99 protein-coding genes and 1 pseudogene (1 of these 100 running past the window's edge) are annotated in these 115,343 nt (G+C 61.3%); 51 read left to right on the forward strand and 49 right to left on the reverse strand.

What is annotated here, in order from left to right; all coding sequences use genetic code 11:
• Positions 1 to 86: 86 nt before the first annotated feature.
• From AF337_RS09940 to tssH, 13 genes are all read right to left on the reverse strand, one after another.
• Positions 87 to 821: a GAD-like domain-containing protein gene (locus AF337_RS09940; protein ID WP_049732051.1), complete on the reverse strand. Its 735-nt coding sequence runs from the start codon at positions 819 to 821 to the stop codon at positions 87 to 89.
• Between the two features lie 36 nt (positions 822 to 857).
• A complete protein-coding gene (locus AF337_RS09945; protein ID WP_049732052.1) occupies positions 858 to 2,033 on the reverse strand; it encodes a hypothetical protein in 1,176 nt (391 codons plus the stop codon).
• An 18-nt stretch (positions 2,034 to 2,051) separates the two neighbouring features.
• On the reverse strand, positions 2,052 to 3,740 hold the full coding sequence (locus tag AF337_RS45205; RefSeq protein WP_049732053.1) for a DUF4150 domain-containing protein: 1,689 nt from the start codon (positions 3,738 to 3,740) through the stop codon (positions 2,052 to 2,054).
• A 121-nt stretch (positions 3,741 to 3,861) separates the two neighbouring features.
• Positions 3,862 to 4,242, reverse strand: coding sequence for a sulfurtransferase TusA family protein (locus AF337_RS40060; RefSeq protein WP_049732054.1), 381 nt, complete (start codon positions 4,240 to 4,242; stop codon positions 3,862 to 3,864).
• A gap of 277 nt (positions 4,243 to 4,519) precedes the next feature.
• Positions 4,520 to 5,488 (reverse strand): type VI immunity family protein, encoded by a 969-nt coding sequence (locus AF337_RS09960; protein ID WP_049732055.1) that lies wholly within the window; start codon positions 5,486 to 5,488, stop codon positions 4,520 to 4,522.
• Between the two features lie 15 nt (positions 5,489 to 5,503).
• Positions 5,504 to 7,015, reverse strand: coding sequence for a DUF4150 domain-containing protein (locus AF337_RS09965; RefSeq protein WP_049732056.1), 1,512 nt, complete (start codon positions 7,013 to 7,015; stop codon positions 5,504 to 5,506).
• Positions 7,012 to 8,118, reverse strand: a complete 1,107-nt coding sequence (locus AF337_RS09970; RefSeq protein WP_049732057.1) for a DUF2169 family type VI secretion system accessory protein — start codon at positions 8,116 to 8,118, stop codon at positions 7,012 to 7,014. Before AF337_RS09970 ends, AF337_RS09965 begins: the two co-directional genes overlap by 4 nt.
• A gap of 12 nt (positions 8,119 to 8,130) precedes the next feature.
• Entirely contained in the window at positions 8,131 to 10,392 is a 2,262-nt protein-coding gene (gene tssI / locus AF337_RS09975) for a type VI secretion system tip protein TssI/VgrG (protein ID WP_049732058.1), read from the reverse strand.
• A gap of 16 nt (positions 10,393 to 10,408) precedes the next feature.
• Positions 10,409 to 10,912 (reverse strand): type VI secretion system amidase effector protein Tae4, encoded by a 504-nt coding sequence (locus AF337_RS09980; protein ID WP_244471209.1) that lies wholly within the window; start codon positions 10,910 to 10,912, stop codon positions 10,409 to 10,411.
• Positions 10,913 to 10,925: 13 nt separating this feature from the next.
• Positions 10,926 to 11,279: a Rap1a/Tai family immunity protein gene (locus tag AF337_RS09985; protein ID WP_202813700.1), complete on the reverse strand. Its 354-nt coding sequence runs from the start codon at positions 11,277 to 11,279 to the stop codon at positions 10,926 to 10,928.
• 138 nt (positions 11,280 to 11,417) lie between these two features.
• Complete coding sequence (locus AF337_RS09990; protein WP_049732059.1) at positions 11,418 to 12,011, reverse strand: hypothetical protein; 594 nt, start codon at positions 12,009 to 12,011, stop codon at positions 11,418 to 11,420.
• A gap of 71 nt (positions 12,012 to 12,082) precedes the next feature.
• Positions 12,083 to 12,559 (reverse strand): Hcp family type VI secretion system effector, encoded by a 477-nt coding sequence (locus AF337_RS09995; RefSeq protein WP_003575677.1) that lies wholly within the window; start codon positions 12,557 to 12,559, stop codon positions 12,083 to 12,085.
• A 41-nt stretch (positions 12,560 to 12,600) separates the two neighbouring features.
• Positions 12,601 to 15,363, reverse strand: a complete 2,763-nt coding sequence (gene tssH / locus AF337_RS10000; RefSeq protein ID WP_049732060.1) for a type VI secretion system ATPase TssH — start codon at positions 15,361 to 15,363, stop codon at positions 12,601 to 12,603.
• A gap of 230 nt (positions 15,364 to 15,593) precedes the next feature.
• Between tssH and tssA the strand changes: the two genes are divergently transcribed.
• The 14 genes from tssA (at position 15,594) to AF337_RS10075 (ending at position 34,258) form a co-directional block, all read left to right on the forward strand.
• Complete coding sequence (gene tssA, locus AF337_RS10010; protein WP_082336785.1) at positions 15,594 to 16,658, forward strand: type VI secretion system protein TssA; 1,065 nt, start codon at positions 15,594 to 15,596, stop codon at positions 16,656 to 16,658.
• A gap of 79 nt (positions 16,659 to 16,737) precedes the next feature.
• Complete coding sequence (tssB, locus tag AF337_RS10015; protein WP_049732063.1) at positions 16,738 to 17,262, forward strand: type VI secretion system contractile sheath small subunit; 525 nt, start codon at positions 16,738 to 16,740, stop codon at positions 17,260 to 17,262.
• Between the two features lie 129 nt (positions 17,263 to 17,391).
• The gene (tssC, locus tag AF337_RS10020) at positions 17,392 to 18,873 is read left to right on the forward strand and encodes a type VI secretion system contractile sheath large subunit (RefSeq protein WP_049732064.1); all 1,482 of its coding nucleotides are present in this window, start codon (positions 17,392 to 17,394) and stop codon (positions 18,871 to 18,873) included.
• Positions 18,874 to 18,894: 21 nt separating this feature from the next.
• The gene (gene tssC / locus AF337_RS10025; RefSeq protein ID WP_280138839.1) at positions 18,895 to 20,331 is read left to right on the forward strand and encodes a type VI secretion system contractile sheath large subunit; all 1,437 of its coding nucleotides are present in this window, start codon (positions 18,895 to 18,897) and stop codon (positions 20,329 to 20,331) included.
• A complete protein-coding gene (locus AF337_RS10030; protein WP_049732066.1) occupies positions 20,328 to 21,158 on the forward strand; it encodes a type VI secretion system accessory protein TagJ in 831 nt (276 codons plus the stop codon). Before tssC (AF337_RS10025) ends, AF337_RS10030 begins: the two co-directional genes overlap by 4 nt.
• A complete protein-coding gene (gene tssE / locus AF337_RS10035) occupies positions 21,151 to 21,660 on the forward strand; it encodes a type VI secretion system baseplate subunit TssE (protein WP_049732067.1) in 510 nt (169 codons plus the stop codon). The genes AF337_RS10030 and tssE overlap by 8 nt, the downstream gene beginning before the upstream one ends.
• Positions 21,653 to 23,434 carry a type VI secretion system baseplate subunit TssF gene (gene tssF, locus AF337_RS10040; protein ID WP_049732068.1) on the forward strand — a complete coding sequence of 594 codons (1,782 nt, stop codon included), beginning with the start codon at positions 21,653 to 21,655 and terminating at the stop codon, positions 23,432 to 23,434. The genes tssE and tssF overlap by 8 nt, the downstream gene beginning before the upstream one ends.
• A gap of 21 nt (positions 23,435 to 23,455) precedes the next feature.
• The gene (tssG, locus tag AF337_RS10045) at positions 23,456 to 24,457 is read left to right on the forward strand and encodes a type VI secretion system baseplate subunit TssG (RefSeq protein ID WP_049732069.1); all 1,002 of its coding nucleotides are present in this window, start codon (positions 23,456 to 23,458) and stop codon (positions 24,455 to 24,457) included.
• An 11-nt stretch (positions 24,458 to 24,468) separates the two neighbouring features.
• The gene (locus AF337_RS10050) at positions 24,469 to 25,659 is read left to right on the forward strand and encodes a type VI secretion system-associated FHA domain protein (protein WP_049732070.1); all 1,191 of its coding nucleotides are present in this window, start codon (positions 24,469 to 24,471) and stop codon (positions 25,657 to 25,659) included.
• Positions 25,649 to 26,989 carry a type VI secretion system baseplate subunit TssK gene (gene tssK / locus AF337_RS10055; RefSeq protein WP_049732071.1) on the forward strand — a complete coding sequence of 447 codons (1,341 nt, stop codon included), beginning with the start codon at positions 25,649 to 25,651 and terminating at the stop codon, positions 26,987 to 26,989. The genes AF337_RS10050 and tssK overlap by 11 nt, the downstream gene beginning before the upstream one ends.
• The gene (gene tssL, locus AF337_RS10060; RefSeq protein ID WP_049732072.1) at positions 26,986 to 28,509 is read left to right on the forward strand and encodes a type VI secretion system protein TssL, long form; all 1,524 of its coding nucleotides are present in this window, start codon (positions 26,986 to 26,988) and stop codon (positions 28,507 to 28,509) included. Before tssK ends, tssL begins: the two co-directional genes overlap by 4 nt.
• Positions 28,506 to 31,982 (forward strand): type VI secretion system membrane subunit TssM, encoded by a 3,477-nt coding sequence (gene tssM, locus AF337_RS10065; RefSeq protein ID WP_049732073.1) that lies wholly within the window; start codon positions 28,506 to 28,508, stop codon positions 31,980 to 31,982. Before tssL ends, tssM begins: the two co-directional genes overlap by 4 nt.
• A 10-nt stretch (positions 31,983 to 31,992) precedes the next feature.
• Positions 31,993 to 33,360 (forward strand): type VI secretion system-associated protein TagF, encoded by a 1,368-nt coding sequence (tagF, locus tag AF337_RS10070; protein WP_049732074.1) that lies wholly within the window; start codon positions 31,993 to 31,995, stop codon positions 33,358 to 33,360.
• Complete coding sequence (locus tag AF337_RS10075) at positions 33,350 to 34,258, forward strand: serine/threonine-protein kinase (RefSeq protein WP_049732075.1); 909 nt, start codon at positions 33,350 to 33,352, stop codon at positions 34,256 to 34,258. Before tagF ends, AF337_RS10075 begins: the two co-directional genes overlap by 11 nt.
• Here the strand turns inward: AF337_RS10075 and AF337_RS10080 are convergent.
• Complete coding sequence (locus AF337_RS10080) at positions 34,255 to 35,394, reverse strand: polysaccharide biosynthesis/export family protein (RefSeq protein WP_049732076.1); 1,140 nt, start codon at positions 35,392 to 35,394, stop codon at positions 34,255 to 34,257. The genes AF337_RS10075 and AF337_RS10080 overlap by 4 nt on opposite strands.
• A 206-nt stretch (positions 35,395 to 35,600) precedes the next feature.
• Between AF337_RS10080 and AF337_RS10085 the strand changes: the two genes are divergently transcribed.
• The 4 genes from AF337_RS10085 (at position 35,601) to AF337_RS10100 (ending at position 37,692) form a co-directional block, all read left to right on the forward strand.
• Positions 35,601 to 35,948, forward strand: a complete 348-nt coding sequence (locus AF337_RS10085; RefSeq protein ID WP_049732077.1) for a DUF488 domain-containing protein — start codon at positions 35,601 to 35,603, stop codon at positions 35,946 to 35,948.
• A 149-nt stretch (positions 35,949 to 36,097) separates the two neighbouring features.
• Positions 36,098 to 36,619, forward strand: a complete 522-nt coding sequence (locus tag AF337_RS10090) for a DUF4142 domain-containing protein (protein WP_049732078.1) — start codon at positions 36,098 to 36,100, stop codon at positions 36,617 to 36,619.
• Positions 36,620 to 36,626: 7 nt separating this feature from the next.
• Complete coding sequence (locus AF337_RS10095) at positions 36,627 to 36,947, forward strand: cupredoxin domain-containing protein (protein WP_049732079.1); 321 nt, start codon at positions 36,627 to 36,629, stop codon at positions 36,945 to 36,947.
• A gap of 37 nt (positions 36,948 to 36,984) precedes the next feature.
• Entirely contained in the window at positions 36,985 to 37,692 is a 708-nt protein-coding gene (locus AF337_RS10100) for an RNA polymerase sigma factor (protein ID WP_049732080.1), read from the forward strand.
• 39 nt (positions 37,693 to 37,731) lie between these two features.
• Here AF337_RS10100 and AF337_RS10105 read toward each other — a convergent pair whose 3' ends face one another.
• The 11 genes and pseudogenes from AF337_RS10105 to AF337_RS10155 all read right to left on the reverse strand — a co-directional run bounded on the left by AF337_RS10105 (position 37,732) and on the right by AF337_RS10155 (position 50,035).
• Positions 37,732 to 38,433 (reverse strand): HpcH/HpaI aldolase family protein, encoded by a 702-nt coding sequence (locus AF337_RS10105; protein WP_049732081.1) that lies wholly within the window; start codon positions 38,431 to 38,433, stop codon positions 37,732 to 37,734.
• A 9-nt stretch (positions 38,434 to 38,442) separates the two neighbouring features.
• The gene (locus AF337_RS10110; protein WP_049732082.1) at positions 38,443 to 39,252 is read right to left on the reverse strand and encodes an SDR family oxidoreductase; all 810 of its coding nucleotides are present in this window, start codon (positions 39,250 to 39,252) and stop codon (positions 38,443 to 38,445) included.
• An 11-nt stretch (positions 39,253 to 39,263) separates the two neighbouring features.
• A complete protein-coding gene (locus tag AF337_RS10115) occupies positions 39,264 to 40,940 on the reverse strand; it encodes a hydantoinase B/oxoprolinase family protein (protein WP_049732083.1) in 1,677 nt (558 codons plus the stop codon).
• A gap of 11 nt (positions 40,941 to 40,951) precedes the next feature.
• Positions 40,952 to 43,015 carry a hydantoinase/oxoprolinase family protein gene (locus AF337_RS10120; RefSeq protein ID WP_049732084.1) on the reverse strand — a complete coding sequence of 688 codons (2,064 nt, stop codon included), beginning with the start codon at positions 43,013 to 43,015 and terminating at the stop codon, positions 40,952 to 40,954.
• 153 nt (positions 43,016 to 43,168) lie between these two features.
• Entirely contained in the window at positions 43,169 to 44,107 is a 939-nt protein-coding gene (gene nac, locus AF337_RS10125) for a nitrogen assimilation transcriptional regulator NAC (RefSeq protein WP_049732085.1), read from the reverse strand.
• Positions 44,108 to 44,183: 76 nt separating this feature from the next.
• Positions 44,184 to 45,392, reverse strand: coding sequence for an aspartate transaminase (locus AF337_RS10130; protein ID WP_049732086.1), 1,209 nt, complete (start codon positions 45,390 to 45,392; stop codon positions 44,184 to 44,186).
• A 27-nt stretch (positions 45,393 to 45,419) separates the two neighbouring features.
• Complete coding sequence (locus AF337_RS10135; protein WP_049732087.1) at positions 45,420 to 46,160, reverse strand: branched-chain amino acid ABC transporter ATP-binding protein; 741 nt, start codon at positions 46,158 to 46,160, stop codon at positions 45,420 to 45,422.
• Positions 46,153 to 46,923: an ABC transporter ATP-binding protein gene (locus AF337_RS10140; RefSeq protein ID WP_049732088.1), complete on the reverse strand. Its 771-nt coding sequence runs from the start codon at positions 46,921 to 46,923 to the stop codon at positions 46,153 to 46,155. Before AF337_RS10140 ends, AF337_RS10135 begins: the two co-directional genes overlap by 8 nt.
• Positions 46,920 to 47,907: pseudogene (locus tag AF337_RS10145) on the reverse strand (branched-chain amino acid ABC transporter permease). The gene AF337_RS10140 and the pseudogene AF337_RS10145 overlap by 4 nt, the downstream one beginning before the upstream one ends.
• Positions 47,908 to 47,947: 40 nt before the next feature.
• Complete coding sequence (locus AF337_RS10150) at positions 47,948 to 48,820, reverse strand: branched-chain amino acid ABC transporter permease (RefSeq protein ID WP_049732089.1); 873 nt, start codon at positions 48,818 to 48,820, stop codon at positions 47,948 to 47,950.
• A gap of 21 nt (positions 48,821 to 48,841) precedes the next feature.
• The gene (locus AF337_RS10155) at positions 48,842 to 50,035 is read right to left on the reverse strand and encodes an ABC transporter substrate-binding protein (RefSeq protein WP_049732090.1); all 1,194 of its coding nucleotides are present in this window, start codon (positions 50,033 to 50,035) and stop codon (positions 48,842 to 48,844) included.
• 245 nt (positions 50,036 to 50,280) lie between these two features.
• Here AF337_RS10155 and AF337_RS43210 point away from each other — a divergent pair, with 245 nt between their 5' ends.
• The gene (locus AF337_RS43210) at positions 50,281 to 50,811 is read left to right on the forward strand and encodes a hypothetical protein (protein WP_049732091.1); all 531 of its coding nucleotides are present in this window, start codon (positions 50,281 to 50,283) and stop codon (positions 50,809 to 50,811) included.
• A gap of 145 nt (positions 50,812 to 50,956) precedes the next feature.
• Here the strand turns inward: AF337_RS43210 and AF337_RS10165 are convergent, their stop codons facing one another.
• Entirely contained in the window at positions 50,957 to 51,388 is a 432-nt protein-coding gene (locus tag AF337_RS10165; protein WP_049732092.1) for a DoxX family protein, read from the reverse strand.
• 132 nt (positions 51,389 to 51,520) lie between these two features.
• On the opposite strand from AF337_RS10165, the gene AF337_RS10170 reads away from it, so the two are divergent.
• On the forward strand, positions 51,521 to 52,453 hold the full coding sequence (locus AF337_RS10170; RefSeq protein ID WP_049732093.1) for a LysR family transcriptional regulator: 933 nt from the start codon (positions 51,521 to 51,523) through the stop codon (positions 52,451 to 52,453).
• A 26-nt stretch (positions 52,454 to 52,479) separates the two neighbouring features.
• Here the strand turns inward: AF337_RS10170 and AF337_RS10175 are convergent, their stop codons facing one another.
• On the reverse strand, positions 52,480 to 54,657 hold the full coding sequence (locus AF337_RS10175; RefSeq protein WP_049732094.1) for a putative bifunctional diguanylate cyclase/phosphodiesterase: 2,178 nt from the start codon (positions 54,655 to 54,657) through the stop codon (positions 52,480 to 52,482).
• 900 nt (positions 54,658 to 55,557) lie between these two features.
• Between AF337_RS10175 and AF337_RS10180 the strand changes: the two genes are divergently transcribed.
• The 5 genes from AF337_RS10180 (at position 55,558) to AF337_RS10200 (ending at position 61,657) form a co-directional block, all read left to right on the forward strand.
• Complete coding sequence (locus tag AF337_RS10180; RefSeq protein ID WP_049732095.1) at positions 55,558 to 57,669, forward strand: putative bifunctional diguanylate cyclase/phosphodiesterase; 2,112 nt, start codon at positions 55,558 to 55,560, stop codon at positions 57,667 to 57,669.
• A gap of 52 nt (positions 57,670 to 57,721) precedes the next feature.
• Positions 57,722 to 58,987: an ABC transporter substrate-binding protein gene (locus tag AF337_RS10185; protein ID WP_049732096.1), complete on the forward strand. Its 1,266-nt coding sequence runs from the start codon at positions 57,722 to 57,724 to the stop codon at positions 58,985 to 58,987.
• Positions 58,988 to 59,188: 201 nt separating this feature from the next.
• Entirely contained in the window at positions 59,189 to 60,544 is a 1,356-nt protein-coding gene (locus tag AF337_RS10190) for a TadE/TadG family type IV pilus assembly protein (RefSeq protein WP_425287885.1), read from the forward strand.
• Complete coding sequence (locus tag AF337_RS10195; protein ID WP_049732097.1) at positions 60,541 to 61,071, forward strand: TadE/TadG family type IV pilus assembly protein; 531 nt, start codon at positions 60,541 to 60,543, stop codon at positions 61,069 to 61,071. The genes AF337_RS10190 and AF337_RS10195 overlap by 4 nt, the downstream gene beginning before the upstream one ends.
• Position 61,072: 1 nt before the next feature.
• The gene (locus AF337_RS10200; protein WP_049732098.1) at positions 61,073 to 61,657 is read left to right on the forward strand and encodes a TadE/TadG family type IV pilus assembly protein; all 585 of its coding nucleotides are present in this window, start codon (positions 61,073 to 61,075) and stop codon (positions 61,655 to 61,657) included.
• An 80-nt stretch (positions 61,658 to 61,737) separates the two neighbouring features.
• On the opposite strand, the gene AF337_RS10205 is transcribed toward AF337_RS10200, so the two are convergent.
• Positions 61,738 to 62,592 carry a hypothetical protein gene (locus AF337_RS10205; protein ID WP_049732157.1) on the reverse strand — a complete coding sequence of 285 codons (855 nt, stop codon included), beginning with the start codon at positions 62,590 to 62,592 and terminating at the stop codon, positions 61,738 to 61,740.
• Positions 62,593 to 62,690: 98 nt separating this feature from the next.
• The gene (locus tag AF337_RS10210; protein ID WP_193393594.1) at positions 62,691 to 63,743 is read right to left on the reverse strand and encodes a proline racemase family protein; all 1,053 of its coding nucleotides are present in this window, start codon (positions 63,741 to 63,743) and stop codon (positions 62,691 to 62,693) included.
• Between the two features lie 223 nt (positions 63,744 to 63,966).
• On the opposite strand from AF337_RS10210, the gene AF337_RS10215 reads away from it, so the two are divergent.
• Positions 63,967 to 64,968: an Ldh family oxidoreductase gene (locus AF337_RS10215; protein WP_049732100.1), complete on the forward strand. Its 1,002-nt coding sequence runs from the start codon at positions 63,967 to 63,969 to the stop codon at positions 64,966 to 64,968.
• A gap of 27 nt (positions 64,969 to 64,995) precedes the next feature.
• On the opposite strand, the gene AF337_RS10220 is transcribed toward AF337_RS10215, so the two are convergent.
• Positions 64,996 to 65,673 (reverse strand): GntR family transcriptional regulator, encoded by a 678-nt coding sequence (locus AF337_RS10220; RefSeq protein WP_049732101.1) that lies wholly within the window; start codon positions 65,671 to 65,673, stop codon positions 64,996 to 64,998.
• Between the two features lie 389 nt (positions 65,674 to 66,062).
• On the opposite strand from AF337_RS10220, the gene AF337_RS10225 reads away from it, so the two are divergent.
• A complete protein-coding gene (locus AF337_RS10225; RefSeq protein WP_049732102.1) occupies positions 66,063 to 66,848 on the forward strand; it encodes a pyrroline-5-carboxylate reductase in 786 nt (261 codons plus the stop codon).
• Between the two features lie 61 nt (positions 66,849 to 66,909).
• On the opposite strand, the gene AF337_RS10230 is transcribed toward AF337_RS10225, so the two are convergent.
• Positions 66,910 to 67,458, reverse strand: coding sequence for a cupin domain-containing protein (locus AF337_RS10230; protein WP_049732103.1), 549 nt, complete (start codon positions 67,456 to 67,458; stop codon positions 66,910 to 66,912).
• A 142-nt stretch (positions 67,459 to 67,600) separates the two neighbouring features.
• On the opposite strand from AF337_RS10230, the gene aptA reads away from it, so the two are divergent.
• The 3 genes from aptA (at position 67,601) to AF337_RS10245 (ending at position 71,787) form a co-directional block, all read left to right on the forward strand.
• A complete protein-coding gene (gene aptA, locus AF337_RS10235) occupies positions 67,601 to 68,935 on the forward strand; it encodes an omega-aminotransferase AptA (RefSeq protein WP_049732104.1) in 1,335 nt (444 codons plus the stop codon).
• Between the two features lie 165 nt (positions 68,936 to 69,100).
• The gene (locus tag AF337_RS10240) at positions 69,101 to 69,820 is read left to right on the forward strand and encodes a helix-turn-helix transcriptional regulator (protein ID WP_049732105.1); all 720 of its coding nucleotides are present in this window, start codon (positions 69,101 to 69,103) and stop codon (positions 69,818 to 69,820) included.
• 296 nt (positions 69,821 to 70,116) lie between these two features.
• Positions 70,117 to 71,787, forward strand: a complete 1,671-nt coding sequence (locus AF337_RS10245; protein WP_082336781.1) for a globin-coupled sensor protein — start codon at positions 70,117 to 70,119, stop codon at positions 71,785 to 71,787.
• A gap of 122 nt (positions 71,788 to 71,909) precedes the next feature.
• Here the strand turns inward: AF337_RS10245 and AF337_RS10250 are convergent, their stop codons facing one another.
• From AF337_RS10250 to alr, 3 genes are all read right to left on the reverse strand, one after another.
• Positions 71,910 to 72,929, reverse strand: coding sequence for an AraC family transcriptional regulator (locus AF337_RS10250; RefSeq protein WP_049732106.1), 1,020 nt, complete (start codon positions 72,927 to 72,929; stop codon positions 71,910 to 71,912).
• Positions 72,930 to 73,011: 82 nt separating this feature from the next.
• Positions 73,012 to 74,292 carry a D-amino acid dehydrogenase gene (locus AF337_RS10255; protein ID WP_049732107.1) on the reverse strand — a complete coding sequence of 427 codons (1,281 nt, stop codon included), beginning with the start codon at positions 74,290 to 74,292 and terminating at the stop codon, positions 73,012 to 73,014.
• Positions 74,293 to 74,322: 30 nt separating this feature from the next.
• A complete protein-coding gene (gene alr, locus AF337_RS10260) occupies positions 74,323 to 75,456 on the reverse strand; it encodes an alanine racemase (protein ID WP_049732159.1) in 1,134 nt (377 codons plus the stop codon).
• A 126-nt stretch (positions 75,457 to 75,582) separates the two neighbouring features.
• Here alr and AF337_RS10265 point away from each other — a divergent pair, with 126 nt between their 5' ends.
• Positions 75,583 to 76,047 (forward strand): Lrp/AsnC family transcriptional regulator, encoded by a 465-nt coding sequence (locus tag AF337_RS10265; RefSeq protein WP_049732108.1) that lies wholly within the window; start codon positions 75,583 to 75,585, stop codon positions 76,045 to 76,047.
• 16 nt (positions 76,048 to 76,063) lie between these two features.
• Here the strand turns inward: AF337_RS10265 and AF337_RS10270 are convergent, their stop codons facing one another.
• The gene (locus tag AF337_RS10270) at positions 76,064 to 76,789 is read right to left on the reverse strand and encodes a helix-turn-helix transcriptional regulator (protein WP_049732109.1); all 726 of its coding nucleotides are present in this window, start codon (positions 76,787 to 76,789) and stop codon (positions 76,064 to 76,066) included.
• A 162-nt stretch (positions 76,790 to 76,951) separates the two neighbouring features.
• Entirely contained in the window at positions 76,952 to 77,590 is a 639-nt protein-coding gene (locus AF337_RS10275) for an acyl-homoserine-lactone synthase (RefSeq protein ID WP_049732110.1), read from the reverse strand.
• Between the two features lie 179 nt (positions 77,591 to 77,769).
• Here AF337_RS10275 and AF337_RS10280 point away from each other — a divergent pair, with 179 nt between their 5' ends.
• The 10 genes from AF337_RS10280 to AF337_RS10325 all read left to right on the forward strand — a co-directional run bounded on the left by AF337_RS10280 (position 77,770) and on the right by AF337_RS10325 (position 88,917).
• Positions 77,770 to 78,114, forward strand: a complete 345-nt coding sequence (locus tag AF337_RS10280; RefSeq protein WP_049732111.1) for a helix-turn-helix domain-containing protein — start codon at positions 77,770 to 77,772, stop codon at positions 78,112 to 78,114.
• 248 nt (positions 78,115 to 78,362) lie between these two features.
• The gene (locus tag AF337_RS10285) at positions 78,363 to 79,790 is read left to right on the forward strand and encodes a glycoside hydrolase family 15 protein (protein WP_049732112.1); all 1,428 of its coding nucleotides are present in this window, start codon (positions 78,363 to 78,365) and stop codon (positions 79,788 to 79,790) included.
• A 96-nt stretch (positions 79,791 to 79,886) separates the two neighbouring features.
• Complete coding sequence (locus AF337_RS10290) at positions 79,887 to 81,758, forward strand: GMC oxidoreductase (RefSeq protein ID WP_049732113.1); 1,872 nt, start codon at positions 79,887 to 79,889, stop codon at positions 81,756 to 81,758.
• A gap of 98 nt (positions 81,759 to 81,856) precedes the next feature.
• Positions 81,857 to 82,975, forward strand: a complete 1,119-nt coding sequence (locus AF337_RS10295; protein ID WP_049732114.1) for a ferritin-like domain-containing protein — start codon at positions 81,857 to 81,859, stop codon at positions 82,973 to 82,975.
• Positions 82,972 to 83,460, forward strand: a complete 489-nt coding sequence (locus tag AF337_RS10300) for a hypothetical protein (RefSeq protein ID WP_049732115.1) — start codon at positions 82,972 to 82,974, stop codon at positions 83,458 to 83,460. The genes AF337_RS10295 and AF337_RS10300 overlap by 4 nt, the downstream gene beginning before the upstream one ends.
• 39 nt (positions 83,461 to 83,499) lie before the next feature.
• A complete protein-coding gene (gene iolE / locus AF337_RS10305) occupies positions 83,500 to 84,438 on the forward strand; it encodes a myo-inosose-2 dehydratase (protein WP_049732116.1) in 939 nt (312 codons plus the stop codon).
• 128 nt (positions 84,439 to 84,566) lie between these two features.
• Positions 84,567 to 85,595 carry a sugar phosphate isomerase/epimerase family protein gene (locus tag AF337_RS10310; RefSeq protein WP_190238041.1) on the forward strand — a complete coding sequence of 343 codons (1,029 nt, stop codon included), beginning with the start codon at positions 84,567 to 84,569 and terminating at the stop codon, positions 85,593 to 85,595.
• A gap of 57 nt (positions 85,596 to 85,652) precedes the next feature.
• Positions 85,653 to 86,477 (forward strand): MBL fold metallo-hydrolase, encoded by an 825-nt coding sequence (locus AF337_RS10315; protein WP_049732117.1) that lies wholly within the window; start codon positions 85,653 to 85,655, stop codon positions 86,475 to 86,477.
• Between the two features lie 38 nt (positions 86,478 to 86,515).
• Complete coding sequence (locus AF337_RS10320; RefSeq protein ID WP_049732118.1) at positions 86,516 to 88,171, forward strand: alpha-keto acid decarboxylase family protein; 1,656 nt, start codon at positions 86,516 to 86,518, stop codon at positions 88,169 to 88,171.
• A 230-nt stretch (positions 88,172 to 88,401) separates the two neighbouring features.
• Positions 88,402 to 88,917, forward strand: a complete 516-nt coding sequence (locus AF337_RS10325; RefSeq protein ID WP_049732119.1) for a hypothetical protein — start codon at positions 88,402 to 88,404, stop codon at positions 88,915 to 88,917.
• A 41-nt stretch (positions 88,918 to 88,958) separates the two neighbouring features.
• On the opposite strand, the gene AF337_RS10330 is transcribed toward AF337_RS10325, so the two are convergent.
• Entirely contained in the window at positions 88,959 to 90,608 is a 1,650-nt protein-coding gene (locus AF337_RS10330; RefSeq protein ID WP_049732120.1) for a sensor histidine kinase, read from the reverse strand.
• Positions 90,609 to 90,760: 152 nt separating this feature from the next.
• Here AF337_RS10330 and AF337_RS10335 point away from each other — a divergent pair, with 152 nt between their 5' ends.
• The 4 genes from AF337_RS10335 to AF337_RS10350 all read left to right on the forward strand — a co-directional run bounded on the left by AF337_RS10335 (position 90,761) and on the right by AF337_RS10350 (position 95,308).
• Positions 90,761 to 92,071, forward strand: coding sequence for a GGDEF domain-containing protein (locus AF337_RS10335; protein WP_049732121.1), 1,311 nt, complete (start codon positions 90,761 to 90,763; stop codon positions 92,069 to 92,071).
• Between the two features lie 227 nt (positions 92,072 to 92,298).
• Positions 92,299 to 92,994 carry a GntR family transcriptional regulator gene (locus AF337_RS10340; protein WP_049732122.1) on the forward strand — a complete coding sequence of 232 codons (696 nt, stop codon included), beginning with the start codon at positions 92,299 to 92,301 and terminating at the stop codon, positions 92,992 to 92,994.
• Between the two features lie 77 nt (positions 92,995 to 93,071).
• Positions 93,072 to 93,959, forward strand: a complete 888-nt coding sequence (locus AF337_RS10345; protein WP_049732123.1) for a dihydrodipicolinate synthase family protein — start codon at positions 93,072 to 93,074, stop codon at positions 93,957 to 93,959.
• A gap of 2 nt (positions 93,960 to 93,961) precedes the next feature.
• Complete coding sequence (locus tag AF337_RS10350; RefSeq protein WP_049732161.1) at positions 93,962 to 95,308, forward strand: NAD(P)/FAD-dependent oxidoreductase; 1,347 nt, start codon at positions 93,962 to 93,964, stop codon at positions 95,306 to 95,308.
• A 20-nt stretch (positions 95,309 to 95,328) separates the two neighbouring features.
• Here AF337_RS10350 and AF337_RS10355 read toward each other — a convergent pair whose 3' ends face one another.
• The 8 genes from AF337_RS10355 to AF337_RS10390 form a co-directional block, all read right to left on the reverse strand.
• Positions 95,329 to 96,363 carry an L-idonate 5-dehydrogenase gene (locus tag AF337_RS10355; RefSeq protein ID WP_049732124.1) on the reverse strand — a complete coding sequence of 345 codons (1,035 nt, stop codon included), beginning with the start codon at positions 96,361 to 96,363 and terminating at the stop codon, positions 95,329 to 95,331.
• 9 nt (positions 96,364 to 96,372) lie between these two features.
• Positions 96,373 to 97,779, reverse strand: a complete 1,407-nt coding sequence (locus AF337_RS10360) for a TRAP transporter large permease (protein ID WP_049732125.1) — start codon at positions 97,777 to 97,779, stop codon at positions 96,373 to 96,375.
• 4 nt (positions 97,780 to 97,783) lie between these two features.
• Positions 97,784 to 98,356 carry a TRAP transporter small permease gene (locus AF337_RS10365; RefSeq protein WP_049732126.1) on the reverse strand — a complete coding sequence of 191 codons (573 nt, stop codon included), beginning with the start codon at positions 98,354 to 98,356 and terminating at the stop codon, positions 97,784 to 97,786.
• Positions 98,357 to 98,616: 260 nt separating this feature from the next.
• The gene (locus tag AF337_RS10370) at positions 98,617 to 99,591 is read right to left on the reverse strand and encodes a sialic acid TRAP transporter substrate-binding protein SiaP (RefSeq protein WP_049732127.1); all 975 of its coding nucleotides are present in this window, start codon (positions 99,589 to 99,591) and stop codon (positions 98,617 to 98,619) included.
• A gap of 23 nt (positions 99,592 to 99,614) precedes the next feature.
• Positions 99,615 to 100,373, reverse strand: a complete 759-nt coding sequence (locus AF337_RS10375) for a FadR/GntR family transcriptional regulator (RefSeq protein ID WP_049732128.1) — start codon at positions 100,371 to 100,373, stop codon at positions 99,615 to 99,617.
• Positions 100,374 to 100,524: 151 nt separating this feature from the next.
• Positions 100,525 to 101,301 (reverse strand): molybdopterin-binding protein, encoded by a 777-nt coding sequence (locus AF337_RS10380; protein WP_049732129.1) that lies wholly within the window; start codon positions 101,299 to 101,301, stop codon positions 100,525 to 100,527.
• Entirely contained in the window at positions 101,298 to 102,140 is an 843-nt protein-coding gene (locus AF337_RS10385) for a cytochrome b/b6 domain-containing protein (protein WP_049732130.1), read from the reverse strand. The genes AF337_RS10380 and AF337_RS10385 overlap by 4 nt, the downstream gene beginning before the upstream one ends.
• Before the next feature lie 88 nt (positions 102,141 to 102,228).
• Positions 102,229 to 102,477 carry a pentapeptide MXKDX repeat protein gene (locus AF337_RS10390; protein ID WP_010067279.1) on the reverse strand — a complete coding sequence of 83 codons (249 nt, stop codon included), beginning with the start codon at positions 102,475 to 102,477 and terminating at the stop codon, positions 102,229 to 102,231.
• Positions 102,478 to 102,663: 186 nt separating this feature from the next.
• On the opposite strand from AF337_RS10390, the gene AF337_RS10395 reads away from it, so the two are divergent.
• Positions 102,664 to 103,212, forward strand: a complete 549-nt coding sequence (locus tag AF337_RS10395; protein WP_049732162.1) for a sigma-70 family RNA polymerase sigma factor — start codon at positions 102,664 to 102,666, stop codon at positions 103,210 to 103,212.
• Positions 103,209 to 103,853 (forward strand): NrsF family protein, encoded by a 645-nt coding sequence (locus tag AF337_RS10400; RefSeq protein ID WP_049732131.1) that lies wholly within the window; start codon positions 103,209 to 103,211, stop codon positions 103,851 to 103,853. The genes AF337_RS10395 and AF337_RS10400 overlap by 4 nt, the downstream gene beginning before the upstream one ends.
• 136 nt (positions 103,854 to 103,989) lie before the next feature.
• Here AF337_RS10400 and AF337_RS10405 read toward each other — a convergent pair whose 3' ends face one another.
• A complete protein-coding gene (locus tag AF337_RS10405; RefSeq protein WP_049732132.1) occupies positions 103,990 to 105,867 on the reverse strand; it encodes a HAMP domain-containing methyl-accepting chemotaxis protein in 1,878 nt (625 codons plus the stop codon).
• Between the two features lie 389 nt (positions 105,868 to 106,256).
• Here AF337_RS10405 and AF337_RS10410 point away from each other — a divergent pair, with 389 nt between their 5' ends.
• A complete protein-coding gene (locus tag AF337_RS10410) occupies positions 106,257 to 106,970 on the forward strand; it encodes a 4'-phosphopantetheinyl transferase family protein (protein ID WP_049732163.1) in 714 nt (237 codons plus the stop codon).
• Here the strand turns inward: AF337_RS10410 and AF337_RS10415 are convergent.
• The 3 genes from AF337_RS10415 to AF337_RS10425 are packed head-to-tail and all read right to left on the reverse strand — an operon-like array spanning position 106,943 to position 112,523.
• Complete coding sequence (locus tag AF337_RS10415) at positions 106,943 to 108,298, reverse strand: lysine N(6)-hydroxylase/L-ornithine N(5)-oxygenase family protein (RefSeq protein ID WP_049732133.1); 1,356 nt, start codon at positions 108,296 to 108,298, stop codon at positions 106,943 to 106,945. The two genes, AF337_RS10410 and AF337_RS10415, sit on opposite strands and share 28 nt — an antisense overlap.
• Entirely contained in the window at positions 108,295 to 112,284 is a 3,990-nt protein-coding gene (locus AF337_RS10420; protein WP_049732134.1) for a non-ribosomal peptide synthetase, read from the reverse strand. Before AF337_RS10420 ends, AF337_RS10415 begins: the two co-directional genes overlap by 4 nt.
• A gap of 20 nt (positions 112,285 to 112,304) precedes the next feature.
• Positions 112,305 to 112,523: an MbtH family protein gene (locus AF337_RS10425; RefSeq protein ID WP_049732135.1), complete on the reverse strand. Its 219-nt coding sequence runs from the start codon at positions 112,521 to 112,523 to the stop codon at positions 112,305 to 112,307.
• Positions 112,524 to 112,717: 194 nt separating this feature from the next.
• Between AF337_RS10425 and AF337_RS10430 the strand changes: the two genes are divergently transcribed.
• The 3 genes in view from AF337_RS10430 to AF337_RS10440 are tightly spaced (at most 10 nt apart) and all read left to right on the forward strand, a layout consistent with a single transcriptional unit that may run on beyond the window.
• Entirely contained in the window at positions 112,718 to 113,707 is a 990-nt protein-coding gene (locus AF337_RS10430) for a GNAT family N-acetyltransferase (protein WP_049732136.1), read from the forward strand.
• On the forward strand, positions 113,704 to 115,125 hold the full coding sequence (locus AF337_RS10435) for an MATE family efflux transporter (protein ID WP_049732137.1): 1,422 nt from the start codon (positions 113,704 to 113,706) through the stop codon (positions 115,123 to 115,125). Before AF337_RS10430 ends, AF337_RS10435 begins: the two co-directional genes overlap by 4 nt.
• A gap of 10 nt (positions 115,126 to 115,135) precedes the next feature.
• Positions 115,136 to 115,343 carry the start of a PLP-dependent transferase gene (locus tag AF337_RS10440; RefSeq protein WP_049732138.1) on the forward strand. The gene runs 980 nt beyond the window's last position, so only the first 208 of its 1,188 coding nucleotides appear in the window; its start codon is at positions 115,136 to 115,138; its stop codon lies beyond the right edge, outside the window.

The following is a 115,343-nucleotide window of genomic DNA, read 5'->3' on the forward strand; positions in this document are numbered from 1 at the left end:
TGCGGCTCGCTACGTCACCTCACATTCGATTCATCGATCGCAGGACCTGCTCTAGATGTCCTAATCGTGCGGAGTGCACCTAAGCATCAATCGATCAGGCGGTCATGTCCGATCGTACGAACAGCTTCGAGATGCCCAAAGGCACCTCGTCCGCCCTCCTTCGGATCGACATAGCGTTCAAATGCAAAGGACCCCATCTGCGATAGAATGCCCAGATATTCGATGAAGCCGCCGATTGAAAAATCCTTGGCGGCGCCATCGCCTCCAAGGCGAAAATGCGGGGCCATAGTATAGACCTGATCGGCGCCGATCGACCCGAGCCGCCGGCGGACAGCATCGAAAACAGGCTTACCGGTCGTAGAATCCACCCAGCCGTTAATATCGAAAACACTGGCGTCCACGGCGGCAGCTACCGCCATATCGTCATCGAACGGAGGGATGCCCTCGATGACGTGGGTAGTAATGTCGGTGGTGGTGAGGGTGCCGAGATTCATCTTGAGCGTGATCAGCTTAAACTTTGGGTGCCAGATGCTGACTTCGCCGAATGCATCACGCATGAAGGGCACCATTCTTGCGGAGTCGAATTCCGGATCGCCGGCAAACAACGTATGCAGAATAGGCATGATAGGCTCGGGATCGCAGATCCAATAGAGACCATCACGCCACTGCCCACGACCATGTTCAATCCAGAAATCGACCATGGCGTCAGGCAGCTTCCCTCGATAGCCCTCAGCCTGCGAAGCAGAAACCGTTGTACCGCTTTTAAGCGGCCCGAATTCATCCAGCACTTCCTGCAGGGGGCGCCGAGGTGTAACAGACATATTGGCTCCAGATGCTCATCAAGCTGCTCGCCTTGGTCAAGGCAATCCTTTGTCGCGGCCCTTGAACGGCCTTGCCGAAAGCTCTTTCGGTATGTCGTGTTGATGCCAGCCCTGATCATCCAACGTGTAATAACGAAGCCCGTAGTCGAACACATAGAGCTTATCGTTCTGGACAAAGAGGGCGCTCGGTTGCAGGACAAAGGGAGCGGAGCGCATCTTCACCTTGGGTGCGAACGGCTTTGCAACATGACCATCGAACCCAAATAGTTCGGCGCCGGTTGCGAGGACCAGATCGTTACGCCACCGAACGCCGTTCTTGAAATTCTTCTCTCGGTCGGCGATGGAGGAGATATCGCTAAAGCCGGCTTGCGGATTGCCCTTCATCACCAAACCGTCGGAGCCGATGACATAGTCAGCGTCAGGCCCATCGCTCTCGACATCGGCAATGTAGGAATAAGCGGGAAGAGACCGGGCGATACGATCCGGCAGTGCCTGCTGCTTCCAGGCGCCGGGCCGACCGGTGAAAAGTGTTTTTAGACGCGGAAAGCTATCCAGTTCGGCATAAAGTTTTTTCTGAAGCTCAAATTCCTCGTCCTCAGACATCCCGTCTCGATAAAGCGGATGGCCAGGATAGAGATTGAAATGCCGCGTGTTTGCCGCCTGCGTGCCAACGACGAAGATATCGCCGTTCTGGTTGGTCCCAAGAATCGTCCAATCGGGCACCTTGTAGGGATACTCCGTTGGTAGCGACGGAGAAACATCTTGCCAGGATTTTTCTTTGCCAAGCTTCAGGAAGCCTTCGCCACCCGCAACCAGCCATTGATCCCCAACCGGTAGAATAGAGGTAAACAAGATCTCTGGCGCGCTGTCAGTCTCAGCCTGGGTTCCGGGAATGATCGAATGCTCCGCGCCTTTGGGACCGATCACATAAATGTCGCCGTTCAGGCTGAGCGTCACATAAGATGGTTCACCGGCATTATCGGGCCGCGGCACGACCCTGACATCTCGTAATTCGCGCCGAACATCGAGGCGCGAGAATGTTTGCGCCTCGGCATCGCGGGTGAGAATGATGGTATAGGGATCATCCCAACGCGGGCCGCCCACCAAAAGCGCAAAGTAACAGTCATCCGCCATAGCCGCGGCATAAAGCGTCGGCTCCCAAGCTCCATAGAGCTCCTCGAAATCTTCGTCGTCATCGATAGCGTCGATCATCTTCACTCTTTCGATCTGTTAGGGATAGCGGCCATTGCGAAGAACCTTCGCGATATCGCCTGAAGGCAGTGGCTTTTCCTTGGTGCGACCGGGTGCTCTTAAACCAGTTTTTGCCTTAACCTGCGCTTCTGCTCGGACGTTGGCAGCCTCTGCGCAAGCCTTGTCAATGTCCTTTGTCTGCAACAGCGCAGCTTGAGATCTTTGAAGAATCCTGCCCATGGGAGCAGTGCCAGGAAACTCCGGATGGTCAATGCCTGCAAACTCTTTCCGAATGTGTTCGTGCACTCCCCCCGAGTCATTCTTATTGCTATGTTCATCGCCCGTCAGACAGATTGACTCGCCTTGGCCTTCGGTTGGGGCGTTGGGAACGCGTTCTGTCGTTACCTTTCCAGCTCGATCGCCTAACCGGTAGACCATGTCAGGTACGACGTGGTGAGTCTTGCCGCCACGTGCTGTGCATGGTCCAAAGATATCGTCGTAAGGCCCTATAAGGCACTCTTTCTTCTTTTTGTCATCGATCCTCGTATTGGAACCTGGATCAAGCGGAGGTGGTGGAATTGGCTTCGGCTTCGGCTTCTGCTCCTCTTCTTCCTTTTTCCGGGTCTCGGTTATTTCCTTGAGCTTCTGCTCGATCTGGTCTTCCGATAGCCCCTGGAAGGGCGAGAGAACATTCTGAACTTCGGCATCCGACATTGTGCGGACGTCCATCGGCTTTCCGGCTAATGTCGACAAAATATCATTGGCAAGCGGAACGCGTTCATTGTCATTGATAATGAGGCCGTACTTCCCTTCCCAGGTTGAAGACTTGAACATATCCAAAGGATTGCTCACATGCTCGCGACCGCCAAGCAGGCGATTTTGAGACATGACATGTTCACCTGCGCCAGAGAAGATCGTCTGGAAAGCGCGCGCTTCCGCCGCTTTCTCAGCCTGCGTTTTGCTGAGGTCATCTAAGATCAGCGATCCGACGCGACCCCAAATTCCAAATCTTTGGAGCGCCGCCGAACCAATTTTAGGCCAACTGGCGGTTGGCGTCTGCGTTGTGGGCGGAGCGGATGTGGTCGCTCCCCTCGTCGTTCCACTGACCAGTCCGCCACCTGCATTCGTCATTGTGCCGACATTCGCTTGCGCATATTGCGCACCCATGATCAGCGGCTCGGGCGAGGCATCGCTCATCACGCGGCCTTCGTCTGCATTGGCGCCATTCAAGCGCAGCGATCCCCAGACGGGATCGTCGTCTTGCGGCGGGGCGTATGTCTGTGTGCCACGGACGAAGATCGCTTCGCCCTGCGTGTTCCGATTGTTCATCCAGAAACGGTCGAGATGGCGGATGACGTGGGAGCCCTCAGCGCGTACCTGCTCGGCATGACCGATCGGCTCGCAAATATTTTCGACGGTGCCGGATTTGAAACCCTTTTTTGTTCCCGGGGCGTCACCATGGACGTGGGTCGTGCAGGAGCGCATGACCATCGCCTTCTTGCCGGTGAAGCGGACGGATGGCGTATAATCTTTGTCGTGCCCGCAATAGTCGACGATCGGGTACGGGATGGGGACGGCGGACGAGCCTACCGGGGTCAGGCAGACATCCGGCGACAGCGAAACGATCCGCGCCTCATCGAGGTCGCGCAGCCCTTCGCGCGGCTGCCTCGTCGTCCACGGCCCTGGGTAATTCGGCTCGCCGACATAGTTATCGCGCGGGATGCTCATGCCGCCACTTGCCTCAAGCTTTCATTAGCAGATTTCTGCCGCTTCAACCCCAAAGTAGGGCGTAGAGCGTGTAATCGCGGAAGCTGGCGTGAAGGAGGGGTGGTTGGTCCGAACTTACGTGTCACGACCATATGCCTCCGTCGTGGGCTCTGCCTTTCTCAATTAGAAACGCATCAAAATTGCCGATATAGGCCGCGCATCTCAGGTAATCGCCGTTCGCTCGCGCTGCATGCCGGATGTCGATCTTTGCAACCGGATCATCGGTGAGAACCAAAAGCCTCTCTCCTTGCTGCAGTGACATAAGCATCTTGTTCATGCGCCTCACAGGATAGGGGCAGCGGCGACCGCGTACGTCGGCGACACCCTGAATGATGCCCTCGGCCAGATCGCCAGCAAAACACTCCGACCCTTCGGAGATATAAGTCTCGACGAAGCTGCGAAATTCGCTGTCAGTCACCAGGTCCGGAATAGCGTCGAATTCAACGGGAACAAATTCCTTCATTTTGGATCTCCGTGGCGGTGCATAGGTCTCGCCTTTTCAGTCAAACCGCTGATCCATCTGAGATTTTCTGCTAGCCTCGCGTCCTTTCCGGAATTGAGATGAGCCCGCACGAGGAAAATCCATCTGTGTTACACGCGGTTGATGTACGGTATTGGACACGTCGTCTCTCTATACGTTGTGTGTTCAGCAACCACATCGCGCGACCCAAGCTCGGCAAGGCAATCTGCAAACCACTCCAAAAGCGACAGCAATTATGGTTTTTAACTCGCCCCCGCTTTCAATCAAAACGGCGCAGCCATTCGAGAGTGACTTCCGGCCCGTCAGTTGGAAACGGCTCCTTGATTACTCCCCATCTGTAGCCTTCAAAGCGAATGGGTTTGATGAGCCGCGCGACCGCGCGATAGCTCTCGGGAACACCACCATTCGCGGTATCGCCCAAGACCGGCAAAGCCCCGGCGCGAAGGACTACACCGCTGGAGAACCGAACAAAGGAAACGTCGTCCGTCACCTTGGCCTGAGCCGCTGACGAGCCGCCAAGCGCCCGAATGTTCTCGTCGCCGAGAACAGTAAGCCAGTTTGATGAGCGTGGCTTCTCCCAGCCACCTTCCTCGGTTTCTGTCCAGTAGCTTCCCATGGCGTCGTATTCCAGCCCCGGATATTGCTTGAGCCAAGGATAATAGTAGGCATCATCTGGCAATTCTGAACCCGGATTTGAAAGCGCACCTAAGCCAGCAGAACCGTGGATCGCGGAGACACGATCGCACCAAACGCGCACCAGCTCCACAAACCGATCAGGATCACCAAAAACAAAGGCCGGAGGAAAATGAGCTTTGATACCGGACGAAGGCCACCTCGGCCTTTTCTTGTGGCCGAATGCCATGAATCGAAAGAGGGAGGGATCATCGGGCTCGTTGGGATCGGCTCGCTTCATGTTGATATAAGCTAACTCATCCTGTCCCAAGTCCGCCAGTTCTGCATAGGGACCGGCTACATCAGTGCCATCGTAGCGGCGCATCTTGCGTTCTTCGCCGACCTGAAAATGTGTTAGCCGATCAGCAAAGAAGCTAAGATAGTCTTTCAGGCAGTTGACGATGGCCTCGCGCTTCTGCGGCATCCATCCATCGGTGAAATATATGGACAGAAGTATCCCCACACGGGAGCGAACTTTGTGAACCATCTCGTCCCGCAGAACACCCCGTTTCTCAATGTCCTCGGGCACTTGTGCAAGATCGCGTGGAAATTCCATATTCTGCCCTCTTTTTTAGCACTTGATGCCAGGTTTGGCTGTACCGCTGCTGCAGTCACAGTCCTTCGCGACATCTATCTTGACGTAGTCCGTCTTTGGATTGAGGCCGTTTTTTTGCGCAATCCTCTCATATTCGCCGCTTGCCTGCATCGGTGTCTCTCCGTCAACATCCCCTCCGGACGTTGGGAATTTCAACTCGAAAATTTTCCAAAGCTTTCCGTCTTTCCACCAGGATATGTCAGGTCTTGGCATGCCTCGCACGGGATATTGAGATGATGGCATGCCAGAAACATTATTGCTGGGGTTGGCGCTATATCCGTTCTCAGGGTCATAGCTGATCTCGGGACGCGGCCCGTCGGCGTTCGGGCTTTTCGGATAGCGAGGCGTTCCATCCGAGCGCCGCGGTCCGTTCGGATCATAATGTTTTTCACGAAGCTTCCGGGCCACACATTCGGTATAGGTTGCCGCACCGCCGCGGTCTTTCATGCATTCGCACGCAAGCTTACAAATGTCATCGCATTCGGCCTTTGCAGCCGAAACGCGCACATTCTCCGCCGCGGTCTGCGCTGTGTCCTGATTGCCGGCCATCGAGAAGACGCGGTTCCACGCGCGATCCTTAATGGCCTGCGCCGCATCATAATCACCAGCGGGAAGCGCTGTTCCGCGAATTTCACCTGCAGCAGCGCCAAGCACCGACATCTGAGCCGGCGTCAAACCTTTTCCAGGCGTCGTCGAGTAGTAATCCAGTTCAGACAGCATCGTTGTTATTTGGGCCTTTGTGACCCCGCCAGACGTCAGCGCATCGACGATTGCAGCCCAGATTCCGGTGCGACGCATAGACGGGAGCGGCCTGCTTGTGGTTGTCGTGGCCGTTCCGCCCCTTCGGGATGCTCCATCAAAAAGACCACCGCCTGCATCGATGACACTGCCGCCGGCATTCTGAGCAACTTGGTATGAACCGGGAGGCAATGCCGTCGAATTGTTCATGGATCCCGGAAGAGACGTATACTCGGCGCTTGCAAGAGCCAGCGATCCCCGCACCGGATCGGTGTCCAACGGTGCTGCGTAAACTCCGGTGTCACGAATGAAAATCGCTTCGCCTTCGGTGTTCCCACTGTTCATCTTGAAACGATCAAGATGACGGATGACCGGCGAACCTTCGGCACGAACCTGAGCCGCATGCCCCACCGGTTCGCAGACGTCCTCGACCGTTGCCGATTTTATTCCGCGTGCTGTCCCCGGCTTGTCACCATGGACATGAGTTGTGTGCGCTCGCAAAACCATGGCCTTTTGCGAGGTGAAACGCACGCTGTCGGTATAAAGTGCGTCATGCCCGCAATAATCGACGATTTGATACGGGATCGGGACGATCGATGACCCTACGGGCGTCTTGCAGACATCCGGCGCGAGGCAGATGATGCGGGCGGAATCGTTGTCGCGAAGCCCCTCTCGCGGTTTGCGTGTCGTCCACGGCGAAGGGTATTGCGGCTCTCCTCCATACATGTCCTGAGGTGGAGGCAGGCTCATGCAGCCGCCCTTCCAGCTTCTCCACTTGTCTTAAGGACAACACGGCTTAGCGTGAGCGTCGTTTCGCCAGCATCAGGCAACGGGAAGCGTGCGCGCCAAGTCAAGATCACGCGCCCGTCGCTCCGCCAATCGAAAAGTACACCGTCAAGATTGAGGAGATGCCATTCATCGCGGTCTTCTCGCCGGCAATGAATCCCGAGCTTCACATCGGGCAAAGCCCCTCTCGCCACAGAAAACTCAGGATGCATGTTTTCCAACAGATATTCCTCGCCTCCCTCCAACCAGGGCATGGCGATGAGATCCGGATGCGCGCATTGCCAAAACCGTGGGTCGAAATCTTCCGGCAGAAGTGGGTGGCGTTGGGAAAGCCAGGTGTCGTCGTAGGTGCCGGCGTATTGTTGCCGCGGCCTCCACCAAGGAGAGATCGGTCCGAACCCCTGCGGTTCATAGCGACGACGCCAGTCGATTGAGGTCTCATCGGCTGCCACGATCGAGGGCGCAAGGTGAGGAACCGCTTCTGGTCCGACATCGAGATTAACGACACCGCAGCCCAGTGGATTTGCCGGCTCGACATCGCTGGGCGCCCCCGTTTGCGGGTCTCCGGTTCCTGGTATTTGCCCTCCATAGGCATTGCTCCAGGCCAAGGAAACAGACGTTGTCGGCTCCGTTTCACTCAATTTCCAGTCACTAAGGACTCGCTTCGGTTCCGTCGCGAGGAAACCGGCCCACCGGTCACGGATGATAGGATGCCAGAATCGTCTTCCATGCACCCTCAGCGTCTTTCCGACATGTCCCACCTGCAAGCTGCAGATCCATGACTGCGCGGATTTACCCTCTGGTGCGTAGCTGCTTCCAAGGAATGTTATGTCGGTACCTGGCTTCTCGGGCGTCAAATCCGTTTGTCGTAACAGCACACCTTGATGCGGATCACCGTCATAGGCGTCTTCCCACTGGAAATCCTCCTGCGCACGGCGCAAGCGCAACTTGCCGTCCTGAACATGTTCGAACGTCCCGCGAACCGACACGACGCAATCCAAATCGCCGTTGGCGTCGAATTGCCGAAAGGCCATGGCTGGAAAGGGAAGTCGGTTGATCAGTTCCAAGCAACTTCCTCCTCAGTTCAGGTCGATCGGCTTGCCGCGCATCTGGAAATGTTCGGTGGCGACGAAATTGAACGTCTTGCCGAGGATGATCACTTCGCCATTGGCTTTCATGATGAATTTGGAATCGCCGCATTCGATGACGAATTCCTCGCCCACCGCGATCTTCTTGAACTTGCCCACACTTTCGAGTGAGGTCTGGCCGACATTGGTCACCTTGCTCATGCCGATCTGCTCGGCGCGGGCAATGCCGATCGTGTCGGATTTGAAGGCGCCGACGATCGTGTTCATGATGCCGGGCAGCGGAAAGAGGCCGGAGGCCGCATCCCCAACGCCCGTGCCGGAGCCGGCGAGTGCGGTGCCCGCATCCGCTCTCGGCGACGGCCCTGATACCACGCCTTCGCGGCTCCCCAATCCGCCGCCTCCCAGGAAACCGAGCGCCGAAGACGCAACCGTGCCGGCAAAGGCCGCAAGCCCGGCCCCGCCGCCGCCTGCAATCTGCCCGGCCTGAGCCAAAAGCCCCGCCGTATGTCCAGAGAGACCGCTGACCGCTCCCATCAGCGCCATCGCCATCGGCCCCGTGCCGCCGACGACCGTATTCATCGAGCCGCCGACTTCGTGTTTCTGGTTGCCGCCGACTTCCACCGTCCGGTTGGCGCCGATGGCCGAGACTTCGTGGCGGTCGATGCGTTTGGTGCGGTCGTTCAGCACCCGCGTCGTCTGGTCCTTCTGCGCGTGGAAGAACATGTTTTCCTGGCCGGCCTCGTCTTCGAAGGTCATTTCGTTGAAGCCGGTGCCCTTATGGGTGTTCGAGCGCATGACCATGCGCGTCTTGTTACCAGGCAGGTCGTAGGGGACCGCATTGGCCGGGTTCGGCACGACGCCGGTTACCAGCGGCCGGTCGGGATCGCCGTCGACGAAGGCGACCATCACCTCCATCCCGATACGCGGAATGACCTGGGCGCCCCAGGTGCCGCCGCCCCAGACCTGGCTGACGCGCACCCAGCAGGTGTCCGATCCATCCTTCTTGGCCTTGCGGTCCCAGGGGAACCACAGCTTGATGCGGCCGTATTGGTCGGGGTGGATCTCCTCGCCGGAAGGACCGGCAACGATCGCCACCTGCGTGCCTTCGATGCGCGGCCGCTTCGTCTCGCGATGCGGCGTCATCGACACCCGCGACGGAACCGCCTCGAAGGTGTTGGTGTATTCGGGCTCGTTGCTGTTGGTCTCATAGGACCGGTCGACGACGGTATGCGTCGCCTTGACCACCACATGCTCTTCATAGGCATGGTCGGGGTGGGCGACCTCATAGGGCGTGAAGCGGCGTCCCGCCTCCAGGATACGGGATGTCGAGCCGCCGAAGACCCGGTCGTGGTCGGCCTCGGAGGCCTGCATCCTGAGTTTTTCCGCCCGCTCGGCTTCAGCGACGGAAGAAATGCGCGCCGGATATTCGTAGAGTTCGCGTTTAGTCGCCTCCGGCATCTGCACCAGCGACGGCGTCATCGTGCCCGGCACCATGCGCGGTGTCTCGAAATTCCAGTCCGCGCCGGCCCGCTGCCCCGGCACATAGGAATAGCGCCGGCTCCACTCGGTTATGTGGTTGCGGTCGGCCGAGCCCTGCGCCAGGCGGACCTGCCCCTCGCCCTGCGCCGAGGGTGACGGGCCGAGCCAGGAGCGGGCGCTGTCGGCCACATGCAGCTTGTGTTTGCCGTCCTCGTGCGAGAACCAATAGAACAGGCCATCCTCCTCGAAACGGCGGGTGAGGAAAGCAAGGTCGGTTTCGTTCCACTGCACCGAATAATGCTGCGGCGGTGGTGGCGTGATGACGCCCGACGTATCCGGCGCCGGGATGCCGTGTTCTGAAAACAGCGTTTCGACGATATCGACCGAGGTCTTGTCCATCCAGATGCGGCAATCGGACCGGCGCGACAGCAGCCACATCTGCGGCCTGAGCACCATGGAATAGGATCTGAGGCCACGAGTGATCGGCGGCCCCTCGTTGAGTTCGGTCACCAGGCCGTTGAACGGCCGGCGCACGCCGCCCTCACCGTCGCCTTGTTGCACCTCGACGGACACATCCATCAGCCGGCCGATCAGTTCCTCCGGCTTGACCGATGGTTTCTTGGCGCGCGCCGAAATCTTGATCTCGAAGAGCGAGGAAATACCCTCCTCGATCGTCACGCGCTCCGGCAGAAGCTGGTCCTCGCCGAGCGGCGAGACGATCTTCAGAATACGGTTCGCCTGGATAAAATCGGCGGCGGAGGGCTGATCATTCATGGCTTGACCTCAAACCTCAGGACGTGCGGCTCGAAAGGAGCGGCCAGAACCAGATCGATTGGGATTGGTAGTAGCAGGAAGAGGCGCACTGAGCCGCGTCGGCGGCTCCGATGACCAGATCGATATGCCCGCCCCCCCTGTAACCGGGTATGCCGTTGAAGGCGACGACGCCCTTGCGGGCCCCAATACCGGATTGCGCCGTCGCCGAGGTGTAGGATTCGTAGTTGCCGAGATAGCGAGTGGTCGCCAAGAGATCGGCGAGCCGGCGCATCGAGACCTCTAGGCCCGTGTTGGCGTGCGGGCCTTTGAGGATGTTGTGGGATTTCGGGGAGATCTTGATGCCGGACCTCACCAAGGCCAGGCTGACGCGCACGGCGCAGGTATTCGCGTAGAGCGGATTGTTCAGAAGCGCGTCCCAACCAAGCTCGCGAAAAAGATCCTGCTGACTGACATAGTTAGGCCGGTACGTGGCGCTGCTTGGATAATTAGCGTAAAGCTCATCGAAGGATACGTTGATCATGTCGGCTCTGAAATCATTTTTCTTTGCAGGGAAAGGATTTGCTGAGGGCGGCGGACACAGAGATCGCAGCATTCTGCTGCAGAGCCTCCGGCGCCAGTGTTTGCAGATGGCTGAAGACGCGGTCCGTCAGCTCGTGAATGAGGACACCGCCTTCAATGCACCAGCTCTTTCCATCTGTCGCATCGGCAACGCCGGCCACATAGGCCGCGCCACGCTCGTATGAGATTTGCCGGCGAAGTTCCGGATTCGTGATTTCCGGCGCGGCATCGCCCTTGAGCGCTTCCAGGAGCTGCTGGTTGCTCATCCGCCAGATATCGGGCTGCTGCGCTTGGACGGGCGCGGCGTCGACAAGCAGCAGGATGGCCATAACAGGGCCCATCCAGCTATCGCGCTTCCACGCATTGCGCAAATTGCGGCCATTGCCGAGCGAAGACTTCATCCACCAGCTCACAAAATCAAAGAGTTCAGATTGCCGACGACATATCGTTCATCGATAGAGACCTTCTCAGCCTACGGCCGCAGCAGATGCTTCCGAGAAGCGTTTCAGAAAGCCGTCGACCAGAGTGCGCCGATCGAAATAGTGAAGAAGTTCCAAGCGGTTGGTATTGCCGTTGAAATAGGCGGCTGCCATCGGCCGCTCGTCAGCTTTCTGGATGAAGGTGATTGCCGGATTGCCGTAGAGCAGACGGGTCGGTGCCGGGTCCTCACCGTAGATCGGAAAGAAATTCAGCGTGACTGAGGCCTTATGATGCTCAAGCGCCTTGGCCGTGAAGATGTTCTTCTTGCCGAGATAGCGGTGCATGACCGTCGTGCGGCCATTTGGATGGGTCGTCAGCTGCGTTCCGGATTCGAAGAATTCCGAAAGCAATTCCCGCGCCCCCGGCGAGCCCTGCAGCTTGCGGCCCTTGAAATAAACGTCTTCGCCGATGGCGAGGGTATAAACGCTGCGCATCACCTGAAGATGGCTGGTTCCTATCCCTTTGACGCCCTTGACCTTGAAGCTGGGCGCGACCATGCCGAAAACGCTTTCGTCGAACACTTCCTCGACGATGAGATGGTAGTTCGTCAGTTTCACATTATCGATGGCCAATCCGCCCATGGGAAAGACTTCCTTCAGCTCGCGACGAGGATGGAGTGAACGGGCGCCACGATCGGCGCCCGTTCCAGTCGTTAAGCGGCCTTGGTCGTTGCCAGATCGTAAGAAGCGATCATCGGCGACTGCGGCGAGTGCTTGTCGTCGTAAGGCGTGTACTTCACTTCCATCTTGGTGAAGTTCAGCTTGATCGTCTCGACGGGGCGGTCACCGTTGGAATCGATCGAGTAGCTGGCGATCAGCGTGTTCTCGAGCGAATACTCGATGTAGGTGTCGCCGGGATTGCCCGTCGTGACCAGATGGATGACGGAGCGCTTGCCGGTACGGCCCGAGCAGGCCTCCTGGAAAAGCTTGGTCGACGAGGAGTCGCTGACCTTGGTGAGGATCACTTCCGAAACGGTCGGCTCGGAAGCTTCGCGGTTTGCCGCCGAACCGGCGGAGGTGTTCATGTTGCGGGCGACGTTCCAGTGGATGGCTTCGATATCCATCCACTTGCGATGCTGTTCGTGGGTCGCATCACCCTGGATACCGTCGATCTGAAGATAAATCGGCATTCTGTCAGCTCTCCTATTGGCGGTTGAGTGCCTCGTTGCGTCTAAGGCGTAGTCGCCTTTCTTCTTCCTGCTCCCCGAGTGCGCTTGCGGCTCGGGGCTACTTCATCCGACAACCGGTTTTCCCCCGGCGTGTCGAATTTCTGCGGGGCAGCCTCTTCGGCATCGAGGCCGAAGCGTTGCCCGTCATATCCGATGGTGATCCCCGTCATTTTCTTCCCCGCCGCGACGGCATCGAGGAAAAACGTTGAAAGAACAGGCAAGAGGTCGCGCGCGATCATCACCTCGATCGCGCGGGCGCCCATCTCGCTGGTGCGGGCGCGCGAAATCAGCGCGTCACGGGCTTCCGGCGACAATAAAAGCGCCGTCCCGTAGGTGGCGCCGACCCGCTCGCGGATGCGGCCGATCTGGATATCGACGATGCCGGACAGCGTCTCGGGCCCAAGCGGCATGAAGGGCAGCATCGTCGTGCGGCCGAGAAAGGCCGGCTTGAAATGCTTCTGCAATTCCGGCAGCAGCAGCGCTTCGAGCGCATCGCCTTCCGGCATGGTGTCGGGATCGGAGGAAAGGGCGGCGATCATTTCCGAGCCCGTATTGGCGGTCATGACGATGGTAGTGTTCTTGAAATCGATGTCCCGGCCTTCGCCGTCGCGCAGCGTTCCCTTGTCGAACACCTGGTAGAAAATTTCCTGAACACCCGGATGCGCCTTGTCGATCTCGTCGAGCAGCAGCACGCCGTAGGGCCTGCGCCGCACCGCTTCGGTGAGCACGCCGCCTTCACCGTAACCGACATAGCCGGGGGGCGAGCCGAGGAGCATGGAAATCTTATGCTCTTCCTTGAACTCGGACATGTTGATGGTCGTCAGATACCGGCTGCCGCCATAGAGCATGTCGGCAAGCGACAGCGCCGTTTCGGTCTTGCCGGTCCCGGACATGCCGGTGAGCAGGAAAACGGCCGGCGGCCGGCGCGGATCGGAAAGGCCGGCGCGGGCCGCCCGCATGGCCGAAGCAATCCGTTCGATCGCCGCGTCTTGGCCGAGCACTCTCTCCTTCAGCCTGATATCGAGCGTCTTGACCGTCTCGATCTGGTCGGCGAGCAGCTTGCCCAAGGGGATCCCTGTCCAGCGGGCGACGACGGCGGCAACGACTTCCTTGTCGACGACGCGCGGCAGCAGCGGCGTCTGGTCGACCACAGCCGCAAGGCTCCGCTCCGCCACGGCAAGGGCTGCCCGGGCGCTTTCGGCGGTCATGGCCTGCGGCGGGAAAGGCGCCACATTCGTGCCGTCGCCTGAATTGTCGGCCGGCGCCAGCGGGGTGACGGCGTCGTCGGGCGAGAAGAATTCCTCCAGCCGATCGGCCTCGCGGACCAGGCGGTTCTCTTCGTCGAACTTCGACTGGAGCGCTTCGATTTCCGAGACGATCTCCTGCTGCTTGGCGGCGATGCCTTCCAGGCGGGCGCGCTTTTCCGGCGTCTCCGGTTCGCGCGCCAGCCAGCTTGCCTCGGCTTCCAGAAGATCGCGCTCATCGGTCAGCAGCTTCAGCGCCTCCGGCACCGTCTGGCGCGCAAGCGCCACGGCGGCGGCGGCGGTGTCGATCAGGCTGATCGCTTTGTCAGGCAGCTGCCGGTCCGGGATATATCGCGCCGAAAGCCGGACGGCGGCAACGATCGCCTCGTCGCGGATGCGGACTTTGTGATGGGCTTTCAGGCCTTCCGCCACACCGCGCAGCATGCGGATCGCCGCCTCCTCGTCCGGCTCGCGGACATGCACGGTCTGGAAGCGGCGGGTAAGGGCGGCGTCCTTTTCGATGAAGCGTTTATATTCGCTCCAGGTCGTCGCCGCGATCGTGCGCAGTTCGCCCCGCGCCAAAGCCGGCTTCAGGATATTGGCGGCATCACCCTGCCCTGCCTGTCCGCCGGCGCCGATCAGCCCATGCGCCTCGTCTATGAACAGGATGATCGGCTGCGCGGAAGTCTTCACCGCATCGACGACGCCATGCAGCCGCCGCTCGAACTCGCCTTTCACACCCGCGCCGGCCTGCAGCAAGCTGAGATCCAAGAGCAGCAGCTTCACATCCTTCAGCCGGGCCGGCACGTTGCCGCCGGCAATCTCCAGCGCCAGCGCTTCAGCCACTGCGGTCTTGCCGACGCCCGCTTCGCCGACGAGGATCGGATTGTTCTGCCGCCGGCGCATCAGGATATCGATCACCTGCCGCAGCTCGCGGTCGCGCCCGATGACCGGGTCGGTGCGGCCGGCGCGGGCATCCGCGGTCATATCGCGGGTATAGAGCCGCAGGAATTCATTATCTCCGGCCGTCACGGCCGGCACGGAAAGCGGTTCCGACGGATCGGATGCCGCCTGCTCCAGCAACCGGTCGAGCATGGCTCTGTCGAGATTGCGCAGCGATGGGGCAATGCCGCGGATAAGCGCACGCAATGCCGGATCGCTCAGCAGTGCAGCAAGCAGATCGGCAAGCAGCACAACATTGCGCCCGCATTGCAGCGATGCAACCAGAAAGGATTCGCGGCCAAGAGCCAGCAGGTTGGGCGAGAGCGCAAGTGCGGCGCCATCCTCCCGCGCGATGTCGGCGATTGCCGCATCGAGCTCGGTCCGCAGCGCCGCGGAAGAGACTCCGAGGTCTTCGAAAACGGCGGAAAAGCCCGCAATATCAAGCAGGGAGCGCAGCCAGTGGGCGATGTCCACGACAGCGTGCTGGTGACGCACGGCAAGCGAAGCCGCTGTCTCAAGACCGACACGTAGATTGGGCTCAAGCGTTCTTATCAGACGATTGAGATCGATATGGGACATCCGTTAGTCCTGTTTTTACGTCGAAATTCAGCGCGCTCTCGTGATGCGAAGAAACAACTAGGGCGCTCATAAACCCTTGTCCAGAAGAAAAACGACTCTATTTTAAAAAATGAGCATATCGAAAGTCGTCATAAATCCGTCATCATCCGGAGATGGTTGACAAGCCAATACAGGCCGCCCAAAATGCGAAATCTCTGCAGGATGCTCTTATTTTTGAGGTATTTAACCGCGTGAACGTCGACGAAATTATAGACCCACTTGAGAACGACCGCCCGTGCGGAGAAAACGTGCGAATTAATACTTCGTCTCGTGAAATATACTATAGAATTAAGGATGCAAGAAACGCCGCCCGTACAGCCGAACGTAGTATTTCCCCCGGTGATGTTATTTCGCTTGCACCTGCATGGCACGATGTTAGCAATCTTGGATTGCAAATCCTTTCTTCCCGGAGCAAGGATATCGAAGTATTGGCCTGGCTTGCGGAGGCACAGTTGCGGCTGCGCGGCTTCTCAGGATTGCGAGACGTTTACGTTGCAACCGCGTCGCTTTTGGACAAGTATTTCGACGCTTTGCATTCGATCGGGGACGGCGATTTCGAGGAACGGTTCGCGCCCTTCGCAGGCCTCAACGGCGTGGGCGGCGAAGGCACCCTCATCCAGGCTATTCGTTTGACATCGTTGATCCCGGACGGGAAGTTCGCACAATTTTCGCTTTGGGATTTCCAGCTTTCACAGCGGCCGAACGAAGCCGAACGGCGCAAGGAATTGCAGCAGGCAGCAGCAGAAGCCGGTGTCGCTCAGATGTCAGCCTATCTCGGAGTGCTGACCGAGTGCATCGCCGCTTTCGATCGCATGGTCGAAATACTTGACCAACATTGCGGCGACCAGGCGCCGCCGAGTTCGAATACACGCAATGCTTTGCAGGAGGCCGCATCTGCAATCCGGATGATCGCCGGGCTCGAAGCTTCGCCGGCCATACCTGAAACGCCTGCTGTGCAAGGGCTGGAGCCGCGGCAGACAGGCGATGCCGGTGAGGCCGAGGCCGTTCGCACGCGGCCTGCCGGCGCTGAGGCGATTCGTTCGCGGGAAGAGGCCTTCGAACATCTGATCGCCGTTGCGCGCTATTTCCGCCGCACGGAACCCCATTCGCCGATCTCCATGTCGATCGAGACGCTGGTGCGTCGCGGCCGCATGGATTTTTCCGAGCTTCTTGCCGAGCTTCTGCCCGAACAGCACACACGCAATGCCGTGCTGACGGCGGCCGGCATTCAGCCCGCAACCGACAAGGGAGGCTAGCGGATTGCGGCCGGGCTTTCCGGCCGCAATCCGAAGCACCTCAATTCGCAATCCGCCGATGAGACGAAGGAGAGCCTCGATGGCAAGTGTGCATGAGAAACTGGAACGGGTTCGCAAGCCGCGGGTCCACATCAAATACGAAGTCGAAACCGAAGGCGCGATGGTGGTGAAGGAGCTGCCTTTCGTCGTCGGCGTGCTCGGCGATTTCTCCGGCAACCCGACGCAGCCGCTCAAGGCTTTCGGCGAGCGCAAGTTCGTGCAGATCGACCGGGACAACTTCGACGACGTCATGCGCCGCATGACGCCGGGTCTCACCCTCTCGGTCGAAAACACCCTGGAGAAGAACGGAACCGAGCTGCCGGTTTCGCTGAAATTCGAAAGCATGGCCGATTTCGAACCCGGCGCGGTCGTCGATCAGGTGCCGGCGCTGAAGGCCCTGCTCAACGCGCGCAACCAGCTGCGCGACCTGATGAGCAAGGCGGACCGCTCCGACGAACTCGAGCGCCTGCTGGAAGACATCCTGCAGAACAAAGCCGATCTCTCGCAGCTGGTGGCCCAGCTTGGCGGCGGCAAGTCCGAAGAGACGAAGGACGTACTGAACTGAGTGTCTGGGATCGCGGGCCGATCGCGGCCCGCGCGCTCAATTCCTGAAAAGTCGTTGTCCGGCGCGGCCCCTTTTGAAGGGAACCCCTCATGCTTCGAGGGCCGCCGCTTTCGCAAAAAGGATCGATAGATGACTGCTGAAACGCAATTGCAGACAAAGGAAGAGGCAGGGTTCGCGCCTGATGAGAACCTGCTCTCGAAGGTCGTTGCGGCAACCCGCCAGACCGAGCCCGACCGTGCGCAGGATCTGCTGCGCACGCTGACCGATCAAGCCCTCAAGGGCACCGTCACCTATGATCGCAATCTGACGATCACCCTGAACAATGCCATTGCCGAGATCGACAAGGCGATATCGAGCCAGCTTGCGGCAATCATGCAGTCGCCTGAGTTCACCAAGCTCGAAGGCGCCTGGCGCGGCTTGAACTATCTGGTCAAGAACAGCGAGACCAGCGCCAATCTGAAGATCCGCGTGCTCAATGCCTCCAAGCGCGATGTCGCCAAGGATCTGGCCAAGGCCGTCGAATTCGACCAGTCCAGGCTTTTCAAGTCGGTTTATGAAGACGAGTTCGGCACACCGGGCGGCGAGCCGATGGGCGCGCTGATCGGCGATTATGAATTCGACAATTCCTTCGACGACGTACAGCTCCTGCAGGGCGTGTCGATGATCGCCGCCGCCGCCTTCGCCCCGTTCATCTCGGCCGCCAGCCCGCGCATGTTCGGCTTCGAGGATTTCCGCGAGCTGGCAAAACCCCGCGATCTCGAAAAGATCTTCGAGACGGTAGAATATGCCAAGTGGCGCAGCCTGCGCGAGAGCGACGATTCCCGCTTCGTGACGCTCGCCATGCCGCGCGTGCTGGCCCGCATGCCCTACGGCCCGAAAACCAGCCCGATCGAGGAGTTCAATTTCGACGAAACCGGCGGTTCCAAGACCGGCGAACTGCCGCACGGCTCCTACTGCTGGATGAACGCGGCCTATGTGATGGGCACGCGCCTGACCGAAGCCTTCGCCAAGAACGGCTGGTGCACGGCCATTCGTGGCGCGGAAAACGGCGGCAAGGTCGAAGGCCTGCCGATGCACATCTTCTCCAGCGATGACGGCGATCTCGACCTGAAATGCCCGACGGAAGTCGGCATCACCGATCGCCGCGACGCCGAACTCGGCAAGCTCGGCTTCCTGCCGCTCTGCCACTACAAGAATACCGACTATGCCGTGTTCTTCGGAGCGCAGACGGCGCACCGGCCAAAACTCTACGACCGGCCGGAGGCGACCGCCAATGCGGCCGTTTCAGCCCGCCTGCCCTATATGATGGCGACCTCGCGCTTTGCCCATTACCTCAAGGTCATGGGCCGCGATAAGATCGGCTCCTTCATGGAAGCGGAAGATTGCGAGGCCTGGCTCAATCGCTGGATCTCCAACTACGTCAACGCCAATGACGACGCCGGCGAGGAGTCGCGGGCGAAATATCCGCTGCGCGAGGCGAAAGTCACCGTCCAGGAAATTCCCGGCAGGCCGGGCGCTTACAATGCCGTCGCCTGGATGCGCCCGTGGCTGCAGATGGAGGAATTGACCACCTCGCTGCGCATGGTCGCCCGGATTCCCTCGAAGAACTGATGACATCAGGGTCCGGCGCGGCTGAAACCGCCGCGCCAAACTCTTCCGAAACATTTGGTCAGGTCGACGATGGGTTCCAGCACTGAATGGCGGCGCCGGGCGGATCAGCTGATTACGCTGATCGACGAGGCGTTGAACAGGCAAGTCAATGTCATCCTCCACCATCCCGATTTTCAGGCGATGGAGGCGAGATGGCGTGGCCTTGCCATGCTCGTGCGCGAGGCAAGCCGCAGCGGCGAGGTGAAGGTCAAACTGCTCAGCGTCAGCTGGCGCGAGCTCGCGCGCAGCATGGAGCGCGCCAGCGATTTCGACCAGAGCCACCTCTTCGAACTGATCTACAGCCGCGAGTTCGGCATGCCGGGCGGCGAGCCCTTCGGTCTGCTGATCGGCGATTATCATCTTTCTCCCGCCGATCCCGCCGACGGCGATCCCGTCAGCACACTGTCGCAGATCGGCATGGTGGCCGCCGCTGCTTTCTGCCCTTTCGTCGCCGGTGCCGCGCCGTTGTCGATCGGGCTTGAGGACTTTCACGAGCTGAACCGCGTCAGCGACTTTTCCTGGCTCGCCACCGAGACGGCCCGCATCCGCTGGAACAGCCTTCGCGCCAGCGAGGATTCGCGTTTCCTCGGGCTCGCCGCCCCGCGCATCCTGATGCGCTCGCCGCTGACGCCGCATGCACGCGATCGCAATGACGGCTTTCCCTTCCGCGAAAGCATCGCCGCCGACGGCAGCTCGCTCCTCTGGGGCAACGCCGCTTTTGCCTTTGGGACCGTCGTCATCCGCAATTTCATCACCTCCGGCTGGTTCGCCGAAATCCGCGGCGTCACGCAGGATGCGGTCGACGGCGGCCTGCTGAGCGCAGCCGAATTGCCGCCTTATGATTTCGGCACGGAGAGCAACGGACTTTCCGCCCAGGCGCCGTTGGAAATCCACCTGACCAGCGGCCAGGAGCAGCAGCTTTGCGAGCTCGGCATCATTCCTGCCGCCACCACCTATCTCTCCTCTTCGGCGATCTTCAATTCCAATCAGTCGCTGCATGCGCCGCCGCATTATTCCAACGAGCATGCCCGCCAGAACGCCCGCCTCGCCGCCATGCTGCAATATGTGCTCTGCGCCTCGCGCTTCGCGCATTATCTCAAGGTCATCATGCGCGACGAAATCGGCCAGCTCTCCGATGCGATCTCGATCGAGCGCAAGCTTATGGATTGGCTGACCGCCTATACGCTCGGAAACGACGATGCCGACATTGCCTTGCGCACGCGGTTTCCGCTGCGCTCCGCCGGCATCGGCGTCGCCGAGATCCCGGGCAAGCCCGGCAGCTTCTCCTGTACGGTCCGGCTGCAGCCGCATTTCCAGCTCGATGATGTCGCCACGAGCTTCCATCTCATCGCCGAGACCGCAACCACGGGCCAGATCCTGAGCCGCCCGGTCACTATCCCCGAGAGGATGTCCGCATGACGCTTTCCGCCAGCATCGCCCAATCGCTCAGCGACAACGCCCTTGAGGAGGCGCTCGAGGAGGCCAAGGCGCATCTGAAGGCCAAGCCCTCGGATCAGGTGGCGCGCCATCTCTATATCGATCTTCTCGTGCTTGCCGGCGATTATGAGCGTGCCGACAATCAATGCAGCCTTGCAGCCACGCTTTCTCCCGACGCGACGATGGGCTTCGCCTTGCTGCGCAACGAACTTCGGGCGATGGCGGCGCGCGACGCCTGGTTTACGAGCTCCGCCGTGCCGGAATTTCCGCAGGGGCCGAGCGAGCTCGACAAGCTCGCCATCCGCCTCGGCATCGCCCATCGCGACGGCAATGCGGAAGAGACGAGGACCCAGCTCGATGCGCTGGAGAATCTCCGAGGCGAACATCCGCTGATCTGGAACGGCAAGGCGGTCTCCGATTTCCGCGACCTCGATGATCGCACGCCGCACGCTCTCGAAGTCATCATGACCGGCGGCGGCTATCTGTGGATCGACTTCGCCAAGATATCAGCCCTGTCGATCGAGCCGATTGCCCGCCCGCGCGATCTCGCCTTCCGCCGCGCTGAACTGACGCTGGTCGACGGCGCAGCCGCGTCGGTGCTTCTGCCGGCGGTCTATCATGGCACAAGCAAGGATGCGACGCTCAGGCTCGGCCGCGAGACCGATTGGATCGAAGAACCCACGGGCATCACCACCGGCCGCGGCCAGCGTTGTTTCCTCGCCGGCGACGAACTCGTCTCCTTCCACGATACCCAAAGTCTGGAGATCGTACCGGCGGTCTCGGCCGGCAGGCAGGCCGCGCATGGTTGATCCGCTCGAACGCTACCGGCTGCGCGACCGCGTTCTGTCCCGCTCGATCCTCGACAGGCTGATCGACGAGGCTCCGGATCGCGCCGTCGATCCGCCGGTGAGCTTCGTCGACCAGGTCCGCGAGGTCAGGGAGGCCATCCGCCGCGATCTGGAGGCGCTGCTCAACACACGGCGCTCCCCGACCACCCCGCCGGCCGCGCTTTCCGAACTGAAGGACGCCCTGGTGAGCTACGGCGTCGACGGCATCGTCTCGGCCAATCTGATGACCGACCAGGCTAAGCTCAGGCTGGCGGCAGCGATCGAGCGGCGCATTGCGCTGTTCGAGACGCGGCTTGCCGATGTCAGGGTGACGATCCTGAAAAGCCGGACGATGACCGAGCGGGCGCTGCGCATGCGCATCCAGGCGACCTTCCGCCTGCATGAAGGCATGCCGCCGATCAGCTTCGAATCGACCATCGATCCGTCGACCCAGCGCTTCCTCGTGGAGGCAGGCAATGGCTGAAGGTTTCCTCCACCGTTACAATGAGGAGTTGCTGGCGCTGCGCCGCCGCGCCGCGCGCTTTGCCGATGCCTTCCCGAAGATCGCCGGCCGGCTGCGTATGACCGGCGACGTCGCCGACGATCCGCATGTGGAACGCCTGATCCAGAGTTTCGCCTATTCGGCCGCCCGCGTCCGCCAGAAGCTGGACGACGAATTTCCCGAACTGACCGACGGCCTGCTCGAAACGCTCTATCCGCATTATCTCGCGCCGCTGCCCTCGATGAGCATCATCAGGTTCCGGCCAAGCGATACGCTCGCCTCCGTCCAGACGGTGCCGCGCCATACTGAGGTGCTGGCAGAGCCGGTGAGAGGGGAAGCCTGCCGCTTCCGCACCACGCAGGACGTCGAGATGGCGCCGATCGAAATTACAGGCGCCAGCCTTTCCGGCCAGCCGATCAATGCGCCGCTTTCGCCCCACGCCGGGGTTGCCGGCTGCCTTAGGCTTTCCATTCGCTCCCTGGATGCCCGAAAGCCTCTCGGCAGCCTCGGCATCAGCCGGCTGCGCCTGCACATTCCCTCCCCCTGGCAGCAGGCGGTGGCGATCTACGAACTGCTTGCCAATCACACGCTCGGCATCGCGCTTGCCAAACATGCCGACGACCGCTCGCCGGTCTTCCTGCCGGCTGACAATCTCAAGCCCGTCGGCTTCGAGCCCGAAGAGGCGATGCTGCCCTATCCGGCGCCGAGCTTCACCGGCTACCGGCTGCTCACCGAATTTTTCGCGCTGCCCCGAAAGTTTCTCTTTCTCGACATCGAAGGACTCGATGCCTGGACGGGCGAGACGCTGGAACTCTTCGTCTATCTCAGGGAAAGCGACGCGAAGCTCGAACGGGCAGTGTCGGTCCGCGATTTCGCCCTCAATGCGACGCCCGTCGTCAACCTTTTTCGCCAGGTCTGCGAGCCGATCGCCATCGACGGCACCCGCACGGAATACCGCCTTCTGCCCGATGCGCGGCGCCAGAAGACCCGCGAGATCTATTCGATCGACCGCGTTCTGCTCACCGGATCGCGCGGCCAGGAGGAGTTCTGCCAGCCGTTCTTCGGACGGTCGCAGCGGGCAGGCACGAGCGCGACCTACTGGCAGGCCTATCGTCGTTTCGACGAAGACGACAGGACCAGCGACATGGATATCGCCTTCGTCGACCGGCAGCGCCGCTCCGCGGGTCCCGTCGATGCGGTCGCAAGCGTCGACACGCTCTGCCTCAACCGCGACCTGCCGGAACAGCTTCCCTTCGGCGGCGGCCATCCTTTCCTGCAGCTTGCCTCCGGCCATGAGGCGATGGCGGGCGTCGAGGCGCTGATCCCGCCGACACCTTCGGTGCGGATGGCCGATCAGGAAGGGCGGAACTGGCGGCTGATCTCGCATCTCGTGCTCAACCATCTCTCGCTCTTCGACAATGGCGGCGCGGCGCTCAAGGATATCCTGTCGCTCTACGCTTTCCGTGACAGCCCCGAGACCAAGCAATTCGTCGACGCGCTGGTCAGGATCAAGGCCGCCAATTCGACCGCCCGTCTCGGCAGCGGCGGCATGGTGCCCGGCACCGAGATCACGCTGGAATTCGATCCCGCCGCCATCGACCGGCCTTCGGCCTTCCTGTTCGGCAGCGTGCTCGACCGCTTTTTCAGCGTCTATACCTCGGTCAACAGCTTCACCCGGCTCACCATCGGCATGAAGGGACAATCGAGACCGATCGCCCGATGGCCGGCACGCGCCGCCGAACGCCCGCTTCTCTGAGGAAAGGACCGCCAGCCAATCATGGACATGCAAGCCGCCAGCAAGCCAGACGCGCTTACCGACCTGCTCGAACGCGACCCCGGCCGCTTCGAGCCAGTGACGGCTTTCCGCGTCGCGCAGGCATCGGTCGGCGAAGGACGGCTTGACGTCGCCTCCCATGTCGGCGTCTCGCCGGCGCCGCTTGCTGTCAGCGGATACAGCCGCAAGGCCGGCCGCGCCACCGTCCGCAGCGCGCTTGCCGGCCTCGTCGGCGCGCTCGGCTCGATGCCGTCGGCCTATAACGAACTCGTCATGCGCGAGGAGCGCAACCGGTCGCGGGCGCTGGCGGGCTTCTTCGACCTGTTCGGCGCGCGGATGGCGGAACTCTTCGCTGACGCCTGCGAGAAATACCGCATCGCCCGGCGGCTGCGCTGGGGCGGCACCTGGTCCAGCAATGCCTTCGTCACCACGCTGCTCTCGCTCACCGGCTTCGGCACCAAGCGGCTCGTCGAACAGAGCGGCGTCGACGAAGAGCTGATCCTGCGTTTTTCCGGCTTCTTCGCCGCGCGCAACCGCAATGCCGTCAATCTGCGCGCCATGCTGACCGAATTCAGCGGCCTGCCGGTGGAGATCGAATTGTTCCGCGGCCGCTGGCTGGCCATTCCGGCGGCAGAGCGCAGCCGCATGGGTCAGCCGCAGGGCGTGCAGCTTGGCGTCAATGCGACGGCGGGTGCTGCGATCCACGATTTCAGCGGCGGTTTTCGCGTCGTCATCGGTCCGCTCGGCTATGCCGACTACCTCTCGCTCGCACCGGGCGGGCGCGCCATTACCGAGCTCTTCGCGCTGACGCGGCTCTATGTCGGCTCGGCGCTCGAATTCGACATCCAGGCCATCCTGAAGAAGGAGGACGTTCCCTTCTGCCAGCTCGGACAGGCCGGCGATCCGCCGCGCCTGGGCTGGAACAGCTGGGCGAGGGTCGCGCCGGCGGCGAAAGACAGCGGCGATGCGGTGATCGTCGAACGCCTGTCGGCAGAGATGCGGTGAGGGAGGCAAGGATGCGGCTCGAACTGAGAGAGATCACCAGCAATGTGGCAGCGCCGGCCGGCCGCTCGAAATGGTTTTTCGAACGCGGCCGGCGCACGCTCGGCCGGGCGCCCGATTGCGACTGGCAGCTGCCGGAGGATCGGCGCTCCATCTCCAAGCTCCATTGCATCATTGAGCGCGACCGCGAGGGTTTCCTGCTGCGCGACCAGAGCGCCAACGGCTCGCGGGTCGACGGCGTCTCCGTCCACGAGGGCCAGATCGCCAGGCTTTCCGACAGGTCGCGGCTGGAGATGGGCGGACTTGCCTTTTCCGTCCACATATCCGGGGAAAGCGACCGTGAGATCGAGGATCCCGATGCCGGTCTGGTGCTGAGCGACGAACCGCTGACCATTTCCGCGATCCTGGCCGATATCGCTCCGGGCGGCCGAACCGCAAGCGGCATTCTCGGCGAGCGTAGGAGCGATGACTGGGCCTTTCCGGAAACGAGCGGGAAGAAAGGTGCGGCCTCATCCCGCAATGTCGAGATCGGCTGGAGCGGCCCTCCGGAGATCCGCTCGGTTACCCAGCTTCTGCCGGAGGACTGGAATTCGGAGGAGACCGATTACGGCAGCCACCTGGAGCATGGTTCCGCCACCCATGTCGCCGTCCCGATCGCCCAGCGTCGGGCTACGCCGGTGGTCGAAATCGTCAACGACAACGATCCGCAGGGCGAAACCGAGGATTTTCCAGCGCTTGCGATCGGCCGGCCCGAAGCCTTCGCCGAGCGCCTGGAGCCTTTGCTCAACCGGCTCGAAGAGGCTGTCGAGAATAGCTACGCCGTTTTCGAGATGAAAGTGCCGGCCGCTGCCAGGCAGGCGGATTTCCTGGCCGGTAGCAGGGAGGAAGCACTCCTTGCCCGCATCGAAATTCTGCTCGGGCAACAGCTGAAGCTCGGTTCCGCGCTCGAAGCCGTCGTTCAAGCGGCGGGCCGACTGGAGCCTCGCAGCGTAGAGGCGCAGGTGCAGACGAACGCCTGGCGACTGCCCGGGCGCAGGGAGCAGAGCTATTGGCGGGCCTACCGGGCGCAATTCGAAAAGGACGGCAAAGACCGGTCGTTTCAGGACGTTTTCCGTGACGCGATGACGGATGCAGTGAACGGCAGAGACGCAGGGCTTCGCCCGCAAGACAGGCAGGAAGGACAAGACGCGCATCATGAGGAATGAGAACCGGGTGGCCTGGAGCGAAGGCATGTTCCTTCGCGTGCAGCATTTTCAGCAGGCGGACCGCTGGACCGAGCGGCTCGTGCGCACCGCCACACAGGGCCTGTCGCCCTATCCCTGGGGCATATCGGAAATCGGCATCGACCGCGGCGCGCTGGCGATCGGCCAGTTCGCGCTCTCGAACCTGCGCGGCGTCCTGCCCGACGGCACGCCGTTCGAAGCCCCGATCGATACGGACCTGCCGCCGCCGCTCGATCTCGACGAGAACACCAAAAACGCAATCGTCTACCTCGCCCTTCCCGCCCGCCAGCCGGGCAAGGCCGATGTGGCATTGAACGGCGGCGCCGCGCGCAACAGCGTCCGGCTCGTGGCTTCACCCTATGAGGCGCCCGACGCCAATGTCGAGACCGACTTCATGGCGCCGATCGATGTCGGCCGCCTCAGCCTGCGTTACCTCAGGACCGGCGACGAGCTTGCCGGCTACGAGCTGATCGGGCTTGCCAGGATCATCGAGGTGCGCTCCGACAGGGCCGTGATCCTCGACCCGGATTATATCCTGCCAAGCCTCAACTGCACGGCCGCGGGGCGGCTGAACGAGCTGATCACCGAGCTTCTCGGCATCGTGCGCCATCGCGCCGAGGCAATCGCCGAACGGATCGGCGATCCCACCATTCGCGGTACGGCGGAGGTCGGCGACTACCTGCTGCTGCAGATCCTCAACCGCGCCGATCCGATGCTGAAACATATCTCGGCCAATGCGACGCGGACCCACCCAATCGTCTTTTACGAGAACTGCATCCAGCTTGCCGGCGAACTCGCCACCTTCACCACCGAGCGCAAGCGCGCCAGCGACTTCCCGCCCTATCGGCATGACGACCTGAAGGCGACATTTGCGGCAGTCTTCGACGATCTCAGAGCCTCGCTTTCCTCAGTGCTCGAACAGGCGGCCGTGGCGATCGAGCTTGCCGAACGCCGGCATGGTGTCAGGATCGGCACGATCAACGACCGCACACTGCTTCGCGATGCCGGCTTCGTGCTGGCGGTGCGGGCCGAGATGCCGGCCGAGGAGGTGCGCCGCAAGCTGCCGGCGCAGATCAAGGTCGGTCCGGTCGAGCGCATTGCCGATCTCGTCAACGTGGCGCTGCCGGGCATTCCCGTGCGGCCGCTGCCGGTGCTGCCGCGCCAGCTGCCCTATCGCTCCGGCACCATCTATTTCGAACTCGACACCAAGAACCCGCTCTGGAAACAACTCGATACTTCGGGCGCCATCGCCGTGCATCTCGCCGGCGATTTCCCCGGGCTCGAAATCGAACTATGGGCCCTTAGAGAATGAAGACCGACCCCGCCTCCTGGCAGAACCTGCCGACCGTCGTCGAACTCACCGAGGACGGCACCAAGAAAAGGCAATCCGCCCGCAAGATGGCGGAGATGCTGGATGACGTCCTCGATTTCCCCGAAAGCGAGAATGGAACGGCGGCAGCGCCTGCGAAGGGCGCAGTATCGGTCGAGACACTCGTCAAGGATTTCCGCTTCGGCGCCGAAGACGTGCCGACGCTTGTGCGCTCGGCAGCGCCGCTCCTCAACCTTGCCCACGGCCTGCGCTACACCGAAGAGCAGCCTGATATCGAGGCACTGCGAGCACTGGCAATCGAAGCCGTCGGCCGCTACGAGCGGGATCTGGCGAGCGCCCGCATCAGCCCCGAGCGGGCGCGTGCCGCCCATTACGTCGTCTGCGCGACGGTCGACGATGTCGTGCTCAGCAAGCCCTGGGGCGTGCGCGCCGGCTGGGCTCGCTCGGGGCTTGTCTCCACCTTCCATATGGACGTGACCGGCGGCGAACGCGTGTTCGACCTGCTCGACCATTTCCACCAGAGCCCCGGCGCCAACAAGGACCTGCTGCTCCTCATCTACCTCTGCCTGTCGCTCGCCTTCGAGGGCCGCACCCGCGTTTCCGCGCGTGGCGGGCTGGAGCTCGCGCGCATCCGCGACAGTCTCTATAAGACGCTGCTCGGCCAATACGGCGTCTTCGAGCGCGAGCTTTCCCCGCATTGGAAAGGCGTGTCCGCCCGGCACCAGCCGCTGCGCACCGCCGCCGCCCTCTGGACGCTGCTTTCCGTCCTGACGCTGATCCTGGCGTTCGGCTACCTGTTCTTCACGCTCTCGCTGAACCGCGCCTCCGACGGCACGTTCGAGCGCCTTGCCAACCTGCCGCCGCGCGAGACACCGAGCGTGCTGGTCAAGATTCCAGAGCCTCCGCGCGAACCGCCGCCTGTCGTCGTCGCGCAAACGCCGCCGCCACCTCCGCCACCACAGGTGAAGCCGCCAAGCCGGCTCGACAATCTGCTCGCCTTCCTCCAACCGGAGGTCGAGAAGAAGCTGGTCACACTCTCGGATTCGAACGGCAGGCTCCTGGTCCGCATCAGCAACTCAGGTCTGTTTGCCACCGGCAGCGCCGAGGTCAGTGAGAAGTTCCACGATCTCCTGCAGCGCATCGGCGGCGCGCTCGCCGCGGAGAAATTCCGCGCCGTCGTCGTGGGCTATACGGACAATGTGCCGATCCGCACGATCCAGTTCCCCTCCAACTGGCATCTATCGGAAGCCCGCGCCAAGGCGGTCGGCGACATCCTGGCGTCCTTCACCGGGCCGGGTGCAATCCTGACCGAGGGACGCGCCGACAGCGATCCGATCGCCGGCAACGACACGCAGGAGGGCCGGGAGATGAACCGCCGCACCGAGATCCTGGTGCTGACCGATCCGAGCGAGCGGCTGAGCGATGCCGGTCTCAAGACACCGCCGATCGAGGCTGAAACGGCCCCTGAACTGTCGCCCGCCGCAGGAGGCGCTTCGCGATGAACCCTTTAAGTTATTTCTACACGCTGCGCTCCTATGTGGAGGCCTATGCCGGCCTCCTCGGCCGCCGCTTCATTTCGATCATATGGGTGGCGGCAATCTGCGTCGTCATCTGGTTCTACGGCTATCTTGCCGCCTATGGCGATTTCAAGCCGCTGGCGAGCGCGTCGGCGCGGCTGACGCTGATCGGCATCGTCCTCGCTGCCTGGCTCGCCTATCTCCTCTTCACCGTGATCCGCGACCGCCGCCGCGACAAGCAGCTTGTCGATGGGATCGAGCGGGACGCCGAAGCCGAAGCAGCGGCGAGCCAGCAGGCCGAGGTCGGCGAAATTCATGGCCGGCTCAAGGAAGCGCTGCAGCTCCTGCGCCGCATCACCAAGAGGCGCTTCGGCTATATCTACGAGCTGCCCTGGTACGTCATCTTCGGCGCGCCCGGCTCCGGCAAGACGACGGCGCTCACCAATTCCGGCTTGAAATTCCCGCTCGGCGATGCACTCGGCAGCAATTCGGTGCAGGGGATCGGCGGCACGCGCAACTGTAATTGGTGGTTCACCGACGAGGCGATCCTCATCGATACCGCCGGCCGCTACACGACGCAGGACGATCTGAACGGCACCGCCAAGGCCGGCTGGGAAGGCTTTCTCGGCCTGCTCAGGAAATACCGCCGTTCGCAGCCGATCAACGGCGCGCTGGTGACGCTGTCGATCGGCGATCTCTTGACGCGCGATGCCGAAGCCCAGCGCGAGGAGATCAGGGCGATCCGCCAGCGGCTGTCCGAACTCGACGAACTCCTGCATGCGCGCGTGCCGGTCTATCTGCTCCTGACCAAGGCCGATCTCCTGACCGGCTTCGTCGAGTTCTTCGACGGTTTCAACAAAAGCGACCGCGAGCAGGTCTGGGGCACGACCTTCGGGCTCGACGAGAGCTACAAGGCATCAAATCTGCCGGAACGCTTCATGGAGGAATTCACCCTGCTGCAGCAGCGCGTCGACGCCATGCTGATCGAGCGCCTGCAGCAGGAGCCCAATCCTGAGCTGCGCGGCCGCATCTTCCGCTTCCCGGCCGAGCTCGTCTCTTTGAAAGAGCGCCTGCAGGAGGTGATGACCGAGCTTTGCTCCGGTTCGAAACTGGTGGAAGCGCCGCTGTTGCGCGGCATCTATTTCGCCTCCGGCACACAGAGAGACGAGACGGCTGCCGCCCCCCGCATGCGGCGCAGCTATTTCCTTTCGCGTCTCTTCAAGGAGGTGATCTTCGGCGAGGCCTCGCTGGTTGCCCGCGACAAGCGGCTGTCCGGCCGGCAGTTGTTCTTCCGCCGCGCCGCTTACGCAAGCGCGGTGCTGCTGCTGGCCGTGGTGCTGACGAGTTGGACGGCGACCTACTTCCAGAACACCACGGCGCTCGCCGGGGCGGACAGACGCATCGACGCCTATGAGCAGCTGGTGCGCGGCGTGCCGGTGCGCGACGTCTCGGATGCGGATTTCCTGCGCATCCTGCCGGCGCTCGACAATCTCGCCGCCGTCACCACCGATTTCTCCAGGACCCGCGTCTGGCCGGTGAGCCTCGGCCTCGACCAGGAAGGCAAGGTCGCGAGCCGCCAGCGCGAGGCCTATCAGCGGGCGCTGAACACGCTGCTTCTGCCGCGCATGCTGGTGCGGCTCCAGAAGGAGATGACCGAAACCACCGACATCAACAGAACCTTCGACGCGCTGAAACTCTACGGCATGCTCGGCGGTCTCGGCCCGGTGAATGCCGACTTTGCCTCGCTGGAGGCGGAGGACATGTTCACCAGGCTCTATCCCGACGAAGGCAGGGCCGCGGCCCGCAAGGCGCTGATCGCCCATGCCGAAGCCATGGCGCGCGGCGCGCTGCCGCCGATCGAGCTCGACAAGGCACTGATCGCCAAGGCCCGCGCGATCATCCGTTCGCAGAACATCGCCAGCCGCGCCTATGACGTCCTGGCCGAATACCGCCACTCCCGCGCCCTTCCCGGCTGGAGCCCGGCCGGCGCGCTGGGTCCGCTCGGCGAACAGGCCTTCGAGCGCAGCTCCAAGGCGCCGCTCAGCGAAAGCATCCCCGGCCTTTTCTCCGCGACCGGCTACCGCACCGTCGTTCTGCCCGAGATCAGCGACGCCGCGCGCGAGGCGCTCGACGAGCAATGGGTGCGCGGCGATCCCAATCCCGCCGGCGTCACGGTCGACACCGTCGCCCAGGCCACACTTCAGCTCTACTTCGACAATTTCGAGCAGCGCTGGTCGACGCTGCTCGCCGATATCAAGGTCAAACCCTCGCAGACGATCGGCGATGCGGCGGAAACCACCCGCATCCTGGCGGGCAAACCGGGACCAGTCGAGACGATCGCGAAATCGATCGCCGCCGCCACCGATCTGCGCGGACCCGGCGCCGAAATCGCCTCGGCCGCCAGCGACAGCCTACCGGATTCCACCACGGCGCTTGCCAGTGCGGCGAATGCGCCCGATCCATTCGGCCGCCTGCGCGACGCGCTGACGTCGCCGGCTGGTCAGTCGCCGCTTGCCGACCAATCGAAGGAGGCGCCGCGATCGGAGATCGGGGAGCTCGAGCCGATCCTGCAGAGGGTGCAGGAGCAGCTTTCGCGGGCGACGACCTCTACCGCGGAAGTCGCGAAAGTCTTCGACGTCGACAGCCAGCTGACCGACGCCAATCAGGACCTGCTGCAGCAGGCCCGCAAGCTGCCCGCACCGGTCGATACCTGGATGGCGGGGCTGGCCGCGGATGTCGGGTCGCTGGCGGTCAAATCCGCCCGTTCGCGCATCAGCGGCGCCTGGGCCGCGGAAGGCGCCGGCTTCTGCTCGAACGTCGTTGCCGGCCGTTATCCCTTCGACCGAAAATCCCCTCGCGACGTGGCGATGAGCGATTTCATCAGGCTGTTCGGCCCCGAAGGGCTGTTCAAGACCTTCTTCAAGGAGAAGCTCGAAGCCTTCGTCGATACCAGCGCCTCGCCATGGGGCTGGAAGGGCACGTTCGGCGCGGCGAGCATTCCGAGCGCGGCGATCGCCCAGTTCGAGAATGCCGACAAGATCAACCGCGCCTTCTTCCCGGCCGGCAGCAAGGATCCGTCGATCACGATCAACGTCAAGCCGGTCTCGCTGACCGATGCCGCCAGCGCCGTGATGCTTGAGATCGAAGGCGAACGCGTCGTCTATTTCCACGGCCCGATCCAGTCGAAATCAATCACCTGGCCGTCGACGGAAGCGAGCAACGCTTCGCGCATCGCCTTCCAGCCGGGCGGATGGCAGCAGGCCCTGACGGAGAATGGCGACTGGTCGCCCTTCCGCCTTTTCGACGATGCCAATGTCACAGTGCAGGGCGACGATCTCTTCCGGGCAAAATTTCAGCAGGATGGCCGAGCGGCGGAGTTCGACGTGCAGTTCGGTTCGGTGCTCAATCCATTCCGGCTGGAGGCGCTCGGCGCCTTCTCATGCCCGGTGCAATTCTGATCGGCCTGAGATGAACGAGCGCGCCACCCTCGAGCGAAATCCTGCTGAAGCCGACAGGATCGGCTTCTTCGGCAAGCTGCCGAGCCATGGCGATTTCGTTTCGATGGGCTTGGGCCGCAACCTGCAATCCGCGCTCGACGCCTGGCTACAAGCCGGGCTGCAAGCGGTGCGGCAGGAACTCGGCGAGGATTGGGAACGCCGGTTTCGCACCATGCCGGCATGGCGTTTCATCGTCGAACGCGGCCTTTGGGGGCCGGCAACCATTGCAGGCGTTCTGCTGCCAAGCCTCGATCGCGTCGGGCGCAGCTTTCCGCTCGTCATCGCCGCCCAGCTTCATGACTTTACCGAGCATCCGCGCCAGCTCTATCTCGACGACACGTGGTTTACGGCGGCCGAGGCAATCGCCGAAAGCTCGGCCAAGCGTGACTTCGACATCAATCATTTCACCGCAAACCTGAAGCGGCTGCGGACCTTGCGTCCGGCCGACCTCGCCGAAAACGAGATACTGCAGGACAGGGCGTCCACCCGAGGCTCGATCTGGTGGCGGATCGACCCTGAGGAGCGGCGGGCAAAGGGGTTTGGTGTCAGCGGCGCCCCGGAGCCGGAGCATTTTCCGAAGCTGCTGCACGACAACTCCCCCGCCGCTTCGGCAGCCCCGCAACCCGAAACAACCCCGCGTCCCGTCATCGTCGAACCGCATCATCCTCTGGTGCTTCAGCACAGCCATGCCACGCATGCCGGCACGCGGCTTACCGTCAATGCCGACGCGCTGCTCGTTTCGGAAACGCCCTCGCTCTTCGCCGTCGCCGATGGCGTTGGTGACGGCAACGCTGCCGCAGATGCCGGCAAGATCGCCGTTCATATCTTGGCCGAAGCTGCCGGGCACGAGACGATCGAGGCCCTGGTACAGGAGGTCAAAGGCAAGCTCGGCCGTGCCCATGGCCTGCTTCAATCGGCCTATCTTTCCGAGAATCGCGAGCCGTCGGCCGCCAGCATCGTCGTGCTGGCCACGCTTCAGGCGAGCTGCGCCTTGCTCTGGGTCGGCGATGCCCGCTGCTATCTGCTGCGGGACGGCATGATGCGCTGCCTCACCCGGGACCATGTGGAGATCGGCCTGAAGCGCACACTGTCGCGCGCCATCGGCCTGCGCGGGCATCTTATTCCCGAAGTCCTCTCCGGCGGATTGCAGGCCGGCGACCGGCTCCTGCTCTGCAGCGCGCCGCTGACAGGCGCCGTCCCCGAGCGCAGCATCGCCGAGATCCTGCTTTCCGCAAGAATCGAGAAGGCGGCCGATATTCTCGTCCAGGAGGGGTTGATCGCCAATTGCCGCGACAATCTCAGCGCCATCGTGATCGACGTGAAAACCGATGAGCCATGATCTTCAGGATGCGGATTATGAGGAGATCGCGCGACGCTTCTCCCATCTCCGGCAGGCGTTGAATCAGAGCCCAGCCGAGACCAGGAAAATCCTGGTAGACCGGGTCCGGGATGCGCTCGACCGGGGCGAGGCCCGCCTTGGCGATGCCGATGGCGGGATCGTCGCCAACAGCTTCGCGCTCGAGGCGCTGGTCCATGAGGGCGCGCTCACCCAGATCCATCGCGCCCGCCACCGCGATCTCGGAACGGTTCACGCCATCAAGATGCCGCGGCCCGAGCATGCGGCCGATCCCATCCTTAGGAAACTCATGCTGCGTGAGGCTGAAATCGGCATGGCGCTCCGTCATCCCCATATTGCCGCGACGCAGACCGTTCTGCGTCTTGCCGACGGACGCCCTGCCCTTGTCATGGAATGGATCGGAAGCCGGCTCACGGAGCTTTTGCAGCAGAGGCCGCTATCCCTTCGCGAGGTGACATCGGTCATGACGACAATGTTTTCCGGCCTGGAAGCGATCCATGCCGCCGGTTTCGTGCATTGCGACCTGTCGCCGCTCAACCTTCTATCCGCCGAGGACGATTTCTCCCGTTTGAAGATCGCCGATTTCGGCGTGGCGCTGGAGGCAGGACGCCGTCATGACCAATTCGATCTCGCCTTTGCCGGCCGGCCGGATTTCGCCTCTCCCGAACAGACGGCCGGCGAACCGCTCGACGGGCGATCCGATCTCTACTCAGCCGGGCGACTGCTGTCCCTGCTGCTACGTCATTGCAAGGAACGTGACGAAGGGCTGGAAACGCTGGCCGTCCGCCTGTCCGAACGGGATCCTCAGGAGCGCCCCCAAAATGCGAAGGCCGCCTTGCATCTGCTCGGCGGCCCCGCGAAACGTCTTGTAGAGGTTTAATTTCCGCTCGAACCGGGGATTGGTGCAGCGGCCGTCGGTACGCTCTTCTGGTAGACATTGAAGAGCTTGGCGAAATCGACCAGGCTGGCATTGCTGGCGTAGATGATATCGCCATCCATCATCTGGAAACGCTGCATCAGCGCCAGATTGGAAACGTCCTTCATATTGACGCGGTAGATCACCGGCTTGCTGCTGACCACGACCGGCGCGGCAGTCTTGGCGTTCACCGCCGCCACCTGCGTATAGACCGGCTGATTGCGCAACACATAGAAATTGCTCGCATCGGCCCGGTCGTCGAGCAGGCCGCCCGCCCGGCCGAGCGCCTGGGCGAGCGTCAGTCTGCCCGGCTCGAATTCGAACTCGCCGACGCTCTTGAAGGCGCCGAAGGCGGTGAAGGTCGGGGCGTCTTTGTCGACATAGATCTGATCATCCGGCAGCAGGTAGACGTTCTGCTTGCTGTCGTCGATGACGCGCTGCAGCGGTACGGTGGTGCGCTGCTTGCCGCGGATCAACGTGACGGTGGCCGAACCCGGCGCGGAGGATGCGCCGCCGGCAAGTGCGACCGCGTCAAGCACGCGCTCCTTGCGTGCGGTCAGCGGGAAACGGCCGGCGGAGCGCACATCGCCATTGACGGTGACGCCGCTGGAGGGCCTGTCGACCACGGTGACGACAGCTTGCGGATTGACGGCCGAACCCTTCAGGCCGGTGACGATGCGTGTCTGCAGCGCCTCGGTCGAGGAATCCACCACGCGCTGTTTGCCGACGAAGGGAAGCGTCACATTGCCTGTCGAATCGACGGTGAAGCGGCCGAGATTGAGGGTCTTGCTCTCAGTCGAGGAGAAAAGCCCATCCTCGCCGGGATCGAGGATCGTCACCTCGATGACGTCGCCGCGCCTGAGTTTCGTATCGGCAAATCCGCTTGAGCGCATGACGGTGAGGCCGGGATCGGAGGCGGCATAGGCAAGCGGGACGGCCGAAACCGAGCCCATCGGCGCTTCCGAAAGCCGGACGACAGGAATCCGCTCGTTGGTTCCAGGTGCCGTGGCGTTGTAGAAGCCACCGGCCGTCGGGCCGTCGGCTGGCCGAGCGCAGGCACTGAGAACTGCAACCAGGACGAACGGCGCCAGCTTTCGCATCACTTATCCTTTTGGCAATATTGGGAGAATCGGAAAATATCAGCGGTAGATGAGCGAGCAATACCAGTTACACGCGAAAAATCAATTGTGACAGCTCAGAGGCAGCCAACTGTGACTAATTGGCAACCATATGTCTTAAGGTGGAACCAGGTCCCTGCTCATCGCTTCGGTCGAAAACTGGTTCTGAAACCAATGCGGCTGAGCAAATGACGGTGCACATCAAGCGAATCTACGAACCAAAGCACGATAAGGACGGCATCCGCATTCTCGTCGACAGGCTCTGGCCGCGCGGACTGAGCAAGCAGGATGCGGCAGTCGATCTCTGGCTGAAGGAGGTGGCGCCGAGCCCGGCGCTGCGCCGCTGGTTCGGGCACGATCCCGCCAAATGGACAGAGTTCCAGCGCCGCTACCAAGGCGAGCTCGAAAAGAACGCGTCGGCCGTCGAAGAACTCGAACGCCAGATTGGAAAATCGGACGCAACGCTTCTCTATGCGGCGAAGGACCTGCAGCACAATCACGCGATCGTGCTGCAGCGCTTCCTCGGCAAAGACTGAAACATAGGCGGCCGACGCCGATGAGAGGCTGCCGCCCTGTGTAAAAATTTCGGGGAACCTTTTCGACGGATCTGCATCCAATGCCTGCTTCCAAAGACGCGCCGGCGCTGCGGAAGGCATTCCGTCATACGACACAAGGGAGACAGATCATGTTGAAACAGATTTTCGGTGCAGCCCTGATAGCGGCCTCGCTCGGCACGGTTTCGATCGCCGCCGATGCCAAGCCGACCGCCCCTCAGATCGCCCATATCGCCTATACCGCGGGGCAGATCGACGTCACCGCCGCGGAACAGGCATTGAAGAAAAGCAAGAATGCCGAAGTCATCGAATTCGCCAAGACGATGGAACGCGATCACAAGGCCGTCAACGATCAGGCGCTCGCCCTCGTCAAGAAGCTGAAGGTGACGCCCGAGGACAACAAGATCAGCCAGTCACTGTCGACGGAGGCAAGCAAGGAACTGACGACGCTCGGCGCTCTCGACGGTGCGGCTTTCGACAAGGCCTATGTCGAAAACGAAGTCGCCTATCACAAGTCGGTCAACTCAGCGCTTGCCACGGTGCTGATCCCCTCGGCTCAGAATAAAGAGCTCAAGTCGCTCCTGGAAACCGGCCTGACCCTGTTCAAGCAGCACCAGATGCATGCCGAGCATCTTGCCTCGATGATGAAGTAGACTTGCGATGCGCTGGCTGATGAAATCGCTGCCGCTGCTGTTTGTGTTGCTCTGGACAGGCAGCGGGTTTGCCGCCGCGGCGGAATATCAGCTGACCATTGCGGGCATGAAATTCAGCGCGCCGCCAGCCGAGCTGCACGTCGGCGATATGATCGTCTGGCGAAACGATGATATATTCCGGCATACGGCGACGGCACGCGACAAAAGCTTCGACATCGATCTGCCGCCGAAATCGGAGGGCCGCATGCCGATCGGCCGAGCGGGAGCGGTCGATTTCTACTGCCGCTTTCATCCCGCCATGACGGGCACACTGGACGTCCGGCCATAGGCCGGGCTCCTGGAAAGAGGGCGTAGCGGAGGTTTCCATGACAGCCATTCCAGTTCCGGTCACTCGACACAGAGCGCTCCCATCGGCACTTGCCGACGCCGACCTCGTGCCGCTGGCAAAAATGGGCGACGAGCCCGCCATCCGCGCCATCATCCAGCGTCACAATCAGCGACTGTTCCGCACCGCACGCGCCGTCATCCGCAACGATGCGGAGGCGGAAGATGTCGTCCAGGCCGCCTATATCAAGGCCTTTACCAGTCTGGCGACGTTCCGGGGTGAGGCCGAGCTTTCGACATGGCTGACCCGAATTGCGCTCAACGAGGCGCTGGGCCGGGTACGCGCGCAAAAGAACACCACCGGACTGGAGGAAATCGACATGCAGGCGACGTCGGCGGGCGGACAACTATTGCAGTTTCCAACCTTACCCGCGACAGATCCGGAAACCGAGCTGTCGCGGAGCCAGGCGCGGCATCTGCTCGAACAGGCGGTCGACGAACTGCCGGATGACTTTCGCGCCATCTTCGTGCTGCGGGATGTCGAGGGCATGAGCACCGACGAGGCCGCATCTCACCTCGGCATAAGACCCGAAACCGCCAAGACGCGGCTGCACCGAGCGCGGAAAATGATGCGCCAGTCGATTGAAAAACGGCTGTCCGGCGCATTCTCGGCGCTGTTCCCCTTCGATGGCGCCCGTTGCGCCTTCATGGCCGATCGCGTCATCGCGGCGCTTCGCCAGACGTCCTGATACGGAAGAATGTCGCCATATCGACGGTGCGCGCTTGTGCTATGAGGCAAGCGCCTGCCTGACGCCGGCGAGGCCGCGGCGCAGGAACGGGTCCGAGTGAATATAGAAGAACTGCACGCCCTTTTCCCGCCAATGCGGCAGTTCCTCGGCGGTCACGAGCGTACCGGCAATCTTGCCCGCGGCGCGGATCTTGCCGACGGCGCGGGCGACCTCGTCCGTCACAGCTGCCGGGCGCGGCTCGCCGAACGGCGGAGCCGGCGGATAACCGATATCCTGGGAGAGATCGCCGGGACCGATGAAGAACACGTCGATGCCATCGACACGAAGCATCTCGTCCAGATTGGCGATCGCATCCTGCGTCTCGACCATGGCGATCACCAGCCGCTTTTCGTAATCGGATGGCAGGGCATAACGGACGGCATCGACAATCGCGCGCGCCTGTTCTGAAGTCTCCACCATCGGCACCATGATCCCATCGGCGCCGGCATTCAAATAGCGGATGATGACGGGACGTTCGTGCGAATGCGGGCGGACGATTGCAGCGCCGCCGACCGAGCGGACGATCTGGGAGGTCATCCTGACGTCCTCGAAGCTCCAGGTGCCATGCTCGCAGTCGACGAAGACCGAATCCGCGCCCAGTTCCACCAGGCGGGCGGCCAGGCCCGAAGAGGAGTGGTGAGGCGTAAACATCGAGATGGCTTCGCCGGCCTGCAGCCGGGCGCGCAGCTTTGCGCCGTTCATGGTGTCCTCCTATTTCCTGGGTTTCGGCATGTCGGGCGTATCGGCCGGCGCGCCGACCCAGCGCGCGGTCTCGATATCGGCCGATGTGTCCCGCATGAAAGTCGGGCAGATGTGAAGCTCCGGGATGACGGCGCCCTTCTGCAGGCTTGCGCAGAGCGCGATCGCCCTCGCCACGTCATGCGGATCGAGCATGACTGCCCGCTCGCTTTCAAGCGGCGGCCGTGCGCGGTTATCCATGATCGGCGTATTGGTTTCGCCGGGAAGGATCGTCGTCGCCCGGATGCCCTGGTTTCGATAGGTGTTGTGAACGAAGATCATGAAATTCTTCACGCCCGCCTTCGCAGCGCCATAGGCCGCCCCGCCCAGAAGGTTCGGATTGAGAGCCGCAAGCGAAGAGACGGTGATCACCGTGCCGCCGCCATTGGCGATCATGTCGGGCAGGACCGCCTGGGTAAGGTTGAAGACGGCGGTCAGATTGACGTTGACCGTGGAGTTCCACTCTTCTTCGCCGAGGAACCGCGCGTTCAGCACCTTGCTCGCGCTGCCGGCATTGTTGACCAGGATATCGACCGGGCCGATGCCGTCCCTGATCCACTTCACGCTTTCGAAGATTTCCTGCCGCGATTCGATGTTCAGAGGCCGGATAAAGGCCTTGCCGCCCCGCTTCTCGATGAGGCCGGCGACCTCCCGCAGCGGCGCCATCCGGCGGCCTGTGAGAACGACGGTGGCGCCTTCCTCGGCAAGAAGGATCGCGGCTTCGCGACCGATGCCCGTTCCCGCCCCGGTGACGAGTGCGATCTTTCCGCTCAACAGGCCCATAATGGCTCCTCCTATTCCGCGGCCACCGCGGCCGCGCCCTTATAGCCATATATAAGCTTCGCGGCCTTTGGGGTGATCAGGCCTTCGGCAAGGTCCTGCTCGATCAGGGCGGCCGGCCGCTCGCTCACCCTGCCCCATCCACCGCCGCCCGGCGTTTCGACTTCGAGCCGCTCGCCGGTCTTCAGCACGACCTTGCCCTTCGGGAATTGCGGCCGGCCTTCCTTGCTGACCTTGCCCGGAGTGCCGTCCTGCCCGTCGACGACACCGAAGCAGGGATGCCGGACACGCTCGGATGCGAGATAGATATTCATCGCCGAGCGGCCGAGATTGCGCAGGATTGCCCGCTGCCCCAGGCCGCCGCGATATTTGCCGGCGCCGCCGGAATCGGCGATGAGCTCCTTGCGCTCCATCAGCACGGGCACGGCGATTTCGAACATTTCGACGGCCGTCACCTTGCAGTTCGACGGGAAGCTCAGCGTGTCCAGGCCGTCGAATTCCGCGCGGGCACCTTGGCCGCCATGGAAATTCTGCACCGATCCGTATTGCGAACCGTCATCCCTGCGGCCGACGCAGTTGGCCGCCCATATGGGCGCGCCGCCGCTGTCACCCATGACCTTGTCGGGCACCACGCCTTCGAGCGCCCGGAAGATCAGGGACGGGATCGCATGACCGATCAGGTTGCGGGAATTGCCCGCCGTCCACTGCTCCGGATTGAGAACGGAGCCCAATGGCGCGTCGTCGGTGATCGGCGTGATGCAACCCTCATTGTTCGGCGTATCGGGATCGAGCAGGCATTTCAGCGCATAGACGGAATGGGCGTAGCGATAGTTGGTGCGGCAGTTGATCGAGTGGAGAACCTGATCGGATGTGCCGGCGTAATCCACATGGATGGAATCGTCGCTGACGATGACCGTCGCCTTCAAGATGATGTCGGTCTCATAGCCGTCCAGCGTCATCTGCGCCGAATAGCGGCCATTCGGCCACGCCTTGATCGCCTTGCGGGTCTGCGCCTCCGAGCGGGAATGGATCGCCTCTGCGAGCCCGTCGATATCGTCAAGGCCGTATTCATCGAGGAACTTCACCAGTTCGCGGCCCATGACATTGTTGGCGGCGATCATCGATTCCAGATCGCCCTGGACTTCGGTCGGCAGCCGCACCGAAGCGGCGATGATATCGAGAACGTCCTGATTGGGAACGCCGGCCTTGTGCAGTTTGACGATCGGGAAACGGATGCCTTCCTCGAAAATGTCGCTCGCCTCCGAATGAAGCGGCGCCCCGCCGATGTCAGGCAGATGAGCGATCGAGCCGGCATAGGCGACCACCTTGCCGTTCTTGAAGATCGGCGTGATCATCGTCACATCGGGCAGATGACCGGTACCGATCTCCGGATCGTTGGTCGCAAGGACATCGCCTTCGGCAAGCGTCTCGGCCGGAAACTTCGGCAGGAAATATTTCTGGGCCGCGGCCGGCAGCGAGGTGATGAAGACGGGGATGGACCAGGTGCACTGGGCAAGCGCCCGCCCCTTGCTGTCGAGCAGTACGGTAACGTAATCGTGGTTCTCGCGGACGATCGGCGAGAAGGCCGTCTTGCCGAGCACGTTGTCTGCCTGGTCGGCGATGAAGATCAAGCGGTTCCACATGACCTGCAGATTGATCGGATCGTTGAAATCGGTAGCGGTCTTCGACATCGGATTTCGCCTTACTGAATGTTGATGACGAGGTTGCCGTTGGCATCGACGTGGAAGACGCCGCTTGGCCCGACGACGGCCGTGGATTCGCGCTGCTCGACGATCGCCGGCCCTGCGAATTCGCGCCCCACCGGAAGCCGGTAGTGGTCGTAGACAGGTGTCTCGGCATAGGCGCCGAGTTCCTGGAAATAGACCTGGCGCTGCCCCTTCGACGCATCGGCGGCCTTGACGTCATGAGGCCGGGTCACCCGGTCCTTTTCGCCGCTGGCGCGAAGCCGCCAGGTGATGACCTCGACGGATGCGTTGACCGTGCGGCCGAACAGCTCTCGATAGAGCTTGTAGAAATTGGCGAGCAACTGCTTGAGGAATTCTTGCCTCGGCAGGCCGCGATCGGGCAGAACCACCGTGATCTCGTGCCCCTGGCCGACATGGCGCATATCGACCGTGTAGCGGTTGGTGATCGTCTCCTTGGCGACACCGGCGGCGGAAACCACTTCGGCGCCCTGCGCAGCCAGATCATCCAGCAGACGGTCGACCGCGGCGACATCCCAATTATCAACAGGCATCGGATGGCTTGCGGAGAGATCGACGGCGACGGGTGCGATCAGCAGGCCGATCGCCGAGGTGACGCCTGCCCCGGTCGGGCAGATGATGCGCTTGATGCCGAGCTTGCGGGCGATCCCATAGGCATGCACCGGGCCGGCGCCGCCGAATGCCACCATCGGCAGCGACCGGGGATCGACACCGAGATCGGTGGCATGCATGGCCGCCGCCTTGCTCATGGATTCATTGACGAGATCGTGAATGCCCCAGGCGCAGCGGTCGACGCTGACATCGAGCGATCTGGCAAGTGCCGCCATCGCTTCGCGCGCGGCGTCCTTCGACACTTTGAAGGAACCGCCGACGAAGGACTCCGTCCCCATATATCCGAGCAGGATATCCGCATCGGTCACCGTCGGCTGCGTGCCGCCGCGCTGATAGGCGGCCGGCCCCGGCATCGCGCGTGCCGAATGCGGGCCGACATCGAGGAGGCCAAGCGGGTTCTTTGCCGCGATCGAACCGCCGCCGGCGCCGATTTCGATCATCTGGATCGACTGAATCTTCAGCGGAAAGCCCGAGCCCTTGCGGAAACGCTGATAGTGAGCGACCTCGAGGTCCGTTCCAACGGTCGGCTCGCCGTTCGGGATCAGGCAAAGCTTGGCGGTGGTGCCACCCATGTCGAAGGAGAGCACGCTTCCCTCGCCGGCGATGCGCCCGAATTCGGCGGCGGCGACGGCACCGGCCGCAGGCCCGGATTCGATCAGGCGGACAGGAAGTTCGGCCGCGCGCCGGCTCGGCACCAGGCCGCCCGACGAGGTCATCCAGAGGACCTGGCGATCGATGCCTTTCGCAGCGAATTCGCGCTGAAGATGGGCAACGTGACCGGCCATCTGCGGGCGGGTATAGGCATTGACGACCGTCGTCGAGGCGCGGTCGAATTCCCGCATCTCAGGGCAGACTTCCGACGACAGCGATACGAAAATATCGGGGTCTTCCTCACGCAACAGGGCTGCCACGCGCTGCTCATGCTGCGGATATTTATAGGCGTGCAGCAGGCATACGGCGACGGAACGGATGCCCCTCTTCTTCAGATGCGATGCGATTTCACGGACGGTCTCTTCCTTGAGTTCGGTCATCACCTCGCCATCGGCCGCGATGCGCTCGACGGCGCCATAGCTGTTCGACCGCGTGACCAGAGGATCCGGGTATTTGATGTTGAGGTCGTAGAGGTCGTAGCGGCCTTCGTTGCGGATGCGCAGCATATCCTGAAAGCCGTCGGTGGTGATGAAGCTGGTCTCGACGCCCTTGCGCTCCAGCACGGCATTCGTCACCACCGTCGTCGCACCCAAAACCTGCAGATGCTCGATCGAGATGGCGGAGGAGAATTGCTCCAGGAGTTCCGACACGCCCTGCACGACGGCTTCGGCCGGGTTCTTCGGCGTGCTCAGCACCTTATGCAGGTGGAGATCACCATTATCATCCAGCAGTGCGAAGTCGGTGAAGGTGCCGCCAGTGTCGAATGCCAGTTTTGCCATGTTTCCCTCGAAGCAACCGTGGTCTCATGCGGTTTCGGAGACCTTCATGTCTTCTGAGGAGGTTATGGGATCGGCGACCGGCTTGGCTAACACAGTTGCCGTCTGCCGCCATAGGGTTTGCTTATGGCAGAGGAGGTCGGAAAAGGATCGGCCCTAAACCGTCTTGATGCCCTGATGCTGGCTGCTCATCAGCTTTGCCACGATCTCCAGCAGGACGGCCCGAGCCGCGAGCGCCGGCTCCGACAGGGGCAGATGGTCGGAGACGCAGAGAGAGACCGTCGCTTCGATGACGGGCTTGGTCAGCGCCCGCACCTGCGTGCCGGCGAAATAGGAGGTCTCGGTCACCACCGATGCCGGAAGGATGGTGGAGCCGAGCCCCTCGCGCACCGCGGCGTCGAGCGCCGGCACCGACTCGATCTCCGACAGCACCTGCGGATGGGCGCGGGCGCGGGCGAACGCTTCGTCGATGAGCCGGCGAAGCAGATGGCCTTTGCTCGGCAGCAGCAGCGGCAGGGCATCGACCGATGCGAGCGGCAGGGGCTCGGAAGCATCACCAGGCAATTCCATGCCCGGCGGCGATACCAGGAACATCTGCTCGCGAAACAGCGGCTGGAGCGTCACGCCTTTGATGGGGTCTGCGGCATAGATCAGCGCCATATCCATCTTGCCGGTCATGATGAGTTCGCTGAGGATATGGCCGAAACTGTCGTTTATGTGCACGACGACGTCGGGATGGCGGGCCTTCATTTCCTTCAGGATCGGAAGCGACAAGGCGCTCGACGTCGAATAGGTCGCAAGCCCGATCGATACCCGCCCGGCCACCGACTTTGCCGCCTGGTTGATGTCGGTCTGCGCCTGATCGATCTGCTTCAGCATCAGTTGGGCATGCCGATAAAGGATCAGGCCGGCCTCGGTCGGCGTGATGCCGACATTGCTTCGGATCAGAAGCTTGTGCTTGAAGTGGGCCTCAAGTGCTGCGATCTGCTGGGAGAGCGCAGGCTGGGCGGTGCGAAGCAGGGAGGCTGCGCGAGAAACGCTGCCGGTATCGACGATCTTGACGAAACTTCGCAGTTTTCTGAAATCTACGCTCATGGCCTCAAGCTTCGGTTTTACGGAACCTAAGACCTCGGGCGGGAGACGCGCAAGCCCCTCCCGCGTGCCGCAGAATTCAACGCAATTCGCCGACCGCCCGCTCGATGCGGTCACAGGCTTCGGTGATGGCGTCCATCGAGGTGGCGATCGACAGGCGGAAATACGGCGACAGGCCGTAGGCCGCGCCCTGCAGGGCCGCCACGCCGACGCCGTCGAGAAGATAGAGGACGAAGTCGAGATCCGTCTCGATCACCTGGCCCTCCGGCGTCCTCCTGCCGATCACGCCGGCACAGTTCGGAAAGAGGTAGAAGGCCCCGTCCGGCACGAGGCACGACAGGCCCGGCACGGCGTTCAGACGCCGGCAGGCATAGTCGCGCCGCTCCTTGTAGACCTTGACGCTGTCGGCAACGAAGCTCTGGTCAGAGGCGAGCGCATGCGCGGCCGCCGCCTGGCTGACCGAGGACGGGCAGGACGACATCTGCGACTGCAGCTTGTTGATGGCGGCGATCAAGGGCGCCGGCCCCGCTCCGTAGCCGATGCGCCAGCCGGTCATGGCATAGGATTTCGACACGCCGTTGGTGAGAAGCACCCGCTCCTTCAGTTCCGGCCCGGCTGCGACCAGCGTGGTCATCGGCTCGTCCTTGAACCAAACCTGATCGTAAATGTCGTCGGAGAGAATCATGACCTGGGGGTGCCGCAGCAGCACCTTGCCGATCTCCCGCAATTCGTCGCGGCTATAGGCAGCACCGGTCGGGTTCGACGGCGCGTTCAGGATCAGCCACATGGTCTTCGGCGTAATCGCCGCTTCGAGAGCATCAGGCGTCAGCTTGAAGCCCTGTTCCTGCGGGCATTGCACGATGACCGGCTTGCCCTCGTTGGCGATCACCATATCGGGATAGGAAACCCAATAGGGGGCCGGAATGATGACCTCGGCATCGTTCTCGACGCTGGCCATCAGAGCGAGGAACAGGATCTGCTTGGCGCCGCCGCCGACACAGATCTCATTATCGGCATATCGCAATCCGAGACGCCGCTCGAAATTGCCGATGATTGCTTTGCGCAGCAAAGGCGTGCCATTGACGGCGGTGTATTTGGTCTCGCCCCGGTCGATCGCGGCATGGGCCGCGGCCTTGACGTGATCCGGCGTATCGAAATCCGGCTCACCGACCGTCATGTCGACGATGTCGCGGCCGGCCGCCTTCAGCGCGCGAGCGCGCGCCGCAGCCGCCGTGCTCGGCGAAACCTTGATCCTGGAGACGCGTGAAGCGGGCACGAAAGTGCTCATGGATATTTCCTTATTTCTTCGTGGGTTTCAGTGAACGGCTTCGGTCTCGCCGCGCATCTTGCCCGTCAGGAAAAGCTCGCCGAGTTCGTCGTGGCTGATCTCCCCCGGCAGGCCGTCCCAGATGACTTTGCCGAGCCGGAGGATCACGGCGCGTTCGGCGACCTCCATGGCTTTCTTGGTATTCTGCTCGACAAGCAGAATGGTCTGCCCGGCGGCATGCAGGCGCAGCAGCTCGTTGAATACGATGCCGATCGCCGCCGGCGAAAGGCCGACCGACGGCTCGTCGACCAGCAGCACTTTCGGGCGCTGCAGGACGGCCATCGCCACTTCGAGCAGTTGCTGCTCGCCGCCCGACATATTGCCGGCCAGCGTCGAGCGCCGGGTCTTCAGGATCGGAAACAGATCGTAGACATAGTCCCGATCCGCCTTCACTTTGTCGTCGCGCAGCGTATAGGCCGCCATCTGCAGGTTTTCGTCCACCGTCATGACCGGAAAATTGCAGCGGCCCTGCGGCACGAAGGAGATGCCTTCACCGAGAATGGCGCGCGACTTGTAGCCGGCTATATTCGTGCCGCGCCAGTCGATGCTGCCGTCCTTGATCGTCGTCATGCCGTAGAGCGTCTTCAGAAGTGTCGATTTCCCCGCTCCGTTCGGCCCCATCAGCGCCACGAACTGGCCTGCCGGCACGTCGAGATCGACGCCGTTCAGGATGTCGAGGGAGCCGTAGCCGGCGCGCAAGCCCTTGATCGAGAGGTTTGAATCAGCCACCGAGATAGGCCTCCCTGACCCGCTGGTCGTTGATGATTTCCTGTGGCAGACCCTCGGCGAGCTTGCGCCCCTGGTCGAGCACGATCACCCGCCGGCATATGCTGGTCACCACATCGATATTGTGTTCGATGATCAGGAAGCTGACGCCGAGCGATGTGTTGGCGTAGAGGATGGTCTCGACCACCCGCTCGATGATCTTCGGATTGATGCCCGCCATCGGCTCGTCGAGCAGGATCAGCTTCGGCTCCGGCATCAACATCGAGGCGAACTGGATGAGCTTCTGCTGCCCGCCGGAAAGATTGCCGGCCGGCTGTTTGCGCACATCCCACAATCCGGCCATTCTGATCAGTTCCTGCGCCCTTTCCCGCAATCCCGACACCCGGCTGCGCGACAGCTTGCCGATCCCGAAGGTGGAGAAGAGAGAGGGGAAGCTGAACATCTGCCCGGCAATGATCAGGTTTTCCTCGACGTCGAGCGATTTGAAGACGACCGTCTTCTGGAAGGAGCGCAGCATGCGCCCCTCGCGGGCGATCCGGTTCAGCGACCATCCGGTGATATCCTGGCCGTCGAGCCTCACCTTGCCGCTATCGGGTTTGCCGAGGCCGGTGCTGCAATCGAAGAAGGTCGATTTACCCGAGCCGTTCGGCCCGATCAAACCGGCGATCTCGCCGCGCTCGACATGGATGCTGACATCGTCGACCGCCTTCACCGCGCCGTATGATTTCGTGAGATTGCTGATTTCGAGAATGGGAAGACCGGTCATTTCGCGCTCCCGATCGAATCCCAGAGGCGGTTGATCACGGGGGCAAAACCCTTTCTGAACCAGAAGACCAGGACGAGCAGGCAGAGCCCGTAGGCGATCATCCGAAGTTCCGGGCGTCACACGCAGGGCCTCGGTCAGACCGACGAACAGCAGGCTGCCGAAGACGACGCCCGAGATCGTGCCGGCGCCGCCGCCGAGCACGATGATCAGCATCGTCGTCGAATAATACATCTGGAAGGTCAGCGGGCTGACCACCGTCAGATAATGCGCGTAGAGACTGCCGCCGACGCCGGCGAAGACGGCGCTCAGCATGAAGACGATCAGCTTGTAGCGCCAGGTGGGGATACCGACGGACTCGGCCAGCGTCTCGTTCTCGCGGATGGCGATCATATTGCGGCCGGCAGGCGAGCGGACGATCATCCAGACGGCGAGCGTCGCCAGAATTCCGACGGTCAGCGCCAGATAATAGAAGGCCGTCGTGCCCGATACGGTGAAGGACAGCGGCCCGAGCGCAAAATGCGGCTTCGGTATGCTGGAGAGGCCCATATCGCCGCGGGTGAGCGAAATCCAGTTCTTGGCGATCGCCTGGCCGATGATCACGAAGCCGAGCGTACACATCACGAAGGATGTCGAGCGCAACCGCAGGGCGGGGATGCCGAGAGGCAGGGCGATGGCGCCCGCCGCCAGCCCGGCAGCGGCGACGTTGACGTAGAACGGCGTGCCGTAGGTGACGGCCAGCAAGCCCGAGGCATAGGCGCCGATGCCGAAAAACGCGGCCTGGGCAAGCGAGAGCAGGCCAGTGTAGCCGACCAGGAGATTGAGGCCATGCGCCGGCAGCATGAAGATCAGCGCGATGATCAGCGCGTGGACGACATAGGTGCTGGCGACGAAGGGGGCGCAGAGCGCGGCCAACAACAGCAGCAAACCGAGCGGCAGGCGAAGATCGCGACGCTGCTGTGATTGCGAGACTTCCGTGAGAGACATAGCGAGTCCTCAAATTCGAGAAAGGTTCGGCCGAGCGCGCTCAGAAGCGCGCCTGCGTCGAGAACAGTCCATGCGGGCGCCACATCAGCATCAGGATCAGCGTGGCGAAGCCGACGGTGTCGCGGAACTGCAGTCCCACATAGGTGGCAACCAGGCTCTCGGCGATCCCGAGGATCATCGCCGCGAAGAAGGTGCCGCGCACATTGCCGAGACCGCCCATGATGATGATCGGCAGGGTCTTGAAGGTGATCAGCTCACCCATGCCGCCATAGACGCTGACATTGACCGGCGCCGTCAGCACCCCGGAAAGGGCGGCAAGGGCAGCGCCGAGGATGAAGGTCCGGAGCACGACCTGCGGCACGTCGATGCCGACCACCTCGCAGCATTCGACATTCTGCGACACCGCCCGCATGGATTTGCCCATCCTGGTGTAGGTCACCATCAGTTCGAGGCCGATGAACACGATCAGGCAGACGATGAGGATGATGACGCGCTGCTCGGCCAGGCTGAAGCCGAGGATCGACACCGGTTCGATGTAGCCGCCCGAGAAGAACTTGTAGCCGCCGCCGAAGACCAGGATGACGGTATTCTGCAGGACGAGCGCGATGCCGAGCGTGGCGAGCACCCCGGATTCGGCCGGAGCGCCGACCATGCGCTGCATCACGAATTTGCCGACTACATAGGCGATGACGATCGTCGACAGCACGCCGACGACGATCGAGGCCTCATAGGACAGTCCGAGATAGTCGATGGCGAACCATGCCCCGAACGTTCCCAGCATGTAATATTCGCCGTGGGCGAAATTGATGGCCCTCAGCACCCCGAATATCATTGTCATGCCGACCGCAACGATGGCGTAGACGGAGCCCGTCACGATGCCGTTGATAATCTGCTCAAGGATTGTTGAGAACATGGTCCTATCCCCGACGGTGGATCAGTTCGCAGGATACTGGATATCCGCCGCATAGGCACCTTTGATGCTCGGCTTGCCGTCCTCGATCTGCAGCAGGATCATCGGCAGGCGTGCCTGGTTGTGATCGTCGAAAGTCACCTCTCCGACGGCGCTCTTATATTTGATCTTGGAGAGCGCATCGCGCACCTTGGCCTGGTCCGGGCTGCCGGCTTCCTTGATCGCCTGGGCGAGAAGGTGAACCGTGTCCCAGTGGACATAGGCGTGGTTGTTCGGCGCCTCGTTGTAGGCGGCCGTGAACTTCTCCACGAAAGCCTTGCTCTCGGGGGAATCGAAGGCCGGCAGCCATGCAGCGGCTTCGACCGCGCCTTCAAGAACCTTCGGCGCCGATTTGATGGTCTTTTCGGTATTGAACTCGCCATTGCCGATCAGGGTCACCTTGCCGGCAAGACCGAGTTCGAGCATCTGACGGGCGATGATCGGTGTGGTGTCGGCAAGACCGTACATGATGATCGCCTGGGCGCCATTGTCACGGATCTTGGCGAGAACGCTGCGGAAGTCGACTTCGCCTTCTTTGTAATAGTCCTCGCTGACGATCTCGCCCTTGAAGTCGGGCAGATATTTCTTGGTGAAGGTGATCGCCGAACGACCATAATCGCTGTCGACCGAGAGAACCGCGAATTTGGTGAAACCGCGCTGCTCGGCGGCATATTTCGCCACGATCAGCGCCCGGTTCTCGTCTGTCGGATAATTGCGGAAGGTCCACTTGTAGCCGCCGACGCCGGCGCCATAGGTGATCTTCGGGTTGGACGATGCGGCGTTCAGCAGAAGCACGCCCGCATCTTCGGCAACCGGCTGCATCGCCAGCGTGACCGAGCTCGAAACGTCGCCGATGATATAGTTGACCTTGTCCTGGTCGATCAGGCGGCGGGTTGCCGAAACACCTTCGACCGGCGTTCCCTGGCTGTCGGCGGAAAAGATTTCGATCTTGCGGCCGTCGATGCCGCCGGCATCGTTGATTTCCTTGACGGCCAGCTCGGCGCCGTGCAGCGAAAACGCGCCGTAACGGGCATTCGGCCCGCTCATCGGCGATACCAGGCCGAGCCTGATCGTTTCATCGGCGGCGAGAGCTTGGTGCGAGACGCCGGCCATGAGCGCGGTGAAGGAAAGGATTGCCGTGGAAATGCAAAATGCCCGGCGCGTCGAAGTCTTGTTCATGGTTCCCACTCCGTTTGTTGGACACGTCTGATCGGCCCCTGCCGTCATGTGCTCAAATGCCGCTTTGCCGCGGTTCTTGTTGCGCCAGTCTTCTGCTGACGCTGTCAGAGTAGGTTCATCCGTTGCCGCATGGCCAACACAACTCGCTTCTGCCGCCATAGCGAATCTTTATAGCGGGGAAGGTTTCAGAACACGGCGATATCAGCCTGCCAACCCGCGCTCGCGACGTCGCGGCTGATATTCCCATGCTGCCAAAGGCAATGGGTGTCGATGTGAAATCATGCAAGGAGTTTGCGGCTTGCCCTTCGTTCAGATTCAATGGCGCCGAGATCATCGCCGGGAAGCGCCCCATTCTCGGCACTGGGAAAGCCGATGTCCTCGGCGTTCAGACGAGGATCGTCACCCCGAATGACACGGTTGCGATCCTACGCGCCCGTCGACAAGGAGCAGGCTTGCAGCTCTCCGCTCAGCCTATCGAGTTCGTTCAAAACATTTCGGATCCGGGCGCGCGCCTGGAGCATCTGTTCCATTTCCGGATTGCCGGACGGTTCGCCCGCGACCTCCAGGTCGGGAGTGTCTATCGCAGTGTTGGAGACCGGGTTTGGAAAGAGGATGATTTCAGCCATTTGCATTCTTTGTTTGGTTGTTTTGGCGGACAGGAAACGCTCATGTCTCCAGCTCCGACGGCTAAGGGGATGCGGCGCGTTTCATTGCCGATCGACCGGAACATCCTCGCTCTTCATGTCAGCGAGTTGCGTGTGTTCGCCAGGTCATAAACGCCGCGCCAGCCTTAACAAATCCCTACTTTCGCCTTCGTGGCAGTCTCACGTTGGGGCTTTGCTGCGCCAATTGGACAAGCCTGCGACAATCGGATACCACAACCATGAATTGCCGCAACAGCCAGGCGATCACTCGGCATCGCTACCCGCGCCGCGCGATAGGCGCCCTCTTGCCGCGACCCCAGAAGATGAATGCTGAAAGCGCAAGCAGGATGACGTTGAGCGGCAAGGCCGGCGCTTCGCCGCGGGAGAGATGAAAGATCATCGCAGCGATCTGCAGCAGCACGCAGCCAAGCGCCGCAAGCACGGTCAGACGCGGCTGGATCCGGGTCAAGGCCGGCAGCAGGACGCCCACTCCGCCGGCAAAATCGATAATCCCCATCAGACGCAGGAACCATGCAGGAACCTGGCCAGGCCAAACCCACATCGCCGCCAGTTGATCGACCGGCATGAAGAATTTCATGCAGCCGAACAAAGTGAAAGCGGCAAAGGTCAGCACCTGCGCGGCCCATAACCCGATCCGGAGCAATTTTCCCGCAGGCGGTGCAGAAGAAACGGTGGTGATGTTGGACATTCGAACCTCTCTTGAACAATGGCGGCGCGCCGAACCGACTTGCGATCGCGACCGAGCCACACAGATAAAGCTGGAGGCTCATCGCGAAAACCGGTATATTTTCGAAGAAATTTATCGTTTGGATCGATGAGAATGCAGCCCCACCCGACATTGGATCAGCTTCAAGTATTTCTGACCGTGGTGGAGAAAGGCAGTTTTTCAGCCGCCTCCCGCGCCCTCAACCGAACGCAGTCGGTCGTCAGCTATACGATCGCCAATCTCGAAGCTCAGCTCAGGGTGGCGCTTTTCAGCCGCTCCGGCACCAAGCGGCCGCAACTGACTGAAGCCGGCAGGTCGGTGCTCGAGGATGCCCGCCGGCTGCTGGGCGATCTCGACCTGATGCGGGCGCGCGTCCAGGCCTTGAGCGACGGGCTGGAGGCCGAACTCAATGTGGCGATGAGCGCTTTCGTGCCGTCGGACATCGTCGTCGACACCCTGCGTGCCTTCCGCAGTCACTATCCCACAGTTTCGCTGAATGTGACGGTTGGCACACTGGGGATGGTCATGGATGCGGTTATCAATGGCAGGGCCGTCGTCGGCTTTGGCGGCGCCATGGCGACAAGGAACGATCAGATCGTTTTCGAACGGATCGGCCAGGCGGCGATGATCCCTGTCGCCGCCCCCGATCATCCGCTTGGAAAGTTGCGCCGGCCGATGACCCTCGCCGATGTGCGGGACGAAACCCAGCTCGTCGTCTACGACGCTTCGGGCTTGACGAAGGGACGCGATTTCAACGTGTTTTCGCTGAAGACCTGGCGGGTCAGCGACAATGCGACAAAACATCTCTATATCCGCGGCGCATTGGGCTGGGGCGGGCTTCCGGCATCCCTGGCCAGGGATGATCTCGCCGATGGCCGCCTCGTCCACCTACAGTTTCCGGCCTTCGACCAAAGCGAGTACCCGATCCATGTGATCCGCAACGTCGCAAACCCGCCGGGACCGGCGGCGAGATGGTTGACTGCGAAACTCAAGGCCAGGCTTTCAGGCACAGACAAAGCCGCGGGAGATCAAAAGGACGTACACTGAACGAGTTGCACCCGGTCAATGCCTTCTTAGGATGGAATTGACCCGCAAACCCGCTCGCTTGGATTGGCGCCACCAGCCGGAGAACGCAGCCACAGGGCGATGATATCAGCCTTGGGCACGGCTTTGCTGTAAAGAAACCCCTGCGCCGAGCCGCATCCGTTTGCCGCCAGGAAAGCTGCCTGCTCGGCGGTTTCGACGCCCTCTGCCACCACACTCTGCCCGAGACAGCGCGCGATGGAGAGGATCGCCTTCACCAGTTCCTCGTTCCGTCTGTCGGTGCTGTTGATGAACGACCGGTCGATCTTCAGCGTGTCGATCGGAAAGCGCGCCAGATAGTTCAGTGCCGAATAGCCGGTGCCGAAATCGTCGATGGCGATCGAAAATCCCATGCTTCGGAGTTCGGAGAGCGCCTGTAGCGTTTCGTCCTTCTGATCGAGCAGAAGGCTTTCGGTTATTTCGATTTCGACCCATTCCGCGCGGCAACCGGTCTCGCCGAGAATTTCGACGATCGACCTCACCAGTCCGGCGGATTGGAATTGTTTGACCGACAGGTTGACCGCCACCTTGTGCGGTGTCTGGCCATCGGCGTTCAATTCGGCCGCCGTCTGGCACGCCTCGCGCAGCACCCATCGCCCGAGTTCCACGATCAGCCCGGTGTCTTCCGCAACCGGAATGAAACGGGTGGGAGGAATCATGCCCATTTCGGGGTGGCGCCATCTCAGCAAGGCTTCGCAGCCGACCATTGCGCCGCTGTCCAGAAGCACCTTCGGCTGGTAATGCAGCTCCAGTTCGCCGCGCTCGATCGCACGGCGCAATTCCGATTCCAGCCGCATCCGCTCTTCGGCATTTGCCGTCAGATCCTTCGAGTAGAAGCGAAAACTGTTTCGCCCGGAGCGCTTGGCGAGATACATCGCCGAGTCGGCGTATTTCACAAGGTCGTTGGCATCGGCGCTGTCATTGGGATAGAGCGCGATGCCGACGCTGCAAGAAATGAAGACCTCCTGGCCATCCAGCAGGAAGCGTTCCCTGAACTTATCGAGGATATTGTTGGCAATCCGGCCGAGATCGTCGCCTTGGCTGATATCCGGCAACAGGATCGCGAATTCGTCGCCGCCGAGACGGGCGACGGTGTCATAATCGCGCACGCTCGCATTGAGACGGGCGGCCGCCTGGCAGAGCAAATCATCGCCGACGGGGTGGCCCATCGTATCGTTGACCACCTTGAAATGGTCGATGTCGATCAGCATTAAGCCGGCCCGCTGGCCTCGCGATCCGGCCGAGGTGATCATCTGCCGCAGCCGATCGTTGAACAGCGACCGGTTGGGCAACGAGGTCAACGGATCGTAAAAGGCCATCTGGTGGATTTTCTGGCGCGAGACGTTCAACTCGGTCACATCTCGCGCTACGCCGAGAACCCCGACGATGTCTCCCCCTGCATCGATAATCGGCACCTTGCGTGTTTCAAGAAGAACAGATTGGCCCTTCTCCTTGGAAACGACCCATTCCTCGTCACTGATAATGCACTTTCCCGCCTCGACCGCCGCCTTGTCCGAGTCCCGGAAGTACCGGGCCCTGTCAATATCGAACAGCTCGAAATCCGTTTTTCCGACGACGTCCGCTTCGGCCAATCCGGTCAGCCGTTCGAAGGCGTGGTTGCACATCACATGGACTCCGTCCATGTCCTTGACCCAGACCATATCGGGCATGGTCTGAAGCACGCTCAGCAACTGCATTCGCATGAGGTTGATGGCGTCTTCGGCTTGTTTTCGCTCGGTAATGTCCCGCGAGAACGCCAGGAGCGTGGTGGCCGCCCCCGGATCGGCGCTCGGCCGCTTGGCTATCGATAGCTCGAACCATCGCGTCTCACCATTGGGCAGGGAAATGCAAATGCATCGGCCGTAGGCAGCTCCCTCTCTGCCGGCCTCGTGCAGAGCCTCCATCGCGATGGTCGCCTGGTCCGGCGCTAGAACGTCGTTGATCGTCCTGCCGAGCAGCATCTCCTTCTGCTGGGCCAGCAGTTCGGGGTTTCTTGTCCAGACCTGAAGATAACGGCCGCCCTCGTCCACCTCGAAAAGAACATCCGGTATGGCGGCGATGATCCCCTCGGCGAATTCAAGCGCCTTCCTGAGCTCGCGCTCCGCCTGCTTGTGTTCGCTAATATCGACGACAGCGGCCGGCTGCGAAAGCGATTGGGACAACGTCATGACGGATCTCCTCACCATGGACATCAACCGAATGCATCATCCATCCAATCGAGAATTTTCTCGGAAAGGCCGCCCAAGTCATTTGAGGCGAAAACAGCGATCCGAAGATATCGCCGCAATGGCATCGGTCCGCGAGGACCGAGCACTTCGGCTTCGACCTGAATATGCGGAGACAAAATTTAAGAGATTGCTGCCGTCTCCGGTGCCGCCGTCACTTTCGACGCGCGATACGGATCGAGCTGCGCAATATGGATATCCACCATTCTCACAATCCGCTCCCGGCTGCCGTCGCCTCGCCAGCGTTGCGGAAATGAGCCAGCTGAGGAGGTCGCACGATCAGATCGGCCCACAAACGCGCCTCCGTTATCCAAAATCCGAACCCACTGGCCAAATCACGACGCTTTCGCGCCGGCTTCCATGCAAGGAACTGGTTTCGTTGCGTTTTCATAAAAGTGTTTACGCTTCTGAAACCAGACCATCGACAAATTTGGGTCACCGAATGAGGTGCTGCTTGTACTTCTCCGCCATGATGACGGGTTCAGAGACGAGCCAGAAATCCACGCTTTCATCAATCGAGGTGGCGTGCGTTCAGAGGTGGAAATGTTCGATAATTCTCATGCGCATGACAGCCGTTATCCCAAGGGCAGCGCCTACAGCATTCCCGTCTGGAACTGTTGACGCGTCCAAATTCGTTCGCTGAAAGCCTCCGGCCTTGGTGTCACACCGGCGCCGATAACGGCAGCGGTCCGGAGAGCGCACATCAGCGACGTGCAGCCTACTCTCCGGCGGTCGATGCGCGGACCGCGGCCATGATGGCCAATCTCTAGATAGTGATCGTGACGCAACCTCCGCCCGCCGGAGGCTGCTTGGCCGGCTTTTATTTTTCCTGATGGAGCGCGAATGGTGGTGGGATCGGATTTGGAAAACGGGGTGATGCCATCAGGCGAATCCCATTCCTCCGTGGCGAAATATATCCGCTCCATCGGGCGGCATTACGTCATCGCCGTCGTCGTCATGACGGTTCTGATCGGGGCAACCTTTCTGACGGTCAAGGTAGCGCTCGATCGCCATTCCCTGCAGCAAAACATCAGCTATCTGATCGGACGCCAGTTCATTCGTTTCCAGCAGCTTGCCAATCAGACGCGAGCGATCATGCGCGCTTCGGCCGATCCGAATATGCCGGAATATATCGTCAGGCCGATGGTCGAGGACGTTCAAAAAGCGATCGACGATATCCGCGCGATGAGCGCACAGTTGAACGCGTTGAATATCGCGGTGGACGCAAATCTTCTCGAACGGCTGAACGGCCGGGATGCGGCATCTGAAAAATTGCGCGTGGAACTCGACGGGCGGCTGGAGGATTTCCTTGGAAGGGCTGAACGCGTCGTGTCCGCGAAATTGCTGGATCGGCGGGAGCGATACAGCTTCTGGGGACCGATCGACTTCGCTGTTTCATCCGACAGCATGCTGATGCGTCAGTTCGGCGCCTTGATCGAGAGTGCGCATGACCGGAGCGATATGAGCATCGATCATACCCGCCTGATCAGCGCGGTGCTCCTCACCCTGACCGCAGCCACGCTCATCCTGGCCACTCTCATTCTTTTCATACCGCTCCTCGTCAAGCTGCGCACCGAGCATCGGCGAACCCTCGATTTCGAGATCAAGCTGACGCATCTGGCCCATACCGACACGCTGACGGGCCTCGGCAACCGATCGTCGTTCAATGAGGCGCTGAACGGGCTGTTTGCTTCCCTTGAGCGGACGGGAGCGGGCTTTTCGATGCTGCTGGTCGATCTCGACCACTTCAAGGCCACCAACGACAGTTTTGGCCATCCGGCAGGCGACGCGGTTCTCAGTCACGTCGCCAGTGCTTTACAGAAGACTTTTCGCGCCGGCGACATGGTTGCGCGGCTTGGCGGTGACGAATTTGCTGCTCTGCTTCCCGGCATTTCGGATGCGGCAACGCTTGAGGGAATTGCCGAGCGCGCAGTCGCCGCCATTGCAACGGAATGTCATTTCGAAGGCCGGTTGCTGCCGGTTTCGGCCAGCCTCGGCGGCGCGCTCGTGCCAGGCCATGCGTCGGACGAGGCGACACTTATGCGCATTGCAGATCTGGCGCTTTACGCCGCCAAGGCCAAGCGAAACACCGCCGTCATTTTCGATGAAGCATCCTTCGCCCAGCGTCTGGAGCAGAACCGGCTTGCAGCAGCTCTCGCCGTCGCCGCAGACCGTGACGAGTTCGTCGTCTATTACCAGCAGAAGGTCAATCTGCAGAGCGGCGAGCATCTCGGCTTCGAGGCGCTGGTGCGCTGGCGCCATCCCCAACTCGGCATTCTGCCGCCCGGCCGCTTCCTGCCGCTCATGGAAGGCCATCTCATCCAAAGCATGACGCGCTGTATCGTCAATACGGTCGCTCGCGATCTCAAGACATGGAAGGCAGCCGGGCTCAAGGCCGGGTCGGTTGCCATCAATCTGCCGGAAGCCCTGCTGGTCGGGGACGATGGTTACACCGTCATCGCTGCAGCGGTGGAAGCGACCCGCCTCGACTGGCTCGACTTTGCCATCGAAGTCACGGAAGACGTCTTCCTCAATCGCGGCGCCAATCAGATCGCGGAGACCATTTCTCGTTTCCGCAAGCATGGAGTGTCGGTCTCGCTCGACGATTTCGGCACCGGCTTTGCGTCGCTCGTGCACCTGCGCGACTTTCCCTTCGACGAACTCAAGATCGACCGCAGCTTCGTCGCCGACATCGGCAAGGATGTTCGCTCGGAGCAGATCATCCGGGCGATCATCGACCTGGCCCGCAACCTCGGCAAAAGGTGTGTTGCCGAAGGCATTGAGGACGAGGTCCAGCGTCATTTCCTTTTGAATGCCGGTTGTGAGATCGGCCAAGGTTATCTGTTCGCCAAGCCGGAACCGGCTGACGCGGCGGTCGAACGATTGGCACGCCGGCCGGCGCCAAGCAGGTTATCACGGCGACCACGCACCATGCGGGCTGAAACTGTCTCCTGAGCAAGGCGCGCACGGACGGTGCGGCAGGGTTCAATAAAAAGAGGGCAAGCGAATGAAACGGGGAATCTTTCGGGTGTGGTTTGTTGCGGCTTTGGCGGCCGCAGCTCCCGCGGGACAGGCTGCGGCGGGGCAGGCTGCCGAGGGGCAGGATCTAGCGGTTGACGTCGTGCATTTCTGGGTATCGAAAAGCGAAGCTGCGGCGCTCGATGTTTTCCGCAGGGCCTGGGCAGCAGCCGGCAACCAGTGGGTCGACATGCCGGCAGAAAACAAGGTCGCCGTCCAGCGGGTCGTGAGCGATCGCATCGCCAACGGATATGCACCGGCAGTGATGCAGTGGAATGCAAACGAGGGATCGCGCGAACTGCCGGAAATGGGCATCGTGCGGGATATAGATGACGTCGCACAGGCGGATCATTGGCAGGGCGTCATTCCGGCCACAGTTCTCGACCGGATTTCCTACAAGGGAAAGGTCTATTTCGCGCCGACCAATATCCATGCGGAAAACTGGCTCTGGACAAGCAAGGCGGCACTGGCAGACGCCGGCGTGAAGACGCCGCAGTCCTGGGACGAACTCTTCGATGCGGCTGAAAAAATCAAGGCGACGGGACGTCTGCCGGTCGCGCTCGGCGGCACGCGGTGGGAAGTGTCACTCATCTTCAACGACATCATCTATCACAAGTTCGGGCCAGAGGGTTACGCCCGTCTGATGAGCGGCGATGCCGCCCTGGTGCAGGACCCGCGCATGATCGAAGCTCTGGAACTGTTGTTGCGCCTATCCAACTATGTGGAGCCGATCGAGCAGCGCAAGGACAAGACATGGGCCGATGCCACGGCGGCGGTGGGCCAGGGCAAGGCCGGCATGCAGTTCATGGGCGACTGGGCCAAGGGCGAACTTGTGGCGCGCGGCTACAGCGTCGACAAGGATTTCGATTGCAGCCTCGTTCCCGGCACGTCCATCGCCTATTTCATGGTGATCGATGCCTTTGCCTTTCCGCTGACCAATCGGGACGGCACGGCGGAAGCTCAGCAGGCCTTCGCACGCATGGTGCTCGACCGCGACAATCAGGTCGCCTTCAGCCGGATCAAGGGGTCCTTGCCGGTGCGCACCGATGTCGATCCGTCCGGGCTCGATCGTTGCGGCAAGCTTGGGCTGGAGATGATCAAGGCAAAGAAGGGTGAAGTCAGCGCCCAATCCCAGGCCATGCCGACCCAGATGTCGGAGGGCTGGATCGCCGTGGTGGGCGATTTCTTCAATAGCAGGAATATGTCTGCGCAAGAGGTTCAGAAACGTTTGCATGACTTGCTGATGCAGCGCTGAGGGCGCGGACATCGTGCCCGCTAGAGGCGTGATCGGCGCCGTGAAAGGCGGTGGGGCGGCGTTGCACGAATATCCATAATTCGCAAACATGTCCGATACACGCAGCAAACGACGCGCGGGAAACCCGTTTCCCGCCTGAACTTGCAAGTTTTAACAAAGGCTTAAGTTTCCAGGATACATCTTGCATTAGTATTTTTTGATGTGCTGCGCGGCGGTGGTTTTTTGAAGTCAGCTCTTTCATTTTCATTGGGTCGATATTTCCGCGCTCTTCGCGGCCTCGGAAGGGACAGAACCGGTAACGTCGCGATCGTCGTTGCCCTCACCCTGGTGCCGATGCTCGTCGCCGTCGGCGCAAGTTTTGACTATATTCGCAGCTACAATGTCCGGCAGAAAATGCAGAGCGACCTTGACGCCGCTCTGATCGCCGCGGTCAAGCAGATCAACAACACCGCGGATACCGACGCCCTCAAGGCGAAGGTTTCCGACTGGTTCCATGCGCAAGTGGAAAACAGCTACACGCTTGGCGAAATCGACATCGATACGACCAATCACAACATCACGGCGACGGCAAGCGGCACCGTGCCGACGACGTTCATGAAGATCGCCAATATCGACACCGTCCCCGTCAGTGTGGGTAGTGCCGTCAAGGGGCCGGCGACGTCCTATCTCAACGTCTATATCGTCATCGACAGATCGCCGTCGATGCTTCTGGCGGCTACGACTTCAGGTCAATCGACCATGTATTCCGGCATCGGCTGCCAGTTCGCCTGCCATACGGGTGATGCGCACACCGTCGGCAATAAGAAGTATGCCAACAACTATGAATATAGCACCGAGAAGAAGATAAAGCTGCGTGCCGATGTCGCCGGTGACGCCGTCCGAGAAGTGCTCGACATGATCGATGAATCCGACAGCAATCACGAACGGATCAAGGTCGGGCTATACAGCTTGGGTGATACGACCAAGGAAGTTCTCGCTCCAACCCTGGATACTTCAAACGCACGCAAACGCCTGTCAGATGACAGCTACGGTCTGACAAGCGCAACTTCGATGAACTATACCTATTTTGACGTCGCCTTAGCGGCACTACAGAACATAGTCGGCACGGGTGGTGATGGCACCTCTTCGGCAAATCCGCTCAAGCTGGTTCTCCTGCTGACAGACGGCGTTCAGTCACAGCGCGGATGGGTGGTTAAGAACTCAAGCAACTTGAAAAAGGTGGCGCCACTCAACCCGGACTGGTGCGGCTACGTCAAAAACAAGTCCGCCACCATGGCGGTTCTTTATACCGAATATCTGCCGATCACTACGGACTGGGGTTACAATGACACCGTCGGCTCAACCATGGCGAGCGCCAACTGGAAGAGCAACTGGGGCGGCACCATGCGGAGCGGCGTGTCGACCAGCATCACCAGGCGAGACTACATCCCCTATGCGCTGGCCGACTGTGCGTCGTCCAAGAGCCTGTTCCTGTCGGCCTCGTCGTCCACCGAGATCACGGAGGGCCTGTCGGCGCTCTTCACTCAATATCTCTCTTCCGTGCGGCTGACCCAATGAGACTGAGAAAACCGTGTGCGCCGCTGCGCCGCCTGATCGGCGACAATAAAGGAGCTGCTGCGATCGAATTTGCGATCCTGGCCCTGCCGCTCTTCATCATATTGTTCGGCATTATCGAAGTGTCGCTGATGTTTTTCGTGAACTCCGCGTTGGACGCTTCGGTGCACAAGATCTCCCGGATGATCCGCACCGGCGAGGTGGCATCCTCCAAGATCACATTGGCCAGTTTCAAAGCCAAGATATGCGAAGACATGCTTCTGTCGTTCGGCTGCTCCAGCGGTCTCGTCGTCAAGGTGAACGTGCTGTCCGACATGTCGTCCGCAGCCCACACCGATCCGATCGATAGCAGCGGCAAACTCGCCGTCACCGAGACTTATGATATCGGCAAGGGCAGCGACTACATCCTGGTTCAGGCGTTCATGCCATGGACGGCCGTCGTCAGTTTCTTCAACCTGTCGAGCGCCAAGCTTTCCGACGGCCGCTATCTCCTCGGATCCTCCGCTCTATTCCGCAACGAGCCTTTCTGACATGACCATGAAACGGAGCCTGTCCCTTTTCCGCTTCGCGCAGTCCGGCATCCGTCATCTTGTGCGCGACCGGTCGGCTGCTTCGGGCGTGGAGTTCGCACTCGTGCTGCCAATCCTGCTGATGCTGCTGTTCGGCACCGCCGATCTCGGCCATGCGCTGACGGTCAGCCGCAAGATAGACGAGATCGCCTCGTCCACGGGCGACATGATTGCCCAGCAGAGCTCCTGGACGAAGTCCGACGTCGCCAAGCTGCTTTCCGGCGCCAGCTTCATCCTGCAGCCATACGAAACCACCAAGCTGACGATCACGGTCGCGGTCAACGACGTCAATACGAGCGGCAGCGCGACCGTCAACTGGTCTGCCGCGCTCAACACCTCGGCGGTGAATTCCGGCACGGCGAGCGCAGTCGCAATCCCCGCCAAAATCCAGGAAAAAGGCGTGCAGGTGGTGCTGACCCGGGTGCAATACACATTGACGACGCCGGTCTCGGCGTTTTTCTCAAATTTCACCGGCCAGAACGGCTACAGTTTCGACCGCTATTTCTTCAACCGCCCGCGCGTGAGCGACACGATCACTTACAAGTAAGCCGAAGACGCCCGCCGGATCGCCAAACCATGCGCCCGAGGGAGGAGACAAGCAAAAGCCCCGGCGCGAGATTGGCCCATTCAGCCGCCGAGCCTGACAATGCCGTATGGATTGAACTTGAACTCGTCGACTTCGTAAGTGGAATTGAAGGAGAGGCTCGCCCGGCGTTCCTTCAGCGTCGGCTTGAGACCGCGCTCGGCGATCTCGTCGGCGACAGCATCGATGATCGCGACGATCTCCCGTTCGCTGCCGGCCGTGTCGGGCACATAGACATCCGGTAGTCCGACGAGATGGAAGCCGACGCTTTCGAGATACCCCCGTGCGGAGAGCGGCCGCTTTGCAAAGGCCAGCCGGCCGATCCGCTGCTGAGCCAGCCTGTCCGCGGCATTCTGCGCCTCAGTTCCCTGCCGGATCAGCTCTCGCCACCGATCGAGGCCATGCGCGATGCCGGCGCTTTCGCCCTTCACAGCAATAGCTCCCGCATCGATCACACATTCGACGAGGCGGAGTGCCAGCATCGAAACCTTCACCGTCTCTGCCTGCGCCATGCTCGGGCCGAGGATGTAGAGGACCGACTGATGATCGGCGACGGCTTTCTCGTCTGCCTGACCCCACGCATCGGGTTCGACCCGATCCCAGCAGACGTCGAATGACCGGCTCATGCGATCATCCGGCTCGGCCTGCGAATAATCATCGTCGATGCTGAATCCGGTGGCGAAGTCGGCGATCGCCTGCGATGCCGCCTCGGACAGATGGCTCAGGTCGCGATCCCGCCCTAGAAAACACAGGACATGCCTTGGTGTCACCGACGATGCCTCGGCCTCGGCCTGCAGCGTTTGCTCGCCGGAAGCAGGGCCGGGCTCCTTGGCTGATGACGACCTCCAGCCGAGCATGGCCCACAGGGCCCCCAACAGCGCCCGACGCATGAGATTCACGATCGATGCCTTTCGTTCGGTCAAATGTTTCGGCCTGCCTCAGCATTGTAAACATCCGAAATCCGAAACGAAAGACATCACCATCGCCAAGGCGATGCTCAGGCCCAGATATCCCCTGGCGTGAAACCTTCGGTGAAGGGATCGTCCTTGTCGAGAACGAGGGTATTCAGGCCGGAGATCCAGCTGGTGCCGGTCAGCGTCGGGACAACGGCGGATCTGTCGCCGATCCTGGCTTCTTCGACCAGCCTGCCGGTGTAGATATTGCCGAGGATACCCTGATGCCGGAAATCCTGATCGAGCGGCAATTCGCCCTTGGCATGCAGAACGGCCATCTTCGCGCAGGTGCCGGTGCCGCAGGGGCAGCGATCGAGCGCACCCGTCCAGGTGGCGGGATCGTCCCAGGAAAGATCGCCCGTGGCCATCGTCACCGTATTTTTCCAGTCGGCGTTCGGATCGTCCGTCGGCCCCGACAGCTGCGAGATCGTGATGCCGACGCCGGGATAGTGCGGATGGGCAACCGGCAACTGTTCGATGGCGGCCTGCCGGATCATCGCCGAAACACGCGCGATCTCCCGCCCATGTGCCGGGATCAGTTCAAGGCCTTTGAACTGCCCGACATCGGCGATGACATAGAACATACCGCCCCAGCCGACATCGACGGTGACCTTTCCAAGATGCGGCACGTCGATGACGGCATCCAGATGGGCGGCAAATGCCGGCACGTTTTTGAAGGTCACGCTCTTGACCTTGCCGTTGCTGCATTCCGCCTTGAGGCGGATCAGGCCAGCCGGCGCCTCGAGAACCAGTTCGGTGACCGGCTCCTTCATCGGCAGCATGCCCATTTCCAGGAGGACCGTCACCACCGAGACGGTGTTGCCGCCGGACATCATCGGATATTCGACCTGCTCCATGATGACATAGCCGGCATCGGCCTCCGGATGACAAGGCGGCACGATGATGTTGCAGCAATGGGCGGGATAGCCGCGCGGCTCGCGCAGCATCAGCTTGCGCAGCTGGTCGTCATTGGTCTCCAGCCATTTCATCTTCTCATAGACGGAATTGCCGGGAATATGCGGAACGCCACCCGTGATCACGCGCATCGGCGTGCCTGCGTGAGTATCGACCGCGTGGATCGTTCTTTTGAATCCCATGACCATTCTCCTCTGCGGCTCGGTCACGCCACTGGTGGAAATTTCGTATACGATATCATTTATGCGAATGCGCAGACTTGTCAATCACGAGAGTCATGTTTATGAACATAGATGTACATTTTTCGTAAGCGCCTTGCTGCGGCTGAAATCGCCTGCGGGGACAGCCGGGCCGAAGGCTCAACAGCATCCGGCGGCCAAGGAAACACGGGATTGGAGATTTGCGATGACGGATGAGGTTCTGCTCGATCGGACGGAAGCCGAGGCTTTGGCGATGCGAGCCTGCCTGGCGGCAGGTGCGGGGGAAACCAGTGCCCACTCCTTGGTGGACGCCACCTTATCAGCCGCGCTCTATGGGCCTGCCACACTCGGATTTCCGCATATGGTCGATTACCTCGACAGCTTCCGCGAGGGCCGCATCAACGGCGATCCCTCGCCGAGCTGCGAGCGCCCCTACCCCGCCTTCTTCATCGCCGATGCCGATCGGGGCATTGCACAGCTCGGCTTCGATGTTGCCTTCGAACAGTTGGTCGAGGCGGCGCACACCTTCGGCGTCGCGATCTTTACGCAGACCAACAGCTATACGGCCGGCGAACTCGGCTACTACATCCGCAGGCTTGCCGACGAAGGGATCGTCGGCCTCGCCGCCACCAATGCCAATGCCATGGTGGTCGCCAAAGCCGGTGGACCCGCCGTCTACAGCACCAACCCGATGGCCTTCGGCTTTCCGCTGGGGGAAGGCTCGCTGCCGCTCATCATCGACCAGGCATCGAGCGCGACGGCCTATGTCAATATCGTCGCCACCGCCGCCGAAGGGCGCGCCATCCCGGAGGGATGGGCCGTCGACGCAGCGGGTATCGACACCCAGGATGCGGCAAAAGCGCTTGCCGGCGCGCTGCTTCCTTTCGGCGGGCGCAAGGGCGCCAATGTGGCGCTGATGGTGGAAATGCTGTCGGCGGGTCTCTCCGGCGGCCCCTGGTCATTGGACACGCCGTCTTTCAGAGAGGGAAGCGCCAGCCCCGCAGTGGGCTTGACCGTCGTCGCGATGATGCCGGGGCGCACCGACGATGGCCTTGTCGAACGTGCCCGCCGCCAGGCAACCCGCCTTCAGGAGCACGGCGTCTTCGTGCCCGGTGTCACCGGCATCGAATATCCGAGGCCGGCATCGGAAAAGCTGAAAGTGCCGCGCGCCGTATTCGAGGCTGTCGTGACGATCGCAGGCGCCTGACGGTTCCCGCCATCGATGGGTTGACGCTCAGCGGGGCTTTTTTGCCGGAAGATGTTCGAGCAGCGATTGGCAGGCGCTCATGATATGCGCGTAGAGCAGCTCTGCCGCCTTTTCCTCATCGCGCGCGCGGCACGCTTCGAGGATCTGCCGATGTTCGCGATCCGCCGTCTGCTTGCCATGCGACAGTGTCAACTGCACCCTCAGATAACGTTCCAGCCGGTCATTGACGGAACGGATAGTCCTGACGAGAAATGGCCGCTGCGCATCCTCGTAGAGGCAGCTGTGGAATCGCCAGTTCAATTCCGACCAGCGCGCCACATCCGTTTCCTTGGCGAAGGCGTCGCAATAGGCAAGCGCCTTTTCAAAGGTCTCTTCCGTCATGTGCGGGATCGAGAGCTTGATGGCGTTCGTTTCCAGGATTGCGCGCACCTCGAAGATCTGGGCGATCTCAGGTTCGGAAACGCTGGTGACGATCGCGCCCTTGTTGCGGTGGAATTCCACCAGGCCTTCGGCCTCGAGCCGTTTGAGCGCCTCCCGCACGGGAATCTTGCTGACGTTGAACAGCCGGGCGACATCGTCCTGGCGGATCGGTTCGCCTTCATCCAGAGAACCGTCAGCAATGGAATCACGGATAAATTTCAAAATTATATCCGAGGCCGTCGGCGCCTTCCCGAGATTTGTCACCTGAGCGGTGTTGAAAGGCATTCCCCAAGCTCCTTGTTTACGGGACGAAGATCCCACTTGGGATATCGTAGACGATCTCATTCCTCAAGATCGATGAGCTTTTTCAGTAGGGCTTGTGCGCAGGTAATCTCCGGGTCCAGCCGCCGATTGCGTTCACCGACGAATTGCCGTGCGGGGCCGATGGGACCGCTCCTTTCGACGTCTATTTCAACACCATGTCGACAAATTCAAGCGGAAAAATTACATTGCCGACAGGCTGGTTCTGGCGCAATGGGGATCGGTGTCTGGAGAGGGGACTTAGTGTCTGATGAATCGGAAGTGAAACGCATCCGCGGATTTCATCCACTTCCGGCGCGAGAACGACACGACGGATGTTGCGCTGGGGGCGTTGCGGGCTGCGGAGTAATCGCATGACAATCAACAGCATCGGATTCGTCGGTACCGGCGCCATCACCGAAGCGATGGTTCGCGGGCTTCTGGCCGAACCGGCCTATGCCTCCGAGATCCACGTGTCTCCGCGAAGCGCGCATATCGCCGCGACACTGGCAGCCGAATTCGCCTCGGTCAGAATTGCCGGGGACAACCAGACTGTCGTCGATCGCAGCGATATGGTGTTCCTGGCGATAAGGCCGCAGATCGCCGAGGAAGTCGTGCGCGCACTGTCGTTCAGGACCGGCCAGACAATTGTCAGCCTTGTCGCGGCTACGGAGCGCCAGGCCGTGCTCGATTGGATCGGCGCCGATATCAATCTCGTCCAGGCCATCCCCCTGCCCTTCGTCGCACAGCGGCAAGGCGTCACCGCCATCTACCCCGCCAATGCCACCATCGCGGCGCTGTTCGACACGCTCGGAACGGCCGTACAATGTCAGTCGCGGAAGGAGTACGATCTCCTCGCAGCCGCAAGCGCTGTCATGTCGACTTATTTCGGCGTCATGGAGTCGATCACCGGCTGGCTGGAAAAAAGCGGCCTCGAAAGGGCAAAGGGCCAAGCCTATATCGCCCCGCTCTTTGCAAGCCTGGCGCAGAAAGCCAACAACCCCTGTAACGAGCCGTTCAGCGCGCTCAGCCGCGAATTCGCCACCAAAGGCGGCCTGAACGAGCAGGTTCTTTCGGACTTCGACAGGAAGGGCGGCCTTGCCGCGCTCACCGCCGCGCTCGATGGCGTGCTCGCCCGCATCGAGGGCCGCAACAGCTGAAACGCATGGCATCGACATGGCTGCGGATAAGTCTTGGCGTCGTCTTTCCCGGCGACGCGCTTTAGAACGTCGGTGGCGTGCAGGCGCTGATGACTTCGCAAGGCACCGGCCCGACACAGCGGAACCGGTGCGGTCGCCGGCTTTCGAAATAATAAGCATCACCCGGCCCGAGGATACGCCGCTCGTCATCGACGGTCACCTCAAGCCTTCCCGAGAGCACGATCCCGCCCTCCTCTCCCTCGTGAACGAGCGGAATCTTCCCGGTACCGGCGCCCGGCTGGTAACATTCCTTGAGTATTTGCAGGCTGCGCCCGAACAGGTTTTCCCCGACCTGCCTGTAGGAGATGGCGCCCTTGCCGATCTCCACCAGTTCCTCGGCCGCATAGAAGGCCTTCCTCGGACGCTCGGGCTCAAAGGCGAAGAACTCCGCCAGGCCGATCGGGATGCCGTCCAGAATCCGCTTCAGGGCTCCGACCGAGGGGTTGGAGGCGTTCGATTCGATCAGCGAAATCGTCGAATTGGGCACGCCGGTGCGCTTGGCGAGTTCGCGCTGGGAAAGCTTATGGGCGATGCGGAGATGGCGAAGGCGGCTGCCGATATCGACTGACATGATGCGGTCCGTTTATGTTGTCCATAATATCGAAAAACATATCCAAACATCCGTTCATTTTCAATGACTTGCGCCACAGAAGAAAAGGACTTGTTTGAAAGGGAGAAATTGCCATTCTCCCCGCCATTCAACGGAGGCCAGCATGGATCAGATCAGCAAGACGAACGCGCCCGTACTCGAAAATTTCTGGATGCCGTTCACCGCGAACCGGCAGTTCAAAGCCACGCCGCGCCTTCTGGCCACCGCGGAGGGCATGTATTACACCGATGTCGATGGAAACCAGGTGCTTGACGGCACCGCCGGGCTCTGGTGCTGCAATGCCGGCCATGGCCGCAAGAAGATCGCCCAGGCGGTCGAGCGGCAGCTTTCGACCTTGGATTATGCTCCGACGTTTCAGATGGGCCATCCGATCGCCTTCGACTTCGCCGCGAAGCTGGCTGCGAATGCGCCGGGCGGTCCGGACGGCAAGCTCGACAGGGTCTTCTTCACAGGCTCGGGTTCGGAATCGGTCGATACGGCGCTGAAGATCGCCATTGCCTATCAGCGCGCCATCGGCCAGGGCACCCGCACGCGCATCATCGGGCGCGAGAAGGGTTATCACGGCGTCGGCTTCGGCGGCATTTCCGTCGGCGGCCTCGTCAACAACCGGCGGGTCTTCCCGCAGATACCGGCCGACCATATGCGCCATACGCTCGACGTCGAGCGCAATGCCTTTTCGAAGGGCCTTCCCGCCCACGGCGTGGAACTGGCCGACGACCTGGAACGCCTGGTGCAGTTGCACGGCGCCGAGACCATTGCCGCCGTCATCGTCGAACCGATGTCGGGATCGGCGGGCGTGGTCCTGCCGCCGAAGGGCTATCTGGAAAAGCTGCGTGCAACCGCCGACAAGCACGGCATCCTGTTGATCTTCGACGAGGTCATCACCGGCTTCGGCCGTCTCGGCACGCCTTTCGCGGTCGATTACTTCGGCGTCGTGCCCGATCTCGTCACCACGGCAAAGGGCCTCACCAACGGCGCGATCCCCATGGGCGCGGTCTTTGCCAGCCGCAAGATCTATGATGGCCTGATGGTCGGCCCGGAAAATGCGATCGAGCTCTTCCATGGCTATACCTATTCCGGCCACCCGGTCGCCTGCGCAGCCGGGCTCGCCACCCTCGAAATCTACGAGGAGGAAGGGCTGTTGACCCGCGCAGCCGAGCTTGCCGACCACTGGCAGCAGGCGCTGCATTCGCTGAAAGACCTGCCCAATGTCGTCGACATCCGCAATCTCGGTCTGGTCGGCGCGATAGAGCTGGCGCCTCGCAACGGGGCGCCGGGAACCCGCGCCTACGACGTCTTCGTCGACTGCTTCAACAAGGGCCTGCTGATCCGCGTCACCGGCGACATCATCGCGCTCTCGCCGCCGCTCATCATCGAGAAGGGCCAGATCGACACGATCGTCTCGACGATCGCCGACGCGCTGAAGCGCGCCGCATAGACCTGTCGACGGGAAGTACAGACACGACGACCTCGGGCGGCGGCACACGCCCGAGGGACGGAAGACTGCATCCTGGCAGGCGCTCAAGGTCGGACGTAAAGATTTATTAACCCCGAGACCCCAGAGTCGGGGTTAATCGTTAACCATCCGCGAATCGGGGGACCGATGGGGTGCGCCTCAATTGAAAGCCTTTGCCATTTCAGGGAACTTTCCGAGGTTCCCGCTCACCGGCAATTGCGCAACAGCGATCTGCTGGAACAACTGAGGAAGGCCGTCGATTTCCGCTATATCGCCGTCGGCGGACTGGATCTCGAAGGATATCGGATAGGGAGGGGCCGCTCCATCGACACCGATATGCCTCCCGCCTATATCGATACCTACTTCGCAGAGGAACACGGCCGTTCCGATCCACTCGTCGTCCAGTCACTCAGCCGGACAACGCCGCTGACGGAAGAAGAAGCCTTCGATATCCTGGCTCCGAACCAACGCCTCCGGTATTTGCTGCGATCCTATGAGATCGGGCGGCGAATACAGATTCCGCTCTCAAGGAACGGCATTGTCTACGCAGGGGTTTGCTTCACGCGAGAAAAGCCGTTCACCGCAAGCGAACAGGAACTGCTTGTCTTCTTTGCCGAACCGCTGCACCGGGCGATCACCAAGCCGCTGATGGACCGTTTTGCCGCCGGCGCCCTTCGCCTGACCAACGGCGAACTCCGCTGCCTCGAACTCGCGGGCAAGGGGCTCACCAGCGAGGAAATTTCCGGTGCGTCGGACTATCAAACGGAAACCATCAACAGCTATCTGAAGAGCGCGACGAAGAAGCTGGGGGCGGCCAATCGCGCCCATGCAATTGCCGAAGCGATCCGCCGGCAACTGATAAGCTGACGCCCGGAACTCCGAATCATGAAACGGCTCCGCGAAACGGGGCCATTTTTTCGTTCGGACGTATGCTGCAGCCGGACGGCTCGAAGCTCGCCATTCAAAAATCGCAGAGAGTATCCAGATCACGAAGCGTTTGACGAAAATCAATTTGGGGGGTCGGTTTGGTTAACCGCAAATAAACCACCTTATCCCATTTCTGGGGTCATCGATCAGGCGGGTAGACGCCCAGTTCCGACATGACGACGGGCTTCGATGTGATTGCGGCGCGTGCCCAATTACGGTTTTCAGTTGAGGTCAGAATGTCGAGTCACTCTCATATGCATGCCAGCAGCAATTCGGTTCCCGGTTACGACAGCGGAGCCGCCAAAACCAAAAGCCGAAGCGTCGAACGCCGTCTCGATTTCATGCAGCTCGACCATCAGGGACGCGCAGGCATCCGCGCTCTGAAGACGCTGATCGATCGCGAACTGCCGCACGGATTGGACAAGTTCTACGCTCAGCTGCGCAAGAGCCCGGAAGTCAGCCGCTTCTTTTCGACGGAAGAGAACATTGCGCGGGCAAAGGGCGCTCAGGCGGGCCACTGGGTCAATATCGCCGACGGCAATTTCAACGAGGATTATGTCGCCAAGGTCAAGACGATCGGAACCGTCCACGCCCGCATCGGCCTGGAGCCGCAATGGTATATCGGCGGCTACGCGATCATCGTCGATCATCTGATCAACCGCGCCGTCGAGGAAATGGTCCCCAAGGGCGGGGTATTCTCGAAAAAAACGATGAAGCCGGCGGAGTTCGGCAACGCGTTGGCAAGCCTCGTCAAGGCTGTCATGCTGGATATGGATCTCGCCATCTCGGTCTATATCGACGAGGCGGAGATCGCCAAGCAGAAGGCCCAGGCCGATGCGATCGAGGCGGAGCGACAGCTCGTCGGCACCACTTTCGGCAGGGCCATGGCAGCGATTGCCGCCAAGGATGTCAGCTACCGGATCAACGATGATCTACCGGAAGCCTATCACGCCCTGCGTGACGACTTCAACAATGCGCTGGAACAGCTGTCGACGACGATCGAGCAGATCAGCGGGTCTGCTACGCAGATCAATGCGGGGTCGCAGGAGATCCGGTCCGCCGCGGACGATCTTGCCAAGCGAACCGAACAGCAGGCCGCCTCCATCGAGGAGACGGCGGCCGCGCTCGAGGAGATCACCACCACCGTGAAGGACTCCAGCCGGCGCGCGGAAGAGGCGGGGCAACTGGTCGCAAAGGCCCGCATCGGCGCCGAGAAGTCGGGCCAGATCGTCCAGCAGGCCGTCGCCGCGATGGGGGCGATCGACAGCTCGTCGCGGGAGATCTCCAACATCATCGGCGTCATCGACGAAATCGCCTTCCAGACCAACCTTCTGGCGCTGAATGCCGGCGTCGAAGCGGCGCGCGCTGGAGAGGCCGGCAAGGGCTTCGCCGTCGTCGCCCAGGAGGTTCGCGAACTGGCGCAACGTTCCGCCAAGGCGGCAAAAGAGATCAAGGGGCTGATCAACAACTCGGGCGAACAGGTAAAGGCGGGCGTGTCCCTGGTCGGGCAGACCGGCGAGACGCTGACGGTGATCGTCGACGAGGTCCAGGAGATCGACCGGCACATCGGCGCCATCGTCAGGGCGTCGAGCGAGCAGGCAACGGCGCTCCACGAGATCAACACTGCCGTCAACGCGATGGATCAGGGCACCCAGCAAAACGCCGCCATGGTCGAGCAGTCGACCGCGGCGAGCCATGCCCTGGTCCAGCAGGTCGGCCATATCGCTCAGATGCTGAGCGAATTCCACATTGGCAAATCTGCGGCATCCCAGATGCGCCCGGCCCGGCAAGCAAACGGCCCCTCGACAGCGGCCTCGCCGGCGCGCGCGTTGCGGGCAAAACTCGGCGCGGCCTATTCGAGCCATGGCAACGCCGCCATTGCAAGCAATGAGTGGGAGGAGTTCTGACGCCGCCGGCTGATCTCGGCCGCAGGCCGGCTAAGATCATCGCTGCCCGCTGACACGAAGCCAAGATCCTGCTCATGCCCATCCGCAGAAGATGCGGCCGGTCATGAGCAGCCTTGTCGCGATCAGGCCCTCAAGGTCTGCGACGGCAGTTGACCGAAACGCTTGCGGTACTCGGCTGAAAATCGCCCGAGATGGGTAAACCCCCATCTGAGCGCGATGTCGGCGACGGCTTGTCTCGCGCCGGATTCGAGCAGATCGCGATGGGCGGCAAGCATCCGGAGTTCATGCAGGTGGGCCATCGGCGTGGTATTCCTGAACTGCCGGAAACCCTGTTGCAAGGTGCGGACGCTGACCTTGGCTGCGGTCGCGATGTCGTTCAGCGAAATCGGCTCGGCCATATGTTCCCGCATGAAGTCGATGGCCCATTTCACGTGGCGAGGAGCCGGGGCCGGCGCGGGAAGCGCAAGCGCCTCCGAATAACGATGGGGACAGGTCTCCAGAAGCAGGTAGACTATTGCGTCGCAGAGCGCGCGCAGAGCCAGCGGCGACTGCTGCAGCGGCCCCTCGCCGCTGAGCCCGCGATGGAGGCTTGCGGCGAGTTGCTGCAAGACGAGCCCCGAACCGTTCGTCAGATCGATGGTCGGATGAAAATCGGTGTCACCGCTGATCGTTCGCTCGAACATATGCGTCAGCTGCCTGTTGATCCTCGCCTGATCGACAAACAGACCGAGATGACGGCGCGGGCCGATCAGGCGGGAACCCGAGGCGCGGCCAGCCCCGAGAATGGCGCCGCGACCGGGAATCGAATGGATCTGTTCCTTCCCGGCATCGAAGACGGCATTCCCCTCCATCGGCAGAAAAATGATCACCTTGCCGTTGGGCGCCTCGCGCTTGAGCGAGATCGTGCCGTCGTAGGCACAGTCGGCGATGGTCAGCTCTTCCGTCGAGATGAAATTGCAGTAGTAGGCGATGGGCGTGCCGGCTTGCGCCGCGGCCTTGATCGGGGAGCTCGGCGTCGACAATATTTCCGAGAGTGCGTCCGGGTCCGTGCCGCTGAAGGCCGTCTCCCAAAACAACGGGCTCTGCCTCGCCGGATCGTGGAGGGAGCTGCTATGGGCTGTCATATTAGAAATATGAGACATGCGCGACCTCGAAAGACAATGATCGCGAGTGATAGTTGATTTCCGCAATCATATGTTTTCTTTTTTCGTTCCTCGGCATATTTCAGTGATATCGATTAATTGCCAGATCCTTCGCGTCGATTTCCGGATTGGCGCCGCCGACCAGATCGCTGATCAACCGCGCCGAACCGGTGCTCATCGTCCAGCCGAGCGTGCCGTGGCCGGTATTGAGGAAGAGGCCGATGATCTTGGTCGGGCCGATGACCGGTGTGCCATCCGGCGTCATCGGGCGCAGGCCGGACCAGAAGGACGCCTTGGAAACGTCGCCGCCGGGGAAAAGATCGGTGACCGAATGTTCCAGCGTGCTGCGGCGTGCGAACCCGAGATCGTTGGTATAGCCCGAGATTTCAGCCATGCCGCCGACGCGGATGCGGTCGCCGAGCCGGGTGATTGCGATCTTGTAGGTTTCGTCCATGACGGTCGATTCCGGTGCGCGCGACGCATCGGTGATCGGGATGGTGAGCGAATAGCCCTTCACAGGATAGACCGGCAATCTGATGCCGAAGGGCTTGAGCAGCAGCGGCGAATAGCTGCCGAGCGCAACCACCACAGCATCCGCACTCATCCGTTCGCGCTCGCGATCGGGATCGCCGTCGCCATCGCGAGCGGTGATGACGCCGCGCACGCGGCCCGCCTCGACATCCAGCGCCTTGATCGTCGTGCCATAGGCAAAGCGGACGCCGAGCGCCTCGGCTTTGGCGGCCAGCGCATTGGTGAATTTGAAGCAGTCGCCGGTTTCGTCCTTCGGCGTCAGCAGGCCGCCGACGATCTTGTCGCGCACGTGTTTCAGTGCCGGTTCGAAGCGGATGCAGCCGTCCCGGTCCAGCACCTCATAGGGAATGCCGTCGGCCGCCAGCGCCTTGACGTCCTTGGCCGAGGCGTCGAGCTGTTGCTGCGTGCGGAACAGCTGCAGCGTTCCCTGCATGCGTTCGTCATAGGCGATGCCGGTCTCGGCGCGAAGGTCGGCCAGCGCGATGCGACTGTAATCGGCAAGCCGCAGCATGCGGCTCTTGTTGATCGCGTAGCGCTCGGAGGTGCAGTTCGACAGCATCCGCGCCATCCAGGAGAGCATGGCCATGTCGAGCTTCGGGCGAAGGATCAGCGGCGCATGTTTCATGAACAGCCACTTCATCGCCTTCGCCGGAATGCCGGGCGCTGCCCATGGCGAGCAATAGCCGAAGGAGACTTCGCCGGCATTGGCAAAGCTCGTTTCCAGCGCCGGACCTTTCTGCCGGTCGACGACCGTGACCTCATGACCTGATTTCGCCAACTGATAAGCGGATGTGACGCCGACGATACCGGCACCCAGAACAATGACTTTCATGATCTTCCCAATGATGGAGCCGCCGGGCTTTCAGCGATATTGCCTGTCGTAACGATCGCCCAGACCGGTTAGGATTTCGTAAGATATCGTGCCGGCATCGCCGGCAATGTCCTCGAGCGTCTGGTTCGGGCCGAGCACTTCGACCAGACTGCCCAGTGTCAGGCTGCCTTCGGGCAGTGCCGAGACGTCGACGGTCACGCTGTCCATTGAGACGCGGCCGACGATCGGCAGGCGGATGCCGTTGACATAGACAGCGCCGCGGTCGCTGAGCGACCTGGGCAGACCATCGGCATAACCGGCGGCGATGGTGGCGAGACGCATTTCCCGCTCAGCGACATGCGCGCCGCCATAGCCGATCTTGGTGCCTGCGGGCACGGTGCGGGTCTGCACGACGGCGACGTCGAGGCTGACGACCGGCTCCATCGGGTTCGCCTCGCCGGTGTTGGGCGCGCCGCCGTAAAGCGCGATGCCGGGGCGGGCGAGCACGCCGTGATAGGCATCGCCGAGGAAGACCCCGCCGGAATTGGCGAAGGACATGTCGAAGCCGGGAAATTCATCGGCAATGCGGGACATCTCGGCCCCTTGTTCGCCGTTCTGGTCGCTCTCCATATCATCGGCTGAAGCCAGATGGCTCATGATGAACAGGATTTCGACATTGCTGCCGTTGCGAAGCGCTGCGGCGAGCTCGGCTCGTTCCTCCCCGGGAAAGCCGAGCCGCGACATGCCGGTGTCGAATTGCAGCACGGCAGGCAGGCAGCGCTTCAGTATGCGCGCAGCCGCCGACCATTGCCGCCACTGGGCCAGCGAATTGAGAACCGGGACGATGCCCATCTCGGCGCAGGCGATCTCGTTGCCCGGCTGCAAGCCGTTCAACACGAAAATCTGAGCATCGCGGGCAAGGGTTGGCCGCAACCTGACGGCCTCGACAAACTGGGCGACGAAAAAATGCCTGCAGCCTTCGCCGTAGAGCGTTCTCGCAACCCGCTCGGCGCCGAGGCCATAAGCATCGGCTTTGACGACCGCCCCCGCGCGGACCGGCGCCAGCATCGATACGAGCTTGCGGTAGTTGCGGCCGAGTGCGGCAAGATCGATCGTCAGATAGCCCGTAGCTCCCTGCGCGGTTGTTGCGGTGCGTGTGCGGGAAACCAAAATATCGCTATCCATGCCCATCCCTCTCGATCTCAACAAAGTTTATGAAACAATGCGCGAAATTGCCTATCTTTCAGCAGTTGATTGTTGCATCATTTGCCCGGCATCGACATAATCGACGAAAATTCGGAATAATCCATCATGTCCGCCCTCGACTCGATCGATCGCAATATCCTGAGACTGCTGCGCCTCGATGCGCGCATGAGCAATGCCAAGCTCGCCGCCGAGATCGGCCTGTCGCCATCGGCCTGCCTCAGGCGCATCAAGATCATGGAAAAATCAGGGGTGATCCGCGGCTACACGGCGCTGGTGGACACCGGCAATGCCGACGAGATGATCGCCGTGATCATCAACATCACGCTCGAGCGACAGACAGAGGATCATCTCGACCGCTTCGAGGCGGCGGTTCGCCGGCATCCCGAGATCCGGGAATGTTTTCTGATGACGGGCGGTTCCGATTATCTGCTGCGCGTGGAGGTCGCCAGTCCGGGCGAGTTCGAGCGCATCCACAAGGAAATACTATCGAGCCTGCCGGGTGTTCTCAGGATTCATTCCAGCTTCTCGATCCGCAATGTTCTGGCGACGCGCACCAGAGGCCGGCGGTGAGACGCGATCCCCGCGTTCATATCAATTCAAGCGCCGTGGCCCTGGCGACCGCTTCGCTCGTCGTCGCGACAGTCAGCTTCCGGCGTGCCGAGGCGAGATAGAGCTGTACCGCACTCACTGAAATGGACAGGCGGGCGCAGATCTGTTTTGCCATAAGGCCGCTGGCGGTCATCTCCAGGCATTGCAGTTCCCGGCGCGACAATTGCGGAAAATCCGCAATCTCCCTCAGGCCCGACAGAACCATGGCCCTGTCGTGGAGATGGTGGGCGAGAAACTGCAGGTCGCGCATGCTGTCCATGCGGAACTGCCGCCAGTAGGCATCGGGATGATTGGACGTGACCGTAAACAGCGATCGCTCCCCTTGAGGTCCTCGCACCGGCAGAGTCACGCCTTGACGGCCGATGCCGAAAGCCATGGCCTCCTTGAAGAAGCCATAGGCTCGGCCTGAATCCCATTTCGATGCGGACCATTCCACGGGCAGGAAGCCGCGCCTGCCGAGACGCACGACCGGATCGATGCTGAAATAGTCCCGGTCACGATATTGTTTCACCCACTCGGGCGGATAGGTCAGCATAAGCAATGGATTGCTGTCGGCCGCCCCCGAGGAGCGGGTCACATGCAGAACCATATGCGATATCGCATAGATGTGACGGACTTCATCCAGCGTCGTTTCCAGATCCCGCAATGTCGGCGATGCCGAGATCCGGTCCAGACAGTAGAAAAAACGAGAACTGCTCAGCATGAGATGGACTCGTGGTTGCGTATTTTCCTAACTGCTCGCAGTGGTAACATTTCGCGATTGCCGAGAACAGCATATTTTTTGGCAACCATGGCGCGACATGAAGAACAGGTTAAAGACTGGAGAGACCTATCCCACTGCTGGGCGTTGGGACAGCGACGGCGCCTACCGCACGCCGCCATCGACAAGGGCTTTGGCAGGATAGGGAGAGGCTTGCTCCAGAAGCCGGGACAGGTTGGCCCGAAGGGTTCGACAATTGTCCGCCGTCACATCCCATAGGCCAACATACAGCTTGCCGATCTCGGGCCGGGATCGGGCAAGCGGCGTCGGCTTCCAGCCGATCCTCCGGTACACAGCGACCATCGCGACGTCATAGACGCCGACAATGCTCTCGATACCGGTGTCGAGCGCGAGATCGCAAAGCCCTGAGAGCAGTTCCGTGGCGACTGCGCGCGATTGCTCCGTGTGTTCGGCATGCGGATGAAGGCAAAAGCGGGTACATTCCCAGGTCGTCGGGCTATCGACGTCGATAGGCTGATCGAAGAAATGCCGGAACTCGCTTTTGAGCATCGTCGCTCCGGTGGTCGGCAGCAGGCGCAACGAACCCGTCAGCGTGCCGGAAGGTTGCTGCGTGACGAGATAGACGGGATCCTCGGCCTCGTCGTATCGGTCCCTCTCCCATTGATCCCGGACATCGACCTGCCATCCCAGCCGATCGCGAAAAACGGCGGCGCGAGCCCGAAACATCTCGTCGAAAGCCCGTCGATCGGTCTCGAGCATGTCTTTGGTGAGTATCCGCAACATATCCGTCCCTCCTGATGCGCCGACGTTTCAACAGGAGGCCGGCCGGGCGCAATCTGGATATTTCACCAGGTTGACCGGTGCTTGGCTTTGCCGTCCCATTCCATAAGAAATCTCTGATATTCGTCGGTCGAAAGCTCTTGGTAATTGCCAATTTTAACGCAACAACGGGAGGATTCTTGATGACCCATGACATGGCACGCGGCAAACGTATTCGAGAGGCGATATCCCGCGGCAAGTTCCGGAAAGTTCACGCCCTGGCGGCCGAACTGGACGTGTCCGTCGCCGCCGTCTCACGCTGGCAGAATGGCGGCCATACCTCGCTGGAGAGCGCCTGCGCGCTCGCCGACCTGCTGGATGTCTCCCTCGACTGGCTGCTGCTCGGGCGAGGCACGATGGACTGGCATAGGAACAGCGCGATCTCCGCCATGGAATTGCAAATGGTTCTGGCGTTGCGCAACCGGTCTGCGGCAACGCGGTCCAATCTCGTCGGGCTGGTTGAATCCATCCCGCCGGAGCACCCGTAACGCCAGGCGCAATTCTCTGAGATTTTTTGACCTGAGATCAACATCTTTAGGTTGATAAAAAGCAGATCGTCGCCGATCTTTCTAGTTAAAGGTTCAGCGGCGGCGGGTGGCCAGCATCTTGCCCCTCGCCGCCGCAGAGACCTTTGTTCACTCTCAACACCCATACGGCCGCAATATTTCTCCCATCCGGGTCCGGAATATTTCTCGATCTGGTCCCGGCAAGTCTCAACCGATCTTGGAGACAGTCAATGACAGTTGCGCTTTGGAGTCAGTCAATGACGGGTGCGAACCCGGCCCATATCGGCGCCAATGCGCCGACAGTCAAACCGCGGCCTGCCTTTGCGCAGACCGATCTGGTCGCATTGTCGCGCTATTTTTCTCTTCTGATGATGCGCAACATCACCAGCGATGGCTATGTCATCGAGGATCCGGCATCGCCCGGCGTCTTCTCCGCCCCCGGCTGCGTCATCGCCGCCCCCTCCTATCCAGCGAACACGCCGGGCGTCGACCAGGACTATGTTTTCAACTGGGTCCGCGACGGGGCGATTACGGCCATCGAGATCGCGCTTGCCGGCTTGCTGCCCGTTTCGGGCGGGGTTTTGCCGAGCCTGGTCGACTATGTGAACTTCGCCGCGCTCTGCCAGGCGAATGCGAAGAATTCCGCGACCGTCACACTTGGCCACGCCTGCTTCACCATCACCGGCGAGGTTCGTCCGTGGTCGGAGCAGAATGACGGGCCGGCCATTCAGTCGATTGCGATCATGACCTTGTTCAATCAGCTGGATGGCGCCACGCAGACGATCGCCAAACAATTGGTCGAGACCAACCTCTCTTATCTTCTCGAAGTTTACCAGAACAAGACCACAAATCTCTGGGAGGAATATGAGGGCTATTCGTTTTTCGCACGAGCCGTACAGCTGCGCTTTTTCCGGGAAATTTCCACAAACACGATCGGCATTGCGGTGCCTGCCGGGGTGGCCGATGCCATCTCCTGGCTGGAAAGCCAGCTGGCCACCCACTGGAACGGGCAGCTCTATGTGAGCATTCTGGATGCCGCGGAGCAAGCCGGCTACGACGCGAACATCGATATCGTCTCTTCGGTCTGCTATGGCGGGATCGAGCCGACCGATACCAAGCTTCTGGCAACGGCGGCCATCCTGCGGCGCCAGTGGGCCGATCCTTCGTCTTCGAACTATTATCCGGTCAATGGCGCCGATGCGGCCAGGGGGCTCGGACCGCTCTTCGGGCGCTATCCAGGCGATCATTACGATGGCGATGTGGCGGCTCCGGTGGCCGGCGGGCATCCCTGGGCTCTGTGCACCGCCAACTTCGCCGAGTTTCAGTATCGGCTTGCCAATGCCATCGAGGCCAGCGGCGCCCTCCCCCTCGATCAGTTCTCCGAACCCTTCTTCGCGGAACTGGGACTTGGCGCATCCAGCAGCGCCGCCGACGCGTCGGCAGCCTTGCGGGCTTCGTCCGACGTCATGTTGCGCGCCATCATCTATCACAGCGACCACTATGAGCTGAGCGAACAGTTCGACGGAACCGTCGGCTACGAGAAAAGCGTCAGGAATCTGACCTGGAGCTATGCCTCCTTCCTCTCGGCAGTCAGAGCCCGCTCCGCCGCCGCCCCAGCCAAGTCCAAACCCCGAAACTCCCGCGGCCCGAAATCATGACGATTTCAGGCCGTCCGGCCTGAGATCTCGATTGAGTCCAGAACGGCATGATCCGCAAAGCCTGATGCGGCTTTCCGGGATTAATGGAGGACCAAAGTGCTTTTTCCCCTCGAATCGGCGATAAAGGCCGATGCCAAGACTGTCGCAGAGTCTGGCGACTACGATATCGTGATCGTCGGCAGCGGCATTTCAGGCGCCATTATTGCCAAGCAGGCTGCGGAAGCGGGCAAGCGTGTCCTTATCCTTGAAGCCGGAACCGGTGCCAATAGCACTCTGGCTGGCTACGACAATCTGCTGACGACTTTCTATTCGGCCGCCTCCAAGGACAACCAGTCGCCTTTTCCGCTGAATGCGAACGCGGCCATGCCCCGCAGCCCGCAGCTTCGCAAGCTGCAGGCGGGGGAAACCGATAGCTCGAGCTATATCGTTCAATCCGGCCCTTATGTCAGCGATACGACATATACCCGTATTTTCGGCGGAACGACCATGCACTGGGAGGCGAAAACGCCCCGTCTACTTCGCTCGGATTTCAAGACGCGCACCATTTTCGGCCAAGGGCTGGACTGGCCGCTGAGCTTTGAGGAAGTCGAGGAGGATTACCGCCTGGCCGAGCGGGAAATCGGCGTATCGGCGAATGTCGAAGATCAGCAATATCTGGGGCAGACTTTCCCGGACGATTATGTCTTTCCCATGCGCGGCCTGCCGCTTTCCTATCTGGATCAGCAGGTCAACAAGGGCATCGAAGGCACCAGCGTCAAACTTTACGACAAAACATATCCCCTGAAGGTCAGGCCCTATCCGCAGGGGCGCAACAGCATACCAAACCCGGCCTATGACGGGGGGAAGGGCTACCGTCCGATCGGCGCCGTCGATACGCATCAGGTCGAAGAGGGCGGCCGCTGCCAGGGCAACACCAACTGCGTACCGCTCTGTCCCGTGCAAGCGCGCTACCACTCCGGCAAAACGCTTGCCAAGGCGTTCGCGGTAAACGGGGAAAGGGGCGAGCGGCTTGTCGAACTGCTGCCGCAGGCGGTCGCATCGAAGGTCAACATCGACCCGGATAGCGGGAAAGTCTGCTCTCTCGAGGTCAAGATTTACCAGGACCCGGCCTCACCGGCCCACGAGACCATCACCGTGAAGGGCAAGGTTTTCGTGCTTGCGGCAGGCGCCATCGAAACGGCGCGCCTCATGCTGGCCTCCGGCCTGCGCAGCACCAGCGGTCTTGTCGGACGCAATCTGATGGACCACGCCTATCTGCTGAACTGGGCGCTGATGCCGGAAATCTGCGGCACGATGCGCGGAACCAGTTCGACGGGTGGTATCGTCGACCTGCGGGACGGCCCTTTCCGGGAAAGGCAAGCCGCCTTCGCCATCGATATCCACAACGACGGCTGGGGTTGGGCCACGGGTGCGCCGACCTCCGACCTTCTCGAACTGGTGGATGATCGCAACCTCTACGGGGCGGATCTTCGGCGCGGCATGATCGACCAGGTTTCGCGGCAGTTGCTGCTGGCGTTCATGATCGAGGTCATGCCCGTCGAAAGCAACCGCATCGCGGTGGATCCGCAATATACCGATGCTCTGGGCAACATGCGGCCCATCCTGTCCTTCACGGTTCCGGAATATACCATGAAGGGCGCCGCCTATGGCCGCCAGTTTGCGCGCACCGTCTTTACCCGCATGGGCGCGCAGGACCATACCCATTACGACCCCGGCGATTTCGGCTATGTGGCCTATGAGGGGCAAGGCTATGCGATCCGCGGCGGCAATCATCTGGCCGGTACTCATATCATGGGAACGACGAAGACCAACTCCGTCGTGGACAAGAACCAGCGCAGCTGGGACCACGAAAACCTCTATCTCGTGGGCGGCGGCAGCATGCCGACGATCGGCACGGCCAATGTCACCTTGACACTGGCCGCCATGTGTTTCCGAAGCGGTCGCGACATTCTGAAATCTCTGCATTGAACGAAAACCGGCATCCGCTGCGCGGAACGAACCGATCTCGACGCAAGCGACACGAAGCCGGCCGGTGCACCCAACTTATGTTTCATGGAGCCCTGAGCATGTATTCTTACAGTATTAAGACGCTCGATGAGCTGAAAGAGTTTCTCTACCGGGCGATGCAGCTCGAACATGCGACGATTCCGCCGTATCTGACGGCGCTTTACTCGATCAAGCCCGGCGTCAACCAGGATGCGACCCAGGTTCTGCGCGTGATCGTGGTGGAAGAGATGCTGCATCTGACGATCGCGGCCAATATTCTCAATGCCATCGGCGGCAAGCCGGATCTTGTCAGGCCGGACTTCGTAGCCAGCTATCCCGCCGCCCTGCCGGACGGCGAGACCGATTTCAAGGTCGGCATCCAGGCATTCGGCCGTGAGGCGCTGGCGACTTTCCTGAAAATCGAGCGGCCGGCCCAGCGTCCTGAACATCTCGTCGGCAAGGGCCTGATGTACCGCAAAACTCCCGCCGACATCACCGCGCTTGCCAGCCATCCGAGCCATGAGGACCTCCATTTCTACAGTATCGGCGAGTTCTACTCGGCCATTGCGGAAGGCATCAAATATCTGGAAGCCGAAGCGCATGGGGCGGGCACAACTATCTTTACCGGCGACAGGTCGCGCCAGATCACCTCGGAATATTATTACTCCGGCGGCGGCGAGCTGTTTCCCGTAACCGATCTGAAAAGCGCCCAGGAAGCCATCGAGCTCATCATCGAACAGGGCGAGGGCGACGGCGGCGGTATCTACGACGACAACGACCACGAACTGGCCCATTACTATCGTTTCGAGGAGCTGGTCAAAGGCCGCTACTACCAGAAGGGCGACCAGCCCGGCCAGCCCACGGGTCCGCACTTACAGGTCGATTGGGAGGGCGCCTATCCCATAAAAGAGAACCTGAAATTAAAAGATATACTCGAAGGTTCGGAACTGCGTGAGGCGGCGATCGCCTTCAACACGCGCTATGGCGAATTTCTCCAGCTTTTGACGCGTGCCTATAACGGCCAGCCAAACCTGCTGCTGGAAGCCGTTCCGATGATGTTCGAATTCCGCAACATGATTCTCGAACTCATCCGCAATCCGCTGCCGAAGCATCCCGGTAAGAACGGCAGCCCCACCTATGAGATCCCCGGCGGTATGACACAGCCAGCCGTCACCCGGCAGGCGGAGGTGAACGCATGAGCAGCCGTTTCGAACCATTTCTGGGTATCTCCGTCGAATTGACAGCCTTCTCCCACTTCGATCTTCTGGGAACCGGCCTGGCGGAACGCTATCTCGCCACGCTCGACAAGGTGGTCGGCAGCGAGATCACCGACGCGTTGCTGGCCGCTTTCACCGCCCTGCCGCCGCCGGAAGGTGAGGCCCGTATCCAGGCCGTTCGCACGACCATTCTCGGCAATGAATTGCTGGGAGACGTGGCCCGTGCGCTGATCAAGCTCTGGTATTCCGGCACCTGGTTCGAGTTGCCCACCACCTGGACGGAGCGCTTTGGCCCCAAGCCTGCGAATATCACCTTCGTCATTTCTCCCGACGCCTATGTCGAAGGTCTGCTCTGGAAGGCGATCGGAGCCCACCCTGCAGGCGCCAAGGGGCCCGGTTTCGGCTCCTGGGCCTCTCCGCCGAAAATTCCGGCTTTCTCCGGCTCTCGATTCCACAACCTGACCTGACGCCGCTTCCGTTTGTCTTCACAGAACTGGATCATTGCCATGACGACACATCTGCATCGACTGACGCCCTCCAAGGTCTGGCTCGGTGTCATCCCCACGCTCTGGTGGAATGACGATTTCATCAACATCGACATCGGCATCCCCTACGAGCAGGCTCTGAGTGAAATGGCGCTCGCCGGCTATGTCGGATGCGGCGTCGGCCATAAATATCCGACGGATCCGAAAATATTGCGGCCTGTCCTCGAACTCAGGGGATTGCGGATTTCCGAGCCTTGGGTGAGCACCTATTTCACCATCAAGGCGATGAATCGTCATACGCTTGAAAACGTCGATGCTCAGCTCGACTTCCTCGAAGCCATGGAAGGCGGCAGCGACGATCCGCGCAGGGCGGATCTTGTCGTCGCCGAGTTTGGCGGGGCGGTCAATCCGCTCCCGGTCGCCCTGTTTCCGAATTGCCCCGATTTCTCCGAGGACCAGTGGAAACAGCTGATCGAAGGCCTGCATGCCGCCGGAGAGAAAGCCAGGGCCCGCAACCGCCGGCTCTGCTATCACCCGCATCTGGGGACCGGAGTGATGAAGACGGAAGCGATCCACCGGCTCATGGACGAGACCGATCCACGCCTGGTCAACATGCTTCTCGACACCGGACATCAGGCGGCTGCCGGCGTCGATCCGCTGGCGCTGGCCAGAAAATACGCCCACCGCATCAAGCATGTTCACCTGAAAGACATTCGCGCCGAGGTGGTTAAGAACATTCACAACGACGGCTTGTCCTTCCAGCAAGGGATCGAGGCGGGGATCTTCACCGTGCCCGGCGACGGCTCCATAGAGACCTTTCCGGAAATCCTCGATGCGTTGGCCGAGGCGGATTTCGCCGGATGGATCTGCGTCGAGGCAGAGCAGGACCCGGCCAAGGTCAATCCGTTGCAATACGCGAAAATGGGCCGCGAATATCTGCGCAAGCTGCTTGGATGGTAGCCCGACGCGGAGCGTTTGTTTCAGCCCGATGGCGATGTGAAGGAGGCGGGGACGGATCTCGCCTCATCACAATGCCGGGCGGGACACCATCCTGAACCACGCATTACTGGATAGTCACAGCTGGAGCGATGAAGATGGAAGAGGCACGCAGGCGCGATATATATTTCAGCTTCTTTATGTTTACAGCCGATTTGAGGCCGAATGACGCGGGCTATACCCAGGTTCTCGTCAGACATCTGAAAGCTCTTACCGAGATCGGCTACACCGGCTTCGATGTGCATATCGCCCCGGGACCGGCGTATGCCGATCATCACGCTGAGGTCGAAAGCTATATCAGCCTCAGACGAGCGTTCGATCAGGCCGGCTTCCGGGATGTGAAGTTCACAACCAATGTGGGGACCACGCGAACCTTCGATCCGACCTCGCCCTACGAGGAACAGCGCAAGCAGGCTTTGTCCTATCTCAAATCCCGCGTCGACATCACCTCGGTGCTGGGCGGGGAGAATACGATCATGTCGGGGCCGTTCCTGTACCCCTATGGTATCTTTCCGCTGACGGATGGCGGTGAAGGGATCTGGAGCGACGCGCTTCAGGATTGGATGAAGCCACGATATGCAGCGGCAGCCTCCGTCTTCCGGGAATTGGCGCAATATTCCGCCGAGAAGAGGGTGAAGCTCGCCATAGAACCCGTCAAGAATTGGGAAACGCCCGGACCGACCATGGTCTCGGAAGCACTGGATTTCCTCGAAAGCGCCGACATTCCGGCCTGTGGCGTCACGATCGATACAGCCCAGGTCGTGATGGAAAGCCAGGGGCCGGCAACCTTCAGGAAAAATGTCGCCCGTGCCGCACGGCAGAGCCGGCTGAATTACGTTCACATCTCAGCGCCGGACCGGGGCGCCGTCAAAGACAGCTGGATTCCCTGGGAGATCATGCTGGACGAAATCGAGCCGGTCTATTCCGGCCCTTATCTCGTCGAAGTCTTTAACGCGATTCCCCCCTTCGAGAGCTCGATGAGAATGACGCGCAGACGATTCTGGCGGCCCGGCGAGGACGCGCCGGAGGCTGATGTCGACAGCGCCTACGACGTTGCGCGTGCCGCCCTGAGGACATTGGAGGAAAAGATCGCGTCCCACGGCCGTCGATCTCATCCGTGATGGCGCGCGCGCAAACGCCAAACCTCAGCAAACGACCATTCAATCAGGGAGATACCTATGGTGGCGCAATTGCCGGATCCCATTAAAATCGTCAGGCGAGCAGGCGATGTCCGTATTCATACGTTCATTTCAGCTTTCACGGATGACAATATCGCCAATGCAACGCACATCATCGAAAGCAGGAACAAGCTTGTTCTTGTCGATGGGCAATTCCTCGTCCCCTATGCGTTGCAATTCAGAGCGTATGCCGACAGTATCGGCAAGGAGATCGACCGGATTTACCTGTCGCACAGGCACCCCGACCATTGGTTCGGCCTGGGAGCCGCATTCAGCGACATTCCGATTCATGCATTGCCGGAAACGAAGGAGTTCCTGAGGCAGCATGGCCAGGAGTCCCTGAATGACCATTGGAAACTGGGCAACCTCGCTCCGAAGAGCTTGGTCATTCCCGAAAAAACCGTCCGCGCCGGCCACGAGATCATCGACGGGGTCAAATACGTATTTGATGAAGTCGTTGATACGGAGATCGATTTTCTCCTCACCATAGGTCTTCCGGACGTGGGCGTTTTTATTGCGCAAGACCTGATCTACAGCGGAACGCACCTTTATCTGACGAAATACATGGAGCATTGGATCGGGATTTTGCAGGGCATGCTGCTGTCCGACTATGACCTGTTCCTTCCCGGTCACGGCTTTCCGGCTGACAAAAACGAGGTTGCCAAAAATATAGAGTATTTGTCCGTCGCCATGGAGGCCGCCGGCAACGGACTCGCCAATGATGCTTTCAAGCACTTCCTGCTGGAAAGATTTCCCGAGCGGAAATGCCCCGGAATATTCGACATATACATACCGCGCTTATTCGATAACGCGAGCGAGTTCTAATACACGTCAGTTGTCGTCAACAGGGGAGCCGTCGGAACATGGGCGATACATACACGGTTGGGCAATATCTGGTCGACAGACTTGGCGAACTGGGCCTGGGGCACCTGTTTTCCGTAGCGGGCGATTATTCGATCGAATGGGTGAACAGTTATGTCGAGAAAAGCAGTATTCAGGTCATCGAAGAAGTGAATGAACTGAATGCCGGTTATGCGGCCGACGGCTATGCGAGATTGAAAGGAATTGGTGCGCTGTGCGTCACCTATTCCGCAGGCTCGCTTTGCGCAACAAATGCGATCGCCGGATCTTACGTCGAGAAAGTGCCGGTCGTCCTGATCAACGGTGCTCCAAGTATCCAGAAAACGCTCACATTCGAACAAACCGGCTACAGTTCGCATCACTTCATCAGCGGACGGGAAACGGATCTTCAGGTGTTCGAATACATCACTGCCGCTGCCGTCCGCGTCGACAGCCCTCATCTTGCGCCAATGCTCATAGATTATGCGCTGACACAGTGCATCACGGAAAGACGTCCGGTCTATATCGAGTTGCTGGAGGACATGGTCGACCTGGAATGCACACGTCCGTCGAATGCATTAAAACCGGCGCCCGTTATATCCGACGAGGACAGTCTCGATCAGTCGATCGCGCAAATCAGCGAAAGATTGCAGAATGCCACCAAACCCCTGATCTGGATCGGTGTCGAGATCGACCGGTTTGGCCTTCACGACCAGGCCGAGCGGCTCATTCGGGACCTCAAAATTCCCTACGTGACCGAGCTTTTGAGCAAAGCCGTCCTGTCGGAAGACGATGTCCAGTTCGCCGGGGTGTTCGATGGCAAATCGTCGTCACCCTATGTCCAGTCTTTGGCCAAAGACTCCGACTTCGTACTGGCGCTGGGCGTCTGGTTGACTGATATCAATGATTTGGGCTGGCCTATCGATCTCGCTAAAACCGCATTCGCCTCCCGGGATACAGTGAAGTATGGGACGATCTTCAACGCACAGGTTTCGCTGGCGGATCTCGTCAACGGTTTGATTGACAAAAGGCTGACGTGCAAAGCCCAAAGTCTTCCGGCGAAAACGGCTCGGCAAGCGCCGGTCGTGAACGCGGCAGGCGAAATTACCTATCAGGGCTTCTACGATTTCATTCAGCAGCAGATCGACGAAAATACCATCGTTGGTGCCGACGCCAGTTTGAATTATTTCGGGAGCCTGCTTCTTGAAGTCGGTGCTCGCCGCGGTTTCATCGTCCAATCATCCTATTCGGCGATCGGTTATATCGGTCCTGCCGCGACCGGGGTTTCGCTGGCGAAGCAAGATAAACAGAGGCTGCTGGTCTTTGCGGGGGATGGCGGGTTTCAGATGACCGCTCAATGCCTCTCGACACAAACGCGCTTCAATCTCAACCCGATCATCTTCGTGATGGACAACGGCATCTACGGCGTGGAGCAATGGCTTGCCGACGCATCGGTTTTCCATGGTAACAAGCCGTTCTACAATTCATGCATCCTGCACCGATGGAATTACAGCAAGTTGGCAGAGGTCTTTGGCTGCCAAGGCTGGAAAGTGGACACCTATGGCGAATTGCAGGACGCCATAAATGGCGCCAAAGAAAACCTGAACAGCCCGTCCATCATCCAGGTCGTCGTGCCTCAGCGATCGATCCCCGATAATGCGAACTGGAAAGCAAGCTAGAGCGGTTCAACTTTTAGCGGCCACCGTGCCTTTCCCGATACGCGTGTTCTCGACAGCCGGCATGACCCAATGTACCGTATCCCATAGAAGGCGACCCGATTGACGCCGCAATTCGGCAAAGGCACCGACCTTCACCGCTAACGTGGCACGCCCATTCAACGGCATGAGCCTGTCGGAACAATCGGCAGCGTTCAGCGGTTTGGTAGAGCCGCTTAACCGGGGAGGCTTTCATGCGTGCTGCTCTGATCGCTGCTTTGTTCTCGCTGTCCTGCCTGCCGCACACAGCAAAGGCGTCGGAGGCGGGATTTTTGCGATCCTTGGCCGGCGATTGGCGCGGGACCGGGATGGTTCTCACCAGGATCGGCGGCACAAACTTCAATGTCTCCTGCACCCTCAAATCAGACGCGAGTGAATCCGCGGTCTCGATGAACGGGAAATGTCGGGGCCTTGCGGTCTTCACAAGAGCTTTCTCGGCCAATGTCAAAGCCTTGGGACAACGATACATCGGCAATTACATCGGCCCATCGGGACAGCCATCCAAACTGGTCGGCAGCAGACAAGGCGATGCGCTCAATCTTCGCGTGACCTGGGCTCGCGTGGTCAATGGCGACCGAAACGCGACGTTGATGATCGAAAAACTCGGACAGGATAGGCTTCGGCTTCAGACGGTCGATCAGGACCCGACCTCGGGCAAATCCGTGGTGACGAGCCGCATCGATCTGCAACGTCCCCCTGCCGGAAAATAGGGAGGTCTATCCGCCGGGATCCGAGTTCGGGCGCAATATCTCTATCCGGCCTTCGCTGCAGGTTCCCCGGTTAAGAAGACAACTTCGAAGACCAGCCCTTCGGGCCTGTAGTCCGACCTGGAGCGCGCCTGCGCCTTGAAGGAAAATGCCCGCTCTATCAGGACGGAGCCAAAACCTCTTTTCGTCGGCGTCGACACCGGCGGCCCGCCGGCTTCCGTCCAGACGAGAAGGACGCGCCCGTCATCGTGCTTCCACTCGATGGCGACGGTTCCCTGCTCGCTTCCGAGGCTTCCGTACTTCGTCGCATTGGTCGCCAGTTCGTGGAGCACGAGGGAAAGCGGCAGGGCGATATCGGCGGGAAGAACCACGTCGGGACCATCGAGACGAATGCGTTCCTCCGAGGTGATATGCGCCCGCAAGGCGGCGGAGATGATCTCCCGGACGGACGCGGCCGACCCCTCCCGCGACAGAATGAGATCATATGTGCCGGCAAGTGCGGCGAGCCTTTCGGCAAAGGCGACATAGCTTTCCGGATTGGCACGCGAGAAGGTCTGCCGGGCGATCGCCTGAACGAGGGCGAAGCCATTCTTGACCCGGTGCGCCATTTCGCGGACGAGCAGGGTTCGCTCCTCCTCCGCCTGCTCGTTCCGGCGTCTCCGCTCATCGAGTTCGTCGAGCAGCCGATCGAAGGTCGCGCCGACGACATCCAACTCGTCCGGCCCTGTCATGCCGGTGCGCGCCGTCGTCTGGCCGCTGCGCCACTTCTCCATCACCTCGGCGATCCGGGAGATCGGCACGAGGATGAAGCGGTTGCCGATGAAGATCGCGGCAAGAAAGGCGAAAAGCGCACCGCCGGTGATGGCGAGCGTATTCATCAGCGTCGCCCGGTTGATCGGCGCGAAGGCTTCCAGCTTCGAGAAGCCGGCGCTGACATAGAGCGGGCTGGCAGGCAGCGCGATCGGCCGATAGCCGAGAACGCTCGTTGTTCCATCCTTGCCTGCGATCTCGACCACGTCGGGCTGCTCGGCATGGACCAGGCGCTGGTATTCCTCGGATAGGACAGTGCCGACGAACCGTTCCGGAAGGGGAACGTGCGCGACGACGGTTCCCTTGCCGTCGGCGATCGTCACCTCGTTACCGGGCGCGACTCCACGCTCGGTGATGCGGTTCTGCAGCCAATCCACCCGGATTCCGCTGACGATGACGGCCTTGACGGCGTCGCCCTCCATCAGGGGCATGGCGAGCGGCAGGACGGGCTTGTCGACGAGGCGGCTCTGCGTATAGGTGCCGACGGCGAACCCCTTGGTTTCGAGTACCTGCTGAAAATAGTCTCGATCGGAGAACACCACGCCATCGGGAAAAGCCATGCTGCCGCAGACCGGCTGCCCGTCGAGCCCGACGACGAAGATGGTGCGGATGTTCGGAACGTTTTCCGCGACCGATTTGAGGGCTTCATTGCAGCCTTGGACCTCAAGATGCCGCACGGATGGCATGGCGGAGACGGACACCAGAAGGGCGTGCAGCCCCTCCACGATCCGTTCGACTTCCGACGACGCTTGCCTGGCCGCCTGCGCCGCGGATGCGCGCACCTCCTCGTTGCGCTGATGGCGGAGCGCGACTTCATTGTATGCGAGCATCGCGACCACCGGCGCCAGCGCCGCGACCGCAACTGCAACCAGCTTGAGTCTCATCCTGTTCCCTCTCGGACGAGGGTTCGTAGCATGATCGGGACGATCTGGCCCAGATCACGCAGGAAATCTTGTTTACAAAATATCAACATAGGAATCAGGACATCCAGGCGTGAGCCTTGCCGAGCTTTCGATCGCGGCTAGATAATCCAAGGATGAATGATACCAAAAGCACCTCCTCCGAAGGTTCTGCCGCCGGGTCTTTCTCGCCGCGGCCGTTGACTGGCGCGATGGCGGATGAGGTCGAACGTCTTCTATCGGGCCGAACCCGTGATATCCGCCTGACGGGGGATCTGCGCCGCCGATATGACGAAAGGTCATGGCGGCAGACCGCGAAGGTTATCCGGTCCTGGATGATATGGGTGGCATTCGTCGATATCCTGACGCTGGCGCTGAACGCTATCCTGCTTCCCCACCAAATCGTCCTGCCGATGGTCGCTCCCGCCTGCCTTTTGCCGCCGGCGGCAATTTTCACAGCGGTCGTCTGGAGCAAGCCGCGCCCGGCGGCGGTTCAGCGCGCATCGCTGCTGGTGGGAATGTGTCTCATTCTGCTGTCGGTCGCCCTCGTCGGCGTCTTTGCCGGAGGGGAGTTTTACGAGCGGCATCTGACCATCATGCTCTTTGTGGCAACGAGTGCAATCACCATCTTCAGCGCGCCGCTGGCGTGGACGATTGCGATCGCCTGTTATGCCCTCTGCCTTTATTTCATCCTGCAGTGGTACAATCCGCTTGCGGAAACGGGCAGCGTCATTGCCGGGACCCTGTTCTTTTCCTGCGGTATCATCGCGACCGTGGTTGCCCGGCGCACGATGAACATCCTGGCGCAGAAGACATTTCTCCTGGACTGCAGGGACCAGCGCCGGGTTGCGGAACTGGCCGATGCGAACGCCCGGTTGGAACGGCTGGCCAGAACCGATCCGCTGACGGGGATTGCCAACCGCCGCTGGATGATGGAAACGCTCGAGAGCCTGTGGCGCAACGGCCGGGAAACCGGCGTCGTCACAGCCATGCTCATGTGTGACATCGATCACTTCAAGGCGCTGAACGATAAGCTCGGCCATGGCGAGGGCGACCGCTGTCTCGTCAAGGTTGCCGGCATCATCCAGAGCTGCGTACGGGCCGACCGCGACCTCGTCTCGCGCCATGGCGGCGAGGAATTCCTGATCGTGCTTCCGGATGTCGACGAAGACGAGGCCATCGCGGTGGCAAAGCGAATACGCGAAAGCGTGGAAGCCGCCGCCCTGCCGAACCCTTCCTCCGGGGTCGGCCCTTCGGTAACGCTGAGCGTCGGAGTAGCCTTGAAATCGGCGCTCGACATCGACATTTCACTGGCCAGCCTCCAGCACGAGGCCGACATGGCTCTCTATCGCGCCAAGGAAGCGGGCCGCAACCAGGTCTGTGTCTTTCGCCGGCAACACCAGGCTGCGCCGTCGGAACCGATCGTCGCTCGGCGCCAGAGCTTGTGATTGCCGCTCTGATCTCCACACCGGATCGGACCCGTTCGGGGTCGCTGTGATGCGTAAGCGTCCGCGATGCGATAAATGGCAATGAAAACAAGTTCTTGAGCTGGGAGAAACCGTCGGTCGTCGCGCCTGACGAGCCGAGAGCGACTGCCATAATTCTTTTTGACGACTTGACGCCTATCATATGTCTACATAATGTCTTCAGAAGAGACTATGAGACGGACAACTCCATGAACGCTGAAATCGCCAGTCCCGACCGCAAGACCAGCCTCGAACTTGCGCTGCGCAGGCGCATCCTGACCATGGAGCTGCCGCCGGGCTCGGTGCTTGATGAAGTGGCCTTGAGCGAAGAGTTCGGGCTCTCCCGCCCGCCGGTGCGCGAGCTGATGCGGCAGATGGCCGGCGAGGGTTTTATTGAGCTCGAGACGAACCGCGCCGCCCGCGTCAGCTCGATGAGCTATCAGTCGCTGCGCGACTTCTTCCTGCTGGCGCCGATGATTTACATCACCGCCAACAAGCTCGCGGCGGAGAACCGCACGAAAGCGGAACTCGACACTCTCAAGCAGATCCAGCGCGCCTTCCGCAAAGCGGTCGAGGACTGCGATGTGGAGAGCAGGGTGCTCCACAACGACCAGTTCCATCGGCAGGTCGGCGAGATGGCACACAATGTCTATGTCGTTCCAAGCCTGCGCCGCCTGCAGATCGACCACGCCCGTATCGGCAAGATCTTTTACCAGCACCCGAACACGCCGCGCATGCAGGAAGAACTCGAGCTGGCATCGGATCAGCACGAGGAGATGATCGACGCCATCGAGCGGCGGGATGTCGAAGCCTCCGGTGAACTGGCGCGACTCCATATCGAACTCTCCCGGAGGAACATGGCCATGTACGCGGCCCCCGAGGGACTGGAGACGCCGACCCTCTAAAGCTCCGTCAAGGCCAGTACACGCAGCTCAACACAATCTGGCTCGACCTCACAGCCTGACATAACGGGATTTAATCGATGACCGCCTTTCCCTTTCCAGGACTCAATCTCGCAATCACCACCCCATTCGATGATGCCGGCCGCATCGATTACGGACGGCTTGAAATCAACATCGAACACTATCTCGCCGCCGGGATCGGCAGCTTCCTGTTCAGCTCGGGAACCGGCATGCACGTCTATCTCTCCAAGCAGGAGTCCGAAGAACTGGTCCGCCGTGGCGCGAAGATCGTCAATGGCCGCGCCAAGGTGATCGCCCAGACGTCGGCCTTGCTGGTCGAAGACGTCGTGGAGCGGACGGCCCGCGCCCGCGACGCCGGCGCCGAAGGCGTCATGGTGCTTCCACCCTTCTTCGAAGGGCCGACCGACGACCAGGGCATCCTCGATTTCTACGCCGAGGTCGCCAAATCTGGCCTTCCCGTTATCGGCTATAACGTGCCGCAGGCGGTCGGCGTCGCCATCACGCCGGAACTCCTCGAAAAGCTGAACGACATTCCGGGCTTCTCAGCCGTCAAGGACAGCAGCGGGGATTTGGGAAAACAGGCAGCCCTCATCCGTACCGGTCGTTTCGTCATGAACGGCGCCGACCCTCTCGTTCCCTATGCGCTTTATGCCGGTTGCGACGGCCTGATCTGGGGTGGTGCAAATTTTGCGCCGAAAACCTCTGTTGCCCTCGTCGAGGCCGCCGCACAGCGCAACTGGGATGAGGTGCGCTCGCTCTGGAAAATCCTGGAGCCGGCGATGGGTCTGATCTGGGAAGGTGACTACGTCCAGTCCGTCTACGCAGCCGCCGAGCTGATCGGTTATGGCGCCGGCGCCCCGAGAAAGCCGCTGCGCGCCCTTGCTCCGGAAAAGCTTCCCGCTCTCCGGCGCGCGATCGAACCGCTCATGGAGCGGGAAGCGATTTGACCGTGACCCAGGCCGCACAGAACGTCTTCGTCGCATCCAGGCTTCCCAAACGCGCCGGCCTGTCGGGCTGGGTGGCCACACTTGCGCCGCGCACGCCGCGCCTGACCCTGGACGAAGCGATCAGTGTCGATGTCGCCATCATCGGCGGTGGCTTTGCCGGCCTGTCGGCGGCCCACCGGATCTCGCGGCTCGATCCGACCGTCCGGGTCGCCGTTCTCGAGGCCGGCATCGTCGGCGAAGGCCCGGCCGGCGCCAATTCAGGCTTCATCATCGATTTGCCGCACGAGGTTTCCTCGGACGATTTCAGCGGCGAGTCGGAAGGCAAATTCCGCGACTCCGTGCTCCTGCAGCGTTCGGCCATCGCTCTTGCGAGCGAACTCGCCGCCGAGAACGGCTGGGGAAAGGATCTGTTCGATCCCTGTGGCCGCTACAGCATCGCGATGAGCACGCAGGGCGACAAGCATCTCGAGGCCTATTCGCTGCAGCTGTCGAAGATGGGCGAAGCACATCGCCTGCTCAAACGCCCGGAAATCGAAGCCGTGACCGGATCGCAGGCCTTCACCTCCGGCCTGTTTTCGCCCGGCACGATCATCATCCAGCCGGCCGCTTACATCAGCGGCGTGGCCGACTGCCTGAAGCTGCCGGTGAGGCTGTTCGAGCAGACGCCCGCCCTCTCCTTCGAGCGCTCCGGCGGCGGCTGGCTGGTGAAGACGCCGAAGGGATCGGTGCAGGCGGGCAAGATCATCCTCGCCAATAACGGCCATGCGGAAAGCTTCGGTTTCTTCCGCGGGCGCCTGCTGCATGTCTTCACCTATGCGTCCCTGACCGAGGAATTCGATCCGGCAAGACTCGGCGGCGACAGGAAGTGGGCGGCGACCCCGGCGCTGCCGATGGGATCAACGGTGCGCCGCATCAACACTGGTGGCGGCGACCGCATCCTGGTGCGCTCACGCTACAGCTATAATCCCGGCATCGAGATCAGCGATGCCGTCATTCGCAGCGCCGGCCGCCTGCATGACGGCAAGTTTTCCCATCGTTTCCCCACGCTCGCCGGTGTCGGCATGCAGTATCGCTGGGGAGGCGCGATGGCGCTGACGCGCAACCACGTGCCGGCCTTCGGAGAAATCGAGCGCGGCGTCTTCGCGGCCTGCGGCTGCAACGGCCTCGGCGCATCGAACTCCACCGCCGCCGGCATCGCCGCGGCCGAGCGCGTGCTCGGGCACGACTCCGAACTTGGCCGCGTCTACAGCCGTCTGGCAGTGCCGGTTCTACTGCCGCCGCAGCCGCTGACGACGATCGGCGCGAAGATCCATCTTGCCTACCGCGAATGGCGCGCCGGAACGGAGTAAGGCGCGCTGAGCTTCCCGCTCTAAAACGTAAGCTGCACCTTACAGGCGGCGGAGCGGTCGCCGGCAAGGGTGAAAGCGGCGGTGGCTTGTTCGAGCGGCAGGCTGTGGCTGATGATCGGCCGCACGTCGATCTTGCGGTGGGAGATCAGCGCGACGGCGGTGGCGAATTCCTCGTGGAAACGCTGCGTGCCGTGGATGTGAAGCTCCTTGCCGACAATGGCGTTGAGGGGGATCGGGATCTCTCCGGTGACGCCGACCTGCACGATCGTGCCGCGCGGCCGGATGGCGGCAATGGCGCTGCGGATCGCAGGTGCGGCGGCCGAGCATTCGAAGACGAGATCGAAATAGCCCTTCCCCGCCTCGAATTCGCCAAGCGCTGCGGCATCCCGGGAAACATTGATCGTGCGGCTGGCGCCCATCGCCCTGGCCCTCTCCAGCGCCGCATCCGCCAGATCGGTCACCACGATCTCGGCCGCACCGTGATAAGCGGCAACCGCAACCATCAGGGCGCCGATCGGGCCGGCGCCGGTGATGAGGACACGTTTGCCGGTGGTAACGCCGGCCCGCGATACGGCGTGCAGGCAGACCGACAATGGCTCGCTGCAGGCCGCTTCGGCAGCCGTCGTCGCAGGCCCGACTTCGAAGCATTGTTTGGCCGGCACCACCAGCCATTCCCGGAACATGCCCTGTTCGTGCGGCAGGCGCATTGCGCTGCCCATGAAGCGCATCTCCAGGCAGTGGATCGGCAAGCCCTTTTGACAATATTCGCAATGCCCGCAGGGTTGGCTGGGATTGACCGCGACCAGCGCGCCGGCTTTGAAATCGACCCCCTCGCCTGCCCGGCTCACGCTTCCCGCGGCTTCGTGGCCCGGGATGATCGGCTCGCGAACCCTGACCGGTCCGAAGCCGCCATCCTGATAATAATGCAGATCGGAGCCGCAGATGCCTGCCGCCGCCATTTTGAGCAGCACCTCGCCTGGGCCGGGAGCCGGAACGGTGTCGGTTTCGACCCTGAGATCGCCCTTCTGGTAAAGCCGTGCCAGACGTGTCTGCATTATACCCTCCTATCTCAGCAGCCCGAGCTGCTGCGGCAGCCAGAGCGATACGGCGGGGATGAAGGTGATCAGGATCAGCGCCAGGAAGAGCGGCACCAGCCAGGGCAGGATCGCCATCGTCGTGCGTTCGACCGAGAGTTTCGCGACCCTCGACAGCACGAAAAGCACCATGCCGAGCGGCGGATGCAACAGGCCGATCATCAGGTTCAGCGTCATGATCAGGCCGAATTGAACCGGATCGATACCGAACTTGGCGACGATCGGCAGCAGGATGGGCACGAGGATGGTGATCGCCGCGATCGTATCCAGGAAGCAGCCGACAAAAAGCATCAGCAGGTTCACCAGGATCAGGAACACCCATTTATTGTCGGTGATCGACAGGATCGCATCCGAAAGCAGCTGCGCCGCCTGGCTGACCGTCAGCAGCCAGGCGAAGACCGAGGCGGCGGTGACGATGAAGAGAACCGATGCCGTCGTCTCGATCGTATCGAAGCTGGCCTTGGCGAGTGTCGAAAAGGTCATGGTGCGGTAGCGCACCAGGCCGAGGAACAGCGACCAGAGCACGGCGGCGACAGCGGCCTCCGTCGGCGTGAACCAGCCCATCGTCATGCCGCCGATCAGGATGACCGGGGTCATCAACGCCATCACGGCGGAAAAGCCGAAATACCAGTCGAGCGCCAGAAGGGCGAGAAGGGCGATGCCGGCCGCGGCATTCATCGACATGCCGGCCTGCATCATCAGATAGATCGCCACAGGCACCAGCAGGACGACAACGATTTCCATGCCGGCCGACAGCAGTTGCCTGATATCGAAGGGCGCATCGGAGCCCCAGCGCTTCTTATAGGCGAAGGCGGCGACGGTGATCATCATCAACAGCGTCATGACGACGCCGGGCAGGATGCCGGCCATGAACAGAGCGCCGATCGAAACATTCGCCATCATGCCGTAGATCACGAAGGGCAGCGACGGCGGGAAGATCGGGCCGAGCGTGGCAGACGCCGCAGTGACGCCGACGGCGGCCTCGACGGGATAGCCGTGATCCTTCATCGCCTTGATCTCGATCGTGCCGATGCCGGCCGCATCGGCAAGTGCGGTGCCGGACATGCCGGAGAAGATGACGGAGCCGATGATGTTGACCTGCGCCAGTCCGCCCTTCATCCAGCCGACGAGGGCGACCGCGAAGGAATAGATGCGGCCGGTCACACCCGCCGAGTTCATCAGATTGCCTGCCAGGATGAAGAAGGGAACGGCGAGCAGCGGAAAGCTCTCGACGCCGGCGATCATGCGCTGGGCGACGATGATATCGGGCGCCACACCGTAAAGCACGATATAAAGCACGGATGCGACGGCCATCGAGATGGCGACCGGCACGCCGATCAGCATCAGCACCAGAAACGAACCAAGAAGCAGCAGCATCGGATCAACCCTCGACAGTCTGGAATTCTTCGGGGCGCTCCAGAACGGAGTAGCCGCGGCGCATATTGGCGATGAAGACGATGACCGCGCGGATCAGCATCAGCGCGAAGGCAACGAGCACGGAGTAGAAGACGATGTTGCGCGGCAGCTCGACAGTGACCATCTGCTCGTCGGCGACGATATCGACATAGCGCCACATCAGGTGGCAGCCATAGGCGAAGAAGCCGATGCGGACGATGTCGACGAAAGTGGCGAGCACACGCGCCAGCCCTGCCGGCATATAATGATAGAATACATCCACCTGGATATGCCGCGATGTCCGCACACACATGGCCGAACCGAGAAAGACGACGCCGATCAGGCAGTTGATCGCGATCTCCTCGGTCCATGCATAGCTGTCGTTCAGCACGTAGCGCGTGAAAAACTGCAGGAAGACGCAACCAGCCATCAGCCAGAAGACGGTCAGCGTGATCCAGTCCTCGATGGCGTAGTCCGCGACGTTTGCGGTCGGTGCGTGGCCTTCGAACTCGTGGCCAATTTCCTCGGCCGTGATTGGCGTGTGAATTTCTTGCGACATGACTCGGCCTTGTTCCTGTTGGGGAAGGAGGGCGCGGCGTGCAGGCGCGACCTTTGGTTTGTCGATAAGCCTTGTTGCCTACCGGGAGGCGCAGCCCCTCATCCGGCTGCCGCCACCTTCTCCCCGCCTGCGGGGCGAAGGGGATATGCGGCGACGTCTCCGTCCCTCGCCAACGTCTCGCGGGGCACGTCCCCTCTCCCCGTTTTTACGGGGAGAGGGTTAGGGTGAGGGGCAGCCGCAGGCGCGAACGGACCAGGCTCTTACTGGATCGCCCGGATCGCTTCCCAATCGGCCTTCTCATAGCCGAAATCCTCGAACTTGACCTTTTCCATCACGTTCTTTTCGAAGTCGGATTTGTCGACCTCGGTGACATTGAGACCCTTTTCCTTGAAGGTCGCAATCAGGCTGGCCTCCTTGCCGGCGATGGTCTTGGTCGTACGCTCCGCGGCCTCCTGCATGACCTCGCCGAAGATCTTCTTGTCCTCGTCGGACAGGCTCGCCCACCGCGTCTTCGAGATCACCGTGTTGAGATGATCGACGATATGGCCGGTGAGGATGATGTTCTTCTGGACCTCGTAGAATTTCTTCGCCTCGATCGTCGTCAGCGGGTTTTCCTGCGCCTCGACCGTGCCGTTCTGCAGAGCGAGATAGACTTCTGCAAAGGCGATCGGCGTCGTGTTGGCGCCGCAGGCGCGCGGCATGGCGAGATAGGCCGGGACGTCGGGCACGCGGATTTTCAGGCCCTGCATATCGGCGCATTTGGCAATCGGCTTGTTCGAGGTCGTATGGCGCGTGCCGTAATAGCTGACGGCGGCGATGTGGTTGCCGGTCTTGTCTTCATAGCCTTTGGCGAGGCGCTTGAAGACATCGCTCCTGGTGTAGGCGATCAGATGCTCGGGACTGCGGAAAATATAGGGAAAGTAAGTGACGCCGATCGGCTTGTAGTCGCGTGCGGCAAAGCTCGATCCCGAGATGATGATGTCGACCGTGCCGAGCTTCAGGCCCTGGTTGATATCGGCTTCCTTGCCGAGCTGCGAGGCCGGATAGACCTCGATCTTGTAGCGCCCGTCGGTGCGCTTGGCGATCTCTTCGGCGGCCCAGACGGAATCCGTGTGGAAGGGCTCCGAGGTTTCATAGACATGCGCCCATTTCAGTACCGTCTCAGCATGCGCGACAGCCGTCGTCGCCATGATCGCGGCTGCGGTGCAAAGTATCGTTGCCAGTCTGCTCTTCATCGCTCTCTCCTCCCGAGCTCGGGTTAAATCTTGTCGGTTCCTTTCGCGGGCCGCTTTTGGCGGCCGCGCTCCTCCTCTCCCGAAAACTCCTCCCCGAAGCTCTCGGAAAACCTCTTCTGCGATAGGGTGAGATGGGCGCGCATGGCCGCCTTGGCGCCCGCTCCATCGCCGGCGGCGATCGCGTCGCGAATGGCCCGATGCTCGTCGACGGCGCTGCGCCATGTTCCCGGCCCCTCGAAGTGGCTGGCGAGCTTGGCGAAATAAGGCGTCATGCGCATGTCGAACATCTCGCCCGTCACCCGGATCAATGTCGCATTGCCGACGATGGCGGCAATGCCGGTGTGGAAGGCGCGATCGGCGGCAAGCACCGTGCTCGCATCGTTGACGCCGCCGCTCATGCGTGTCAGCGCGTCGTCGAGCAGGGCGACGCCGTCCGGACCGGCGCAGCCTGCGGCTTCCTCGGCAATGGCGCATTCGATGATGGCGCGTGCCTGCAGCAGCTCGAAAGGCCCTTCCACCGGCTCGCGCTCGCTGCCCGCCGCAGTCGCGGCATGCTGGCGCACCACGTAGATGCCGGATCCCATGCGGATGTTGACGAGGCCTTCGACCTCCAGGACGATCAGCGCTTCGCGCACCGTCGGGCGTGACACCGACAGCTGCTCCGCCAGGTCGCGCTCGGCCGGCAGCCGCTGGCCGACGGCAAGCTCGCCGCTTGATATCATCAAACGAATCTGGTCCGCCACCTGCCTGTAGAGGCGGCGTGATTCAACAGGCGAAAACATTGGGCCTCCCCGCGGCTTCTCTCAAGCGCGCATCTGGTCAACTGGCCTGACCAATTGAGACAGAGGTATCATCGCCGGGGTTGTGCGTCAATCCGCCGCACAAAACTTAAACAGGAGAGCCTGCCCCTGGTGGGCCAGGTCTGCCCGCAACCTATATGCCGGCATACCATTCATAGCCACGATCTTCCCAGAAGCCGCCGCTGCCGCCATAAAGCCGGCCGAGATCGGCGACCGCCTCGATGCGGGTCAGATATTTCGCCTGTTTGTAACCGAGCTGTCGCTCCACTCTGAGCCTCAACGGCGCTCCATGCGCCACTTCAAGGTCGCGTCCGTTCATCGCATAGGCAAGGATCGTCTGCGGATGAAAGGCATCGACCAGATCGATGCTCTCATAATACCAGCCGGTGCCATCCAGCGTCTTTTCGTATTCATCGGCGCAATGGAACACGATGTAACGCGCCTCGGGCTTCAGCCCGACCGATTGCAGCAAGGCGCCGAGCGGCAGGCCCGTCCATTTGCCGATCGCGCTCCAGCCTTCGACGCAGTCGTGCCGGGTGATCTGGGTGCGCGACGGCATCGCCTTCAACTGCGCGAGCGAGAGCTGCGCCGGTTTTTCCACAAGCCCGCCGATATCGAGCCTCCAGGTCGAGAACTGCCGGCTCATCCAGTCGAGATATTGCGGGTTGTCAGGCATGCTGGTGCCGTTCGAGCGAAAGACCGGCGAGAGATCCGCCTCGCTGAATTCACGGGCGAGCGCGTTGTCGCCGAGCAGGAAGCGCTGCGTCTTCATGCTGAAGCTCTCGGCGACCTTCAGGACCGACTTCGTCCGGTCGCTCTCGACCAATGCGTCGCAGCCGCTCAATCCCAGTGCGGAGGCGGTCAGGGTCGAGCCGATCAGGAAGCGGCGGCGGGTGATCAGGCGGCTCATTGTTCATCTCCCTGTTCGATCGCGTAATAGCCGGTGATCATCGAGCGCAGATTGTTGAACACACCCGACAGGATCACCATGGCGACATGCACCACGACGAAGGTGACGAGCGAAAAGGCCGTGAGGAAATGCAGGGTGCGGGCCGATTGCCGTCCGCCGAAAATATCGAGCAGCCAGGGCGCCACGGCATTGAAGCCCGGCGACATGGTCAGTCCCGTCGCAACCATCAACGGCAACAGCAGAAAAATCACAACGAGATAGGTCAGCTTCTGCAAAGTGTTGTAATGGCGTGCCTCGGCTCCTTTCGGAAAACGCAGCCGGGCATGATTGACGACCTCGTGGCCGAGATGGGCGAGCGTCAGCTCCTTGCCTTCAGGGGCAAGATCCCGGCGGAAATGCCGGCTGATCAGCCCATTGAGGAGATAGACGGAGCCGTTGAGAACGAAGAGCCAGGCGAAAAAGAAATGCCAGCGCCGGCCGGTCGACAGATCCTGATAGCTGGGAACCGTAAGCCAGCTTGGAAAACCTCTTGCTGTCGCCTCGCCGTCGACATTGGAGACACCAAGGAAACCTGTCGTATCGAAGGTGAACGAACCGACATGCGTCAGCCCCTTCACCTGGCTGCCGTCTTCGGCAGCTTCCATGGAGATAAAGGACGGATCGTTGTCAGCGCCGTACTGGCCCCAGTAGAGCGCCGGATGAGCATTGAATATCTGCAGGCCGCTGAACAGCAGCACGGTGAGGCAAAGCACGTTCACCCAATGCGATAGCCGGACGGCAAGGCTGTGGCGGTAGACAAGCATGCGGCCGGTTTTCGTGCCGGCATCGATCATCGCCATGATGGTTCTCCGGAGGAATGGACATTTCGAGCAGAGAAGACGCAGCCGCCGCAGATAAAGTTTCAGCGGCCGCGCCGATCGGAAACGCCTACTTCATCGCATCGCAGGCTTTCGTCATATCGGCCTTTTTCATCGCATCCTTTTCCATGCCGGCCTTGTGCATGCAGTCCTTCTTGGTGCCCGCCATCTTCATGGCATCCTTCGACATCGCGTCGCTGTGCATCGTGTCCTTCTTCATCGTATCGGACTTCATCGCGTCTTCAGCCGACGCCGCACCGGCGAGCGAAAGGCCGACGATGAAGGCGCAGGCTGCAAGGCTGGAAACAAGTTTGGTCATGGAACTCTCCTGGAATGGGATTGTCGTGTCCGCCAGCAGTCTGCCGACGGCTCACATCAACCCATTCGAGGCAACGACGGAATGCGTTACAGCCTCACGCGCATGTGATAGGGCTGTGATGCCGACATTATTTTTGATCTTCCCTGTAACCGATTGCCGCTTTCTGCGAATGAACTTTTCGACAGCATGACAACCGCCCATTCGGAAGAAGCCCTGAGAGCATTGATGCTTCTCTCCCTTGACGGGGACGAGGCGGCCTATCGGCGTTTGCTGACGGCTTTGCGCCTGCTGCTTGTCGGCTATTACAGCCGCAGGATGGCTGCGGCGACGAAAGCGGATATGGAAGACCTGGTCCAGGAGACATTGCTGGCACTGCATTCGCGCCGATCCACCTATGATCGGAAAAGACCGTTCACGGCCTGGTTTTTCTCGATCGCCCGGTACAAGCTGATCGATCATCATCGCGGCCGCGGCGGGCGCAGGCTGGCCGAGATCGAGCTTGGCGAGGAGATCGAAAGCGACTTCAGCGAGGATACGCTGACGGCCCGCATGGATGTCGAGCGGTTGCTGAACGGGCTGTCACCGAGACAGCGCGAGCTGATCCGCCAGGTGAAATTGGAAGGCCAGTCGGTCGCCGACGCCGCAAGCCGCACCGGTCAGTCTGAATCGGCGGTGAAGGTAGGCATCCACCGGGCGCTGAAGGCGCTCGCGGAGAGATTGCGAGGCGCATCGTGACAAAGACGGACGATATCATCGAACGCCTGGCAAGCGACCTGGAGCCGGTGCCGCGCAATGCGCTACGGCGCCGCTTCGCCCTCGGCATAATGCCGGCGCTCGGGCTCTCGCTGCTGTTGATGCTGGCCATTCTCGGCCCGCGGGTCGATATGCCGGATGTGCTGATGCTGCCGGTCTTCTGGATCAAATCGGCCTATAATGCGCTGATTGCCGTAACCGCCTTCCTCGCCGTCTATCGGCTTTCCCGCCCCGACGGATCCGAGGGCCGCTTTTTCGGCCTGCTTGCCTTAATCTTCGCCGCCATGACGGCGGCCGCAGCCGCCCAGCTGATGATGGCCCCGACCGAAACTTACCCGGTGCTGATCCTCGGCTCCTCGGCCCTTCATTGCCCGTTGCTGATTCTCGGTTTCGCGATACCCGTCTATGCCGGCGCCGTCTGGGCGTTGCGCCAGGCGGCACCCTCGGATCTGCGGCTGACGGGCTTCGTCGCCGGCATTGCCGCAGGCGCAGCCGGCGCCTGGGTCTATTCGTGGTTCTGCACCGAGAACGGCATGCCCTTCGTGCTGATCTGGTATTCGCTGGGCATCCTGCTCACCGGCGCGCTCGGCGCCGCCACCGGCCCTCGCCTGCTGCGCTGGTAGATCCTTCTCCGGCGCATCGACGTCGGGTGGGCTGCAAAGACAGCCGGTTGTCGCGGAGATCAAGAGCAACTCGATGCTGACTGCATCGACCTCACGACAAATGATGCCGGTTTTCTGACCGGACGTCAGTCGCGCTTCATCTCTGCGTCACACGTCGCGGAGTGACCAACCGGATCGGCATGTTGCCTTCGAAGGCCCGCCCGGCGCGCTCCATGCCTGCCGCGCTTTTGTCGCCGTCCAATTGAAACTGATTGACCAGATCCCGCAGGCGGCCTGCCTCGGAGGACAGCGAGGCGGCGGCGGCCGTCGACTGCTCGACCATTGCCGCATTTTGCTGGGTCGTCTGGTCCATTTGATTGACGGCGGTATTGATCTCGGCAAGCCCGGTTGACTGCTCGCGCGCCGAAGTGGCAATCGCATCCATCAGCTGGTTGATCTGTACGACATACTCGCCGATCGACTTGAGCGACGTTCCGGTTTCGAGAACCAGTTTCACGCCATTTTGCACTTCGGTTGACGACTTTTGAATAAAGCCTTTGATCTCCTTGGCTGCTTGAGCGGCGCGCTGGGCAAGCTCACGGACTTCCTGTGCGACCACGGCAAAACCTTTGCCCGCCTCACCCGCACGGGCAGCCTCGACGCCGGCGTTAAGCGCCAAGAGGTTCGTCTGAAAGGCGATTTCATCGATTGCACCAATGATGTTCGAAATCTGTTCTGAACTGTCCTCGATACGCCGCATGGCCTGTTCGGCCTCCGCTACCACGGTTGCCGACCGCTGAGCGCTGACATTGGCTTCCACCGCTACATGGCGTGCCTCATCGGTGCGTTTGCTGGCCATCGTCACATTCGACGTGATCTCGTCCAAGGCTGCGGCCGTCTCCTCAAGAGAAGCTGCCTGTTGTTCGGTACGCTTGGAAAGGTCCTGCGCGGCAGATGCAATTTCGCCGGTGCCATTGTCTATGCTGTGTACGGTCTGCAGCACCGCGCCGATCGTCGTACCCAACTGCCGGAGCGAAGCGTTGAAGTCTTCGCGCAAGGTTTCGTATTCGGATGCAAACTGTTCCGAGAGCTGGAAGGATATGTCGCCTGCCGCTAGCCGCCGGAGGCCCCCACCCAATGTCGTGGTTGCGAAACGCAATTGTTCAGCTTCGCGTTCGGCGCGTTGCTGGGCGGCCTTGCGCGCCGCCTCGCTCTCACTGCGGGAGTCGGCGGCCTCCTTCTCAAGCCTGACGACGTTAAGGGCGTTCTGACGAAAGATCTCGACCGCGTTGGCCATTTCACCGACTTCGTCGGCGCGGCCGGCATAGGGAATATCACTGTCGAGGTCGCCATCCGACAAGCGCTTCATGGCGGATGCGGTTCTTCGGATCGGGTTGGCAATTCCTGATATGGCAAACACGATGCCCGCCACGGCAACGAATACGGCGATTGCTGCAATTGCTGCCGTCAAGATGAAGGCCGAATCCGCAGAAACACCGCTCGCAGTTACGAAGCCTTCGGCCTGACTAAGAATGAAAGCAACCAGATCGGCCACCGCCTTGTTCACCAGCACAGCTTGCGGCTCCAGATTTTCCTTGAAGAACCGAACGGCTTCAGGTGTCTTCTCGCTGGTCTGAAGCGCGATCATGTGATCTGCCAGTTCGCGATATTTGCTGAGTTCCGGTTTGATCTGATTGATCAGTTCGCGCCCACGCGCCGTGCGGACGCCGTTTTCATATTCGGCGACAATCTTGTCGAGCGCGATGCCTGCGGCGTCGATCTCTTGCTTTCCGGCTTTCTGCTCCTCAGCCGTGTCTTCCAGGAGATACTGAGCATAGCTCAGTTTCAGATCGAGGAAGTTGTCCTTGATCTCACGAGCCGTCACCAGCCGCTGCATCCAGAAGGTCCCGATCTGTTCGGCATTGGCCCGAAGCGTCGACATCGTGGTCAGCGAGATATAGGACAGTCCAACCATGAACGCGCTGATAATTGTCAGCTTTAAGATCAGGGCCTGCTTGATACTCGGGCGCTTCATGCGGGTCTCCTCGAAGGTTTGCTGGGACGACCGGCTTTCCGGTTGATGCAAAATCTCGCACCGGATTTAATAATTTAGTATTAACTAAACGGCGGCGCCGGTGTCGTTTTTAGAAAACTTTGCGCCGACCGACACTTCTGCGATTAATTGGAGCCATGACACGACCATAAGTTCATGGTAACTTTGAGAAAAACAGCCTCAGCGAGTGAAAATATCTCTTGGCCGAGATCGGCTCCTCGCCGATCGTCGGCCGTGGAGCAGAGCCGAAAGAGGTCCTGAAATTAACTTGTGTGGCACCTGTCAGGGAATGGACGCCGCTGCCTGCCATCCGCAACGTCGGCAAGCAGCTGCGTGCTTGCCAATCCGCCCTGGGAACCCATACTGGATCCATGCAGCTATCAGAAAGCCAACCTGCCGGTATCGAAATCTCTCTCTGGCAGTATTCCAGGAACGAACGTGACCGAAACCGCTGGATGCAGTCGCTCTCACCGGATGAACGGGATCGGGCGGCGACCTATCGGTTTGAACGAGATCGAGCCTCGTTCATAGCCGGCCGCTATCTCTTACGGCGCCTGTTGAGCGCCCATACCGGGACGCTGCCGGGTGGGATCGTGTTGGTCGCGGACGAACACGGCAAGCTAAGCCTTGAGGGTCGCGATAGACCGCAATTCAGCCTGTCCAATGCCGACGGGCTGGTGGCGGTCGCGGTTGCGGCGGGCTGCGAGCGCATCGGAATAGATTGCGAGCGCGCCGACACCGAGATCGAAGAGGTGACTTTGGACACCTATTGCAGCTTGGACGAGCGACGCTGGCTCGATGAATTGCCCGCGCATCAACGTGCGCGAGCCGCCGTTGAACTTTGGACGCTGAAGGAGAGCCATCTCAAGGCGCTTGGCGTGGGCTTGCGGGAAGATCCTCGCAATGTCGCTTTTTCCCGGAAGGTCGGCATCCCTGTCATGATCGGCGAACCGGACCGGCAATGGCATCACCGTCTGATCGAGAGGGGCAGCCAGCACGTCGTTGCGCTGGCTGTTTGCTCCCGGTCAGGGCTCCCCGAGATTCATACACGCCTGTTTCAGGACGACAGCATGCCGTCCGAATAGCCGGCGCGCAACTGATGCGGCATCGCCGAAACCTCCGTCGCCCAGACCAGTTGCGAGTTGTCGGGCTCGGCATCGAAATGCTGCCGGCCGAGAAGCGAGTTGACGATGGCGGCGCTGCGCCAGGCCATGAGGCTGAGCTGCGAGTCGGCGATGCCGTGTGAGTACCGGCCGGCATTCTGCGCGAACAGCCGGTTGGTTCTCGGCCCCGTCCACTGCATGGTGTAATCGTCGTTCAGGGTGGGATAGCCGTTTCTGTCGAGGCTTATCCTTTCGCTGAGCGAGCCGAGCGCATCGGGCAACCGGAACCTGTAGCCGGTCGCCAGAACCACGGCATCGGCATGCAGCACTTCTATGCCGCCGTCGAAATGGTTCCGGACGATGAGCCGATAGGCATTGCCGTTTCGCTCCATCTGGATCACGTCACGGCTCGGCGACAGAGATGCATTGAGCGTGCCCGGTTCGAGATAACGCAGCGCATAGAGGCGGCGGTAGATCGAGTGGATCGTCGAAATCGACAGGCCGTCGCTCGTCAGGATCGAGTTCTTCAGGGCTGCCTGCTTCTGCTCGCCGCTGAGCTTCAGATAGGCCTGCACATACTCAGGCGAGAAGACCTGGTTTGAAAACGGCGTGTCGTTGATCGGCTCGAAATTGTGCCGCCGGCTGATCCATGTCAGTTCGCTCATGGAACCGGGATCGGCAAGCAGGGCTTCCACGACCTCGCCGCCGCTTTGACCGCCGCCGACCACGACGATGCGGCCGGCGCGAAGATCGCTGATACGCGATTTCGCCTCGCTGTTATGAAAGCAATCGGCACCTAGGAAGGGTTTTGCCCAGTCGGGTACGAAGGGCGAAGATCCCGTGCCGATCACCAGGTTGCGCGCCTCTTCCTGGCCGTTGTCGAAACGCAGGACGAAGCGGTCGTCGCGGTGCTCGACATCGCGGATCTCCGTTCCGAAGCGCAAACCCTCCACGCCCTTGGCGACCCAGGCGAGATAACGTGCGAATTCCTGCCGGGGAACGGCGTCGTAATTGGCGTTGAGGAAGGCATACAGTCTCTTATGCGCCACCAGATAGGAAACGAACGACCAGCGGCTGGTCGGCAGGACCGGCGTGACGAGGTCTTTCAGGAAGGACGATTGCAGTTCGACGCCGGGCATCATCATCCCGGGATGCCAGTCGAAGGAGTCCCGCTGCTCGAAGAAGCGGCTGCGGACCTCGGGCACCGATTCCAGCAGGCAGGCGAGGCTCAGATTGGAGGGGCCGATACCGATGCCGGCAAGATCGAGCGGCTCGTTGAGGGCGTCCCTGCGGGTAAAAGCGACGGTCATGCGAAGTCCTTCTCTGTTTCCTTGAGACGCAGGGCGAGCCTTGAGTGGAAGGCGGGAGACCCGATCATGTGCAGATGGTTGGTGCCGGTGATGATTTCGGCCGCATGCGCCCGCGGCGACAGGCGGCGCCAATCGATCAGGTTGAGGCCGCGGTTGAGGCTGTCGTCGGCCGCCCAGGGATAGATCGGCACATCATGGGGAACCAGCCGATGCTTGCGGAAGATCAGGGCGTTGTCGATCAGCACCCAGAACGTATGCTCGCGGCTGCTGATATCCGGCCCGTCGGTCGGAAGCGGATCCTTTTCGTCGCCGACGAAGCGCAGGAACTGATCGTAGGTATCGGCATCCATCGTCGACAGCAGCCGGTCCCATTCGGAACGCATCTGCGTCTTCTGCAGCCATGCCTCGACGTCGCGGTGCAGCGCGTCGCGCTCGCCCGGCCGGAATCTCGGCTTGGCGCCGATCGCAAATTCCGATCCGAGATCGCAAACATCGACCATCGCCATCATCCTGACGTCGACCTCGTTGCCGAGGGTGCGGGCAGCCTCATAGGCGAGAAGCCCGCCCCAGGACCAGCCGAGGAAAGTGCAGGGCGCCCCCCTGCTATGGGTCCTGATGTAATCGACGTAGCTCTCGATGATATCTTCGATCGGCGCGCCGACTTCCTTCTTTTCGGACAGCGAATGGCAAATGAAGCCGGTCGCCGGCTGGTCGGCGCCGAGATAATCGACGAGCTTCACATATTCGCGGGTGCTGACGAGAAGCCCCGGGAAGCAATAGAGCCGCGGCTTGGCGCCGGAGGCGCGCAGCACGATCACCTCCGACAGATCCCGGTCGGCCCCTTGCTCCATCACGCCGGCAAAGGCGCGGATGGTCGGGTTATTGAAGATATCGGCGACGGTGAGCGGCGTTTTCGGCCGGCGCTGCCGAAGCTGCGAAAGGATGCGGATCGCACCCAGCGAATTGCCGCCGATCGTGAAGAAATTATCCTCGACGCTGATCGCTTCCAGCTTCAGAACCTGCCGCCAGACGTCGAGCACCTGTTCTTCGAGTGTGGTCGCCGGCTCGACGATTTCGCGCCGGACCGGCTGGGGCGCCGGCAGCGCGAAGCGGTCGAGCTTGCTGTTCGGATTGGTCGGCATCTTTTCCAGCTCGACCACGGCTGCCGGCACCATATAGGAGGGCAGGCTGCGTTCGAGACCGGCGCGGACGGTCTCGACGTTCAACGTCTCGTCCTTCTTGGGCACGACATAGGCGACCAGCGCCTTCTCGCCAGCATCGTCATCGCGCAGCACCACCAGGGCTTCGCCGACACCGGGCTGCTGGAGGAGTGCTGCTTCGATCTCGCCGAGTTCGATGCGGTAGCCCCGAAGCTTCACCTGATGGTCGACACGGCCGACGAATTCGACGGTTCCGTCATCGCGCCAGCGCGTCAGATCGCCGGAGCGATAAAGCCGGCCGCCCTCCTTCGAGAACGGATCGGGGACGAAGCGGTCGGCCGTGGTATCCGGCTTGCCGAGATAGCCGCGGGCGATCCCCTCGCCGCCGATATAGAGCTCGCCGGTCACGCCGATCGGGCACGGGTTGAGATCGGGATCGAGCACATAGACGCGCCGCAGCCCGACGGCGCGGCCGAGCGGGGCGTAGACGCCCTGGAACTTCGTGCCGGCCCTCACCTTCCAGACCATCGGCGTCATGATGGTTTCTGTGGGACCGTAGCCGTTGATCAGCCATTCCGATTTCAGCGCCCGCGACAGAAGATCGAAGGTCGGTTGCGCCAGCCCCTCGCCGCCGAAGGAATAAAGCCGCATCGGCGGCGCGCCGTCGGTGATATCGGCCCATTCCGCCAGCTGCTGCAGATAGGTTGTGGGAATGCTGGCATTGTTGGCGCCGTGTTTGCGCATCGCCGTCAGCGTCTCCTCCGGCGTCCACAGCGGCTGATCGGGAAGAATGATGCTGCCGCCTTCCATCAGCGGGTTCATCCACCGCTCATGGCCACCATCCGAGCTGAAGGGCAGGAACGGCAGCTCGCGGGACTCCGAACTCATGCCGTAGACACGCGAGGTATTCTGCAAATGGTGCGTCAGCGGGCCGTGCTCGACGGCGACGCCCTTCGGCAATCCTGTCGAGCCCGAGGTGTACATGACATAGGCGAGCTGATCCTTGTGGGTGGGAATATAGAGCGGCGTATCCGGCTCGCCGTCGAGATCGATCTTGTCGAGTTCGAGGACGATCGTGTCGAGCTCTTCCGGCAGGCGATGGCGCAGCCAGCTGTGGGTGAGCACGATCTTGACGCCGCCGTCGCGCAGGATGTGATGGTTGCGCACCGGCGGATGATCCGGCTCGACCGGGATATAGGCGCCGCCGGCCTTCAGCGTCGCCAGGATGCCGACCACGGCCTCCGGCGAGCGCTTGATGAAGATGGCGACCGTCACCTCGGCGCGGACGCCGAGCTGCCGCAGCCGATGTCCGAGGCGGTTGGTGCTCGCCTCCAGCCAGCCATGGCTCCACTCCTCGTCGCCATAGACGATCGCGGTCTTCTCGGGCGTCCGACGCGAATGGGCTGCGATCAATTCATGCACCGGCCTGTCGTCGTTGACGACATCATCCTCGTAAGGCGCCGACAACCAGTCGAGCTCATCAGCCCCCACCAGTTCGACATCCTTTATCCGCACATTCGGCTGCGCGACCATCTGTTCCAGCACGAGGCCGAAATGCCTGGCGAGCCGGGCAACCAAAGCGCCGTCATAAAGATCCTGCGCGTAGTCGATCAGCACGGATGCACCATCGGAATGCGCCTCGACCACCAGGGAAAGCTCGCTGTCGGCGCGGGCCCCCGGCGGCTCTAGATTGGTGGCGTTGCCGGGCAGCGCATAGGGTCCACGGAATTCGAACAGCGCCTTGACCACGGCTTCCTGGGCGGCGGCTTCGTCGACCACCAGTTCCTGGGTGATGCGTTCCAGCGGCACGAGCCGGCGCTCGCCCTCCTCGCTCGCCTGCGAGATCGCCGCGATGACATCGTCGATGGAATGTCTAGAGGTCAGCGACAGGATGAGGGGGAGCACCTGCTCGGCACGGCCGCGGCTGGCAAAATGCTGCCTGTCGGGCCGCGCGACCAGCAGGCCGGTCAGCAAAGCGTAGTTGCCGCTATAGCGCGCCAGCAGCGCGCAAAAGGCGGCGTGCAGCACACGCTTGACATGCACTCCCTTATCCTCCGCATGCCGTTCGAGTTTGCTCCAGAGGTCGGGTTCGATCGAAAATCGATGCTGGGCGCGCGCCACGCCTGCCAGCCCGCCGCTGTTGAAGCGGGTGGGAAAGGTCGAGGCGGCATAGTCGAGGCCGATCGCATCACGCCAATAGGCAAGCGCTTCCCGCGCCTCGTCCGTCTCCAGCCAATCGGCCTCCCGCGTGCCGGCCGAGATGTCCACCGGATGCATGTCGCCAACCGGCTCGCCATCGAGAATGCGCGCCAGCGACCCGGCGAGGGCGGATTTTTCGCGGTCGTCGCAGACGATCGGATGCAGCACGATCGTCAGCAGCGACTGTCCCTGGGCAAGCCGGATGATCTGGATGCGCGCACCGGGGGCCTCCAGGAGATCGAAGCGCTTGTCGCGGAAGGCTTTCCGTGCAGCCGCGGCTTCCGGCTCGGAAAGGGCCGCGCCGTCTTTGCCGAGAATCTCGATCGGCACCGCGTTCGATGCGCCGCGATATTGCTCGATGCGGCCGCCCGCCAGCCGGCGGAAGCGCAAGGCAAGCGACGGATTCTGTGCCACGAGCGCCCGGCAGGCGCCGGCAATCGTCTCGATGCCGGCTGCCGGGCTCAATCGCAGCCCGATGACCTGGTCGGGAAAGACGGTGTAGTTGCCGATCTGCTCCAGCGACCAGATGCGCTTCTGCGCGATCGTCAGCGGAAAGCTCTCGAAGACCGCATCCATTGCAGCATCGGTCGGGGAAGCATCGGCGAAATTTGTGATTTGCTTGTTCATCTTGGGGATCCGGACGTTATTCAGAGACGCGCATCGCCTGACATTGCCGAGCGCAGCGAGAGGGGACGCGGGTCGGTCCAGACGCCGCGGATATGGGCCAGGCATTCCTGACGCGAACCGGCAAAGCCGGCCGGTTCCCAGCCGGTGGGAATCCGCTTGTCCTGCGGCCAGACCGAGTAGTGACGTTCGGTGTCGATGACGGCGATCCAGAGATCGTCGCGAGGCTCAAGATTGTCCATTCGAAGCTCCTGCAGAGATGGATGTCATGCGCAAATGACGGATCCCGACGGCTGCGGTTTAGAAAATTCCTGAGAATTTTTTTCTTCTCCAAGCCCTAAATCGGGCCGGAGATGGATCGTCATTCTACCAAATCAGCACAAGAGCGGGCTTCACGCTCGCCGCATCAAAAGCCCTGTCGGTCAAGGAGAACATCATGGATTTCGACGCCGCCAAACAAAGGCGCGTTCTGCAGTCGCGCAGCTACGTCAGCCTCGCACCCAATCTCATCCATCTGAAGACCGCGCACGGGCACCACGAAGCCGCATTCGAGGTCGAGGCCGGCACCGCGACGCTGACCTTCTACCATGGTGATCCCGCGCGATCGGCGGAGCTTCTGATGGCGGCCGCCGAAGCGGTGACGGCAGAAAATCGCTCGATCAAATCAATCATGTTCGAGGGGCATCGGACCAGCCTCCCGCTGCATATTTCCGGTGACGGCGGCAGGCTGGAGTCGGAGATCCTCTGGCAATGGCCGTCGCTCTGGCTGCCGCAGCTCACCTATCCGCTGCCGCCGGTGCAGGAAATGACCGCCGGCCGCTATCATCCGCGCCGGCCGGCAAAGCCGAAGGGCACGGTCTACCAGCGCTTCATCCCCTGGCTGGAACGCGATATCAGCTTCCGGGTCGCCGACCCCGAGACCGACCTTGCCATCTTTCACCGCTGGATGAACGACGAACAGGTCAACGCGATCTGGGAGGATGCCGGCTCGCTCGACAAACACCGGGAGATCCTGGAGGAGCGGATCGCCGATCCGCATGTCCTGCCGCTGATCGGCAGTTTCGCGGATATCCCTTTCGGTTATTTCGAGGTCTACTGGGCCAAGGAGAACCGGCTCGGCCCCTTCTACGACGCCGACGATTACGATCGCGGCTGGCATGTGGCGATCGGCGAACCCGATTATCGCGGCAAGAAATGGATCAGCGCATGGCTTCCGTCGCTGATGCATTTCATCTTCCTCGACGATCCACGTACCAGGCGCATCGTCGGCGAGCCGCGCGCCAGTCACGAGCAGCAGATCCGCAACCTCGATCGCTCGGGTTTCGCCAAGGTCAAGCATTTCAATTTTCCGCATAAGCGGGCGCTGCTGGTGATGCTGACCCGCGAGCGTTTCTTCGGCGATCATCTCTGGGTGCCTGCATCATGAACGACATGAGCGAGATGAGCGGCAGCATGAGGAAACGACGGAGCCTCGCCCCGGAGGATCTTGCCAGTCCTCAGCTTCTCAGGCTGCTGCTGCGGCTTGGACTGCCGGCCATGTTCGGCCTATCGATCAATGCCGCGCATCACACCATCAACATGGTCTTCGTCGGCATGATCGGCGAAGACCAGATCGCGGCGATCATGATCGTCCTGCCGATCCTGATGCTGATCGCCGCCTTCGGCGAAGGCATCGGCGTCGGCGTCGCAACCGAGGTCGGGCGGCTACTCGGCGCCGGCAACCGCTCGCGGGCCGGCGCCATTGCGTCGATCAGCCTTGCTGCCGGCGTCGCCTTCGGCGCGGCAAGTGCGCTCGCACTCATCTTGTTTCCCGATCTGCTGCTGTTCGGCGCCACATCAGCAATCGAGCCGCTTGCGCAGCATTACCTCCTCATCATCGCGATCTCGATCCCGCTGACGATGGCGCAGATTATTCTCGATTTCCTGGCGATCGCCGAGGGTAACGCCCGCTTCAGCATGTGGACGCTGGTCGCCTGCTTTGCCTTGAACATGATCCTCGACCCGATCATGATCTTCGGCTTCGGCCTCGGCCTGCAGGGCGTGGCCATCGCCACCATCCTGTCCCAACTCGTCGCGCTTTCCATCTATGGCGCTTACCACTTCAGGCGGCTTGGGACGGTCCAGTTGAGCCTTGACTGGCGGCTGGCAGATATCCGCAATCTCAGGCCCGTCCTTGCCGTCGGGGCGCCGACGACACTGACCAGCCTGACGACGGCAGGCGCGATTGCGATCATGGTGTCGCTCGCCGCCACCTATCACGGAGAAGCCGGCATTGCCGGCTTCGGGATTGCCTTGCGGCTGCTTGCTGTCGGAACACTTCCCGTTATCGGTATCTCGCTTGGGGCCCAGTCCATTCTAAGCTTTGCCTGGGGTCGAGGCGATATGGCCAGGGTGCTGTCGGCGACCCGCATCCTGACAGCGGTCACGAGTGCGGTGAGCGGCGCCTATGGTCTGATGGCGCTTGCCTTCTCCGAACATCTCGCCTCGTTCTTCACCGACGATGAGGCGGTGATTGGGATCGCCGGGCAGGCGATCATCGCAACCCATCTTCCTCTTCTGCTGTTCGGCCTGCGGCAAACGGTGCTGATCCTCTTCCAGGCGCAGGGCCGGCCGAAAGCCGCGATTGCCGTCGGCCTGGCGCAAAACGGCTATCTGCTGTTTCCGCTGCTTGCGCTGCTGCCGCCCTTCTTCGGCTTTTCAGGCCTGCTGGCCGCCATGTTCCTGGCCTCCGCCCTGACCGGCCTGCTGTCGGCCGTCTGCCTGGCGAGGTCGCTCAGCGCGCTCCGGCAACGCTCCACCGGCCATCTGACCTCCATCCGTCCCACTCCCAGCTTTTGTCCATGAGAGGATGACCATGAACCAGTCGATCAACCCGCACGACCTCGGCGCCCATGCGATCGCCGACGATCTCTTCACCCCTGTCGATCCGGCGGCATTCAACGCCGTGTCGCCGCCGATCTTCCAGACCTCGCTCTTCACCTATGACAGCTACGAGGCGATGGAGGATGTTTTTGCAGGCCGCACGCGCAACTACATCTATTCGCGCGGCGACAATCCGACCG

The organism is Rhizobium ecuadorense (genome assembly GCF_001187535.1).
GTDB lineage: Bacteria > Pseudomonadota > Alphaproteobacteria > Rhizobiales > Rhizobiaceae > Rhizobium > Rhizobium ecuadorense.

What these genes read in the sequence shown, in the direction of transcription:
- AF337_RS10130 (WP_049732086.1), bottom strand. Translation starts at nt 45,392, where the DNA reads ATGAGCACTTTCGTGCCCGCTTCACGCGTCTCCAGGATCAAGGTTTCG.
- AF337_RS10080 (WP_049732076.1), bottom strand. Translation starts at nt 35,394, where the DNA reads ATGCGAAAGCTGGCGCCGTTCGTCCTGGTTGCAGTTCTCAGTGCCTGC.
- AF337_RS10295 (WP_049732114.1), top strand. Translation starts at nt 81,857, where the DNA reads ATGTATTCTTACAGTATTAAGACGCTCGATGAGCTGAAAGAGTTTCTC.
- AF337_RS09980 (WP_244471209.1), bottom strand. Translation starts at nt 10,912, where the DNA reads ATGATCAACGTATCCTTCGATGAGCTTTACGCTAATTATCCAAGCAGC.
- AF337_RS10320 (WP_049732118.1), top strand. Translation starts at nt 86,516, where the DNA reads ATGGGCGATACATACACGGTTGGGCAATATCTGGTCGACAGACTTGGC.
- AF337_RS10310 (WP_190238041.1), top strand. Translation starts at nt 84,567, where the DNA reads ATGAAGATGGAAGAGGCACGCAGGCGCGATATATATTTCAGCTTCTTT.
- AF337_RS10220 (WP_049732101.1), bottom strand. Translation starts at nt 65,673, where the DNA reads ATGCCTTTCAACACCGCTCAGGTGACAAATCTCGGGAAGGCGCCGACG.
- AF337_RS09965 (WP_049732056.1), bottom strand. Translation starts at nt 7,015, where the DNA reads ATGAGCCTGCCTCCACCTCAGGACATGTATGGAGGAGAGCCGCAATAC.
- tssL (WP_049732072.1), top strand. Translation starts at nt 26,986, where the DNA reads ATGAAGACCGACCCCGCCTCCTGGCAGAACCTGCCGACCGTCGTCGAA.
- AF337_RS10265 (WP_049732108.1), top strand. Translation starts at nt 75,583, where the DNA reads ATGTCCGCCCTCGACTCGATCGATCGCAATATCCTGAGACTGCTGCGC.
- AF337_RS10285 (WP_049732112.1), top strand. Translation starts at nt 78,363, where the DNA reads ATGACAGTTGCGCTTTGGAGTCAGTCAATGACGGGTGCGAACCCGGCC.
- AF337_RS10140 (WP_049732088.1), bottom strand. Translation starts at nt 46,923, where the DNA reads ATGACCGGTCTTCCCATTCTCGAAATCAGCAATCTCACGAAATCATAC.
- AF337_RS10075 (WP_049732075.1), top strand. Translation starts at nt 33,350, where the DNA reads ATGAGCCATGATCTTCAGGATGCGGATTATGAGGAGATCGCGCGACGC.
- AF337_RS10315 (WP_049732117.1), top strand. Translation starts at nt 85,653, where the DNA reads ATGGTGGCGCAATTGCCGGATCCCATTAAAATCGTCAGGCGAGCAGGC.
- AF337_RS10155 (WP_049732090.1), bottom strand. Translation starts at nt 50,035, where the DNA reads ATGAACAAGACTTCGACGCGCCGGGCATTTTGCATTTCCACGGCAATC.
- AF337_RS09990 (WP_049732059.1), bottom strand. Translation starts at nt 12,011, where the DNA reads ATGGGCGGATTGGCCATCGATAATGTGAAACTGACGAACTACCATCTC.
- iolE (WP_049732116.1), top strand. Translation starts at nt 83,500, where the DNA reads ATGACGACACATCTGCATCGACTGACGCCCTCCAAGGTCTGGCTCGGT.
- AF337_RS10405 (WP_049732132.1), bottom strand. Translation starts at nt 105,867, where the DNA reads ATGAAGCGCCCGAGTATCAAGCAGGCCCTGATCTTAAAGCTGACAATT.
- tssE (WP_049732067.1), top strand. Translation starts at nt 21,151, where the DNA reads ATGGTTGATCCGCTCGAACGCTACCGGCTGCGCGACCGCGTTCTGTCC.
- AF337_RS10195 (WP_049732097.1), top strand. Translation starts at nt 60,541, where the DNA reads ATGAGACTGAGAAAACCGTGTGCGCCGCTGCGCCGCCTGATCGGCGAC.
- AF337_RS10375 (WP_049732128.1), bottom strand. Translation starts at nt 100,373, where the DNA reads ATGTTTTCGCCTGTTGAATCACGCCGCCTCTACAGGCAGGTGGCGGAC.
- AF337_RS09985 (WP_202813700.1), bottom strand. Translation starts at nt 11,279, where the DNA reads ATGGCCATCCTGCTGCTTGTCGACGCCGCGCCCGTCCAAGCGCAGCAG.
- AF337_RS10170 (WP_049732093.1), top strand. Translation starts at nt 51,521, where the DNA reads ATGCAGCCCCACCCGACATTGGATCAGCTTCAAGTATTTCTGACCGTG.
- AF337_RS10335 (WP_049732121.1), top strand. Translation starts at nt 90,761, where the DNA reads ATGAATGATACCAAAAGCACCTCCTCCGAAGGTTCTGCCGCCGGGTCT.
- AF337_RS10030 (WP_049732066.1), top strand. Translation starts at nt 20,328, where the DNA reads ATGACGCTTTCCGCCAGCATCGCCCAATCGCTCAGCGACAACGCCCTT.
- AF337_RS10340 (WP_049732122.1), top strand. Translation starts at nt 92,299, where the DNA reads ATGAACGCTGAAATCGCCAGTCCCGACCGCAAGACCAGCCTCGAACTT.
- AF337_RS09995 (WP_003575677.1), bottom strand. Translation starts at nt 12,559, where the DNA reads ATGCCGATTTATCTTCAGATCGACGGTATCCAGGGTGATGCGACCCAC.
- tssK (WP_049732071.1), top strand. Translation starts at nt 25,649, where the DNA reads ATGAGGAATGAGAACCGGGTGGCCTGGAGCGAAGGCATGTTCCTTCGC.
- tssF (WP_049732068.1), top strand. Translation starts at nt 21,653, where the DNA reads ATGGCTGAAGGTTTCCTCCACCGTTACAATGAGGAGTTGCTGGCGCTG.
- AF337_RS10275 (WP_049732110.1), bottom strand. Translation starts at nt 77,590, where the DNA reads ATGTTGCGGATACTCACCAAAGACATGCTCGAGACCGATCGACGGGCT.
- AF337_RS10225 (WP_049732102.1), top strand. Translation starts at nt 66,063, where the DNA reads ATGACAATCAACAGCATCGGATTCGTCGGTACCGGCGCCATCACCGAA.
- AF337_RS10180 (WP_049732095.1), top strand. Translation starts at nt 55,558, where the DNA reads ATGGTGGTGGGATCGGATTTGGAAAACGGGGTGATGCCATCAGGCGAA.
- AF337_RS10115 (WP_049732083.1), bottom strand. Translation starts at nt 40,940, where the DNA reads ATGTCGAAGACCGCTACCGATTTCAACGATCCGATCAATCTGCAGGTC.
- AF337_RS10355 (WP_049732124.1), bottom strand. Translation starts at nt 96,363, where the DNA reads ATGCAGACACGTCTGGCACGGCTTTACCAGAAGGGCGATCTCAGGGTC.
- AF337_RS10365 (WP_049732126.1), bottom strand. Translation starts at nt 98,356, where the DNA reads ATGTCGCAAGAAATTCACACGCCAATCACGGCCGAGGAAATTGGCCAC.
- AF337_RS10095 (WP_049732079.1), top strand. Translation starts at nt 36,627, where the DNA reads ATGCGCTGGCTGATGAAATCGCTGCCGCTGCTGTTTGTGTTGCTCTGG.
- AF337_RS10380 (WP_049732129.1), bottom strand. Translation starts at nt 101,301, where the DNA reads ATGAGCCGCCTGATCACCCGCCGCCGCTTCCTGATCGGCTCGACCCTG.
- AF337_RS10435 (WP_049732137.1), top strand. Translation starts at nt 113,704, where the DNA reads ATGAACGACATGAGCGAGATGAGCGGCAGCATGAGGAAACGACGGAGC.
- AF337_RS10390 (WP_010067279.1), bottom strand. Translation starts at nt 102,477, where the DNA reads ATGACCAAACTTGTTTCCAGCCTTGCAGCCTGCGCCTTCATCGTCGGC.
- AF337_RS10370 (WP_049732127.1), bottom strand. Translation starts at nt 99,591, where the DNA reads ATGAAGAGCAGACTGGCAACGATACTTTGCACCGCAGCCGCGATCATG.
- AF337_RS10430 (WP_049732136.1), top strand. Translation starts at nt 112,718, where the DNA reads ATGGATTTCGACGCCGCCAAACAAAGGCGCGTTCTGCAGTCGCGCAGC.
- AF337_RS45205 (WP_049732053.1), bottom strand. Translation starts at nt 3,740, where the DNA reads ATGAGCATCCCGCGCGATAACTATGTCGGCGAGCCGAATTACCCAGGG.
- aptA (WP_049732104.1), top strand. Translation starts at nt 67,601, where the DNA reads ATGGATCAGATCAGCAAGACGAACGCGCCCGTACTCGAAAATTTCTGG.
- AF337_RS10385 (WP_049732130.1), bottom strand. Translation starts at nt 102,140, where the DNA reads ATGGCGATGATCGATGCCGGCACGAAAACCGGCCGCATGCTTGTCTAC.
- AF337_RS09940 (WP_049732051.1), bottom strand. Translation starts at nt 821, where the DNA reads ATGTCTGTTACACCTCGGCGCCCCCTGCAGGAAGTGCTGGATGAATTC.
- nac (WP_049732085.1), bottom strand. Translation starts at nt 44,107, where the DNA reads ATGAGCGTAGATTTCAGAAAACTGCGAAGTTTCGTCAAGATCGTCGAT.
- AF337_RS10085 (WP_049732077.1), top strand. Translation starts at nt 35,601, where the DNA reads ATGACGGTGCACATCAAGCGAATCTACGAACCAAAGCACGATAAGGAC.
- tssI (WP_049732058.1), bottom strand. Translation starts at nt 10,392, where the DNA reads ATGAATGATCAGCCCTCCGCCGCCGATTTTATCCAGGCGAACCGTATT.
- AF337_RS09960 (WP_049732055.1), bottom strand. Translation starts at nt 5,488, where the DNA reads ATGGAATTTCCACGCGATCTTGCACAAGTGCCCGAGGACATTGAGAAA.
- AF337_RS10050 (WP_049732070.1), top strand. Translation starts at nt 24,469, where the DNA reads ATGCGGCTCGAACTGAGAGAGATCACCAGCAATGTGGCAGCGCCGGCC.
- AF337_RS10420 (WP_049732134.1), bottom strand. Translation starts at nt 112,284, where the DNA reads ATGAACAAGCAAATCACAAATTTCGCCGATGCTTCCCCGACCGATGCT.
- AF337_RS10185 (WP_049732096.1), top strand. Translation starts at nt 57,722, where the DNA reads ATGAAACGGGGAATCTTTCGGGTGTGGTTTGTTGCGGCTTTGGCGGCC.
- AF337_RS09945 (WP_049732052.1), bottom strand. Translation starts at nt 2,033, where the DNA reads ATGATCGACGCTATCGATGACGACGAAGATTTCGAGGAGCTCTATGGA.
- AF337_RS10210 (WP_193393594.1), bottom strand. Translation starts at nt 63,743, where the DNA reads ATGGGATTCAAAAGAACGATCCACGCGGTCGATACTCACGCAGGCACG.
- AF337_RS10330 (WP_049732120.1), bottom strand. Translation starts at nt 90,608, where the DNA reads ATGAGACTCAAGCTGGTTGCAGTTGCGGTCGCGGCGCTGGCGCCGGTG.
- AF337_RS10175 (WP_049732094.1), bottom strand. Translation starts at nt 54,657, where the DNA reads ATGACGTTGTCCCAATCGCTTTCGCAGCCGGCCGCTGTCGTCGATATT.
- AF337_RS10240 (WP_049732105.1), top strand. Translation starts at nt 69,101, where the DNA reads ATGGGGTGCGCCTCAATTGAAAGCCTTTGCCATTTCAGGGAACTTTCC.
- AF337_RS10410 (WP_049732163.1), top strand. Translation starts at nt 106,257, where the DNA reads ATGCAGCTATCAGAAAGCCAACCTGCCGGTATCGAAATCTCTCTCTGG.
- AF337_RS10215 (WP_049732100.1), top strand. Translation starts at nt 63,967, where the DNA reads ATGACGGATGAGGTTCTGCTCGATCGGACGGAAGCCGAGGCTTTGGCG.
- alr (WP_049732159.1), bottom strand. Translation starts at nt 75,456, where the DNA reads ATGGATAGCGATATTTTGGTTTCCCGCACACGCACCGCAACAACCGCG.
- AF337_RS10230 (WP_049732103.1), bottom strand. Translation starts at nt 67,458, where the DNA reads ATGTCAGTCGATATCGGCAGCCGCCTTCGCCATCTCCGCATCGCCCAT.
- AF337_RS10345 (WP_049732123.1), top strand. Translation starts at nt 93,072, where the DNA reads ATGACCGCCTTTCCCTTTCCAGGACTCAATCTCGCAATCACCACCCCA.
- AF337_RS10165 (WP_049732092.1), bottom strand. Translation starts at nt 51,388, where the DNA reads ATGTCCAACATCACCACCGTTTCTTCTGCACCGCCTGCGGGAAAATTG.
- tssM (WP_049732073.1), top strand. Translation starts at nt 28,506, where the DNA reads ATGAACCCTTTAAGTTATTTCTACACGCTGCGCTCCTATGTGGAGGCC.
- AF337_RS10110 (WP_049732082.1), bottom strand. Translation starts at nt 39,252, where the DNA reads ATGGGCCTGTTGAGCGGAAAGATCGCACTCGTCACCGGGGCGGGAACG.
- tssH (WP_049732060.1), bottom strand. Translation starts at nt 15,363, where the DNA reads ATGTCCCATATCGATCTCAATCGTCTGATAAGAACGCTTGAGCCCAAT.
- AF337_RS10120 (WP_049732084.1), bottom strand. Translation starts at nt 43,015, where the DNA reads ATGGCAAAACTGGCATTCGACACTGGCGGCACCTTCACCGACTTCGCA.
- tssG (WP_049732069.1), top strand. Translation starts at nt 23,456, where the DNA reads ATGGACATGCAAGCCGCCAGCAAGCCAGACGCGCTTACCGACCTGCTC.
- AF337_RS10415 (WP_049732133.1), bottom strand. Translation starts at nt 108,298, where the DNA reads ATGACCGTCGCTTTTACCCGCAGGGACGCCCTCAACGAGCCGCTCGAT.
- tssB (WP_049732063.1), top strand. Translation starts at nt 16,738, where the DNA reads ATGGCAAGTGTGCATGAGAAACTGGAACGGGTTCGCAAGCCGCGGGTC.
- AF337_RS10090 (WP_049732078.1), top strand. Translation starts at nt 36,098, where the DNA reads ATGTTGAAACAGATTTTCGGTGCAGCCCTGATAGCGGCCTCGCTCGGC.
- tagF (WP_049732074.1), top strand. Translation starts at nt 31,993, where the DNA reads ATGAACGAGCGCGCCACCCTCGAGCGAAATCCTGCTGAAGCCGACAGG.
- AF337_RS10100 (WP_049732080.1), top strand. Translation starts at nt 36,985, where the DNA reads ATGACAGCCATTCCAGTTCCGGTCACTCGACACAGAGCGCTCCCATCG.
- AF337_RS43210 (WP_049732091.1), top strand. Translation starts at nt 50,281, where the DNA reads ATGCTGCCAAAGGCAATGGGTGTCGATGTGAAATCATGCAAGGAGTTT.
- AF337_RS10150 (WP_049732089.1), bottom strand. Translation starts at nt 48,820, where the DNA reads ATGTTCTCAACAATCCTTGAGCAGATTATCAACGGCATCGTGACGGGC.
- AF337_RS10250 (WP_049732106.1), bottom strand. Translation starts at nt 72,929, where the DNA reads ATGTCTCATATTTCTAATATGACAGCCCATAGCAGCTCCCTCCACGAT.
- AF337_RS10270 (WP_049732109.1), bottom strand. Translation starts at nt 76,789, where the DNA reads ATGCTGAGCAGTTCTCGTTTTTTCTACTGTCTGGACCGGATCTCGGCA.
- AF337_RS10300 (WP_049732115.1), top strand. Translation starts at nt 82,972, where the DNA reads ATGAGCAGCCGTTTCGAACCATTTCTGGGTATCTCCGTCGAATTGACA.
- AF337_RS10280 (WP_049732111.1), top strand. Translation starts at nt 77,770, where the DNA reads ATGACCCATGACATGGCACGCGGCAAACGTATTCGAGAGGCGATATCC.
- AF337_RS10255 (WP_049732107.1), bottom strand. Translation starts at nt 74,292, where the DNA reads ATGAAAGTCATTGTTCTGGGTGCCGGTATCGTCGGCGTCACATCCGCT.
- tssC (WP_049732064.1), top strand. Translation starts at nt 17,392, where the DNA reads ATGACTGCTGAAACGCAATTGCAGACAAAGGAAGAGGCAGGGTTCGCG.
- AF337_RS10105 (WP_049732081.1), bottom strand. Translation starts at nt 38,433, where the DNA reads ATGAACGGCGCAAAGCTGCGCGCCCGGCTGCAGGCCGGCGAAGCCATC.
- AF337_RS40060 (WP_049732054.1), bottom strand. Translation starts at nt 4,242, where the DNA reads ATGAAGGAATTTGTTCCCGTTGAATTCGACGCTATTCCGGACCTGGTG.
- AF337_RS10425 (WP_049732135.1), bottom strand. Translation starts at nt 112,523, where the DNA reads ATGGACAATCTTGAGCCTCGCGACGATCTCTGGATCGCCGTCATCGAC.
- AF337_RS10395 (WP_049732162.1), top strand. Translation starts at nt 102,664, where the DNA reads ATGACAACCGCCCATTCGGAAGAAGCCCTGAGAGCATTGATGCTTCTC.
- AF337_RS10245 (WP_082336781.1), top strand. Translation starts at nt 70,117, where the DNA reads ATGTCGAGTCACTCTCATATGCATGCCAGCAGCAATTCGGTTCCCGGT.
- AF337_RS10200 (WP_049732098.1), top strand. Translation starts at nt 61,073, where the DNA reads ATGACCATGAAACGGAGCCTGTCCCTTTTCCGCTTCGCGCAGTCCGGC.
- AF337_RS10325 (WP_049732119.1), top strand. Translation starts at nt 88,402, where the DNA reads ATGCGTGCTGCTCTGATCGCTGCTTTGTTCTCGCTGTCCTGCCTGCCG.
- AF337_RS10360 (WP_049732125.1), bottom strand. Translation starts at nt 97,779, where the DNA reads ATGCTGCTGCTTCTTGGTTCGTTTCTGGTGCTGATGCTGATCGGCGTG.